The sequence below is a fragment of the uncultured Eudoraea sp. genome, from assembly GCF_947490415.1.
Lineage (GTDB): Bacteria > Bacteroidota > Bacteroidia > Flavobacteriales > Flavobacteriaceae > Eudoraea.
Genome location: NZ_CANLGX010000002.1, coordinates 519,045 through 634,387 on the forward strand (window position 1 = coordinate 519,045; position 115,343 = coordinate 634,387).

The 115,343-nt window shown below is 38.3% G+C and carries 108 protein-coding genes, 1 tRNA gene and 2 pseudogenes (2 of these 111 cut by a window edge); 49 read left to right on the forward strand and 62 right to left on the reverse strand.

Annotated elements, in window-relative coordinates:
- Positions 1-1,503, forward strand: partial view of a T9SS type B sorting domain-containing protein gene (locus tag Q0874_RS07220; protein ID WP_299161220.1) — the end only. The gene continues 6,828 nt to the left of window position 1, outside the view; the window shows 1,503 of its 8,331 coding nt (coding positions 6,829-8,331); its start codon lies off the left edge, out of view; it ends in the stop codon at positions 1,501-1,503.
- A gap of 64 nt (positions 1,504-1,567) precedes the next feature.
- Here Q0874_RS07220 and Q0874_RS07225 read toward each other — a convergent pair whose 3' ends face one another.
- From Q0874_RS07225 to Q0874_RS07290, 14 genes are all read right to left on the reverse strand, one after another.
- Positions 1,568-2,326, reverse strand: a complete 759-nt coding sequence (locus tag Q0874_RS07225; protein ID WP_299161222.1) for a hypothetical protein — start codon at positions 2,324-2,326, stop codon at positions 1,568-1,570.
- Positions 2,327-2,374: 48 nt separating this feature from the next.
- Positions 2,375-3,592, reverse strand: a complete 1,218-nt coding sequence (locus tag Q0874_RS07230; protein WP_299161224.1) for a hypothetical protein — start codon at positions 3,590-3,592, stop codon at positions 2,375-2,377.
- Between the two features lie 48 nt (positions 3,593-3,640).
- Positions 3,641-4,048, reverse strand: coding sequence for a c-type cytochrome (locus Q0874_RS07235; RefSeq protein ID WP_299161226.1), 408 nt, complete (start codon positions 4,046-4,048; stop codon positions 3,641-3,643).
- A 27-nt stretch (positions 4,049-4,075) separates the two neighbouring features.
- Positions 4,076-4,705, reverse strand: coding sequence for an Ig-like domain-containing protein (locus Q0874_RS07240; protein ID WP_299161227.1), 630 nt, complete (start codon positions 4,703-4,705; stop codon positions 4,076-4,078).
- A gap of 1 nt (position 4,706) precedes the next feature.
- Positions 4,707-6,047, reverse strand: coding sequence for an NrfD/PsrC family molybdoenzyme membrane anchor subunit (nrfD, locus tag Q0874_RS07245; RefSeq protein ID WP_299161228.1), 1,341 nt, complete (start codon positions 6,045-6,047; stop codon positions 4,707-4,709).
- Positions 6,044-6,958 (reverse strand): 4Fe-4S dicluster domain-containing protein, encoded by a 915-nt coding sequence (locus Q0874_RS07250; protein ID WP_299161230.1) that lies wholly within the window; start codon positions 6,956-6,958, stop codon positions 6,044-6,046. The genes nrfD (Q0874_RS07245) and Q0874_RS07250 overlap by 4 nt, the downstream gene beginning before the upstream one ends.
- A gap of 259 nt (positions 6,959-7,217) precedes the next feature.
- The gene (locus Q0874_RS07255) at positions 7,218-7,616 is read right to left on the reverse strand and encodes a cytochrome c (RefSeq protein ID WP_299161232.1); all 399 of its coding nucleotides are present in this window, start codon (positions 7,614-7,616) and stop codon (positions 7,218-7,220) included.
- A 12-nt stretch (positions 7,617-7,628) separates the two neighbouring features.
- Positions 7,629-8,498: a hypothetical protein gene (locus Q0874_RS07260; protein WP_299161235.1), complete on the reverse strand. Its 870-nt coding sequence runs from the start codon at positions 8,496-8,498 to the stop codon at positions 7,629-7,631.
- Positions 8,495-9,811, reverse strand: coding sequence for an NrfD/PsrC family molybdoenzyme membrane anchor subunit (gene nrfD / locus Q0874_RS07265; protein ID WP_299161238.1), 1,317 nt, complete (start codon positions 9,809-9,811; stop codon positions 8,495-8,497). Before nrfD (Q0874_RS07265) ends, Q0874_RS07260 begins: the two co-directional genes overlap by 4 nt.
- Before the next feature lie 2 nt (positions 9,812-9,813).
- The gene (locus Q0874_RS07270; protein ID WP_299161241.1) at positions 9,814-10,788 is read right to left on the reverse strand and encodes a 4Fe-4S dicluster domain-containing protein; all 975 of its coding nucleotides are present in this window, start codon (positions 10,786-10,788) and stop codon (positions 9,814-9,816) included.
- Between the two features lie 22 nt (positions 10,789-10,810).
- A complete protein-coding gene (locus Q0874_RS07275; RefSeq protein WP_299161244.1) occupies positions 10,811-11,074 on the reverse strand; it encodes a hypothetical protein in 264 nt (87 codons plus the stop codon).
- A 43-nt stretch (positions 11,075-11,117) separates the two neighbouring features.
- Entirely contained in the window at positions 11,118-11,987 is an 870-nt protein-coding gene (locus tag Q0874_RS07280) for a DUF5777 family beta-barrel protein (RefSeq protein WP_299161247.1), read from the reverse strand.
- 15 nt (positions 11,988-12,002) lie between these two features.
- A complete protein-coding gene (locus Q0874_RS07285; RefSeq protein ID WP_299161250.1) occupies positions 12,003-12,416 on the reverse strand; it encodes a hypothetical protein in 414 nt (137 codons plus the stop codon).
- 200 nt (positions 12,417-12,616) lie between these two features.
- The gene (locus Q0874_RS07290; RefSeq protein ID WP_299161252.1) at positions 12,617-13,759 is read right to left on the reverse strand and encodes a hypothetical protein; all 1,143 of its coding nucleotides are present in this window, start codon (positions 13,757-13,759) and stop codon (positions 12,617-12,619) included.
- Between the two features lie 385 nt (positions 13,760-14,144).
- Here Q0874_RS07290 and Q0874_RS07295 point away from each other — a divergent pair.
- From Q0874_RS07295 to Q0874_RS07320, 6 genes are all read left to right on the forward strand, one after another.
- Positions 14,145-14,221, forward strand: a tRNA-Pro gene (locus Q0874_RS07295).
- A gap of 1,150 nt (positions 14,222-15,371) precedes the next feature.
- Positions 15,372-16,121, forward strand: a complete 750-nt coding sequence (locus Q0874_RS07300; protein WP_299161254.1) for a DUF1538 domain-containing protein — start codon at positions 15,372-15,374, stop codon at positions 16,119-16,121.
- A gap of 3 nt (positions 16,122-16,124) precedes the next feature.
- Positions 16,125-16,913 carry a DUF1538 domain-containing protein gene (locus Q0874_RS07305; protein ID WP_299161257.1) on the forward strand — a complete coding sequence of 263 codons (789 nt, stop codon included), beginning with the start codon at positions 16,125-16,127 and terminating at the stop codon, positions 16,911-16,913.
- The gene (locus Q0874_RS07310; RefSeq protein ID WP_299161259.1) at positions 16,910-17,257 is read left to right on the forward strand and encodes a P-II family nitrogen regulator; all 348 of its coding nucleotides are present in this window, start codon (positions 16,910-16,912) and stop codon (positions 17,255-17,257) included. Before Q0874_RS07305 ends, Q0874_RS07310 begins: the two co-directional genes overlap by 4 nt.
- 26 nt (positions 17,258-17,283) lie before the next feature.
- On the forward strand, positions 17,284-17,685 hold the full coding sequence (locus tag Q0874_RS07315; RefSeq protein WP_299161262.1) for a CBS domain-containing protein: 402 nt from the start codon (positions 17,284-17,286) through the stop codon (positions 17,683-17,685).
- Between the two features lie 148 nt (positions 17,686-17,833).
- Entirely contained in the window at positions 17,834-18,370 is a 537-nt protein-coding gene (locus tag Q0874_RS07320; protein ID WP_299161264.1) for a DUF3124 domain-containing protein, read from the forward strand.
- A gap of 326 nt (positions 18,371-18,696) precedes the next feature.
- Here Q0874_RS07320 and Q0874_RS07325 read toward each other — a convergent pair whose 3' ends face one another.
- The 14 genes and pseudogenes from Q0874_RS07325 to Q0874_RS07390 form a co-directional block, all read right to left on the reverse strand.
- The gene (locus tag Q0874_RS07325) at positions 18,697-19,548 is read right to left on the reverse strand and encodes a mechanosensitive ion channel domain-containing protein (RefSeq protein ID WP_299161266.1); all 852 of its coding nucleotides are present in this window, start codon (positions 19,546-19,548) and stop codon (positions 18,697-18,699) included.
- A gap of 32 nt (positions 19,549-19,580) precedes the next feature.
- Positions 19,581-20,939, reverse strand: a complete 1,359-nt coding sequence (locus Q0874_RS07330; RefSeq protein WP_299161269.1) for an NAD-dependent succinate-semialdehyde dehydrogenase — start codon at positions 20,937-20,939, stop codon at positions 19,581-19,583.
- A gap of 1 nt (position 20,940) precedes the next feature.
- Entirely contained in the window at positions 20,941-21,642 is a 702-nt protein-coding gene (locus tag Q0874_RS07335; protein WP_299161271.1) for a hypothetical protein, read from the reverse strand.
- Between the two features lie 8 nt (positions 21,643-21,650).
- Entirely contained in the window at positions 21,651-23,147 is a 1,497-nt protein-coding gene (locus Q0874_RS07340; RefSeq protein WP_299161273.1) for a biotin carboxylase, read from the reverse strand.
- Positions 23,148-23,165: 18 nt separating this feature from the next.
- Positions 23,166-25,913, reverse strand: a complete 2,748-nt coding sequence (locus tag Q0874_RS07345; RefSeq protein WP_299161275.1) for an aminotransferase class I/II-fold pyridoxal phosphate-dependent enzyme — start codon at positions 25,911-25,913, stop codon at positions 23,166-23,168.
- 3 nt (positions 25,914-25,916) lie between these two features.
- Positions 25,917-26,324 carry a VOC family protein gene (locus Q0874_RS07350; protein WP_299161278.1) on the reverse strand — a complete coding sequence of 136 codons (408 nt, stop codon included), beginning with the start codon at positions 26,322-26,324 and terminating at the stop codon, positions 25,917-25,919.
- A 12-nt stretch (positions 26,325-26,336) separates the two neighbouring features.
- The gene (locus Q0874_RS07355; RefSeq protein ID WP_299161280.1) at positions 26,337-27,272 is read right to left on the reverse strand and encodes a carbon-nitrogen hydrolase family protein; all 936 of its coding nucleotides are present in this window, start codon (positions 27,270-27,272) and stop codon (positions 26,337-26,339) included.
- A gap of 2 nt (positions 27,273-27,274) precedes the next feature.
- Positions 27,275-28,588, reverse strand: a complete 1,314-nt coding sequence (locus Q0874_RS07360; RefSeq protein WP_299161282.1) for an aspartate aminotransferase family protein — start codon at positions 28,586-28,588, stop codon at positions 27,275-27,277.
- 101 nt (positions 28,589-28,689) lie between these two features.
- On the reverse strand, positions 28,690-29,082 hold the full coding sequence (locus tag Q0874_RS07365) for a PepSY-like domain-containing protein (protein WP_299161284.1): 393 nt from the start codon (positions 29,080-29,082) through the stop codon (positions 28,690-28,692).
- A gap of 341 nt (positions 29,083-29,423) precedes the next feature.
- On the reverse strand, positions 29,424-30,131 hold the full coding sequence (locus Q0874_RS07370; RefSeq protein ID WP_299161287.1) for a Crp/Fnr family transcriptional regulator: 708 nt from the start codon (positions 30,129-30,131) through the stop codon (positions 29,424-29,426).
- A gap of 199 nt (positions 30,132-30,330) precedes the next feature.
- Positions 30,331-30,606 (reverse strand): annotated as a pseudogene (locus Q0874_RS07375) (C-GCAxxG-C-C family (seleno)protein); the annotation flags it as partial.
- Between the two features lie 150 nt (positions 30,607-30,756).
- Positions 30,757-33,231 (reverse strand): carboxypeptidase-like regulatory domain-containing protein, encoded by a 2,475-nt coding sequence (locus Q0874_RS07380; RefSeq protein WP_299161289.1) that lies wholly within the window; start codon positions 33,229-33,231, stop codon positions 30,757-30,759.
- A 28-nt stretch (positions 33,232-33,259) separates the two neighbouring features.
- On the reverse strand, positions 33,260-34,171 hold the full coding sequence (locus tag Q0874_RS07385; RefSeq protein ID WP_299161292.1) for a FecR family protein: 912 nt from the start codon (positions 34,169-34,171) through the stop codon (positions 33,260-33,262).
- 48 nt (positions 34,172-34,219) lie between these two features.
- The gene (locus Q0874_RS07390; protein WP_299161295.1) at positions 34,220-34,744 is read right to left on the reverse strand and encodes an RNA polymerase sigma factor; all 525 of its coding nucleotides are present in this window, start codon (positions 34,742-34,744) and stop codon (positions 34,220-34,222) included.
- Positions 34,745-34,854: 110 nt separating this feature from the next.
- On the opposite strand from Q0874_RS07390, the gene Q0874_RS07395 reads away from it, so the two are divergent.
- From Q0874_RS07395 to Q0874_RS07415, 5 genes are all read left to right on the forward strand, one after another.
- Positions 34,855-36,651 carry a hypothetical protein gene (locus Q0874_RS07395; RefSeq protein ID WP_299161298.1) on the forward strand — a complete coding sequence of 599 codons (1,797 nt, stop codon included), beginning with the start codon at positions 34,855-34,857 and terminating at the stop codon, positions 36,649-36,651.
- Positions 36,652-36,667: 16 nt separating this feature from the next.
- Positions 36,668-37,558, forward strand: coding sequence for a hypothetical protein (locus Q0874_RS07400; RefSeq protein ID WP_299161301.1), 891 nt, complete (start codon positions 36,668-36,670; stop codon positions 37,556-37,558).
- 138 nt (positions 37,559-37,696) lie between these two features.
- Positions 37,697-38,317, forward strand: coding sequence for a Crp/Fnr family transcriptional regulator (locus Q0874_RS07405; protein ID WP_299161304.1), 621 nt, complete (start codon positions 37,697-37,699; stop codon positions 38,315-38,317).
- 146 nt (positions 38,318-38,463) lie between these two features.
- Positions 38,464-38,682: a DUF2892 domain-containing protein gene (locus Q0874_RS07410; protein ID WP_299161306.1), complete on the forward strand. Its 219-nt coding sequence runs from the start codon at positions 38,464-38,466 to the stop codon at positions 38,680-38,682.
- 190 nt (positions 38,683-38,872) lie between these two features.
- Entirely contained in the window at positions 38,873-39,586 is a 714-nt protein-coding gene (locus tag Q0874_RS07415; RefSeq protein WP_299161308.1) for a DUF4382 domain-containing protein, read from the forward strand.
- A gap of 188 nt (positions 39,587-39,774) precedes the next feature.
- Here Q0874_RS07415 and Q0874_RS07420 read toward each other — a convergent pair whose 3' ends face one another.
- The 4 genes from Q0874_RS07420 to Q0874_RS07435 all read right to left on the reverse strand — a co-directional run bounded on the left by Q0874_RS07420 (position 39,775) and on the right by Q0874_RS07435 (position 44,543).
- Entirely contained in the window at positions 39,775-41,187 is a 1,413-nt protein-coding gene (locus tag Q0874_RS07420; protein ID WP_299161311.1) for an ADP-ribosylglycohydrolase family protein, read from the reverse strand.
- A 44-nt stretch (positions 41,188-41,231) separates the two neighbouring features.
- Positions 41,232-42,344 (reverse strand): ThuA domain-containing protein, encoded by a 1,113-nt coding sequence (locus Q0874_RS07425; RefSeq protein WP_299161313.1) that lies wholly within the window; start codon positions 42,342-42,344, stop codon positions 41,232-41,234.
- Positions 42,345-42,371: 27 nt separating this feature from the next.
- Positions 42,372-43,211: a sugar phosphate isomerase/epimerase gene (locus Q0874_RS07430; protein ID WP_299161315.1), complete on the reverse strand. Its 840-nt coding sequence runs from the start codon at positions 43,209-43,211 to the stop codon at positions 42,372-42,374.
- 93 nt (positions 43,212-43,304) lie between these two features.
- Positions 43,305-44,543 (reverse strand): sugar MFS transporter, encoded by a 1,239-nt coding sequence (locus Q0874_RS07435; protein WP_299161317.1) that lies wholly within the window; start codon positions 44,541-44,543, stop codon positions 43,305-43,307.
- 251 nt (positions 44,544-44,794) lie between these two features.
- Between Q0874_RS07435 and Q0874_RS07440 the strand changes: the two genes are divergently transcribed.
- From Q0874_RS07440 to Q0874_RS07465, 6 genes are read left to right on the forward strand one after another with little or no spacing between them, the layout of a single operon-like run.
- A complete protein-coding gene (locus Q0874_RS07440; RefSeq protein ID WP_299161320.1) occupies positions 44,795-45,844 on the forward strand; it encodes a TIM barrel protein in 1,050 nt (349 codons plus the stop codon).
- Between the two features lie 28 nt (positions 45,845-45,872).
- The gene (locus Q0874_RS07445) at positions 45,873-47,027 is read left to right on the forward strand and encodes a Gfo/Idh/MocA family oxidoreductase (RefSeq protein ID WP_299161322.1); all 1,155 of its coding nucleotides are present in this window, start codon (positions 45,873-45,875) and stop codon (positions 47,025-47,027) included.
- 31 nt (positions 47,028-47,058) lie between these two features.
- On the forward strand, positions 47,059-48,171 hold the full coding sequence (locus Q0874_RS07450; protein ID WP_299161324.1) for an alcohol dehydrogenase catalytic domain-containing protein: 1,113 nt from the start codon (positions 47,059-47,061) through the stop codon (positions 48,169-48,171).
- 46 nt (positions 48,172-48,217) lie between these two features.
- Positions 48,218-49,237 (forward strand): NAD(P)-dependent oxidoreductase, encoded by a 1,020-nt coding sequence (locus Q0874_RS07455; RefSeq protein WP_299161326.1) that lies wholly within the window; start codon positions 48,218-48,220, stop codon positions 49,235-49,237.
- Positions 49,234-50,202: a Gfo/Idh/MocA family oxidoreductase gene (locus Q0874_RS07460; RefSeq protein WP_299161329.1), complete on the forward strand. Its 969-nt coding sequence runs from the start codon at positions 49,234-49,236 to the stop codon at positions 50,200-50,202. Before Q0874_RS07455 ends, Q0874_RS07460 begins: the two co-directional genes overlap by 4 nt.
- 35 nt (positions 50,203-50,237) lie before the next feature.
- Positions 50,238-53,408: a PVC-type heme-binding CxxCH protein gene (locus tag Q0874_RS07465; protein WP_299161332.1), complete on the forward strand. Its 3,171-nt coding sequence runs from the start codon at positions 50,238-50,240 to the stop codon at positions 53,406-53,408.
- Here Q0874_RS07465 and Q0874_RS07470 read toward each other — a convergent pair.
- The 4 genes from Q0874_RS07470 to Q0874_RS07485 form a co-directional block, all read right to left on the reverse strand.
- Positions 53,405-53,746, reverse strand: a complete 342-nt coding sequence (locus Q0874_RS07470; protein ID WP_299161335.1) for an L-rhamnose mutarotase — start codon at positions 53,744-53,746, stop codon at positions 53,405-53,407. The genes Q0874_RS07465 and Q0874_RS07470 overlap by 4 nt on opposite strands.
- Positions 53,747-53,775: 29 nt before the next feature.
- Entirely contained in the window at positions 53,776-56,319 is a 2,544-nt protein-coding gene (locus Q0874_RS07475; protein ID WP_299161337.1) for a c-type cytochrome, read from the reverse strand.
- Positions 56,320-56,383: 64 nt separating this feature from the next.
- Positions 56,384-57,721, reverse strand: a complete 1,338-nt coding sequence (locus tag Q0874_RS07480; protein ID WP_299161339.1) for a GntP family permease — start codon at positions 57,719-57,721, stop codon at positions 56,384-56,386.
- Positions 57,722-57,733: 12 nt separating this feature from the next.
- The gene (locus Q0874_RS07485) at positions 57,734-59,464 is read right to left on the reverse strand and encodes an IlvD/Edd family dehydratase (RefSeq protein ID WP_299161341.1); all 1,731 of its coding nucleotides are present in this window, start codon (positions 59,462-59,464) and stop codon (positions 57,734-57,736) included.
- Between the two features lie 327 nt (positions 59,465-59,791).
- On the opposite strand from Q0874_RS07485, the gene Q0874_RS07490 reads away from it, so the two are divergent.
- The 5 genes from Q0874_RS07490 to Q0874_RS07510 all read left to right on the forward strand — a co-directional run bounded on the left by Q0874_RS07490 (position 59,792) and on the right by Q0874_RS07510 (position 64,016).
- Positions 59,792-60,862, forward strand: coding sequence for a TIM barrel protein (locus tag Q0874_RS07490; RefSeq protein WP_299161344.1), 1,071 nt, complete (start codon positions 59,792-59,794; stop codon positions 60,860-60,862).
- A gap of 18 nt (positions 60,863-60,880) precedes the next feature.
- Entirely contained in the window at positions 60,881-61,666 is a 786-nt protein-coding gene (locus Q0874_RS07495; RefSeq protein WP_299161346.1) for an SDR family oxidoreductase, read from the forward strand.
- A gap of 197 nt (positions 61,667-61,863) precedes the next feature.
- Positions 61,864-63,111, forward strand: coding sequence for an FAD/NAD(P)-binding oxidoreductase (locus tag Q0874_RS07500; protein WP_299161348.1), 1,248 nt, complete (start codon positions 61,864-61,866; stop codon positions 63,109-63,111).
- 21 nt (positions 63,112-63,132) lie between these two features.
- Entirely contained in the window at positions 63,133-63,441 is a 309-nt protein-coding gene (locus tag Q0874_RS07505; RefSeq protein WP_299161350.1) for a TusE/DsrC/DsvC family sulfur relay protein, read from the forward strand.
- Between the two features lie 50 nt (positions 63,442-63,491).
- Positions 63,492-64,016 carry a DsrE/DsrF/DrsH-like family protein gene (locus Q0874_RS07510; protein ID WP_299161353.1) on the forward strand — a complete coding sequence of 175 codons (525 nt, stop codon included), beginning with the start codon at positions 63,492-63,494 and terminating at the stop codon, positions 64,014-64,016.
- A gap of 206 nt (positions 64,017-64,222) precedes the next feature.
- Here Q0874_RS07510 and Q0874_RS07515 read toward each other — a convergent pair whose 3' ends face one another.
- The gene (locus Q0874_RS07515; protein ID WP_299161356.1) at positions 64,223-66,229 is read right to left on the reverse strand and encodes a DUF3604 domain-containing protein; all 2,007 of its coding nucleotides are present in this window, start codon (positions 66,227-66,229) and stop codon (positions 64,223-64,225) included.
- Between the two features lie 366 nt (positions 66,230-66,595).
- On the opposite strand from Q0874_RS07515, the gene Q0874_RS07520 reads away from it, so the two are divergent.
- Positions 66,596-67,507: a peptidylprolyl isomerase gene (locus tag Q0874_RS07520; RefSeq protein WP_299161359.1), complete on the forward strand. Its 912-nt coding sequence runs from the start codon at positions 66,596-66,598 to the stop codon at positions 67,505-67,507.
- A gap of 49 nt (positions 67,508-67,556) precedes the next feature.
- Positions 67,557-68,579 carry a HupE/UreJ family protein gene (locus Q0874_RS07525; RefSeq protein WP_299161362.1) on the forward strand — a complete coding sequence of 341 codons (1,023 nt, stop codon included), beginning with the start codon at positions 67,557-67,559 and terminating at the stop codon, positions 68,577-68,579.
- 167 nt (positions 68,580-68,746) lie between these two features.
- On the opposite strand, the gene Q0874_RS07530 is transcribed toward Q0874_RS07525, so the two are convergent.
- Positions 68,747-70,060: an OmpP1/FadL family transporter gene (locus tag Q0874_RS07530; RefSeq protein ID WP_299161365.1), complete on the reverse strand. Its 1,314-nt coding sequence runs from the start codon at positions 70,058-70,060 to the stop codon at positions 68,747-68,749.
- Positions 70,061-70,552: 492 nt separating this feature from the next.
- Here Q0874_RS07530 and Q0874_RS07535 point away from each other — a divergent pair, with 492 nt between their 5' ends.
- The 4 genes from Q0874_RS07535 to Q0874_RS07550 all read left to right on the forward strand — a co-directional run bounded on the left by Q0874_RS07535 (position 70,553) and on the right by Q0874_RS07550 (position 73,773).
- On the forward strand, positions 70,553-71,968 hold the full coding sequence (locus Q0874_RS07535; RefSeq protein WP_299161368.1) for a rhodanese-like domain-containing protein: 1,416 nt from the start codon (positions 70,553-70,555) through the stop codon (positions 71,966-71,968).
- Between the two features lie 98 nt (positions 71,969-72,066).
- A complete protein-coding gene (locus Q0874_RS07540) occupies positions 72,067-72,411 on the forward strand; it encodes a rhodanese-like domain-containing protein (protein WP_299161371.1) in 345 nt (114 codons plus the stop codon).
- Between the two features lie 37 nt (positions 72,412-72,448).
- The gene (locus Q0874_RS07545) at positions 72,449-72,718 is read left to right on the forward strand and encodes a heavy-metal-associated domain-containing protein (RefSeq protein WP_299161374.1); all 270 of its coding nucleotides are present in this window, start codon (positions 72,449-72,451) and stop codon (positions 72,716-72,718) included.
- Positions 72,718-73,773, forward strand: coding sequence for a DUF3365 domain-containing protein (locus Q0874_RS07550; RefSeq protein WP_299161377.1), 1,056 nt, complete (start codon positions 72,718-72,720; stop codon positions 73,771-73,773). The genes Q0874_RS07545 and Q0874_RS07550 overlap by 1 nt, the downstream gene beginning before the upstream one ends.
- A gap of 12 nt (positions 73,774-73,785) precedes the next feature.
- Here the strand turns inward: Q0874_RS07550 and Q0874_RS07555 are convergent, their stop codons facing one another.
- From Q0874_RS07555 to Q0874_RS07570, 4 genes are read right to left on the reverse strand one after another with little or no spacing between them, the layout of a single operon-like run.
- A complete protein-coding gene (locus Q0874_RS07555) occupies positions 73,786-74,667 on the reverse strand; it encodes a sterol desaturase family protein (protein ID WP_299161380.1) in 882 nt (293 codons plus the stop codon).
- A gap of 12 nt (positions 74,668-74,679) precedes the next feature.
- A complete protein-coding gene (locus Q0874_RS07560; protein WP_299161383.1) occupies positions 74,680-75,621 on the reverse strand; it encodes a sulfurtransferase in 942 nt (313 codons plus the stop codon).
- Entirely contained in the window at positions 75,605-76,084 is a 480-nt protein-coding gene (locus Q0874_RS07565) for a monoheme cytochrome C (protein WP_299161386.1), read from the reverse strand. Before Q0874_RS07565 ends, Q0874_RS07560 begins: the two co-directional genes overlap by 17 nt.
- Positions 76,085-77,305, reverse strand: a complete 1,221-nt coding sequence (locus tag Q0874_RS07570) for a sulfite oxidase (protein ID WP_299161389.1) — start codon at positions 77,303-77,305, stop codon at positions 76,085-76,087.
- Positions 77,306-77,664: 359 nt separating this feature from the next.
- Between Q0874_RS07570 and Q0874_RS07575 the strand changes: the two genes are divergently transcribed.
- The 9 genes from Q0874_RS07575 to trxB all read left to right on the forward strand — a co-directional run bounded on the left by Q0874_RS07575 (position 77,665) and on the right by trxB (position 87,382).
- Positions 77,665-78,342, forward strand: coding sequence for a DUF6799 domain-containing protein (locus Q0874_RS07575; RefSeq protein WP_299161392.1), 678 nt, complete (start codon positions 77,665-77,667; stop codon positions 78,340-78,342).
- Positions 78,343-78,397: 55 nt separating this feature from the next.
- The gene (locus Q0874_RS07580; protein ID WP_299161395.1) at positions 78,398-79,288 is read left to right on the forward strand and encodes a hypothetical protein; all 891 of its coding nucleotides are present in this window, start codon (positions 78,398-78,400) and stop codon (positions 79,286-79,288) included.
- 32 nt (positions 79,289-79,320) lie between these two features.
- Positions 79,321-79,974, forward strand: a complete 654-nt coding sequence (gene upp / locus Q0874_RS07585) for a uracil phosphoribosyltransferase (RefSeq protein WP_299161398.1) — start codon at positions 79,321-79,323, stop codon at positions 79,972-79,974.
- Positions 79,975-80,100: 126 nt separating this feature from the next.
- A complete protein-coding gene (locus Q0874_RS07590; RefSeq protein ID WP_299161401.1) occupies positions 80,101-81,402 on the forward strand; it encodes a TolC family protein in 1,302 nt (433 codons plus the stop codon).
- 28 nt (positions 81,403-81,430) lie between these two features.
- On the forward strand, positions 81,431-82,498 hold the full coding sequence (locus Q0874_RS07595; protein WP_299161403.1) for an efflux RND transporter periplasmic adaptor subunit: 1,068 nt from the start codon (positions 81,431-81,433) through the stop codon (positions 82,496-82,498).
- A 62-nt stretch (positions 82,499-82,560) separates the two neighbouring features.
- On the forward strand, positions 82,561-85,755 hold the full coding sequence (locus Q0874_RS07600) for an efflux RND transporter permease subunit (RefSeq protein WP_299161405.1): 3,195 nt from the start codon (positions 82,561-82,563) through the stop codon (positions 85,753-85,755).
- Entirely contained in the window at positions 85,752-86,057 is a 306-nt protein-coding gene (locus tag Q0874_RS07605; protein WP_299161408.1) for a hypothetical protein, read from the forward strand. Before Q0874_RS07600 ends, Q0874_RS07605 begins: the two co-directional genes overlap by 4 nt.
- A 12-nt stretch (positions 86,058-86,069) precedes the next feature.
- Positions 86,070-86,255, forward strand: coding sequence for a DUF2892 domain-containing protein (locus tag Q0874_RS07610; RefSeq protein ID WP_299161410.1), 186 nt, complete (start codon positions 86,070-86,072; stop codon positions 86,253-86,255).
- Between the two features lie 161 nt (positions 86,256-86,416).
- A complete protein-coding gene (gene trxB, locus Q0874_RS07615; protein WP_299161412.1) occupies positions 86,417-87,382 on the forward strand; it encodes a thioredoxin-disulfide reductase in 966 nt (321 codons plus the stop codon).
- 82 nt (positions 87,383-87,464) lie between these two features.
- On the opposite strand, the gene Q0874_RS07620 is transcribed toward trxB, so the two are convergent.
- The 7 genes from Q0874_RS07620 to Q0874_RS07650 form a co-directional block, all read right to left on the reverse strand.
- The gene (locus Q0874_RS07620) at positions 87,465-87,911 is read right to left on the reverse strand and encodes a hypothetical protein (RefSeq protein WP_299161414.1); all 447 of its coding nucleotides are present in this window, start codon (positions 87,909-87,911) and stop codon (positions 87,465-87,467) included.
- 122 nt (positions 87,912-88,033) lie between these two features.
- A complete protein-coding gene (locus Q0874_RS07625; RefSeq protein ID WP_299161417.1) occupies positions 88,034-89,083 on the reverse strand; it encodes a pyridoxal phosphate-dependent aminotransferase family protein in 1,050 nt (349 codons plus the stop codon).
- Positions 89,080-90,093, reverse strand: a complete 1,014-nt coding sequence (locus Q0874_RS07630; RefSeq protein WP_299161420.1) for a dipeptide epimerase — start codon at positions 90,091-90,093, stop codon at positions 89,080-89,082. The genes Q0874_RS07625 and Q0874_RS07630 overlap by 4 nt, the downstream gene beginning before the upstream one ends.
- Positions 90,094-90,220: 127 nt before the next feature.
- On the reverse strand, positions 90,221-90,943 hold the full coding sequence (locus Q0874_RS07635) for a head GIN domain-containing protein (protein WP_299161423.1): 723 nt from the start codon (positions 90,941-90,943) through the stop codon (positions 90,221-90,223).
- Positions 90,944-91,088: 145 nt separating this feature from the next.
- Entirely contained in the window at positions 91,089-92,813 is a 1,725-nt protein-coding gene (locus Q0874_RS07640) for a PspC domain-containing protein (protein WP_299161426.1), read from the reverse strand.
- A 2-nt stretch (positions 92,814-92,815) separates the two neighbouring features.
- Entirely contained in the window at positions 92,816-93,151 is a 336-nt protein-coding gene (locus Q0874_RS07645) for a PadR family transcriptional regulator (protein ID WP_299161429.1), read from the reverse strand.
- Positions 93,152-93,311: 160 nt separating this feature from the next.
- Complete coding sequence (locus tag Q0874_RS07650) at positions 93,312-93,794, reverse strand: DUF4870 domain-containing protein (RefSeq protein ID WP_299161432.1); 483 nt, start codon at positions 93,792-93,794, stop codon at positions 93,312-93,314.
- A gap of 133 nt (positions 93,795-93,927) precedes the next feature.
- Between Q0874_RS07650 and Q0874_RS07655 the strand changes: the two genes are divergently transcribed.
- The 4 genes and pseudogenes from Q0874_RS07655 (at position 93,928) to nudK (ending at position 96,579) form a co-directional block, all read left to right on the forward strand.
- Positions 93,928-94,383 carry a DUF4442 domain-containing protein gene (locus Q0874_RS07655; protein ID WP_299161435.1) on the forward strand — a complete coding sequence of 152 codons (456 nt, stop codon included), beginning with the start codon at positions 93,928-93,930 and terminating at the stop codon, positions 94,381-94,383.
- Positions 94,384-94,459: 76 nt separating this feature from the next.
- Positions 94,460-95,260, forward strand: a complete 801-nt coding sequence (locus Q0874_RS07660; protein ID WP_299161438.1) for a TIGR00266 family protein — start codon at positions 94,460-94,462, stop codon at positions 95,258-95,260.
- 39 nt (positions 95,261-95,299) lie between these two features.
- Positions 95,300-95,953: pseudogene (locus tag Q0874_RS07665) on the forward strand (DUF2461 domain-containing protein).
- Positions 95,954-95,991: 38 nt separating this feature from the next.
- Complete coding sequence (gene nudK, locus Q0874_RS07670) at positions 95,992-96,579, forward strand: GDP-mannose pyrophosphatase NudK (protein ID WP_299161441.1); 588 nt, start codon at positions 95,992-95,994, stop codon at positions 96,577-96,579.
- Here the strand turns inward: nudK and Q0874_RS07675 are convergent.
- Complete coding sequence (locus tag Q0874_RS07675; protein ID WP_299161443.1) at positions 96,576-97,751, reverse strand: D-alanyl-D-alanine carboxypeptidase; 1,176 nt, start codon at positions 97,749-97,751, stop codon at positions 96,576-96,578. The genes nudK and Q0874_RS07675 overlap by 4 nt on opposite strands.
- Before the next feature lie 235 nt (positions 97,752-97,986).
- Between Q0874_RS07675 and Q0874_RS07680 the strand changes: the two genes are divergently transcribed.
- Positions 97,987-98,184, forward strand: a complete 198-nt coding sequence (locus Q0874_RS07680; protein WP_299161446.1) for a hypothetical protein — start codon at positions 97,987-97,989, stop codon at positions 98,182-98,184.
- 27 nt (positions 98,185-98,211) lie between these two features.
- Here the strand turns inward: Q0874_RS07680 and Q0874_RS07685 are convergent, their stop codons facing one another.
- Positions 98,212-99,153, reverse strand: coding sequence for a LysR substrate-binding domain-containing protein (locus Q0874_RS07685; RefSeq protein ID WP_299161449.1), 942 nt, complete (start codon positions 99,151-99,153; stop codon positions 98,212-98,214).
- A gap of 99 nt (positions 99,154-99,252) precedes the next feature.
- Here Q0874_RS07685 and Q0874_RS07690 point away from each other — a divergent pair, with 99 nt between their 5' ends.
- A complete protein-coding gene (locus Q0874_RS07690; RefSeq protein ID WP_299161716.1) occupies positions 99,253-99,732 on the forward strand; it encodes a Dps family protein in 480 nt (159 codons plus the stop codon).
- Positions 99,733-99,850: 118 nt separating this feature from the next.
- Here the strand turns inward: Q0874_RS07690 and Q0874_RS07695 are convergent, their stop codons facing one another.
- From Q0874_RS07695 to Q0874_RS07740, 10 genes are all read right to left on the reverse strand, one after another.
- On the reverse strand, positions 99,851-100,270 hold the full coding sequence (locus Q0874_RS07695; protein ID WP_299161452.1) for a DUF2141 domain-containing protein: 420 nt from the start codon (positions 100,268-100,270) through the stop codon (positions 99,851-99,853).
- Between the two features lie 185 nt (positions 100,271-100,455).
- Positions 100,456-101,748 carry an MFS transporter gene (locus Q0874_RS07700; RefSeq protein ID WP_299161455.1) on the reverse strand — a complete coding sequence of 431 codons (1,293 nt, stop codon included), beginning with the start codon at positions 101,746-101,748 and terminating at the stop codon, positions 100,456-100,458.
- Between the two features lie 227 nt (positions 101,749-101,975).
- Positions 101,976-102,920 carry a TIM barrel protein gene (locus Q0874_RS07705; RefSeq protein ID WP_299161458.1) on the reverse strand — a complete coding sequence of 315 codons (945 nt, stop codon included), beginning with the start codon at positions 102,918-102,920 and terminating at the stop codon, positions 101,976-101,978.
- A gap of 8 nt (positions 102,921-102,928) precedes the next feature.
- Entirely contained in the window at positions 102,929-103,309 is a 381-nt protein-coding gene (locus Q0874_RS07710; RefSeq protein WP_299161461.1) for a hypothetical protein, read from the reverse strand.
- A 77-nt stretch (positions 103,310-103,386) separates the two neighbouring features.
- A complete protein-coding gene (locus Q0874_RS07715; protein ID WP_299161464.1) occupies positions 103,387-105,414 on the reverse strand; it encodes a S9 family peptidase in 2,028 nt (675 codons plus the stop codon).
- Positions 105,415-105,649: 235 nt separating this feature from the next.
- Complete coding sequence (locus tag Q0874_RS07720) at positions 105,650-106,417, reverse strand: hypothetical protein (protein WP_299161466.1); 768 nt, start codon at positions 106,415-106,417, stop codon at positions 105,650-105,652.
- Positions 106,418-106,462: 45 nt separating this feature from the next.
- The gene (locus Q0874_RS07725; protein WP_299161469.1) at positions 106,463-107,389 is read right to left on the reverse strand and encodes an ester cyclase; all 927 of its coding nucleotides are present in this window, start codon (positions 107,387-107,389) and stop codon (positions 106,463-106,465) included.
- 26 nt (positions 107,390-107,415) lie between these two features.
- Positions 107,416-107,928 carry a nuclear transport factor 2 family protein gene (locus Q0874_RS07730; RefSeq protein ID WP_299161471.1) on the reverse strand — a complete coding sequence of 171 codons (513 nt, stop codon included), beginning with the start codon at positions 107,926-107,928 and terminating at the stop codon, positions 107,416-107,418.
- A gap of 67 nt (positions 107,929-107,995) precedes the next feature.
- Positions 107,996-108,766 carry a hypothetical protein gene (locus Q0874_RS07735; RefSeq protein WP_299161473.1) on the reverse strand — a complete coding sequence of 257 codons (771 nt, stop codon included), beginning with the start codon at positions 108,764-108,766 and terminating at the stop codon, positions 107,996-107,998.
- Positions 108,767-108,811: 45 nt separating this feature from the next.
- Complete coding sequence (locus tag Q0874_RS07740) at positions 108,812-109,327, reverse strand: ester cyclase (RefSeq protein WP_299161476.1); 516 nt, start codon at positions 109,325-109,327, stop codon at positions 108,812-108,814.
- A gap of 254 nt (positions 109,328-109,581) precedes the next feature.
- On the opposite strand from Q0874_RS07740, the gene Q0874_RS07745 reads away from it, so the two are divergent.
- Together Q0874_RS07745 and Q0874_RS07750 are read left to right on the forward strand one after the other, a co-directional pair.
- Positions 109,582-111,495, forward strand: coding sequence for a histidine kinase dimerization/phosphoacceptor domain -containing protein (locus Q0874_RS07745; protein ID WP_299161478.1), 1,914 nt, complete (start codon positions 109,582-109,584; stop codon positions 111,493-111,495).
- A 2-nt stretch (positions 111,496-111,497) separates the two neighbouring features.
- Positions 111,498-112,235 carry a response regulator gene (locus Q0874_RS07750; RefSeq protein WP_299161480.1) on the forward strand — a complete coding sequence of 246 codons (738 nt, stop codon included), beginning with the start codon at positions 111,498-111,500 and terminating at the stop codon, positions 112,233-112,235.
- Positions 112,236-112,276: 41 nt separating this feature from the next.
- Here Q0874_RS07750 and Q0874_RS07755 read toward each other — a convergent pair whose 3' ends face one another.
- Positions 112,277-112,897, reverse strand: a complete 621-nt coding sequence (locus Q0874_RS07755) for an FMN-binding negative transcriptional regulator (protein WP_299161482.1) — start codon at positions 112,895-112,897, stop codon at positions 112,277-112,279.
- A 344-nt stretch (positions 112,898-113,241) separates the two neighbouring features.
- Between Q0874_RS07755 and Q0874_RS07760 the strand changes: the two genes are divergently transcribed.
- From Q0874_RS07760 to Q0874_RS07770, 3 genes are all read left to right on the forward strand, one after another.
- A complete protein-coding gene (locus tag Q0874_RS07760; protein ID WP_299161485.1) occupies positions 113,242-114,573 on the forward strand; it encodes a 2TM domain-containing protein in 1,332 nt (443 codons plus the stop codon).
- 137 nt (positions 114,574-114,710) lie between these two features.
- Entirely contained in the window at positions 114,711-114,992 is a 282-nt protein-coding gene (locus tag Q0874_RS07765) for a 2TM domain-containing protein (protein WP_299161488.1), read from the forward strand.
- A gap of 81 nt (positions 114,993-115,073) precedes the next feature.
- Positions 115,074-115,343, forward strand: the 5' portion of a protein-coding gene (locus Q0874_RS07770; RefSeq protein ID WP_299161490.1) for a 2TM domain-containing protein. 33 nt of this gene lie beyond the right edge of the window; 270 of the gene's 303 nt are visible here — the first part of the coding sequence; its start codon is at positions 115,074-115,076; the stop codon falls past the right edge of the window.

The window sequence follows — 115,343 nt, forward strand, 5'->3', positions numbered from 1 at the left end:
GCCAACGCTACCATTAATTGTGCCGGTGAGGCAACAGGTATTATCCGTTCTGAAGCTTTCGGTGGTATTGGTAATTACATTTATTCCTTACTTAATTCAGATGTTCCTCCTTTCCCATCAGGTGGTAATGTAGAAAGAAGTGCCCAGGCATCAGGAATATTCAGAGACCTTGGACCAGGAACCTATTGGGTCTATGCAGAGAGTGGTGGATGTACTGCTATCTCTACCCCAATTACTATTGTAGATCCACCACCATTGGTACTGGATTACATAGAAGCAGTACCTGTTAGTTGTAATGGAGACATGGATGGTCAGCTGATAATTGAAGCGAGCGGTGGTACCGGTATTATCCGTTATTCTATTGCCGACCAGTTAAGTGAATTCTTTGAGGCCGATGATCCTTTATTCCCCAATAGAAAGACATTTACCGATTTAGGTCCCAGAAGTTATGAAGTTATTATTCAGGATGATTTGGGTTGTACCATAACGCAGACTATAACGATAACCGAGCCAATGGAATTAGTGGCAGGGATCGTAGATTCTACCCCTGAAACTTGTCTGGGTGATCAGGACGGTACGGTAAGTTTAGAAGTATTGGGAGGAACCGCCCCTTATGAATTTGCTTTAAATTCATCTGCTGATGTAGACTTTGCACCTAACCCATCTATGATCTGGGATAATCTTGTTGGCGGGGATACTTATGTGATTTTCGTGCGTGATTCAAGAGGTTGTGAAACAAATGTTATTGTACCTATAGGAATAGGAGTGGAACTAATTGCGACACCAATTATTCAATATGGTTGTGATGGCATATTCCCAAACAGCACTGTTACAGTGGAAATGCAGGATCCCAACCAGTATTCAGATTTGCTTTTTGCACTGAATCCTGCAGATCCGACAGATGCAATTACCGCTCAGGCAACAACCGATAGGATCTGGGGTGATTTACCCGCGGGCGACCATACTGTATATATTTATCATTCCAATGGATGTACAACCTTCGTGGACTTTACGACGGATGCTTACGAGCCGCTAACTTTATCTGCCGTAAAAAGCGGGCCCAATGAAATTACAGCTACTGCTATGGGCGGATATGGAGGTTATGAGTATTTCTTCCAGGGTGAATCTTATGCTGATGTAAATGTTTATGAGACTAATGAGGACGCCATTGTTAATATTATGGTGAGGGATCAGGGTGGATGTGAAGCCGTAATTGCGATACCTTTTGATTTTACAGGTATGCTGGAAATACCAAATTTCTTTACCCCTGACGGAGATAACAATAATGAATTATGGTTTCCGAGAAACAGGGACTACTTCCCAAATATTGAAGTCAAAATTTATGACCGTTACGGTAGAGTAGTGGCAGTATTGGATCAGGTTTCCGGATGGGACGGTAAATACGACGGAAATGAACTTCCTTCCGGGGATTACTGGTATGTTGTAAATGCTAATGATAAAGAAAGACAGCAGTATGTAGGTCATTTCACGCTTTATCGCTAAGGAATTGACCACCAGGAAAACAACAATACCCCATTTTATTTATTGAATATAAATTTAAAAAGTGTTAATTAATAAGTATACCATTTTCCAATATCAAATCAAAGGAATATCCACTTCCAAAATCCTTGTTTAAAATAACTTCACCCCTGAGGGTTATTCTAGAATCTTTTTGGACAATTTCTTCGGAAGTAATTACGAGGTCAAAATTATCTTGACTCCCATCTTTGAGATGTATCCAGTTCTTTCCCATAATATTAGGGTTAATTTTAACGCATTTCCCGGTGAGTTCAACTATTTTGCCTCCAAACTTTTCAGGATTATTTATGAGTTCGGCAATTTTTACGGAACCTACAAATTGACCCTTTGATTCCTGAGAAGAAGCTATTGATTTTTTAACTGTATTAGCCTTTTTTGAATTTGCTTTAGGTTTATTAATAAAAGTTGTTTTTACTCCATGATCCTTGGGTATCAAAGCAGTCACTAAATAAACCGTATCAAATACACGTTGGTACTCTTTGCTTTCAAATTGTGTCTTTAAAAGAGCCTCATTATATAAATAGACATTTCCTTCTTTTACTTCCTGTTTTGGGGCAGCTATCCAAAATTCTTTATCTCCTTCCTTGACGTTGAGGTATACATATTTTGATGTAGGTAGTATTTCACCTACGGTTACTTCATGTATATCGCTATTTACTTCATTTGTGGTATGCTCCTTATTCATTTTTGCTAATGAAAAGGGCTCGATGGTTTTCGGACCGTTGTTACAGCCAGCAATTAGAAATAAAAAAAATATTGGAAGTAGTTTATTTTTGTTTTTGATCATCGTGGTAAATAATTTTAATTTATGAAGCTATCCTACTTTTTATATTCACTATAAATTGGCATATGCTGCGATGATTTCATTCATCTCCTCGGCAGGAATAGACAAGTTTGATTCTTTTAATAGATTCCTCATAACGCGGTCTGTTATTACTTTAATTTGTTTCTCGCTCATGGGATCTAAATTTTCTTCAACGTAAACGGCAACTTTTTGATTTAGTTCTATTTTATAATTAGCAAGCGTTGCTCTTAAAGGCGCTTCCTGATACCATTTGTTATATTCATTGAGTTCCTCTTGCTTAATCATGGCAACCTTTTGAATAGCTGCTAACCTTGTTGCTTTGGTATCTTCTAATTCCAAAGAAATAGTATCTAAATCGTAGAATAGTATTTCAGGCATTTCAGCCAGCATTGGATTAATATTTCCGGGTAATGCCAGATCTATCAATACCCTTTTCTTTGAGCTTTTATTAAGGTTAGTAATGAGGTGGTGGCGATTACTAACACCGCTAATGATCACATCAAAATCCCCAAAATCATTTGCTAAGACCTTTTCCCACTCGTATAATTTACATTCGTACATTTTAGCAATTGAAATAGCTTTGCTATTTGTTCTATTACTAATGTAGAGCTGCTTAAAATTAAATTTGGAGTTGTACTTAAAAAGTTGTCTTACGATTTCACCAGCACCCACAAATAAAATTTTCTTTTCTTTGGAATCTGCGCTCTCATAGGTGCTTCTAATCATTTTTAGGGCTTTGTATGCTACTGAAGTAGTTCCATCCCTGAAATGGGTTTCATTTGAGATTCTTTTATGACATTTAAAGACGCTTTGCATAGCGCGTTCCAAAAGTGAACCCTGGAGCTTGTGGGTTATTGATAACTGGTACGCTTTTTTAATCTGGCAAATTATCTCAGCATCCCCTAAAACCTTTGAATCCAATCCGGAAGATACTTTTAAAAGATGCATTACAGAGGATTCTGTAGTGTCATTTTGCGAGAACCAAGCCTTAATTTCTGGGATTCTTTTCCTAAGTATCAGAGATATAAATTCATCCCGAAGCATATTGGTTGTTGTTATTTCGGATTCAAAATACACCTCAGTCCTGTTGCAGGTAACGAGTAAAAGTAATCCTGTAACATCCGGAAATACTGTACAAAGATGTTTTACTACAGTATGCTTCTCCGGATCAGCAATATAAAATTGCTCCCTTTGTGTAACAGTAGCCGTATTGTGGGAGATACTTATATATCGTAATGTGCTCTTCATAATCTAATGGTAAATGAATTTTATTTTTTATTTAATTACTTCTAATAACTATAAATTTTTGATATAGTTAATAACCAACCATTTATCTTCCTCAGCAGTAATTTTTTTATCAAAACTTGGCATATCATCTCTTCCAAAATATGTTTTGTAGTAAAGAGCGCCATCTGTTTGATTTTTGAAAGAATCATCCGTAAAATCCCCCATGGGCGTATCAATCGATTTTGCCTTCGTCCCATCTCCCTTACCTTTAGAGCCATGACATGATTTACAATGTTTCGCGTATACGATGCGTCCGATATTTTCATCATCTGCAGCATCGGCATAAGGATTTACCATTTTCTGGTATTTAGCTGGAACATCCCATTTTTCCTGATCGTTCGATGTAAAGGTAGTCATGGATAACAGTATAAAACCACCAAAAAATGCGCCAGCAATCCATATAGCTTGTTTTTTCATAATAATGGAATTTAAGTTATTCTCTGCTCAAAAATTTTCTAATATATCTTTAAAATATTTTTCTTCATTAAAATGTGAATGTTTATCGACTTTGATTTTACCGATTTTATACAAGATAAAAATAATGTAACCAATTATAAACCAAATTACAAGAATCATACTACTTACGCCTAAGACTAAAGTTATTGGCGCATTTGCTGCTGCGGCCCACAGAGATCTTTTTTCTTCAAATTGATCTACTCGAGTAGGTATGCCCCAATTTTTGATTACTTCAAGGGTAAGATCGTTATACATATCCGATTCCAATATTTTCACGACGATTTTAACATGCCCTTCCGAATTGCCAGGTAAATCTTCCGGAAATGGAATTTCTACTATACCGTTCTCATCAGTGGTATTAAAGAAATCGCCTATGGGTAATAGACTAAAGGTTCTTTGAACATAAAAATATAATTCGAGGTCTTCAATAGGGCTTCCATCTTGGTCGGTCGCTTTTGCCTGGATTATTTTAGCTTCACCATCAGCTATGAAGGAAAGCGTTACAATGGCATCTTGTAATTCATCTTGTCCGTAACTAGTTATATTAGCCACGAAAATAAAGGTCACGGCCATTATGACTTCCAAAAAATAACGAAAAAGTTTCTTTTCAGATTTCATTTTAGAAAATATTTTGTTTAAAGATAATTTCAGAATCTTGTCTATATTTTTTGATAGGGATTACCGGAAACAATTTAATAAGCACTGTAATAATCAGTAATAACCAAGCAAAAGATGAAATGGTAATTGTCCATTCTTCCCATGTTGGATTATAGTGTAAATAGGAGTCATCAACTCCCTGAATGGGTAAATATGGATGTTGCAGTGAAGGGATTACAATTAAAAAGCGTTTAAACCAGGCTCCTAGAACCACAAATATTGATATAATTAACAATGGCAGTGGTTTACGAAACCTGTTGAACATCAAAAAGACAATAGGTAAAACAAGTCCGCCTAATTGAACAAACCAATACATGGGGGCGTATTTTCCTACGAATAATTCTATTATATGCTCCCCTTCTACCCCAACCATTTTAAAAGCGGGGCCCAGATACTCATTAATATTAAAATATAGGTAAACGAGCGATAAAAGAACCAAAAGTTTACCCATCTTATCGAAATGAAGATTCGTTATGTACTTACTCAGTTTTAAATGTTTCCTAACAAAATATATGGCAATAATAATGACCGCAGCACCCGCCATAAAAGCTCCGGAAACAAAATAAGGTCCTAAGTTGGTACTGTCCCATCCAGGACGCCAGGTCGTGGCAAATAACCAAGAGGTTACCGTATGGATGGCAAAGGCAACAGGAAGTACAGAAATTGCCAATATTTTGTTTACTTTTTGTAGCAGTGCTATTTGCTTGGGATGATTATGCCAATTGATGGCCATAATTCTATACAACGTTTTTTTCCATTTAGGAATCTCCTTTAAACGGTCACGACAAAGAGCGATGTCTGGAAGTAAAGAAATATATAATAATAGGATGCTGATAACTAAATAAGTAGAAATTATAATAACGTCCCAAATAATGGGGGATTGGATTCTTAAATGCGTAATTACATAAAAAATTCGATCCGGGCGACCCATGTCAACAATAATGATTACCGCGGCACAAATAATGGCAGCGACCGCAATGATTTCGGAAATTCTGGTAAGCGGTCTGGCCCACAAATTTTTATTGAGTTTTAAAATGGAACTAAACAATGATCCTACCAGGCTAATGGCAACAAAAAAAACAAAATTAGAGATGTAAATTCCCCAGGAAGTATAATCTCTCATAGCAGTGACTACAAGTCCGTATCTTAATTGGCGATAATAACCAATGAATCCTAACACAATAAGTAGGAGCAAGAATGCAATCCACAATTTATATTGTAAGGATGTTGAAATCAGATGACTTAAAAGGCGTTTTCCCCTTTTGGTTCTAAACTTTTGAAGTTCAATATTCGGTTTACTCATGATTCGCTATTTTCTTGAGTGGTCTCTTCAAAAGGGAACAACCTGTCAACCGGTGGTAGATAATAAACACGTGGTTTGGTTCCTAATTCTTCCATGTACCGATACCCCGCTTTTTCCTTTAGTAAAGTGGACAATCGAACGGTTTCTTCCCCATTGGTAACCGTATCATCAATCTCATCCCCAAAATATATTACGCCATTAGGACATGATGTAACGCAGTGTGGAAGTTTATTTTGCCGAAGCATTTCAGGACAAAAATCACATTTTGCCACAGTACCAATTTTACTGGGAAGACTTGTTTCAGGGGAATAAGGTAAATCCAATTGTCCTTCTGGAGGAGCTCCCCAGTTAAAAACCCTTGCAGAATATGGACAGGCGGCCATACAGAATCTACATCCAATACAGCGTTCATTATCAACAAGAACTATACCGTCTGTACGCTTATATGTGGCTCCAACCGGGCAAACTTTTACACATGGTGGATTATCGCATTGAAAACATTTTTTAGGCATCCAGTAGGGAGCAGATTTTTCATTGTCCTGCATTTCTAAAACCTTTATGTAAGGTCTGTCAGGAGTTAAATTATGATGTTTGTCACAAGCTTCAATACATTTCTTTGCATTTTTGCATTTAGCCAGGTCCACTACCATCACAAATTTTTTACCGGGAATACCTTTACGTGCCTCTTCGGGAGACGCACCTTGATGAAGATGTTCCATTTCTTCGATTTCGGAATTTGCAACCTTCACCAGTTTACCATCTGTGGTTAACAAAGTAGTTTTTTCCTCAGAAGGTTGTTTGCAGGAAGAAAGGGAATAATATGCAAGACCAGATACAGCCAACACACTTCCGTTTGAAATGTTTCTTAAGAATTCTCTTCGAGAAGCGGCCTGCGTTTTTTTATTTCCCATGATTTGTTATTTAGCACAAAATCAGATTATTAACAAAAATTCGAAAAGAAAATTTCCAATAATTGAAAATCACTTTTAAGGGTTCCAATAAATACTTTAATATGTTTAAAAGTAAGATTCAATCAGCAGATATTTAATGACATATATCATATTTTATAACCTTTATTATAAAATAAAAATGGCCAAAAATCCTTAAGATTTCCGGCCACAATTAAACCTGATAAATTTTTACCAGGTTTAATTTATTATGTCTTAACTGTTATTCAGCCAAGGTTCTCATAAAATTTACAATTAGCCATCTGTCTTCATCATCAGGCATCTTTTTTGTGTATTCGGGCATATCGTCCCGACCAAAACTTGTTTTGTAAAATAATTCCCCATCTGTTTGTGCCTGGAAATCGGAAGACGAAAAGTCTCCTAAATCACCTTTCTGATCTTTTGCTTTAGGCCCGTCGCCATAACCCTCTTTGCCATGACAGGATTTACAATGCTGACTGTATAGCGATTTTCCTATTGCCGTATCCGTAGAAGGGTCTATCGGATTTTTCATGTTTACATATTCTGCCGGTACCACCCATTTGTCCTGCACTATGGTAGTGAAGGAATAGAACGCAAAGGAAACAATCCCCACTATTAATAGCATTTTAAGTGTTTTCATTTTTAATTAAGTTTAATTTTTAGAAATTCTGAATAAATTGGAAATGAGCAATATAAATAATCCATATATTACTGCAATAGTTAAATTTATAAATATTAATAGAAATATAGGTGTTTTATTTCTTGCAGACCACATTTTTCTTTGGTCAAAAGTTGATTCGTCAACAATAGGGGTACCTACCGGTGCATTAACTATAGCTTTTACGGTACCGTAGGAATCACTATCGTTCAGCACGACTTCAATAATTAAATTTCCATCAATACCGGGAATTCCTTTATCAATTGTTACAAGAATTGTGCCGTTTTCGTCTGTAAAATTAAATTCTTCACCAATTTTTAGAGGTCTAAATAATCGCTGTACCTGTACATCCAGTGCTTCACCAACAAGCAGGCTGTCCGTAACAGTTTCCTTAAGTGTGGCCGTTAAATAATTTATGCTGTCTTTTGAAATAAGATTTGCTTCAATATGGGCATCTTTAAAACTGGTACTTTTTGAAGCTTTCTTGAACGAATCGTTTCCATTAAATGAGATTCCCAGATTAAAAGTATTTGTTGAGTCGGCTTTTAAATCAGATTTATTCAATACAAATCTACTTTCACCTTTCATATTGGTTTTGGTATTCCCCAATATAATTTCTTCACCTTCCACCTCATTATAAACTGCGATTTCAAGATTGGGAACCGGTAGAGTTTCGTCTTCTATCTTGGCAGTTGCTTTGATATTTAAGTACGCATCGCCCTCCATTATCTTTACATAATCGGCTCTTAATCTTACCCTGTATTTTTCATCATTTTGCGCATATATATTTGATAAACCCAGGCAAAATAAGAACCCAGTAGTCCAGACTAAAAAAGCACTCCTAGATGTTGATCTATTTTTCATGTTTCTGCTTTTTTATCTGTATTCAACAATCCTTTTTCTTCAGCTGTGCGTTGAATAGGAATCACGGGTAGAAACCTTACAAATAAAGTAATTATCAATAAAGCCATTGCCAGAGTTGCTCCCGTAATTAACCATTCATGCATACTCGGAAAATAATGATGCCATGACTCTGGAACTCCTTCTATTGGCAAAAATGGATGCAATAAGGTAGGTGTCACAATAATATATCGTTTCCACCAGGAACCTAAAACCACCATAATACCTACTATAAACATGGGCAGCGGTTTTCTGCCCTTTTTGAATAATAAAATGAGGATTGGTAAAATCAATCCTACTATCTGAGAGAACCAAAATATTCCCGCATAATCTCCGTAGACTAATGCATTCAAATGAATCTCTTCTTCTGCAGGAGCATTAAATATGGGAATCAAATATTCGTTTATATTAAAGTAAACGTAAGCCAGGCAGGTCACAAGTAAATATTGGGCTAGTTTATCAAAGTGATAATCCGTAATATAATGTTCAAGTCCTCTTACTTTTCTTATAATATAAACAACGGTAATAAGTGCACCAAGACCTGCTACAAAGGCTCCAGAAGTAAAATATGCACCCATGTTGGTGCTATCCCACCCAATTCTGTAGGTTGTGGAAAATAGCCAGGCATCTATGGTTTGCAATAATATCCCCACAGGTATGACCATTATGGCAATGATTTTGATGGATTTTGACTGAATGGCTTTTTGGGCTTTACTCCCTGTCCAATTCAAAGATAATTTACCGTACCATTTACTAAAGGTCGGTTTTGTTTTTAAGTGGTGTTTCTTAAGGATTGCTAAATCAGGCAACAAAGGAAAATACAGTAATAAAAAACTTAAGATAATTGAAGTTGGAATAATGATCACATCCCAGGTAATAGGTGACTGCAATCTGGCATAAATAAACAAATTTAACAGCCTGTCTGGTCTTCCCATATCAATCATAATGGTAAAACCTGCCATAACAATGGAAGCCAATGAAATTATTTCCGCAATTCTAACAACCGGCGTTCTCCATGAATTATTGGTCAATCTTAAAACTGCAACAGTAGCAGACCCCACAAAGCTGGTAGCTACAAAAAACACAAAATTGGAGATATAAATTCCCCAAAGCGCATAATCCCGCATATTGGTAACCACCTGTCCTTGTCTAATCTGGTCTATGTATGCGATAAGACCAATAATAATAATTACTACTAAAATGAAGGTCCAAATGGTACCGCGTTTGCCGAACTTTCTCGGTGCTAAATCGTTGATTAGAGACTCATATTTTGTCATCGCTATTCAGGTTTTTCAACAGATTGGAACTCATTGTAATCTTCCAGACCTTTTTCGAAATCCACAAGCCTGTCAACCGGAGGCAAATAATATACACTTGGCGCGGTCCCTAATTCTTCTAACAATCGATACCCTGCCTTATCTGTTAATAATTTACTTAAACGTAAAGTTTCCTCTCCATTGGTAACGGTATCTTCATATTTGTCTCCGAAATAGAAAACACCATTAGGACAAGCCGTAACGCAATGAGGGAGTTCATTGTTTTTTATAGTATGAGGACAAAAATCACATTTGTCAACTGTACCTATTCTACTAGGCATCCCTGCATAGTCAGGAGAAGGGGTTTCACCTCCCAGATGCATAGTAATTTCACTCATTTCGCCTTGCTTAGGTTCTTCCCAGTTAAAAACCCGTATAGAATAAGGGCAGGCAGCCATACAAAAACGGCAGCCTATGCATCGTTCATTATCAATTAATACCAGGCCATCCCTTCTTTTAAAAGTGGCATCTACCGGGCAAACAGTAACGCAGGCCGGTTGATCACAATGCATACACGTTCTTGGCATCCAGTAGGGTGCAGTATCTTTGGATTCCTGCATCCTGTGAACTTTTATCCACGCATTCTCACCGGTAATATAATGGTGTTTATTACAGGCACTAACACATTTTAAAGCATTTTTACATTTGGCCAGGTCTATGACCATCACAAACTTTCGGTTGGGAATGCCCTCCCTGACATTGTATTTTTCATCATCGTGTTCAGCGTGTTGTACCTCTAAAACCTCTGATGAATCTACCTCTATAAGCGTGCCATCTACGGTCATTAATTCCATTTTATCCGTGGAATTATGATTGGTTTTTGCATTTAACTTAGAAGTGATTTTTGAAATTCCCAAACCACCAATGGCCGCGGCAATGCCAAGTTTTAATCCCTTATCAAGAAATTTCCGTCGTTCTTTTTTAGTATTATCGCTCATTATCAGAATTACTTAAATGACATTACATTTTTTTGCCCAACCAACTGAGTAGGGATGTATTTGAAATATTCTTCTTTACAACCTTTGATTTTTTAAGTGCACTAACTTTAACCTTAACGGTAGTTCCATCCGGTTTTAAGAGAGTTTCATATTCTTCTTTAGAAATATCCACTTCTTCAGAGGATGCTTGGGTAAACCCAAAAAGCGGTAATAATAAAGTACCTCCCAATATGGGCAGGATTCGTCTTCTTGATATTTGATTCCGGTTTTTGGATTTATCTTTCATATTTCTTAGGTCTAAATAATACTGTCTTTACGATTTATTCTTGTTAGAAATTATAGAGTCTGGTAATATTAAACCCTATTAAGAAATCTCCATAAAAAAAATCATATGTATTATACATATAATTTGTTTGTGGTACAATGCCTTGATAGTTGCTGAATGTTAACTGGAAAGCATGGCTTGAGGTTCTGAATTCCAACCCTAAACCATATCCGGGTTCGGGATCAAAACCACTAATTGGACGATCTGCATCATCCGGAAATAAATGATGGGTAAATGGTAGACTAATATCTACCAGTATGGCAGTTTGAGGGCTTACCTTGTAACGTCCGCTTAGGGCAAGGCCAAACATGTCGTTCCTGACTCTGGGTTCCACTGCATTGTAATGTGAAATACTGGGCGCAATCTGCATAGAAAAATTAGGCGAAAATCGCTTGGCAATAATCAGCTGATGAAAATAGGAATAGCGATCCTGCTTTCTGGCAAATCTCTTATTGCTGGCATCAATTGCAAAATTACCATAGTAAGAGACACTTACAGGCATTTCATTACCTCGAGTTTGTCTTAAGAGTGCTACTTTCCAGTTAAAATCCTGTAATACGTTAAATTTAGAAGTACCAAATCCCAGAGTTAATCTGTCATGAATGGCATAGGAAACTCCGATTCTAATATTTGAACGTGCCCAAATCCCGGCCAAATCAGCGGTTCCTCCATTGATTAATCCAAACCTGTGAGCCATTTGTATTTCCATGGTATTTTTGCTGTAGAGTACATTGGTTGGGTTATCAATGATCCATGCACTTTCAAATGCTGCTCTTTCCAGTTTTACCGCCGTAGTATCTTGTGCTTTTTCCTGTGAGAAGATTAAGAAGGGCCCAAATAAAAATATACAAAGAATTTTTTTAAAGTTTTTCATTTTTAATGTCTTTTATTAATTGTTCTGGGCTCCCTGGCTTATCCAGCCTTTTATTTGGGAAAGTTGCTCAACATCCAATTCAAAATTTGTATCAATTGGATGACCGATACCTGGCAGATTTTGATAGAATTTGCTGTTTTCGGCATCTTCAATATCATTGTCGTTAACATAGTCAGGAACAATGGCATTATAAGCGCTACCCGTTCTTAAATCAGGGTTTAAACCAGTACCATTATGGCATTGTGTACAGTCGTTACTATCTTCAGAAAATATGGGCTCTACGTCAGTCCTGAATGAAATTTCTACGCCCTCAGGTGGATCCGGAACCTCTACTATAATCTCTTGTAATTCATCATAATAACAGCTAGATAAAGAAAGCATTAGAGTTATTACGGCTGCTTTGCTTATTAATTTTAATATTTTTTTCATAATTGGAAATTTAGGATGAAAAAAAAGGCAATAACCAAAATTAAATTTTGAAATAAATGTTCGTCATTGCCCATTTGATCTATATCTTATTAAGGTGTTTTATGCTTACTCATCGCTTTCAGAAACTTGGTGTATAATTACAGGCATGTTTTCTTAAAGCTCAGAAATAGCCATATATACCTCATAAAATATCCCAACAACTATTCTTGCATTGCTGCCAAGGAGTTCTTGATTATAGATTTTGCATATTTAGGGTTATGAACACCATCACTTTTATCTTCATAAAAATATAGGAAATTCCATGCAGCTTCAGCATCTTTTAAGTCAAAAAGACCCACTTGAGGCTCCCATTCGTCCCCTTCTTTAATTACTATTCCTACAACGGGAACAGGAGTAATTCCATCAGCTTCGAAAAGTGGTATATACCCACCAACGGCAGTGGAATCTTCAATCACTGCTTGTCCGACAACAGTTTCCAAAATACCTCCTAAAGTTTCCCAATCAGCGATTAAGTCATCCATTACTTTAAGTTCTTCAAAAGGAACCCCGGGATGGCATGTTGCACAATTATTTCCTGCAGGTGTCCAGGTATGCCCTGATGAACCATCAGTTGTTTCACGCATATGGCAGTCAATGCAAGAAGCTCCTTGTCTGTGTGGGTGTTCTTGTGTCGCTGGTATGTCTTCAACCAAAGTAAAAGTGCTATAAGCACCCAATAGACCTTCTAATAATGCAGTTTGCGGGCCATGATGCGGTCCCCAATGCGTACTTGTCTGTAAAAACTTGCCTTCTAAATTTGCAAGCGGCGCATCTCTCCTGGGTTGATGGCAGTTTGCACAGGTATTACTGGCATTCCCGTAATCTATGGTGTAATCTATATTATCTAAAAATCTTAACGGAACTGCCTCAAGAGTTCTTACTGCGTAATCGTTTCCGTCCGTTTCAAAGTCGAAAGATCTGTGCGAGTCATGACAACCATTACAGTTTAATGGATTAGAAACAGTATATCCGTTCTCGTTGACTGCTCCGGTTTCTATAAAATCTATAAAACCTTCATTGTTGTGGCATTCTGCACAACGTGAGCTAGTACCTCTTGCCCATGATCCACCAATAGCGTGTTTGGCACCGGACCAGGCCTCAATAATTGGATCTCTTTTTTCATTTGCGTGACAAGCAATACATGAAGCCGCAGAGCCGTCAACCCCGTCAACCCCATCAATTCCGTTTATTCCATCTATTCCATCTGCTCCGGCAGGTCCGGGAACAGGGTCACTGGTACATTGAACACACAGTAAAGCTGATGCAATAACCATCAGATAACCAAATAATTTTAAATTTTTCATAAGACTGTCTATTTTACCGGTTTATTAATCTTCTGTTAAAATTATGACAGGAACTAAACTTAATATATGACATATGTCATATTTTTTTTTATCTATATATTTGTAAATCAATGAATTAATAAAAACACCTAAATTTTCTCACATACATAAGTGTCATATATGTTACTAACTAAGAGTATTTCTAAATTGAAATTAGGGTTAGAAAGCAGAAGGCATTTAAAATAAACTTTGCTATTTTTGCGATCTTAAATTCGGGATGTGGCGCAGTCCACGCCTATGGCGTGGCAGGCCGGTTAGCGTATCCCGCTTGCAGCGGGATGGTCGCAACGGTTCGAGAATATAAAAATAGAATAAAGGCAGAGTAAAAGTAGAAGAAAAATAAATTCGGGATGTGGCGCAGTCTGGTAGCGTACACGGCTGGGGGCCGTGTGGTCGCAGGTTCAAATCCTGTCATCCCGACCAAGCAGAAAAGTGATTTGCAATTCCAAATCACTTTTTTTATTCCCCAAAGCAATTCAAACCCAGTTTGAAAAAGCGGTGGGTAATAAAAAATATAATGGCGTAAGCCATTACTTTTCTATTTTCAGTGAGGGTTCATTAGGATTATCCAAATCCTGATTTTGTTCTTACACCTAATTCCTTGAAAAGAATAATACAAAAGGCCACAGCCTTCACTTTTCAATTTGCACTGAGGGTTCATTAGGATTATTTAAATCCTGATTTTGTTCTTACACCTAATTCCTTGAAAAGAATAATACAGAAGGCCAAAGCCTTCACTTTTTCATTTACGAGGAGGGTTGTATTAGGATTCTGTAAATCCTGCTTTATGGTTTTACTAAGTTTGGGGCTTGCAGCACGAAACTTCTTTTCGCTCGCTTTCTTAAATAGTATAATTTAATATCAGAAGTTCAATATTATTTTCTTCGGAGATTACGGGTTTTACTTTAAGGAAACCTGTTCCATTAAAGGTGAATTAACGAAACTATTAAAAGAGACTACATATGGCACATTCTCAATAAAAGTTTTGTGCTTCAGGAAAAGAGTCCGATAAAACGGCGTTTTAATATGTATTTTTAATCTTGTACAGGAATCGAACCTAGGTTTTAAGTGGGGGTAAATATCTATAAATAAGTATTTGAAACTGACTTTTTTTCTCCAGAACCTATCATACTATGTCTATGAAAATTTGAAAATAATTGGTTTTGAATTGTAAACTGATGCTTACTCCTGGCTAGATTTTACGCTTAAATAAATATAGTAATCTTTCTTTTTAATTTTCCCGAAACCAGATAAATTGGAATTAAAGAGAGTTGAGGAATTAATGATTTTTAGGGCTTTAAAAAATATTTTCATTAACCATTTAAATAATAGAGAGATTTAAAAGGGAAACCTTATTTTTATATTGCCTTATCGGTAATTAAACTAAAAAATACAGGAAATGAATCAAGAAGATAGTGTCAGATTATTTTAACACACTATTTGGTTTTTACTTGTAATTTGTTCAATTTTTTGGGTTAGCGCAAATGTTTCAATAAAAGAAGCACAAAACTAGGTGGAGCAATAAAAGATAAGGTGAAGTCATAACTCAAATTCAATAATCTGAAACGAGGTATTGGCTAAATTAAAAGCAGGTAGTTTAATGGTTGTTCTAAAAAAGCTTGGTTCTGCAATTACTGATTTGATTCCCATAATTTTGGTGGTTGTTTTTTTTCAACTAGTGGTTATCCAACAACCATTTCCGAATATTGGTGAGGTAGTTTTCGGTAGTTTTTTTGTGATAATCGGGTTAATGTTGTTCATTGAAGGTCTGGAAATAGGGTTATTTCCCATAGGAGAAGCCATGGCATACGCCTTGGCCAAAAAGGGAAGCCTTTTTTGGTTAATGGTGTTTTCATTTGCGCTTGGTTTTTCCACTACGATTGCTGAGCCGGCATTGATAGCAGTGTCGAAGGAGGCTGGGAGAATAGCTGCACAGGCCGAATTAATAGACAAGGCACAGGGTACGATTGATACTTATGCAATGGGATTGCGATTATCGGTCGCTTTTTCAGTAGGCTTGGCTATTGTAATCGGTGTATTGCGAATACTAAAAGGTTGGCCTTTATATTATTTGATCATTGGCGGTTACGTTGTTGTAATGCTAATGACGGTAGTAGCGCCCAAGGAAATTATAGGTTTGGCCTATGATGCAGGGGGAGTTACTACTTCAACCATTACGGTTCCGCTTGTAACGGCTTTGGGGGTTGGACTTTCAAATACAATCAAGGGGAGGAGCCCCTTGGTAGATGGATTTGGGCTTATTGCTTTCGCATCCCTTTTACCCATGATATTTGTCATGGGCTATGGTTTATTTTGGTTTTAAAGCATGATGTACGTGATTTCTTTTTTAAAGGATTTTTTTCAAATACTGTTATACACAGTACGTGATGTGACGCCGATTCTTATATTGATTCTTTTTTTTCAACTGGTAATCTTAAAACAACCCATACCACATCTGAAACGTGTAGTTCTGGGCGGGGTTTATGTGGTATTGGGCCTTGCATTTTTTCTTTTGGGATTGGAGAAAGCTTTGTTCCCTATAGGTGAGATTATGGCCACCCAGTTATCCGACCCCTTCTTTTTAGGAGCCGCTGCTGGTGAAGAACTGGATTGGAAATCCTATTATTGGATTTATATTTTTGCGGCCCTGATCGGTTTTTCCACTACCATTGCCGAACCTTCCCTTATTGCCGTTGCAATGAAAGCGACCGAGGTATCGACAGGCACGATCAGCCAATGGGGGCTAAGGATTACGGTGGCATTGGGGGTTGCCTTTGCGCTCGCTCTGGGTACCTTTCGGATCGTCACGGGAACACCATTGCATTTATACATTATGGGAGGATACATTGTGGTGGTCATACAGTCAATTTTTGCACCAAAACAACTTATTGCCCTGGCCTATGATTCGGGAGGAGTTACCACCTCTACGGTCACCGTACCCTTGGTAGCTGCGCTCGGATTAGGCCTATCCACGGCAGTGCCCGGCAGAAACGCAGCAATTGATGGCTTCGGATTGATTGCATTTGCAAGCCTGTTCCCGATTATTTCAGTATTGGGGTACGCCCAATTCATGCATTTAAAAGTAAAATTGTCTAACAAAATAAAGAAACCATGAAATTCAAATTGATTATGGCCTTTGTAAAACCGAACATTACTGACAAGGTAGTGGACGCAATGAAAAGGAAAGGCGCAACAGGTGCCACTATTATACCGGCCAGAGGAACTGGAGTACATGAGGCCAAGTCCTTTTTTGGACTAAGCATTGAGGACCAGACAGATATTCTCGTATTTTTGGTCGAGGAACATGTAGTGGAAAAACTGCTGGGAGTTATCGAAACTGCCGGTGATTTTGACAAGCCCAGTACCGGTATCGCTTTTGTCCTGCCCTTAGAACATGCCGTGGGATTGGGCAGCCAAATGAAGATTTTCAAAGATCAAGCCCGAGATGATTATTTTTGAAATAAAAACAATACTATAATTATATCATGAGAGATAAAAGAGAATATCAAAGTGCCAAGGATGCCATGGTAAAAAACATTATTTTTATAGATGGTATGGCAACCGCCAAGGAAGCGGTAGACCTTATGCGCGAAAAAAATATAGAGGCCCTTATTGTTGAAAAGCGCAACGAACATGATGCCTATGGAATCGTTGTAGTACAGGATTTTATCAAGGGAGTAATCATTCAGGAAAGGACCTCGGAAGAGGTGAATGTTTTTGAGATCATGACCAAGCCCGTTGTTAGTGTACCCGGCAAAATGGATGTTCGGTATGTTGCCAGATTGCTTGTTCGGACAGGGTTGCGCATGGCTCCGGTAGAGGAGGATGGAAAATATATTGGTATGATTTCTCTTTCTTCTATCATATTGGACAATTTATCATTCTGATTCTAATTATACTTCTATCCGTGGAAAGAATCGAAGTTCAAGCCTAAGGCATTCATCATAATGAATAGCATAACAGATACCAAAGGCGGAATGATAAAAAAAAGACCATTGAAATGAAAATCCAAGGATGAACTATAAATTACAAAGGATGAAAAAAATAACAACATATTTTGCGCTCGTAGTATTTTTATACTCATGCACTAGTACAGATCCTAACTTAAAAAAGGAAAGTGAAAATATTCTTGATGTCAACCAATTAAGGAAAGGGAGTGTTGAGCTGCCCTATAGAGATACAATCTACATTCCGACGTACACGGAGATTTATATGAAACATGACACTTGGAAACTCCAGTTGACCCCCACTATAAGTGTCCGTAACACAAGTTTAAAAGACACTGTCTATATTGAAGAAATAGACCACTACAATTCTCAAGGAGAACTTGTTCATCAATATCACGATAATATTTTGTTTTTAGGTCCTTTGCAATCTATGGAATATGTAGTAGCAGAGAGAGAGAGCGAATCCGAAGCGATGATCGGTGGCAGTTTCATTATCATATGGGGTGCGAACAGTTCAAAATTAAAGCCAATTTTCCAAGGTATCATGATTTCATCTCATGGACCACAAGGGATTTCGTTTTTAACTGAAGGGGTTTCAATCAGTGGCGAGACGTTAAGGAAATAAAAGATGGTAATACAATAATGTAGTGCCCAATCATCTAATAAAGAGATGAACAAGATTAAAGAAAGAGTCAATAGGAATATAAAAGGGTAAAGCCGAAAAAATCATAATTTTTGCCTTAAGCGAAAAACGGTGGTAGTAATATAAAACGAACGATTATAAGAATGGAATGTATAAAAAGCCCAACGTCCATAAAAACGTTCGTTTTTTGGAACTAATCGAGTTCAGTGATAGCTATTTGCACAGAGGGTTTTATAGGATAATCTAAATCCTGCTTAGTTAATCATGTAAATGACTACTAGGATAAAAAAACAAGAACGCCATGGCGTTCACTTTCCCATTTTTCCAGCGGTATTGGATCTAAGGTGTAAATCCATTTGAGGGAAGGGTATGGTAATTTTATTTTCGGCAAATTTTTTATTAATTATTCTTCTGATATCACTTTTTGCTTTTCCTATTCTAAATATATTTTTACTAAAAAACAAAAGTTGAAAATCTAAGGATGAATTTCCAAAATTCATCAATCGGGCCTCAACCAATTCCCTGTTTGAGACTTCGGGATGCTCAAAGGCGCTTTCTTCCAAAATTTTTATAACCTTGTCAACATCACTTCCATAAGCTACCCCAACATCTATCTTAAAACGTGTTTTTTTAGATTGATGACTCCAATTGATTACTTTACTGGTAGTAATTAATGAATTTGGAATGATAATGGAAATATCATCCCTGTTTAAGGCTTTAGAAGTTCGCAAGCCAATACCTTCAATTTTTACCACATCGCCATCTATTTCCAAAACATCATTTATTTTAATGGATCTCTCTGAAAGCAGAATGATACCTGATATCACATCATTAAATGTTTGCTGTAATCCTAAGCCAATACCAACTAATAAGGCCGCTGAACCGGCTAATAACAAAGTAACTTTGACTCCGATAGTCTCCAGTAACAATCCAATGGCCATAACCCAAATTACATATTTTATGATCTGGTATAAAGCATAGGTAGTGCCCGGATCGGTTTTGCGGAATTTATACTTGCGAAACAAGGCTTTCTTTATGAGCCATAGTGATAGTCTGGTAATCACAATGATGATCAGGATAGTCACCAGGTCAGAAACCCTTATGGTATAATTACTTAAACTAAAGATTTCAAATTCCAGAATTGTTTTTAAAGTTTCCATATACTTATTTATTACTATATATCGAATTTTATTTATTTTTTCACATAAACCGTCTTGCGATTTACAAACTCCATCATCCCATCTTTTGCCAGTTCACGTCCATAGCCGGAATTTTTGGTGCCGCCAAATGGCAGCCTTGGGTCTGATTTTACCAGTTCATTGATAAAATAGGCCCCATCGCTAACTCTATCTGCAAATTTTACCGCCTTATCTATATTTGTACTACAAACAGTTACCCCAAGCCCATACTTCGATTGTTCCGAGAGGGCAAAGGCCTGATCTATATCTTTTGCTTTTATCATAGCCGCCAGAGGGCCAAATGTTTCTTCTTCGAAAGCGGCCAGTCCGGGCGTTACATCACCCAAAATGGTAGGTTCATGATAACAACCGATCTGTTTGCCTCCAAGCAATAGCTTTGCACCTTGTTTCACCGACTCTGTGACTTGTCGATTAAGCTCGTCTGCCAGATCTTTACGAGCCATCGGCCCAACTTGGGTAGCATCTTCCAATGGATCCCCCGATTTCAAATCCTTTACGGCTTTTGTAAATTTTGAAACAAACTCATCATAAATTCCTTCCAATAAAATAAAGCGCTTGGCAGCAATACAACTTTGTCCGCAATTAAGCATTCGGGCAGTAAGGGCCGTTTTTACGGCCATATCAATATCCGCATCTTCCCAAACAATAAAGGCATTGTTCCCGCCAAGTTCCAAAACTGTTTTTTTAATATGCCTGCCGGCTATTTCTGCCACGGCCGAACCCGCTCTTTCGCTTCCTGTGAGTGTTACTGCTTTTACAGCCACATGTTCAATGATCTGTTCTGTATGGTCGTGGTGTACAATCAGGTTTTGAAAGACAGCCCTTGGAAAACCGGCTCTAATAAACACTTCTTCTATTTGTTTGGCACATCCAAATACATTAGGAGCGTGTTTCAACAATCCGGTGTTGCCTGCTGTTAAAGTTGGCGCAGCAAACCTAAAAACCTGCCAAAATGGAAAGTTCCACGGCATAATTGCCAGGACACTTCCAATAGGGTCATGTCTTACAAAACTTTGTGATGCATCGGTAGCTATTGTTTCATCTGTCAGGAATTCTGCTGCATTCTCCGCATAGTAATCGCAGACCCATGCACATTTATTCACTTCGGATCTGGATTCCATGATGGGTTTTCCCATTTCCAAGGTAATCATTTGGGCGTACTCTTCGACATTCTCCCTCAATACCTGGCCGGCTTTTTTTATAAGTGCACTGCGTTCGGAAAGGGGAACTTTTCGCCAGGACTCAAAGGCATCCTGGCTTTTATTAAGCTTTACTACCAGTTCTTTTTCCGTAAGGGATGTATAAAGACCCACCTGTTGGTCATTGTACGGATTTATACTTTTAAATTCCATTTTATTTTAGTTGTCCGTCTGAAAATGCTGTTGATTGAAAACCCTGTACTCCCTTAAGTTCATCTACCCAATTCCAGGAAGTATATATGGTAAAAGTGTTGGAATTATCTTCAGGGTCAAAGCCAGATTCCTCAAATTTCCAGATGATATGTTCTGATTCCGGAAACTTGTCCGACTTTATATTCTCGTCAAATAGCCTATAGATAATGTTGTGTTCATCCATTCCGTCATTTAGCAAACGGGTCAGAAAAGAGGAAACGGGCTTTACTAAATTTAAAACTGATTCCTTGTTCAAGGCAATCACCTTCAAAGTAATCCGCACAATATCCGGTGTTGGAAACTGCTTTGCAAATGTCCAGTATAGCATGCATCCAACATTGAATAATGCTTCGTGTAATTTGATGTCGGAGTATTCCTCCCAAAGACGATCGTCCTGTAATTCTAATGCAAGATTTTGTCGCTGACCTTTATTGAGTTGTTCTTTAAGCCGTAACTCTAAAATATGGACCGCCGCATCTTCGACCGTTAGGTCGGATAATGCTAAAGTTGCCATTTCCTTAAGTTCTTCGAACGGAACAGTATCGGCATCATCATACTCCAGATGATGCAATACCTCCAAAAAATCTTCATTTGTCCATGCTCCGGGTATTTCATGGATTTCTTTCAATTCCAGTACCCGGACATCGTATTTAAAGTTGGGCATGCCAAATTTTACTTTGTTAAACTGCCACTTAGCGCAATCTTTGGACGCTTATCCTCAACTACTTGAGAAATGTATTTTTCGCGGATGGCTTTTATCCAATCTTTTGCTCTTTTATTCAGCTTAAAATCATCGGTCATCATGCGTCCTCTTGAAACCAAAATTCCCATATCAGCCCCTTCGTACAAATAATCTCCTTGTTTGGATATGTTTAAGAAAAATGCTTCTGCTTCAGATTCTACTGCCCTCCTGTGTGTATCCATCCTGTCGAACAGAATATGGCCATTGTCGAACATTTTATAAATCCCGGATTTGGGTGCTTCAGATACATACTCAATCGTGTCTTCAGTATGTTTGATGATAAGTTGACTCCATCCATCAATATTTTCCTGTCTGGCCCATCGGTCATTGATCGCCTTGACACTCAACTTGTATTCCACGTCCATCCATTCTAAAATATGGAAAACAAAAAGAGGCGCATCTGCCAATGCAAAAACAGCATGGTTAGTAATAGAACTTGCTCCGGTCACTCTGGGGTTTAATTCCCCCAAATAAATTTCTCCATTATCCTGATCAATGAGAAAATCTAATTCAAAATATCCTTTATATCCTTCTTTGCGCAACTGATCGCCAAAAAGTTGTGTATATTTTGTGGCCTTTTTTCGCAATTCCGGAGTAAAGGCATTTGGATAAATTTCGTTGCCACACCAGCCACCTTTGTAAGGGGTCAATTCTTTAAAGCCAACCAGTTCGGTCATCAGAGGTGCAACGATGGTGCCGTGCCTTGTAACGCATGCCTCGATAGCCGAGCCTTTACAGTTGATGCGCTTCATTATTTTGACTTCCTTCTCTTTTACAATCTCTTCCTCGTATTTTTTGAACTCCGCTTCATTGGATATAAAAAAAGTAGTATGCCCGGAATCACCAAATGGTGTTTGTATTACAAGATCGTTTCCAAGTGCCTTTGACACTTTGTTTAGTTGCGCATAATCCGTAACAGGAGATAGGACATAGGGTACACAGGGCACTCCGGCCTTTTCTGCAATACGGTTGGTATTCACTTTATTGTCCATGAATGTCCGCATTTTAGCCGTAGGGAACATAATTTGCAATCCTAATTTCTTTGCAAGTTTCTCCGTCTTCTCATCAAACATGAGAAACATAGCCTTACCCGTGGTTTTTCCTTTCTTTCTTGTCTTCAAATAGTCCTGTACTTCAGGATGTTGTAACAAATAATTGTTGATGTCTTCAATACCTGTGAAATCGTCATGGGGAATTTCTTCCTTAGGTGAAAAAACATTGGGATGCTGGCCATCAAAGCATTCGATGTGACAGATAAATTTAAAGCCCTTTATCCATTCATCGGCGCCAAGCATATTGAAATTTGTGGCGCTGATAAAATACAGCGGAATCTCGTTTTTATAAAAAAACCGTCTTATATCCGGCACTCCATTTAGTTGCGGTGTTGTTGTTACTTTCTTTACAGGGATTGTTTTTTTAGCACTCATATTTTTTATTTACAAATTTTAAATTGATTGTTTTTTCTTCATTCCTCTTGCCATAGCACCCATCGAGGTGGTAATTTTCTGCCTGTTCAATACATTTTCTTTAAATACCCTAAGGCCAAGATCGGATCGATACCCGTGTATTTCGCTCACATCGAGCACGGTAAGAAAATTAATTATTTCCTTACTGACCACCTGACCCGGGACCAGCACAGGAAAACCAGGAGGATAAGGAATTACAAAGGTAGAAGCAACCAGCTTTCTTCCTTTACCCATGATTGATAAACATTCGCTCAAGGGAACATATTCATAATTTTCTTCATCGTACGCTAAGAAATAGGCTTCTCGCAAATTACCTCCGGGGACACCGGGAACGGCCTGAAATGAATGATGGAAATAACTGAAATCAGGTAATGGGGGTACTTCTTTGGTCAAGGAATGAATCCTGTTTTGAAGAATTTCCTTTTCTTTATTGTTTAACGCTTTGAACTCTTCATCCAATTCATCGGCAATTTTTAATAGTGCATTGGTGAGGTATGTAATGCTACCTCTGGTCGTCCCGATATTCGTCATGAACAAGACGGTATTCCGGGAAGTCTTATTAATCTGGATGTTAAATTTATCCATTAAGTATTTATTTTTGAAGGTGTCACCGTCAACACCGGTTTTACCTATGTATAAGGTTATTTTGGTAGGATCAAGTACAAATTCGTCTTTCTCCCACGCCTCATCCATTCGGTTCCAGCCTTCGTTCCTTGTATAATACTCTTTAAGGCCGGTTTGACGATATTTATTTGGTATAAAATCATGAACCGTCAGGACATCAAAATACTTGCTTAATTGAGGATTGTCATTCACCTTAGCCCGAAGTACCATAGCCATCTCAATACTTTTTTCAACCAATTCAAAACCTTCAAGCTGAACTTGTCGCCTGCCTACGTCTAAAGAGGCCAGCATCTGGTAATTGGGTGACGTGGAAGTATGCGTCATATAAGCTTCTAAAAAAGTATTCTCGCTTTTTCGACGAAAGTCTTCATCCCAGATATGGATCATTGAGCCTTGTCTAAAACTACTCAGGGTCTTATGTGTGCTCTGAGTGGCATATACCCGTATCCTTACCTTATCCGGATCCGGCATTGTGGAAAGATCACCGTTATTCAATCCTTTTATATGCGCATTATACCGCTTCCTGTAGGTACTGCTTCTATATTTTTCATACAGCTTTTTTGCTGTAAGCATACCTGTTCGTTGCTTGTAGCTATTAGCAAATCCAGCAAAGGCAAACCAGGCTTCGTCCCATAAAAATATCATATCCGGCTTTATGGCCAGGACCTCTTCCATGACGCGCTCCACGTTATAAACGAGGCCATCAAAGGTACAATTCGTAAGCAGCAACATTTTCACCCTATCCAGTCTGCCAGCATCTTTCAATTGTAGCAATTTATTTTTGATCTGTTCGAGGGGTACCGCGCCATACATGGAGTATTCTTCGATGGGATAGGAATCCAGATAAACGGGATATGCTCCCGCCAGAACCAATCCATAATGGTGTGATTTATGGCAATCCCTATCAATTAGAACTACATCTTTCGGTTTAACCAGGGCCTGCATCACAATTTTATTGGCTGTGGATGTTCCGTTGGTCACAAAATAGGTGTATTGGGAGCCATATGCATCCCGTGCCATTTGCTGAGCTTTTTTTAAGGGCCCTGTGGGCTGCAGTAAGGAATCGAGGCCACCAGTTGTGGCAGATGTTTCGGCCAAAAACATATTTCGCCCGTAAAACTCGCCAAAATCATTGATCCATCTTGATTTAAAAACCGAATTACCACGGGATATGGGCATGGCATGAAAGACCCCGGTGGGTTTTTGGCTGTATTCTACCAGGGCAGAGAAGAAAGGCGTAGTATACCGTTCTGCAATACCGCGCATAATTGTAAGGTGAAGCTCCTGAATATCCTCTGTTTGATAAAAGATACGTCTGAAACCCTTTATGGTACTGTCCTTTAGGTGACCCAAGGAGGTGTCTGTAACATAATAGGTATCCAATTCGGGCCTGAATTGTTTTATTAACTCCCCGATTATTGGCCCGAGATCGGTCTCGGATTTCGATGAAAAGTCGAGCTTTGTCACCTGTTGGATATATGGTTTTATAAGCGATGTAATCCCCTTGGAGTGGTAAGGTGGTGCATAGCGGACTACCACTGCCTGAATATTGTGATTAAATAGCAAGGCAATCATGGCATCCTGAAAAGATCGTTGTACAACAACACCATAGGTAAATTTGTCATGAGGTGTTCTTAAGGCCCTTATGCTGTGCTGCAGATTGATCTCTTCCTGTTCGGAAATATCGTCAACGAACATTACCTCGAAATAGTTCTTACTAACGCCGTTATATTGTTCATGTTCCTCAACTGATACTATGCTATGTTCATCATGATCCAGAAAGTCCGGATTACTTCTGTAACTATCACCAACCAATTGTTTTGTAGTTTCTGCCGCCATATGTGATAAGGAGGCATGTTCATGAACGGAAAAGGCCTTTTCTAGCCTCTGTATGCGCGCTATACCTGGAGAAGCAAAAAAACACTCAACACCTTTCAGGTCTTTTATTAACTCTTTAGTAGCCTGTTTATGTCTTTTTTCATTGGCAGACCCTTTGTGGCATCGGGCTAATTCGGCAGTTTCAATTTTTAGTTTGTTCCAGTAGTCGACCCTTAGTTGTCCGATGTTATAATAAGGTGCACTTTTAGTTTTATTTTTAATCACGAATCAATTTTTTGAATGTAAAGCGAGTTTGTTTCCCTGAGAATCAATAAAAATGGCAAAGTAACCCGCTTCTTCGCTGATCAGGGTTTTGGGCATTACAATTCGCCCACCAGCATCTTCTATTTTATCGAGGACATTACTCAAGTCTTTTCCCCCATTTAAATAAATTAGTGGTCCAATATCACTGGGAACAGATCCCGGCCCCGAAATAACCGCTCCCCCAATGCCTTTTGTCACAGGAAAAAAGGCCATGGCATTTTCCTCTGTGACGTTTTGAATCATTTCAATGCCGAATATGTGGTTGTAAAAATTAACTGCTTGCTGAAAGTCGATAGCCGGTATTTCAAACCAACTCACATAATCTTTAAACTCTGTATTATTTTTCTTTTTGTTTGAGGATACGCCGCCCATTATCTTTACTATTTATAGTGATCCATCTCCTTTATAATGTGTTGGAGCTATCGGATGTTCAAGAGAATTTCCCTTTATAATTAATTTGGTTAATTTGTCCAGTCGATTAGGTTTTATGAGGGGTCCAAGAGAATCGAGATAGGGGTGTGGGGTATCAGGTTGATATATGCTGAATTGACCTAAATGATCTCTAAAACTTTTCAAAGGTTGACCCAGACGCAATATACCCAATTCACGGCTTCTTTTCACTCTTGCGATGTTTAATTCAAGTGGAATAATTTCTTCCGTGCCTTCAGACTGGTGAATAACAAGACCGTCCGGCCCACATACAATAGAGCGTCCTGTGCCCCCGGTATCTAATCCGTTGACATCAAAGAAGTAACATTGATTCACGGAAGCCATCGCTCTTACTATAGATAATTCAATATCGCGATCTATGGTACCAGACATCGTAGGATGAAGTATCACTTCAGCGCCCATTGATACCAAAGTCCTAATGGTTTCCGGGAACCACATGTCATAACAAATCGACACCCCAAATCTTCCGACATCGGGCACATCGAACACACAAAATTCTGTTCCCGGTGTTACGCCCACTTCATAAGGATAGAACGGAAACATTTTGCGATAGCGCGTCACTATTTCCCCTTCGGGATTGATAACGGTCGCCGTATTGTATATTTTACCATTACTCTTTTCGAAAATAGATCCCGGAAGTAGCCAGATTCCATATTTTTTCGCCATGGCCTGCATTTCGGCTTCAAACGAACAAGGAATTTCCTGGGCAGTATGTATCAGTGGGCCGTACGCACATAATTCACTAAATAATACCATTTCTATCCACGGATAGAGGGTCATTGTAATATCGAGTTTCAGCTTCATCATTTCCACATTGGAAGCGACCGCTGAAACCTTCATCTGTATTCCTGCAATTGCAAATGGTCTCATAGTTAGTTGTCTATAGCTTTTTTAATTTCATTTTCCAAAATGGACAAACCTTTTTCTAATTCTTCCTGGGTAATTATTAATGGTGAGAGGATGCGAATAATATTTTTATGGGTGCCGGCACTAAGTATAATCAACCCGTTTTCCGAACAACCTTTTACAATTTTGCCACAAACTTCAGAATTAGGCTGCCTCGGATCACTATTTTTAACAAACTCGATCCCAATCATTGCACCAATGCCTCTCACATCGCCTATTTCAGAATATTCCTTCATCAATTTTTTCAAACGGCCCATGATGGTCGCACCGACCTCTTTGGCCCTTTCGTTAAGATCAATGTCTTTCATATATTGAATGGTAGCTGAAGCTGCAACACAACAAACCGGACTTCCTATATAGGTGCCACCTATAGAGCCTGAGGCCGCTGCGTCCATTATTTCTCCCCGCCCGACAACTGCTGCAATGGGAAGTCCCGATCCCATCGATTTTGCGTAGGTACTTATATCTGGCTGTACCCCGTAGTGCTGCCAACTTGCCCAATGTCCGGTACGGCAGAATCCGCTCTGCACTTCATCCATAATTAGTAAGATGCCATGCTCATCGCAAAATTCTCTTAACCCCTCTAAATATGCCTGCGGTATGGGATTAAAACCGCCTTCACCCTGGATAGGCTCTAAAATAATTGCCGCAACACTTTCTATATCAACCAAATTGAGGGCACTTTCGTGAAGTCGTTTGAGTTCATCCTTGACAAAAGTGGCTTCATCCCTGTTACCCCTGTAGCGATAAAAGTTAGGAAATGGCAGCCTGTATACTTCAGGGGCAAAAGGGCCGCAATCATACTTATAACTTACTTTACTTGTTAGCGTCATGGCCATCATAGTTCGGCCGTGATAGGCTCCGGTATAGCATAGAATTGCAGGTCTTTTGGTGGCCTGTCTTGCAATTTTAATGGCATTCTCCACAGCTTCTGCTCCCGTACTGACGAGCATTGCCTTGGTATTTTTACCATGGGGCAATATCTCTGCCAATTCCTCACATAATGCTATATAAGGCTCATAGGTCACAACATTAAAACTGGTATGTAAATATTTGCCTGCTTGTTCGCGTATGGCCTGCACAACAGGTTCCGGACAGTGGCCAGCATTCACAACACCAATGCCTCCAGCAAAATCTATAAGTTCCCGCCCATCAACATCAATAATAATTGCACCTTTGGCTTCTTTGACAGTGGCGGTATTGAACACCCCCACGCCATTGGCTACTGCATTTTTCCTTCTTTCGAAAAGTTCCTGTGATTTTGTTAATTCTTTGATCATACTAAGTATTTTCTTTTTTATAAGATAAGCTTAAATAAAATAATTTTTATATTAATTTCTATATTTTTCTTGGACAATTTTTTTGAGCTACGGGAGTAGATTTATGAAATCATTTTACTCATTATTTTTCCTGATGAGTTGTATAAGAGTTTCAGAACATAAATACCACTATTCCAGCTTATTTCGTAAAGATTTTGCTTAGGGGTTTCTACATGGTAAATTTGCTGAAGTCCATCATTGTTATAGTTTCCTGTAAAATTTTGTTGCACTTGTTTTGGAGTAATGTCTAATGATACCGGAGTAATTGTTTCAAGCCATTTGCCCTCACTACTGAATAATGCGAAGTGTTCTTCTTTTTTGAAGTGAAAGGTTACTTGCCATCTAAAAACATCAATCTGTTTCCATTGTATAAATGAAGCTTTGGGATATTTGGATTTGAATGCAAGGCATACGGTTTTACCGGGTATTACATGATTGCTTTTGAAAACGTTCAATAATGCTAAGTTTAACAGGTAATTAAATTTTTTATAAAAAGTCATAGCGCAGGTTGTATATTATCCAACCATGTTTTTTTTCTAAGAAAGAGAGCAAATATTGGAAATAGTTTAAATAGATTTTTTTGAAACCATTTTTATTCAGTAAAAGTTTTATCTAGTTACAAATGAAGAATTACTTATACTTTGCTCACAATAATCTTACCCCATAATTAAAAGTATAAAGTTATTTGATTTCATAAGCCAATACAGCTACCTAAGTAGCACTTGGGTGAAATTTGTGATACCTGGTAATTAATAACTTTAGAATGACAGATGACGTGGTTCTCCAAAAAAGTTAATTAAGGAATATATTTTTCTTCAGCAATTGATAATAGCAGTTCCAGATTCTTAACATTAATTTGTTTGCGACTTACCGAAATTGCTCCACAACGTTTTAATTCCTGGATATGCCTGCTCACAACTGCCCGAGTTGTGCCAATGAGTCCGGCAATCTCATCATTTGGTAAATTATTGATTAATTCTAATTTTCGGGTTTCTCCATTTATATTTTTAAGGAGCAATGCAGAAAGGCGTACCAAAGTGCTGTGAAGGGTAACATCAGTGGCAACATCCATGAGTTGTCGCATACGGTCCCCCAGATAATATAAAATGGCTTTGTGCATTACCGGATATTTATTAATCCAATGACGCATTTGTTCCATAGGGATTTTTAAGACCACTAATGAATCCAAAGCTTCCCAATAAACATCATGAGGCTTAGTGTCCAACAAAGATAAAACATCAAAAACATCACCCTTAGACAGCACAAAAACCGTATGTTCCCTGCCTGTATCCGGATTAGACTTATAGACTTTTAACCTGCCGGATACGATGAAGTGGAAGGTGGATACTACATCTGTACTGCTTTTAAAACTTTTCGCCCTCCAATGTTCCTCCGACATTGAATGTAATAGTTCTTTAATAGAGTCAGTACTGGAATCCTTAAAAAAAGGCGATGAGGTAAGTGTCTGTAAATATTTAAGAAAATGATTATTCTCTGATTTCATGAATTGAATAAAATTAAAGTTACTAAAATTTTATAATACTTGAGATCAACCTATAAATCTGCGACATTTAAGCAATTAAATACATGGGAAATTCAGAATTCGTTTAACCATTCATTAGAAGAGTTATAAACAACTAACAATTAATGTATTAAGACAATATCATTTGGACTGAGGACATTATAGATTTTTGATTATCCTACTAAGACTTAGCGAGTACCTTCAAAAGCGAGTCACAACCACCATTTCTAATAAAATTGGTGTGATCATCGAGCGTATTGAAATTCATTCCTGTAATATCATCACATCGTATTTTAGATCCGGTAGTCTCATAAAATGTTACTAATGTTTTTTTTATACTTGGATTTTTCAACGACGATTTTTTGGATTCTTCCCGGTGCCAGGCGAGCGATTTCATCCATATGGCGGCACTCAACGCACCACAAGCAGCTCCGCTTAATCCCGTAACACCTGCAAAAACTGATTTAGTACTTACAAAAGTTCCTTAAAAAATAATACCGATAGGGGCTAAGACCTTCGCAGTTCTAATTACTAAACCCCTTTTAATAAAATCTTTTTACTGGATTTTAGAGACTTGGTCATAAACTTTGTATTCAATCTAAAAGCATCAATTGAAAAGAAACTTTATGGTAGCATTGGGTGTAATGCCCAGTGAGGTTTGAATTACTTGTTGTGCGTTACCTAAATTGTCCAATCTGAAAAAAGTATTGATAATATTTTCCCTGTTTAACAGGTTCCATATGGATATCCCGGCCTGCAAATCAGTTTTGTTGCTTAGCCGGGTTGTATAAATTGTTGAGACATCCAATCGCAAATAATCGTTCAATTGATCGGAATTTACTGCAGCATAATTAATATTTCCATCAACAATTTCATCGCCCGTTGTGAGTGGAGTAAAGGGTCTTCCGGTACGCCAATTGACCCCTGCAGCTACTTGTAATTTATTGGTAGAAAAAGTAACGCCTGATGAAATAGCATGCGTAATGTCAAAATTACTACGAAATTCAGGTTCAGGTAATTCTTCAAAACGGTATTTGCTATTCAAATAGCCGTAACTCAACCAAATGTTCCAGTCCCGGATTTGTTTTCTGAGCAAGAAGTCCACCCCGTAAGCATCGTATTGTCCTGAAGTTCTTACAAACTCATATTGATCCAGGAAACCCTGACTTTGGGTAGTAATACCATTAACCTCTTTAACAAAACCAACGGCATGGACCAGCCAGTTTAATCTTTCATAACTCAAACCCAATGAACCTTGTTTACTTTGGATTATAGGAACGTCAGCATCATTTGAAAGCTGCCAACGCCGTTTTTCCAGCCCTAAAAAGTCACTTTGAAAGTTAATGACCTGTGATGTATTTTGATGCTTGAACTCGCCTAGCACCTCAAGATTGAACCATTGGAGAAACTTTTGGTTAAGACTCAGTCGTGGCTCCCATAGCTGTTTTTGGAATTTATCCAGATAATTGAAACGTAAGCCAGCGTTAACAGATGTACTACTATTGGGTGTTGACCAATCAATTTCTGTAAATATTCCGTGTGTCCTCAATACCTCACTTTCCAATCTACGAAAGATTGGATCGTCTACATCATCCAAATTCGTGATTTTAGTCTCCACAAAATGATATCCGTTGCGCCATTCGAAATTTTGATATATTTTATTCTTTACCAGAGCACGCACTCCGGTTTCGGAAACTACATTTTCCTGCAAAAAACGCTGCTCTTGTAAGACATTAGAATTAATAGCCCTTAGTTTATAATCTGTTTCATAAATGGAGAACTCGGTGGTCATATTTGGGTTCCATTTCCTGAGATAATAAAAGCTTCCGGCAATACTGTTTTGGTCAAGACTACTTTCGCGAATCTCCTCATTAGCATTGACCAGGGCACTTTCATTAAAAACAACCTCGTTGGCCGTATATATAAAGTTGAATCGCAAAAAATCTTTGTCCGTAGGTCTAAACAGTAATCTAAGCGAGGTATCATAGAAATCGAATTTAATATCCGAATTGGTAATGGTATCCACATTCGCAGAAATCTCAGTGTCCTGGGTTATACGATCAAAATATTCAGAGTAGGTGGGAGTCTCAAAGAAATCGCTTATGGACTTTCTTGCTGCCACTTGAACCGAAGCATTTTCACCCAATGGCAAGTCAATATAACCGTTGGCATCTATAAGATTGATGCTGATACTTCCGTTCGTATCCGGATTGATATTCTTGTCCGTACTCATGGCTATAGTACCTGAAACCCCATCGGTATAGGCGGCAGAACTACCATTTTTTTGTAAAGTAACCTTCTGGGTGATATTAGGGTTATACATGGAAATGAGACCGAAAAAATGTCCGGACTGATACATTTTAATATCATCCCATAAAATCAGGTTCTGGTCATTACTTCCGCCACGAATATTGATGTTCGATACGGTTTCATCAACACTTTGAATGCCTGGAAGTGCTTGTATAGACCTTAGTACATCGTCTTCAACAAGCCCCGGTAATATTGTAAACTGGTCAAAATTCAATCGAAAGGAACCATTATCCAACTTGTCTATTCCCCTTATAAGATAATCGGTCAACACAATTTCAGGTAATTGTTCCTGCTCAGACACCAGGTGTATATTAACGCATTCCTGTGTATTGAAAAAACGTAACTCCCGCCGAATGGTCTTGTGCCCAATATGTCTGATGAGGACAACATCTGAAATCTTTGTTAAGGGCAGTTCAAAATAACCCAGATCATTGGTAACCGTACCCCGACCATTACTTTGCACCGTGGTGTATGGCAAGGGCTCTTGTGTATCCTTATCACGTATGTACCCGCAAAGTTTGATGGGTCTGGACTTTATAGAAATTACGGATTCTGAAACAAAAACAAAATCCAACATTGTCTGTGCATTTAAATAATCGACGACTTCTTTCAATTCCAGATTCGTTTTGGGCTGTCTGAGCTGTATATCTTCAATTAGTTCTGAAGCATAGTTGAACTGCACCTTATGTCGTTCCTGCAGCTCTGTCAATATGGAAATGAGTGGCTTGTACACATCCGTTTGTTGCCCAAAAATAGATGCGTTGTAAAGCAAAGTAATTAGGTAAAAAAATAAAATGAGCTTATTTCTCACGTGGTTTCACCCTGACTTTGTTGGTTGCTAAAATTGTATACTCCAAATCCAGAGGTTCGGTAATGGATCTCAGGGCATTGTCCAAACTATCATGCACAAAACCTCCGGTGAAAAGCTGCTCAATATTTACATTTTCATATATAATGCTTACGCCATATTGTCGTTCGAGTTCGGCAAAGACCTCTGATACCGCAACTCTTTGAAAATCGCTGATATTCTTGGTCCACTGGGGAACATTATACATATTTTTTCCAATAGTCACAATTCCTTCTAGAATTCGAAAACTACCTCCTTGCTCCAATATCTCCTCATGGCCTTCTGCGTTTACTTTTACCCTACCTTCAAAACATCTCACCTCAAAAAAACTTCCTCTTTGCAGGACATTGAATTCGGTACCAAGAACGCTGACGGTGCCCTTAGGGGTAACAACATCAAACTTCGCTCCTTTAGCCACATCAAAAAAGGCTTCCCCTTTTAGTTTAATCTCCCTTTTTTGGTTCCATTTTTTTGCATTATATGCAATTTCAGATAAGGCGTTTACTTTAACCGAAGAATTATCAGGTAGAATAACAGACACTTTTTCACCTACCTGTGTATGTATTTTGGTTAAGTTTTCATTGAAAAAGAAATAATATAGTGCAAATCCTAAGACAAAAACACTTGCTATACGCATCAATGGTCTTATCCAGATTATTTTTTTGACTTCTGAATCAGAACCTTTAAGCCGTACATTTAGTTTTTTGTAATCTGTGACTGCAGAGAATTGGGAAGCCTTAAAGGAAGAAGCGCTATCGATCACATCTTTATAAAAAGGGGCATCTTCCAGGGCTTCAAAAGCCTTAGCTTCCTCAGGACTTAACTCATCAGCCAGCCATTTTCTTATCAAGTAATCCTTGTCCATAAGCACACCTGTTTAATTATATAACAACTTAGTTTGGATTTTTCCTGATTATTTTAGTTTAAATCCATCCAATTCATTTTTTAGTACATTAAATGCGGTGTAAATTCTATATTCCACCACCTTTCTTGTAACCCCTAACATTTTAGCTATTTCATCGTGCTTTTTGCCCTCTGCTTTGTTTAACAAAAAGGCTGTTCTCTGTTCATCTGTCAAGTTTGAAAGTACCTTTTGATATTTTTTAAAGTATTCTTCTTTCTCCATAAGAAATTCAGGAGATTCGTTGGTATGGTCCTTTGGGCTCACAGCCTGGTATTTTAAGACTACCTTTTGGTGTTTGATTTCATTCAGCATTAAATTATTGGCCACGGTATATAAAAAGGATTTGGCCTTATTAACCGTTACTTTTTTGCAGTTTTCCCATAGTTTAATGAATGCCTCCTGCACCTTATCGTTAGGATTAAGCTTTTCACCATACTTATAATAAAGGTAATTATGGAGGTCGCTGGCCAATTTGCTGTACAGTAGTTCAAAAACAGAATCTTCGCAAATATCCTTATGTAGATCTTTCTTCAAGTTGCAATGGTTAATCAGCCTCAAATCTATGAAAATAATTTTCTTTAAAATTTTTCAGGAATTTTATAGTTAGAGTTGTTCTATATATAAACACCGGAAAATATTTTGATATGAAATCCCCTTTTATTAATCTAAGCCTGCTTATTTTAGGATTATCCTTGTTGCTTACCTCGTGCCGGGAAGAAGAATCTGTTTTAATTGAAGGACCGCAGGAAGAAACCCTTAAAGCCAACTCCAACGTTGCAAACCTGTTGCAGAATACTACTTCAAATGATGGATCTGATGACAATATCATTGACAACGCAAGTTGTATCAGCATTGAACTACCTGTGACGGTACAAATTGACGGGTTGGAAATCGTGGTGGATGACCCCAATGATTTTCAGACCATTGAGGACATTTTTGACGAATTTGATGATGACGATGATGTTCTTGATATAATCTTCCCAATAACCATTGTCTTGAACGACTTTACCGAAGTAGTAATAACAGGTATGGATAGTCTTGAAGTTTTTACTGATGATTGTAATGGTGAAAATGAGTATGATGATGACATTGAATGTGCCGATATAAAGTACCCGGTTACAGCATCTTTATTCAATTCTAATAATGAGGTTATTGACACCATTACATTTTCCAATGACCAGGAACTTTATGAGTTTATTGATGATTTGGATGAAAATGATATTGTTAATATAAACTTTCCAATAGCCATAATTCTATTTGATGGCACAGAGGCGCAGGCTTCCAACCTTCAAATGCTTGAAACTATTTTAGAGGATGCCAGAGATGATTGTGATGAGGATGATGATAATGATTATAATGATGATGATTGCGACAATTGTACCACAGACCAGCTATCTGATGTACTGGTAGCTTGTTCGGACTGGGGCGTTGATAAATTGGAGCGTAATGATCAGGACCTTGAAGATTTATACTTGGCCTATCAATTTAATTTTGCGAATGATGGTACATTAACCGCCGAATCTGATACCGATATGTTTTCAGGGACCTGGGAAACGGATGGTTCAGGTAACAATATTTCCGTTATAATCAACATACCGAATCTATCCGACTTCAATGCCACATGGAACCTTCATGAAATTGATCAGAATGCCAGTGAAAGTGATGTGGACCTTAGAATGGGTGATGACCGTTTACGCTTTAGAACTACTTGTAATAACAATGGCGGCAATGATAATACCGGCATTGATGATAGTGCCCTTGTCCAAGAGTTGACCACAGGAGACTGGTACATAACCAATTATTTTGACGATGTTGATGAAACAGCATCTTTTAGCTCTCTGGTTTTCAATTTTGCCACAGATGGTACGGCGACGGCTAACGGGGTAGGAATGACCACGAACGGTACATGGTCTACTTCTGCAGGTGATGAAACCCTTTTGGAATTGAACTTGAATTTTGGACTTACCCCGCCTTTTGACGTGTTGGAGGAAGACTGGGATGTACTGGAAGTAACAAATGAAATCATTCGGCTAAAAGATATTAGTGGGGGAGATGGTACCACAGACTTCCTGACCTTTGAGAGAAATCCGGCGAGCAATGGCAACGGTGGATCAGATTTAAGCTCCGTGCTGGTTGACGGAAGCTGGACGGTCTCATCCTACCTGGAGGACGGCAACGATCAAACCAATGATTATGAAGGTTTTACAATTGTTTTTGATGCCGATGGCAGTGTTACTGCAACCAACGGAAGTATAACAAATGGTACTTGGTCTGCACAAAACGGAGACAATAAATTGGTGTTGGATTTCGGCGTTACCATCCCACTTGATGAGTTCAATGATGACTGGGATGTCATAGCAGTGTCTGACACGCAGATAGAACTACGTGATGTTAGTGGTGGTAATGGCACTACAGATACATTAATCTTTACAAAACAATAATCCAAATACAAATACTATGAAAAAGAATATTTTAAATTCCGGAATTTTTATTGCCTTATTACTCATAGTGGCCTGTTCCAGCGACAATGATAATGATGAAATTGCCAATCTGGCCCAATTACAGGCAGACGTTGAAGAAATTACAAATACCGCAATGACCGGTCCATGGGTAATTACCAACTTTGTGGATTCCGATAAGAATGAAACAACAAACTTTAATGGGTATGGCTTTAATTTTAACAGCGATGGAAGCCTCGTGGCCGATAATGGCAACACTACCATAACGGGTACCTGGTCTGTTACTATAGATGATGATTCTAATGACGATATGGATGACGATTCCGGCGAAAGTAGCTCGGATGATGATTGCAATAGTTGTACAGTAGATCAACTTACAGATGTGCTGACGGCCTGTGATGATTGGTTTGTAGACAAATTGGAAAGAAACGACAATTCACTAGAAGATAACTTCACAAGTTACAAGTTTAACTTCTCGGCAGACGGGATGGTAACCGTAGCCACTGGTTCAGAAGATTATACCGGTAACTGGGAGGCTTCGGGTAGTGGCAACAGTATTGAGGTTATAATTACGATAACGGATTTACCTGATCTTGAAGATACATGGACCTTACATGAAATTGAGCTCTACAACGGAGAAACTGATGTAGATTTGAGAATTAATGGAGAAGACAGGCTTCGTTTCAGAAATCAGTGTACCCTGGGCAATTTTAATGGTGGTACATCTACAGGTGAGATTGATTTTAACATATTCTTCGCCTCCCCGGCAGACTTCAATGAACTTTCAGAAGATTGGAACATTGTCTCCTATTCAGGAAATAAAATTGAGTTAATCCATGAGAGTGGAGGTAATGGCGGAACAGACTTATTGACCTTTGAAAAGCAGTAGACCCCGAACTTAGATACCTACCATACCTTCTATTGCCCCGCTATGATAAAGAAGGTTTTCTTAACCGTCCCTGACTTCTGTTCAGGGGCGGTTTTAGTATATTTATCCTAAATAATCTTTATTTATCAAGATTTCCCTATGGATACTGACAACTTAAATTCGTCGTCATACAACTCGGTTTTGAAAAAAATAGCTGAAGCTGGAGAGTTGATAAGCATTGAAAAGGATACTGAGATACTGCGGGTGGGACAATTTGTAAAGGTCATACCACTTGTTCAAAAAGGGCTGATCAAAGTCTACACCAGATATGAAGACCGGGAGCTTTTGCTGTACTATATACAGCCCAGCCAAAGTTGCATCATGTCTTTTTCTGCCAGTATCAATAACGAACCTAGTCAGGTATTTGCTGTTACCGAGGAAGATACAGAAGCAATACTTATTCCAGTATCTAAATTGGATACCCTAACCAGGGAGAACCCCCGCTTAAATGACTTCTTTTTTCAACAGTACAAAGGCAGATACGCAGAACTTTTGGATACCATACACTATGTATTGTTCGACAAAATAGATAAACGTTTGCATCGTCATCTTAAGGATAAAATTGCTCTTAAAGGAGAAAATCCGGTTCAAATATCCCATCAGCAGTTGGCAAATGAGCTAGGAACTGTTCGGGAGGTGGTTAGTAGGGTTTTGAAAAAATTGGAGGGCGAAGGTATGGTCAGACAACAGGGCAATACCATTCAGGTATTCAACCTGTGACTAAAGTCACTGCATACCATGATTCTCTTACTTAATTTTGTGTATAAGAATTACGTGCAAGAAAATTATAAAGCTGTTCTTGGTTTGTATTATATACAAGCGATAGTCTGGCTCGTATAAAATTTGTCTAACTAACATATATTATCATGAAAAAAAATATGGGCTCTGCGGATAGAATCATTCGTTTTATTGTAGCTGCAATTATTGCAGTGCTTTATTTTACAGAAATAATAGGGGGTACATTAGGAATTGTTCTACTGGTATTGGCAGGTGTTTTTGTGCTGACCAGTTTTGTGAGCTTCTGTCCGCTGTACGCACCTTTTGGAATAAGTACTTGTGCCGTAAAAGAGGCAGAGCAAAAGTAGCTGTATACCTCTTATTTTGTTTAAAGAGAGCGATTTATCGCTCTTTTTTTTAGTCGGACCCTATCTAACTCAATAACCGATCGGACGATTTTTAATTTTTTTTCAGGAATTTTTTGGATTCGGTTGTTATATATATGAATCCCAAAAGAAAAGCGTTTTAAATCTTACTTATTAACCAAATTTTATTGTAATGAAAAATTCATTAATTATTTTAATTGCTTCGGCCTTGTTTAGTACAGGTTGTTCTAAGGATGACAATGACGATAGCAGAATTCGTCTTAGCCTAAATGCCTTGAATGCCAGTGTTACTAATGCGAAGTCTAACTTTTTTACAGGTAAAAACAACGAAAATGTAGTTTTTACCGATTTCCGCATTTCAATCCGTGATGTAGTTTTCAAGAACGATGACGACCCTAATAGTAATCTAGATACTGACGAAATTCAATTTAGGGGCCCTTACCAAATAGATTTGTTGAGTGATGGTAATGCATTGTCGCAAACTATTGGTGATGTAGTGGTCCCGGATGGCATGTATAAAGAACTTCGTTTCAAATTTCACAAGGATGAAGATTTGCCAGCAACTGATAAATTATTCGACAAATCAATTTATATAGAAGGAACAATAGACGGTCAGCCATTTGTCTTCTGGCATGATACCAGTGAAAACCTGGATGTAGGCAGAAGCACTGGTGTTAAAGTTGCAGGAACGGTGATAAACTTCGCTGTAGAGTTTGATATGTCACAATTCTTAAGTTCGTTAAAACAAATAGATTTAAACCAGGCCTTAGACGGTAATAAAAATGGTATTATTGAAATTTTTCCAAATGATGAAGATGGCAATCGGGATATTGCCGATGACCTAAAGGACAATATCAAAGAAACTGCTGATTTAATCAATGAGTAACGGCAAATTTTTGCATTCAAAAAACATCCTTGAGAATTATCTCAAGGATGTTTTTATTTTATAAACCATATTATTTTCTGATAATCGAAAAAGAAGTCTTTTTGCATTAGCAAATATCAATTTGAATAAAGTCCATTATTATTCAAATTATGATGGCAAATTTGGAAACCTAAGAGTTGATTATTGGTTTATTCTCCGTTGTGAGGTATGTACCATACATCCTTTTCCAGATCCACGCCTCCACCCATTTCTTCCTGAACTACCCTATCAATGATATAAATGCCTTTTTTAGCCATTTCATCAAAAGTATCTAAACCATCATTTGGAAAGTTAACCCGGGTTCTATGGATATTGAATTTATCAGAAAATTTACGTCCGAAAGCCTCCTCTACACCTTCTTTCCCAAGCATAAAGCCCAAAAGCCCACCCCAGGTGGCGGTGGGGTTATCAGAATCCCATCCGGCCAGTGCTCCAATCTTAATTGTCTCTTTAATGTCCCCTTCTCCGTAAAAAAGACTCACTATGCTTGCCCCAAAATTAATGCCTGCAGCGAAACAACCATTACAGAAAATATTTTTTGAGGTTATGGTATACCCATCTTCCTGGTTTACCTGATAGCGCTCATATAAATCATCACGGGCTTTCTCCCATGGGATGTTTGCATCGTATTTGCCTTTTACAAAGTCGTACATTTTCGCGGCATATGAATCATTGGGAAGGTGCTCTCTGGCTTGCACGGCCATCCACGCTATTTGTTCTTTTTGGCTCAGGCTTTTATCAACCTCTGAGGCCAATGAATACATGATGACATAGAATTCAGAAATCCATTGAGCGTTTTCACGAGCAGTTGTTTGTATGGGTAAATTTGCCATTTTTAGAGCAATATCGGGCCGGGCAGGCGCAAAAAGGCCAAATATCTCAGTAGTCAGCTGGGCATCAATCATCTCATGGTAATTGTCATAGATACTGTCTTTAGTAATTTGTGGGTCACTTGTTTCAGGGGGTACCGCACCATTGAGCATCATATCAAGTGCTTTTTGATTCGAGACCCATAAGAAGTTTTCCTCTTCATGTTTTATATGCTTCAGCCATCCTTCCTTAATTTGCTTTCCGCTTAACATGCTGGTCTTATTCGTATACAACAAATGCTGATACATATATTCAATATCTGTATCATCATCTGCACCCCAAATCTCATCTTCATCTCTAAAGACAAAGTCTATGTTATCTGATAATTCACTTGGCAGACCCTCACCCCAAATACTTGGCTGGTCTGGCTTTCCCCAATCTTCCCTGGTGTAGAAGGGTCCTGTTTTTATTTCACCAATATTTCCAATTTTATCCATTTCGGTTACCAAACCGGTCCAATTGGCAATGCACTGACCCAACCAAAAGCCATATAGTTTGTTTGAATAGTCTGCACGAGAAATAACCATGTCCGTTACTTCTGGAGCATAGGCACTATATTCAAGTCCAGGATCGGTCAAGGCATTTTTAACCTGTTTTACCTCTTCCTTATGGGCATCCTTACAGGACAAAACCATTAAAACAAATACAAGGGTAGTTCCCGTTAAACATAGAGTTTTAAGTGCGTTCTTCATTTTAAACTGTTTTTCATCTGTTAACAAATCTAAGTAGATAAATTTTAATCAAAATCTTCAACTTTTAACTGTTTTTCAAGCCAGTATCTATCATCTCTGAATTCATAGGCTGTGGGGTTAAAATCCCCAACAAGTTCTACATCTGCCTTTTCAGGAACAGGCATATTCAAACTCCAGAATACGCTATTAACTAATAACCTTCGTGTGCCTTCGTTCAACATATCACTTGCTGAACCTATAGTCGATGTAAATACTTTCCCTTTTTTTCCATCTGGAATTTGATAGCTTTTGGTCCACGCTATGGGCATCAGAATATCATTAACCTTAACCCCTTTGTCATTCTCTGTAGCGGCTTTACTATCCGTGGGCCTCATTCCATAAAAAAGATCTTCTTCATTAAAGGCTCCTTCACGTTCTATGACTTCTCCGAGAATAATGGGTTGTGAATCGCCCGGAAGCGGCAACCTAACTCCATAAACATCTGTGGGCCCCCAGATATCACCATCTTTAATCCCGTGAGTGATAGGGTGGTTTTTGCCAGTTTCAGCTACAATTCCCCTGGTACTTTGATGCTTGTGGTGTCCGTGATGAGAAATCCATTTCTCACCTAAAACCAGGCGCCCAAAACCGTCTGCCCATTCTTTTTTATCACCGGCATACCCGTTGCTGTAATGTTTGAAATTAGACTTGGATTCCGAATCAAAATTAAAGGCGTGGGTAGCTGTTCGGATACCAATGACCGGCCTGCCACTTTTCAAATAATTATCTATGAGTTGCATTTGTTCGTCCGGTAGTGCCCTAAATCTGGTGAAGATCACCATCAAATCTGCTGTATTCAAGGCATCCAGCCCGGGAATGTTTTTGACATAATTTGAATTTATAATTCCTGGTTTGGAAGGATCCTGCGCAAATAACACTGTGCACTTAAAACCGTGTTTGGCCGATAAAATTTTGGCCAGCTGTGGTAAAGCCTCCTCAGATCGGTATTCCTCATCTCCCGAAATTAAAACGACATGCTTTGCCTTGTTGGCTTCGGCGTTAAATGTGAGCCATTCTTTAGGACCTGGTTCTGACTCTTCTGAAGTTTTTTTATCTGTTTTTTGCCCGCAAGCCGTTATCAAGAGACAACCAATAAATAGGACTAATGCTTTTTTCATGAGTAAGGTTTAATTGCGGGCTAATTATCAGATTTCCATGCCTTTTTTTATAAAAGCATATCCCCGGGTGTACACTTCCTCCATTGGTGAATAATCGCGCCAGACATTAATTGCATTGGCAAATTCAGGAATAATTGTACTAAAAGCCTCAATAGTAAGCCAGCCCTTATAATCGATTTCCTTTAAGGTACTGAACACTTCATCCCAGTTCACTTGTCCGCTTCCGGGGGTGCCCCGGTCATTCTCACTAATATGTACATGCTTTAAATAGGGAGCTATGGTCTTAATTGCTTCGGCCTGACTTTTCTCTTCAATGTTTCCGTGGTGTGTATCGTACATGGCACCAAGACTCGGATGATTTACTTGCTCGGCTAAAGTCTTTAAATCGGTCATCGTGTTGTAGAGGTAACATTCAAACCTGTTTAATGCCTCAGGTGCAAGAATAATATTGGCCTCACTGGCAAGTTCAGCCGCTTTTTGCAGCATCTCAATACTCCATTGCCTTTCTTCCTCCTTAGGGGGCTGACGTGTGAAATACGCAAAGCTGGAATGGAATGGGCCACAAATTACCTCTGCATTTAGAGCTGCTCCCATATCAATAGACCATTTTAGCTTCTCTAAGCCAGCCAGGCGGGTATTTTTATCAGGACTGGCAATATTTTCTTCCGGTGCCAGAGAGGCAACGCAAGTAATTCCCATTGCTATATCGGAGAAATACCTGCCAAGCCTGGAATAGTGTTGTTCATTACCTTCACCCAAAAATAATTCAATCCCGTCGTATCCGGTTTGTTTTAAGGTATCTACAATGCCATAGTGTTGCTCCGTAACATGATTGGTCCAGAGCAACATATTCATTCCAATTTTCATTTCAAAATTTTATAAGTGTGAAATAGAAAGAAAACCGCTGTCAAGCTATATGACAGCAGTTCTATTTATATTGTATCAACAAATTATTAAAGACTAGGCTGCCACAGGTTCCGCCTTACGATTTTTAATCCAGAACCAGAGAATAATAAACAGTACAATTAAGATGCCGGGGAATAAGACCATAGTTCCAAGGGTTTCCTGTCCGGCCACCAATTCCAGTTCATCTCCTGTAAGCCCCATGGCAGCTGCTTCGGCTTTATCAGAATCAATCCATTTACCTATAATAGGTTGAAATATGGAAGTTGAAAACATGCCAACAGCGCCAATAACAGACATTCCCAGTGCTCCACTTTTCGGAATTTTATCCGCAGTAAAACCTATCATATTCGGCCAGAAATAAGCGATTCCCAGGGCAAATATTACGGCTGCTACATAAGCCATTCCACCGGTTTGTGTGCTAAAAAGATAGATGCCGATAGTTGCCAAAATTGATGACCCCAGCAATACACCGGTCTGGTCAAATTTTTTCACCACAACGCCTCCAAAATATCTTGCTACGGCCATTAAACCTGTTACCAGTGCTAAAATTAGCATAGGCTGTGCACCACTTTTGGACAAGATAAGCCCAACCCATTGTTGCGGACCAAATTCAGTTATTGCCGTTAAAGCCATACAAACCATCATAAATATAAATAATGGAGAGAACATCGATTTAAAGTTGCTTCCAATTGAAGCCGCCTCCTCAATTTTTGCTTTGGGCCAGGGTTGTCCAAAAAACATATAAGCATATATCAAAGTGGGCACCAAAATAACCCAAATTTGAGATTCCCATCCAAACCCGGCATCTGTCATAAATTTAGAAACCAGACTTCCAATAACTATTCCTCCTGGAAACCACATATGGAATCTGTTCAACATTTTGCTCATCCTGTTGCCCTGATAGGCATCGGCAATCATCGGGTTACATGCGGCCTCTGTACAGCCGTTGCCCAGGCCTATGAGCAAAGTTGAAATCAGTAACCCTACATAACTGCCCGAATAAATGGTCATTATAATACCAACGGCATGAGCGAAAAAAGCGAATTGCATAATTCTTTTACCACCAACTGTGTGATATATCAATCCACCTATGACCATAGATATAGGAAATCCTAAGAACCACATCGAATTAATAAAACCTAATTGTTCTGCAGATAGACTTAGTTCTTCTCCCAGCTGAGGAAGAATACCGGCCCGTATACTAAAAGATAAAGCGGTAGTGATTAAGGCAAAACAACTACCGTAAAAAAGTCGTTGAGAATTAATTTTGGGGGCGTTTGTTGTGTTTTCCATTTGTTTAGTTTTGGTTGATTTACAAACTCATATCAGTGAAAAAGAGTTATTTTGAAAATATAAGTTTAATGTCTTTTTTGCTAAAATCATAATTAATTTTCAATTGTCTTATCTCATATTTGAAAAATACCTTAAATTTTTGTCTAACTGATAAATTTTATTGATAATTGATTTTTAGCTAATTTAGAACAAAATACGGTCGACCGCAGTTAAGAATGCGGAAATTACACACAGCACAAATAAGCAGAAGTATGCAACAAAACAACTATCCAAAATTACATAACGCATCCTGGCCAGGAGTAGTAGGCAAAGGCCCGGATTCTGAACCCCCTATCTCTATCGATACAATGATAGACCTTACTGCGAATGCAGAGGTAGATGGAATTAAATTTGACGGATTTGACCTTTTTCTCTTTGATCCTCATATGAATATTGACGCATCTGATGATGAAATTAAAGTAATGGCCGATAAAGCCAGGGCCAAAAATCTGCAAATAGGGAGTTTGGTTGCGCCCGTCTGGACTCCCACAGGTGGAGGTTCAGCAATGGGCACTAAAGACGAAAGGGCTCAATTCGTGACTCAAGTGCGAAAGTCATGTGTCATTGGCCAAAAACTAAGAGAGATTGGAGTTAGACCTAATGGTATTATTAGAATAGATTCATCTGTTGATCCCGAGACCTGGGCTACAGATCCTGTGGGCAATACCAAGCTAATTGCAGAGACATTTCGTGAGGCCTGTGATGTGGCAGCAGACTATGGGGAATCTCTTGCCGCAGAAGGTGAGATTTGCTGGGGTGGAATGCATGGCTGGAAATCTATGTTAAATACGCTGGAGGCCGTTAACAGGCCTAATATTGGATTTCAGGCAGATATGGCGCATACCCTATTGTATCTTTTAGGGTATAATAAGCCCGACGAAAGAATATTGCCCAAGGACTTTAAATGGGAAGACAGAGATACTTTAACTCAAGGGCTTAAAACACTTACGGCTGCCCTCAGACCCTGGACCATAGATTTTCATGTTGCCCAAAATGATGGTACTGTTTTTGGTGCAGGCTCTCATGATAAAACCGGAAGGCACTGTCAGGCTTCTGATCCAAATGGGAAATTAAATATTCCTGTTGATGCAGGACACTGGCTTAGAAATGAAGATGGAAGTCTAACTAAAAAAATTAGACATATATGTTGGGATGGTTGCATGTTTCCTAATGATGTGATGATACAGCCTAAAACATGGAATGATGTTTTGGGTGCTATGATTAAGGTTCGCGAACAGCATGGCTGGTATGAATCAGTTTAATTGCTAATCTAATACTACATTACTACAAATGGGAACTAAGAAACAAATAAGAATTGGATTAATCGGTTACGGATTTATGGGAAGAACCCATTCCAATGCCTATAAAAGAATGGGGGATTTCTTTCCTGAATTAGAATATCGTCCTGTTCTCAAAGCGGTCTGTGCCCGCAACAAGGAGCGCGTAAAAGCATTTGCTGAACAATGGGGTTACGAATCTTTCGAAACAGATTGGAAAACTTTAATTGCAAGGGATGATATTGATGCTGTGGATATCTGCACGCCAAACAATATGCATGCCCAAATAGCTATAGCCGCTGCAGAGGCAGGAAAGATGGTGCTATGTGAAAAGCCGCTGGCGAGAACAGTAGCAGAGGCACAACCCATGGTGGACGCAGTTGAAAAAGCAGGGGTCAACAGTACAGTTTGGTATAATTACCGTCGGATTCCGGCTGTAACCCTGGCCAAGCAACTTATTGATGCAGGTAAGCTGGGCAAAATATTTCATTATCGGGCTAATTTCTTGCAGGATTGGACCATCAGTCCGGAACTACCCCAAGGAGGAGAAGGCTTATGGCGATTAGACAATGATGCTGCGGGCTCCGGAGTAACTGGTGACCTTTTGGCTCATTGTATAGATACGGCTATGTGGCTTAATGGGGGAATAAAAGATGTATCCGCGGTAACTGAAACTTTTATAAAGGAAAGGGTACATACCGCTTCAGGAGAGGTTCAAAAAGTGGATATTGACGATGCATGTATTTTTCATTGTCATTTTGATAATGGTTCCCTCGGCCTTTTTGAATCTACCCGTTACGCCAGGGGCCATAAAGCGCTTTACACCTTCGAGATTAATGGGGAACATGCTTCTATAAAATGGAATCTTCATGATCTGAACCGTCTGGAGTACTTTGATCACCGGGATGAATCAATAGAACGTGGTTGGCGTTCTATCCATGTTACGGATGGAGATCAGCCTTATATGGATAAATGGTGGGTACCCGGTTTGTCTATAGGCTATGAACATAGCTTTGTACACCAGGTAGCTGACTTCTTTAAAAGTATTGAAACGGGGACGCCCTGTTCGCCAACTTTCAGGGAAGCGCAGGAAACACAAAAGGTATGTGAAGCCGTCCTTGAATCCGCCAAATCCAGAAGCTGGAAAGATACGGGTGTCTCCTGGTAATCAATCAGTAAAACTCAAATAAGCTAAAATAATGAGTGAATCAATTAAAGGTTTTTGCCTTCATGGAAGAGAAAAAATTTTACCTGACTCAGGGGTTAAGGTAACAAGTAATACCTCTGTTGTAGCCATGGAAATGCCAGAATTGAAAGAAGGGGAAATCCGTGCCAGGACATTATATACCGGTATTTGTGGTTCTGATAATAGTGCCAGTCTGGGTAAACCAAACTTTGATTGGGTGGAACGCCCCAGGATTATTGGACATGAATTTAGTGCGGAGGTATTAGAGTTGGGCCCGGGGGATCATGGCGATCTCATGGTAGGAGATGTATTTACACCATTGGCAATGTTGGGTTGCCAGGATGAGGATTGTCCGGCGTGCAGTGTGGCTAAATGGAATTTATGTCCGTCAAAACAAATCATCGGATTTCATAGAAATGGAGGCTTTGGACAACAGGTGGTTTTGGAATCAGATCGGGTGGTACCCTTAATGAAAGGTTTGACGCCGGAACAAGGTGCCTTGGTTGAACCATTATCTGTTATAGTCAATGCGTTGCACAATAAGTGTAATATCAAACCCGGACAGGATGTAGTGGTTACCGGCTGCGGAATAATAGGATTAATGTCTGCCGAGTTGGCCAGGGCCGCAGGTGCCAGGGTTGCAGTTACGGGGATAGAACATGATGTGAATATGCGTTTAAAGAAGGCCGCTGAAAGGGGATTTATTACTATAGTTGTTTCTCCGGAGAATTCATTAAATGCTCAATTAACCAAGGGACTAACAGATAATAATGGTATTCCTTTTGGAGCTAATGGGAAAGTAGATTTACTCATTGAGTGCTCAGGGGTACCACAAGTACTTACAGAAGCGATTTCTGTGGTCAGGCCGGAAGGTGATATCTGTGTAATTGCGACATACCCCAGAGATGTGGAAATAAATGCTACACATCTCACTCGTACCTCATTGAATATGCGCGGCTCCATGGGGTCATGCCGCGACGATTATATGGTGGCACAAAAGCTGATGGTAACGGGGATATTTCCTTCAGAACATTATATTAACCGCTATGAGTTTAATGATATCAGTCAAGCTTTTGAAGATTCCATCCTGGCGAATAATGTGAAAGCGGTAATAAAAATGAATTGATTTAAACAGTAATAAAGTATTAGTTCAACAAATTGGAAAATAATATATGCATACAATTTTCATAACCGGGGGTACAGGTTGCATTGGTTCCGTAACTATTTATAAACTGTTACAATCGGAGGAAGTTGGGAAAATTGTGGTTGCAGCCCGAACTGGCAATCTGGAGACTTTGAAATTATGGCTGGGTGATGAACTCGATGCCCGTTTGGAGTTTGTTACCCTGGATGTAGCCGATTACAAAGCAATATCTGAAATACTAACTAAGGTTAACCCAACACATATTATACATTTGGGTGCTTATCAGAGCCCGGACTGTTCCAAAGCTCATATTCGTGGAATGGAAATAAATACAGGAGGCACCATGGCCCTTTTTGACGCCGCAGAAAAGTTGCCTAACCTCAAAAAATTTGTATTTGCAAGTTCCGCTGCCGTTTACGGGATGAGAGCCAAGTATCCGGAAGCCACTATTAATGAAGAAGCACCATTGGCACCGCCAAATCATTACGGGATCTGGAAACTGGCCGGGGAACATCTGGCTCGTTTGTTTTATGACAATACACAGGTGCCCACCGTATGCCTGAGAATTAATACAACCTATGGTAAAGGACGGGATAAAGGAAAAACTTCGGCACCTACAAATGCATTAAAGGCTATTGCCATGGGATCAGTTACGGGGGAATTAGTGCCTTTTAAAATGCCTTATGACGGAAGGGAAAATTACCATTTTGTAGAAGATGTTGGAGCCCATTTTTCAGAAAGTACCTTACAGGATTTTGACGGTTTCGGGGCATTCAATATAAAAGGAAAAACTATTGAGGTTGAAGAGTTTTTAGACATTGTTACGGAACAGGCAAATAATATGGGAATAGGGCAGTATGCCGAACTTTCCGTGGCTGATGGAGCAACGCCTAATTTGTTTGTTTCCGATTTGAGTCATGAGAAAATTGAAAAGACATTTAATAATTTGCCTTTGACCTCAATTGCCAAAGGGGTTCGGATTTCTCTTGAGGAATTCCAGAAGATGGCGCGTAAAGGAGTTTTGAAATATTCAGTAGAAAGCACATGAACACAATAAGAATTGGATTAATTGGAGCAGGAGATATTGCCGATCTGCATGCTGAGGCCATAAACGGCCTTCAGGGGGCGGAGTTAGCCGGACTATGGAACAGAACTTCGAAAAAAGGCAAAATGAAGGCTGCACAATACGGATGCATGGCCTATGAAAGTGTTGATGAATTGCTCAATGACCCTAAAATAGATGCGGTTTTTATCCTTACCAACATGGAAACGCATTGTGAATATACCGTAAAGGCAGCCATGGCAGGGAAACATGTATTGGTTGAAAAACCGGCCGCATCAAGTATAGCGGAGTTGGAAAAAATGCAAAAAGCTGTACTGGAGGCTGGGGTAAAATGTATGCCGGTACATAATTACATATATGAATCGGGGATCTTAAGAACCAAATCCATGATTGAGAATGGCAGCCTTGGAGATATCACCCAATTTTATATGATGTATAATATTCACCATTCAGATGATATCAGGGCACGTTATCCGGGGGTAATCAGGCAGATATTAACACATCATTGTTATACCATGTTATATCTGGCAGGAAAACCCAAAACCATATCTTGTATGAAGCATACCGTAGACAGCACAATTGCCCCGCAGGAAAATGTGGCCATGGCGAATATTCAAATGGAGAATGGCACACTAAGCCATTTATCGGCAAGTTTTGCAAATGACGACCATGCCGGGGATCCTTGGACATGCATAATCAAGGTAATTGGAACAAAAGGAAGCACCAGATACAGCTATCGCGATTGGGTTATTAATGAACGAAAAGGGGCGCATTCTCAGACGTATTACAGCTATCCTGAATCCATTAAAAATACAGCTACACATTTTATAAATAAGGTATTGCGATTCGGAGAGGAACCTCTTTCAACATTGGAAGATGCCATTAGTTGTCAGCGAATTATAGAAGCTTGTGAGCGCTCTGAAAAAGAAGGGATTCATGTAAAGTATTAATAAAAGAACATTTGAATTTTTGATATGAAGTTATTATGAGTACTAAGAAATTAATTGATATAAGAAGAATATACTTAATGCTCATCATAGCACTTATTATCACATCCTGTAGTGAAAAAGGCAATTTCCTGGCACTGAATAAGGGGAATCATATTGTCCTTATCGGTAATAATCTGGGTTCCCGGATGTTGAATTTTGGTCACTTTGAAACAGAGATGCAGTTGCGCTACCCGGATAGTTTACTATTCATTCGCAATATGTGTGATGGAGGTAACACTCCCGGATTCAGGCCCCACTCGGCACGAAATTCACCCTGGGCATTTCCTGGAGCTGAAAAATTTCAGACAGAATATGCCCAGAAATCAGGAAGTATCGGGCATTATGAAACACCCGATGAATGGTTAAGCAGGCTTAATGCAGATATTATCATAGCATTTTTTGGATATAACGAATCCTTTCAGGGTAAGGAAGGTTTGGAGAATTACAAAGCCGAGTTACATGCTTTTATTCAGCATACCAAGGCACAAAAATACAATGGTACGAAACCGCCTCAGCTGGCACTGGTTTCCCCCATCGCATTTGCAAACTTATCTACCAAAAAAGACTTGCCGGACGGTGTTAACGAGAATCAAAATTTGTCGCTATATACCGAAGCTATGAGGGAAATAGCCAAAGCAGATAGTATTCTATTTGTAGATGCATTTAACCCAAGTTCGGAATGGTTCAGCAAGGAGGCTGAGAAACTTACTTCAGACGGATTTCAATTAAATGATTTGGGCTATCAAAAGTTTGGAAAGTTACTGGCTGACCAAATATTTGGGAAAAACAAAAGCAAGGCTGAGGAGAATCGGAATTTGGTACATGAAGCTGTAATGGATAAAAACTGGTACTGGCACAACGATTATAAAATGCCCAATGGTGTGCATGCCTTTGGCAGGCGTTATGATCCTTTTGGACCCGCTAACTACCCCTTTGAAATAGAAAAAATACGTGAAATGACAGCCATTCGCGATTCCGCAATTTGGGCTGCAGCAAAGGGTAAAAAGACAGATGTAGCAGCGGCCGACGCCAAAACTAAAAAACTTCCGCCTGTAGAAACTAATTATGACCCAGGTCAGGGAGATGTTGAGGCAGGTTATTTGTATGGAAAAGATGCGTTAGACAAGATCAAAGTAGCTAAGGGTTATAAATTGGAATTATTTGCTTCTGAAAAAGAATTTGGCGACCTCGCTAACCCTGTACAGCTATCCTTTGATAACCGGGGAAGACTTTGGGTGGGAGTAATGCCCAGCTATCCGCATTACAGACCTGGTGACAGTAAACCTAATGATAAGCTATTAATTTTAGAAGATACAGATAATGATGGCAAAGCCGATAAGCAAACTACCTTTGCGGATGGACTGCACCTGACAATTGGTTTTGAATTTGCCCCCGAAGGAGTTTACATATCCCAGGGCACCAACCTGGTGTTGTTAAAAGATACGGATGGCGACGACAAGGCAGATGTGAAAGAAATTATTTTAAGCGGATTTGATGACCATGATACGCACCATACAACCAGTGCGTTCACAGCAGATCCATCAGGAGCTATCTATATGGGAGAAGGTGTATTCTTGCATACTAATGTAGAAACCGCGTATGGTCCGGTTCGGGCTACCAATGGTGGGTTTTATCGCTACAGTCCACAAAGGCACCACCTGGAACGGACTGCACAATTGCCAATTCCTAACCCCTGGGGTATTGCTTTTGATGAATGGGGACAAAATTTCTTTGCGCATACTTCCGGCCCGGATGTTACCTGGATGATGCCCGGAACTATTAGACCAAGATATGGTCAGGCTTCCCCATTACCTGCAAACCTGATTCAGGAGGAACACCGGGTTCGGCCTACTTCGGGATTGGAATTTATTTCGAGCAGGCATTTTCCTGATGAGGTTCAGGGTGATTTGATTATCAATAACACTATCGGATTCCTGGGTACCAAACAGCACACCATGAAAGACGATCCTGAATCAGCCGGATATATCAGCAAACATAGGCTGGATTTGGTAACATCGGACGATACTAATTTCCGGCCGGTGGATATGGAGTTTGCCCCTGATGGGTCATTGTATTTAATAGATTGGCACAACGTATTGGTTGGGCATATGCAGCACAATGCCCGTGATCCATTACGTGATCATGTTCATGGCAGAATATATAGGATAACTTATCCATCCAGGCCCCTGGTAGCGCCGGCAAAGGTTTTTGATGCAAGAATTGATGAACTGCTGGATAATTTGAAACTTCCCGAATACCGTTCAAGATATCGCACAAAAAGAGAGTTACGTTCAAGGGATAAATCTGAGGTGATAAATAAGTTGCGGGAATGGGTCAATAAATTGGATAGGAATGATGAAAGATATGAACACCATGTATTGGAAGCCTTATGGGTAAGTTGGGGGTTAAACCAAATTGATGATGCTCTTTTAAGGCAACTTTTAAACGCAGAGGATTACAGAGCGAGGGCTGCTGCAGTGAGGGTTTTGAGGTATTCCGGCCATCAAATACCTGACCAGGCGGAACTTTTAATGACTGCGGCTGTTGATGATAATCCACGTGTACGACTGGAGGCCTTTGTGGCGGCTTCATGGTTAGAAAAGGAATCCGGACTGGCTGTACTTGAAGCTGCGGGCCAAAAACCTCTGGATGATTGGATGAAGCTTCCCCATGAGGCCGCGATGGCACATTTAAATGGCCATAATATGGGACAGGACCCGGAAACAAAAGGTATAAAAACAGATCTTGAAGGAAAAGAGCGCGAACTGTTTGTTAAAGGGGAAGAGATCTACAAAAGGGAAGGATTTTGCATTACCTGCCATCAACCGGATGGAAGAGGTTTAAGTGCGTCTCAATTTCCACCATTGGCCGGGGTTGAATGGGTTACCGGAAGTGAGGAGCGTCTTATTAAATTAACACTCAAAGGAATTATGGGCCCGATTGATGTAAAAGGGAAAACATATCCCGGGCAGGTTCCTATGACTCCATTTGGTGGTATGCTAAACGATGAAGAGATAGCCTCGGTACTTACATTTGTTAGAAATGCTTTCGGTAATAAGGCACCTGCCATTTCAGCTGAAAAAGTGAAGGCAGTAAGAGATGATATTAAAGATAAAGAAGGCTTTTACTCTGCGGAAGAGCTTTTAAAGGAACATCCAATGAATTAAATAGGGGGTCCAAATTCAAAGATTTTATTCATTGGCAACCACTTTTCACCAGGTTTAGCGAAGGGTAGAGCCTGTTGATAATTCCACATTAAAACCTCCCAATCCTGTACTCTGTCGTTATCGGCATCCATCTTGGCCTTTTTGTCGAATGAAAAATGATCCTCTACTTCAATAATCATAAATAAACGGTTTCCAACACGATAGATTTCCATGTGGTTAATGCCGGAATTTGAAAGACTTTCCAAAACCTCGGGCCATACATTATTATGATACTCCTCATACTTGGCAATCAGTGCATCGTCATCTTTAAGATCCAATGCCAGACAATGTTTTTTCATATCTTAATTTTGATTAATTCCTTTCAAATTCAGAGCTCTGAATCAAATACCAGTGTATCTAATTCAGTTGCCTGCCAAGGCGTAATTTTCCCTTGTGTACGAAATCTTATTCTGCCAACAGTACCATTGGAGATAGCCTCCGAAGAATTCCCCCAGCTATTTCTTATATAGGTAGAAATGGCTGCAATGTCTTCATTCTGCAGTGTTGAAAATGAAGGCATATTAGGTAATATATCCGGAATCCCATATTCCTTGCCATTAACTACAACGGGCCCTTCCATACCATGCAATAAAATCATAGCAAGTTTTTCTTTATCACCGGTAACCCATTCAGAACTTTTTAATGGTGGCGCAAATCTGGCCATACCCTCTCCCTGAGTACCATGGCAATTGGCGCAAAGGTTTAAAAATTTTTGTCTTCCGGTAGCCATAACCAACGGATCAACTTCAATCGAATTCTGTTTGCTATCAGGTACTTCAATTGGTTTACCTGGCCAGACGAATAATTTTTCTAAGTTGGCCAACATATTTTCATCTGTCTTTTCAAAGGATTTTAGGTTTTGGAAAACAGGAGGTGCATGTGTAAGTTCAATTTTGGCATTGTCTTGCGAGGCTGAACTGTTGAGGATTCCATTTATAATTGCATTGGTCACCCATTGTGTTTTTTGGGTTTGAGGGGAATTCAATTTATTCAAAATAGGTAGAATTTCTTCTTCCGCTCCCTTTGTTGCAACTGCTGCAACCAGCATTTCAATAAATATTTCGCGATTCTGATCATAGGTATACCATTCCTCGTCCGACATCAGGTTGTTGAAAAATGCAGCTTCCCTATTTTCCATACTACTCATAACAACATCACGCGCTACAGGATTCTGATTGTATTCATTAAGGAATTTCTTTGCAATACTAAAGGCATATTCCGGTTCCAATAAATCAGTTGTCAATACCATTTGCATCTGAAAAATGGGGTCTGCATGATCATAAGCATCTGAAATAAATTGTTGTATTTCTTCAAGAACCTGTGGTTGTTTATCTAATATCCCAACAGAAAGGCGCAAGGCGGCCTGGGCTACTTTTGGATCTGCAGCATGCAGGGCAGAGAGATAAGGCTTGGAATCTGTATTTCCTAATCCCTCAAGGGTCCATAAGGCATGAAGTTGTCCTAAGGGGTTTTCTGAAGCAAGCATGTTTTCTAATTCAGGAACAATTGTCAGGTCACTACTTTCCACCAGTAGGCGTTGGGCCATATCCCTGGTCCAACCATTCGGATGCTTTAATAATTTAACTAATTCTACTGGTTCTAATTTGGAAAGATCCTCTGCTTTTTCTGTTGTATTTTTCTTTGAAGTAATGCGCCATATGCGACCCATATTAATAGGTTTGTCGAGTTTCCGATTTAAGGTCACTTCCCGCAGATAGTCTGTCATATAAGGTCCATGCTGAATTATACCTTTGTACATATCTACCACATAGAGTGCTCCATCTGGTCCTGAAGCCAGAGAAATGGGTCGAAATCGCTCATCTGTTGAAGCAAGAAATTCACGATTCTCATAAACCCCTGAAGCGCTTAACATAAATCCATCTTCAAGTACTGAATTTCTTTTGATCAGGTTACCGGTAGGTTCACAAACAAAGGCATTTCCCATATATGAATCAGGAAGGACATCCCCACGGTAGATTAAAGGGCCACAAGCTGATGCGAATTCCAGTAATTTTCCCTCTTCATCCAGGGTTCCAGGAACATAACCGCGGTTAACAGCCGTATTACTTCTTATAGGATAAATTTTGCGATCGAGTGTCAATCCATGATCTATACCACTGCTGCTTTTATGATGTTTATTTCTTTGGAGCGCATTTGGCGGGACAAGATCTGCATGTAATTGTGACCAGTTATAGTTGTAAAACAATCGGCCCGCATTATCATGACAAATGCCCCATTGCCCCCTGAATTCGGTTTCTTCTTTAATCCATTTAGAATTTATTTTCCGGTAACGGCTTTTAGATTTGGCATTGTAATACCAATTGTCCATTCCTCTCCAAAGCGCATTGGCAGAATGTTCCGGCATTCCTTGGCCGCCGTAGGTAGGATCAATCAATGTTTTTGTATCTGCTTTAAAATCCCCATCCGTGTCTTCTGCAAACCAAAGAGGAATATTTTCGGCAACGAGGACTCCGCCATTGACCACCGCAATGGCTCGTGGAAGTACAAGGCTATCCAAAAATATGATGCTCTTGTCCATTTGCCCGTCCCCATCATTATCAAATAATACGCTAACTCTTCCTACAGGATCTTTTTCCCCGGTTCCATCAATATCGCGCATAAAACCGATCATTTCTACAACCCACAACCTGCCAGCCTCGTCAAAAGAAATTGCCACAGGGTCTTGCACAAGAGGCTCAGCAGCTACCAGTTGAATTTCAAGATCCGGGTCTGCCAGTTCAAAAGACTCAAGGGCCTGTGAAGGTGATAAAGGAGGGGAAGGCTCTTTTTTACAAGCCTGAAGAAATATCAGTACCGCAAGGAAGATAAATAGCGGGCGTATACGAAAGATTAATTCATTTTCTCTAGACATAGCCCTCTAAAATACGAATTTTATACTTTTATAAGTACTGACAAACATTTGAGAAGCTCTTGAATTATACAATAAATGTGGCTACATATACCAGTAAAGCTGCAAATGATCCAACGATCAATGTACCCAGAGTATATACTCTATAACCGGTTTTCACATCTATCCCTGAAAATTGTGTAAGAATCCAAAATCCGCTGTCGTTTGCATGTGAAACTACCATAGCACCTGCGCCTATAGCCGAAACAACCAAAGCCTTGTCTATCTCAGTTTCAAATCCCATAGAAAGCAATAATGGAGCAATGATTGACGCTGTGGTAATTAACGCAACTGTAGAGGATCCTTGAGCGGTTTTAATCGCCGCACATAACATAAATGGTAACCAAATTCCGAGATTGGCTGTGGCGAGGGTATCTGCCAAAGTAGTGGCAATGCCGCTATTCTGCAAGATCGTACCAAAAATTCCACCGGCACCAGTAATAAGAATTATGTTTGAGGCATCGGTAAGGGCATTCCCAACCCAACCTGTAGTAGATAAAATAGTCTTATCCCACTTTCTGGGAAGCAGAAAAGCGAATAACATACCAATTATCAATGCAATAACGGGAGAACCAATAAAGGAAATTAATTTCATCCACGCGGTCTCTGCCTGGCCTTCAACTAAATTAAATTCGACAAGAGATTTCCCTACAATAAGTAAAATGGGAATTAATATGGGTAAGAACGACTTAAAAGCACTAGGGGCTTGTTTTATTTTTTCCTGAATTTCTTCTTCAGTAATATCCGGATTAGGATCTATATAGTTCCTGGCTCCCATTTTTTTGCAATAAATAACTGCGACCACCAGCGAAAGAAGGCCAATAACTAAACCTACCAACATTACCAGACCCACATCTGCGCCAATTATTCCCGCAGCCGCAATAGGCCCCGGGGTAGGAGGTACCAATACATGCGTGATCATAAGCCCCAGAATTAAAGCCGTGGCGGTTCCAACAATCGATAAACCGGCCCTTTTTGAAAGACTTTTATTTAATGGGTTGAGAATAATGAATCCGCTATCCGCAAATACCGGGATAGAGACCACAAAACCAACTAATCCCATAGCCTCATGAACGCGGTTTTTACCAATAATTTTAAGGATTATTTCAGCGAGTTTATAGGCACCTCCTGAATGCTCAAGAAAGGCGCCAATTATTACACCCAGAACAATGACCACGCCTATTTTACCCAGAGTAATCCCGAATCCGTCGTTGATAGATTGTACAATCATATTCAGATCCATACCTGAAAGCAGTCCAAAGAAAAGAGCGGCACCCAGTAGTGCTAAAAATGGATGGACATTTAATTTTGCCGTGAGTAATACAATAATTACCACGCTTAAAAGGAGTAATAAAATAGTTGTCATAAAGTGATTGGTTTAGTGTGCATCCCGTTTTACTACAGAACTCGATTTTCCTACTAAAAAATCAAAATCTGCCCCCAGATGGGCCTGTTGCACGGTTCTAGTATATAGGTTGGTATATCCTCTGTCTGCAGCTGGTTCAGGGGGCGTCCAGGCAGCTTTTCGCTTTTCAAGTTCAGACTGTTCCACCTCCAAATGCAACTTCCTGTTAGGAACGTCCAGGACAATATAGTCTCCTGTTTGCACCAATCCCAAAACCCCACCAATAGATGATTCAGGTGAAACATGTAACACCACCGTGCCAAAGGCAGTACCACTCATTCTTCCGTCTGAGATGCGCACCATATCTTTTATCCCTTTTTTTAATAGCTTTTCAGGCAAATCCACATTACCTACCTCAGGCATACCGGGATAACCAACAGGTCCGGCCCCCTTAAGGACAATTACACTATTTTCATCAATATCCAAATCCGGCCTGTCTATATTGGCATGGCAATCCTCAATATTCTCAAATACCACGGCCTTGCCTCTATGTGACATAAGTTCCGGGGTGGCAGCAGAAGGTTTAATGACAGCCCCATCTTCGCATAAATTACCATATAATACGGCAATCCCTGCTTCTTCAATAAAAGGCTGATCAATTGCTGCAATTACTTCAGAATTATAACATTCCGCTTTTTTATTATTCTCTCCTATTGGCTTTCCATTAACTGTTAAGGCATCGTTGTGGAGGTGATCTTTCATTTGATTGATAACTACGGGTAAACCACCGGCATCAAAAAAGTCCTCCATCAGGAATTTACCTGAAGGCATTAGATTTACCAGCAATGGTATTTTACTACCAAGGGTGTCAAATTCCTTTAAGTGAAGAGGAACCCCAATTCTTCCCGCAATAGCTTGCAGGTGAATTATAAAATTAGTGGAACCTCCTACGGCAGCATTTAATTTTATGGCATTTTCAAAGGCCTCACGAGTGAGGATTTTAGACAACTTCAGGTCTTCTTTTACCATTTCAACTATCCGCCTTCCAGATAGTTGTGCCATCACCTTTTTACGGGAGTCTACAGCAGGTATAGCAGCAGCACCCGGTAAGGTAAGTCCAAGAGATTCAACCATGCAAGCCATGGTGGAGGCTGTTCCCATAGTCATACAATGCCCAGCGCTTCGTGCAGAGCATATCTCTGCTTCAATCTGATCTTCCGCTGTAAACCCCTCATTTTTGATCTTGTCTTTTAAAGTCCATACAAATGTGCCGGATCCTATGCGTTCTCCTTTGTACTTTCCATTTAGCATGGGCCCTCCGGGGACAACTATTGTTGGAAGGTCAACACTGCAGGCTCCCATTACGGTAGATGGTGTGGTCTTGTCGCACCCTGTTAGAAGAACAACTCCATCAAGAGGGTTTGCGCGTATACATTCCTCAGTATCCATACTTGCCAGGTTTCTGAAAAGCATTGCTGTGGGTCGCATTAAAATCTCCCCCATACTGGTGACCGGGAATTCAAAAGGGACACCACCGGCTTCAAGAACCCCCTTTTTTACAAATTCCGCAAAGTCTCTTAAATGGCCATTGCATGGGGTTAATTCGGACCAGGTATTACAAATACCAATTACAGGTCTTTTATTAAAGTAGTCATTTGGATAACCCTGATTTCGGAGCCATGACCTGTGAATAAATGCGGATTTTGGATCTCCGGGATTAAACCAATCCTCACTTCTCAATCTATCTTGCTTATCTTTTTCCATTAACTGATACTTCTTATGTGGAAACAACTAATATTTTAGATGAACCTTAATCATCCATACGGAAATCAAGGTATCATCTTTAACGCAGTTAACAAAATGGATTGCGCATTTATTTCTGTTCTAAGGTCTTTTTTAGTAAATATTTGCAGGGACTGAAAATCTTTTGTTACTTTTAATTAAATGGTTTTATGTTGTCATTGGAGACCGTTCGAGTATGCCTGACGAATTAGTTTTTGTAATGGTATCAGTTATTTTTTAGCAAATAGTGGGGTTTCTTTCTGAAGGGATTTTAGATTCTATTGCCAGGACACGAGATAATTTAAACTTATGAAACGAAGGAATTTTATTAAAAAAAGTGGTTCTGCGGGATTATTGGCTATGGCCATGCCGGTAATTCCTGCCTTTTCGCCATTAGTTGCCGAAATGCGTTTTGGGATTGCGGAAGCTTCCTATGTTCAGCGCAGGTATGCGAAGCTAGAGAGCAAAATCTATCCTCCTTTCACAGACTCCCTACAAATGATCGAACACTGCAGTTCTGCTGGATTTGGAGGGGTTCAGTTCAGCGTAAGTGGCTGGGATACGGCCTATGCCAAAAAGGTAAAAACAAGAGTTGAAGAATTGGAGCTCTTTCTGGAAGGTCAGATTAGGCTACCAAAAGACGATTCGGATCTTCAAAGGTTCACTGCTGAGGTATCAGCTGCAAAAGAAGCAGGGGTAGATATTCTTCGGACAGCTTGCTTATCCGGTCGCAGATACGAGACATTTGATACCATGAGTGCTTTTAAGGATTTCAGGGCAAAATCAATTGATTCCTTAAAACTGGCAGAACCCGTAGTTCGTAAATTGGGCGTTAAGCTTGCAGTTGAGAATCATAAGGATTGGCGGATTTCGGAAATGATAGAGATACTAAATATGATTGAAAGTGAGTGGGTAGGGGTCACCCTGGATACCGGCAATAACATCTCTTTGCTGGAGGATCCTATGGAAGTTGTTGAAGCTCTCGCTCCTTATGCATTTACTGTACATTTAAAGGATATGGCTGTTGAGGAATATGAAGATGGATTTTTATTAGCTGAAATTAATTTAGGGGAAGGGTTTTTGGATGTGGAAAGAATGATCACGGTAATTAAAAGCCATAATCCGGATATCCGGTTTAACCTGGAAATGATCACCAGAGATCCCTTGAAAATCCCATGTTTAACTGAGGGTTATTGGGCAACGTTTGATGAGGTTTCTGCCAGTGAATTGGCCGGGTTTCTCCATAAGATTAAAAAGGGAAAAAGTGCATCCCCCTTAACCGTGATATCCAAAAACTCAGCCGATGACAGACTGGCTCTGGAAATAGAGAACAATAAAGCCTCACTTAAATACGCCAGGCAACGTTTGGGCTTTATTTAAAAATAAAAATATAAGTATATGAAAGATAATCGCTTACCTGGAATAAAACAATTTGATATGAAAGGGCGAACAGCCATGATTACAGGAGGTTCCAAAGGTCTTGGGCTGGCAATGGCCGCCGGTCTTGCATCCGCAGGTTGTTCAACAGCATTAGTGAATAGAAATTTTGAAGAAGGAATAAGTGCAGCGGAAGAACTACATAAGGATTTTGGGGTAATGGCTAAGGCTTACTCTGCTGATGTTACGAATTTAAAACAGGTAGAGTCTGTTGTAAAGGAGATTGAAAATGATTTTGGTAAAATAGATATATTAATTAACAGTGCGGGGATTAATATCAGAGGGGCTATAGATGAATTAAGTCCCGAAGATTTTAACCAGGTGATGAAGGTTAATGTAGAAGGTACCTGGAACACCTCCCGTGCCGTTACGCCTCAGATGAAAAAAAACAACTACGGAAGAATTATAAATATGGCAAGTACTCTGGGACTGGTAGGGTTGGCTAATCGTACCCCCTATGCCACAAGTAAAGGGGCTGTTGTGCAAATGACCAGGGCACTGGGGTTAGAGCTGGCACCTTTTAACATTACTGTAAATGCTATTTGTCCCGGTCCTTTTTTAACGGAAATGAATATCCCGATTGCCAATACAGAAGAGGCAAAGAATTTCATAGTTGGAGCTACAGCGGTCGCTCGCTGGGGGGAATTAAGAGAAATACAGGGCGCTGCGATTTTTTTAGCCAGTGATGCAGGCAGCTACATGGTAGGTTCTATGCTTACCGTAGATGGTGGCTGGACAGCAAAATAAACAAATCTAAATATTCAGCACGCTAATACAGAGGTAAGTGGAGTTAAAACTTGCTTTCTTTCACAGTTAAGTAACTGTTGTTACACAAGGCGTATTTATGACTTATGTCATATTTTACAGTACATCCTATAATTAATTTTACATCATTAAAATACAGGTCAAAAAATCCCTGTAATTCATACTAAATAAGGTAAATAATGATGAAAAATTTAGTGATATTAGGTGCAGGAACTTCCGGAACTATGATGGCCAATCATCTGGTATCCAGTCTGCCTAAAAAAGAGTGGAAGATTTCCATAGTAGATCAATACAAAACCCATTATTACCAGCCCGGGTTCTTATTTCTTCCTTTTGATATTTATACTACAAAACAGGTTAAGAAAAAAGGATCCAAGTTTTTACCTAAAGATGTTAACTATATCCAGGAAAAAATAGATCTTATTGAACCTGAAAATAATAAGGTATGCCTTGCAAATGGCAAGGAGCTATCTTATGATGTTTTAATTGTAGCCACGGGGACAAAAACCGTACCGGAAGAAATTGAAGGTATGAAAGGACCAAAATGGTATAAAAACATCTTTGATTTCTATACCTATGAAGGTGCCAAAGCATTAAGAGATAAATTTAGAACCTGGGAAGGCGGAAAACTGGTAGTTCATATAACGGAAATGCCTATAAAATGTCCGGTAGCCCCTTTGGAATTTGCATTTTTGGCAGATTCCTATTTCAAAAACAAGGGGATGAGGGATAAAGTAGATATTACCTTTGTAACACCGCTGGACGGCGCTTTTACTAAGCCAAGAGCTACGGAAGCCCTTCATTATTTGTTAGAAGAAAAAAATATTAAAGAAGTTACAAGTTTTAATATAGAGCGGGTTGATTACGAGAATAATAAAATTATAGATTACGGGGATACTGAGGTGGAATACGACCTTTTGGTCACCGTTCCAACGAATATGGGCGATCCATTGCTAGAACGCTCCGGCCTTGGAGATGATCTTAATTACATTCCAACAAATAAAGCAACGTTGCAATCCATAGACCATGAGAATATATTTGCTATTGGTGATGCTACTAATATACCCGCTTCAAAAGCAGGTTCTGTGGCTCATTTTGAAGCTGAAATTCTGACGGAAAATATATTGCGATATATCAATAATGAAGAATTAAAAGAGGACTTTGATGGTCATGCCAATTGTTTTATAGAAACCGGAGGCGGCAAGGCATTGTTGATTGATTTTAACTACACCACAGAACCGGTTGAAGGAACATTTCCCTTTCCTGGTGTAGGTCCATTAAGGCTTTTAAAAGAGAGCAGGATGAATCATATGGGCAAACTAGCTTTTCGCTGGATATATTGGAATATGCTATTAAAGGGTGTTCCTATTCCATTTGTTGATGCTAAAATGTCTGAAAAGGGAAAACAATTAGAAAAAACTCAATAATATAACTTTAAATTAAATAACATGAAAAAAATTATAGCAGATCGGGAAATTGATGTAAACGAAGAAGGGTATCTAGTCGATTTTAATCAGTGGGATAAGGACGTTTGCGCTTATTTGGCAGAGGAACAGGGTATTTCCATGACAGAAAAGCATTGGGAAGTTGTAGAATACTTACAGGATAAGTTTCAAAAAGAAGAACCTTTATCAATCCGTGGTATTAAGAAGAGCGGTGTCATAAACATTAAAGAGTTCTACAGTTTATTTCCCGGAGGACCTCTTAAAAAGTCTACTTTGATAGCAGGGATTCCTAAACCAAAGAGTTGTATCTAACGAATTAAAAGGTAATCTAAGATTTTAATAAAATCATAAAAAAGATAGAGATGAGCGAAACTAGCGTAAAAGAGAAGAGCGAAACTAAAGTAAAAGAAATGAGCAAAACCAAAGTAAAAAAGATGCTTTTTATTCTTTCCAAAGGCACCATTGAAAATGCATATGCAGCTTTTGTTATGGCGAACGGGGCACGGATGGAAGGTATTGAATCGGAAATATTTTTTACATTTTTTGGACTGGAAGCAATTCAAAAGAAAAAATTGGAACACTTACGTGTTGCAACCGTAGGTAATCCGGCTTTACATATGCCAACAATGCTTGGTGGACTGCCAGGTGTTGAAGCACTGGCCACGAAGATGATGAAGAAGGAAATGGAAAAATTAGATATGCCTCCCATTGGAGAGTTCCTTGAAATTTTGTCAGACTCTGGTTGTAAACTATGGGGTTGTAAACTGGCCATAGACATGTTCCACCTGGAAAGAGAAGATTTAATTGATGAATTGGATGGGATATTAACTATTGGTGATTTTTACGGCAGAGCTAATGAAGAAGGCACCCATTTATTATTTATATAAATAAGCTGAGCTAGTCAAATAATATAAGTTCCATTGATAGATTGTTTTAAACCCTGCTGAACTTATTTGGCAGGGTTTTCTTTTGTGAAATACTTAATTTAGTGTTTGATATTAAATTCAGACATGATTAACTTCATGTAATAGCCCGGGTAAAGTGATACAAAAAAAGGCACCAATTATGGTGCCTTTTATAAATTCAATTCCTTCTAATTTGGTGTATACCAAATCGGACTGGTATAAGCACGCTCCTGCTGGCTTGTTGGAGCACCTTCAGGTATTTCTAACCCAAAACGGAAGGCATCATATAAATACCATGGTGGTGTTGGTATTTCCATTACTCTTACATAATAGAAGGCCCTCTCAGAGGGGTCAAAATCCGGGTCTGTCCAAACTGTAGCCAGTTCAGATGCCCCTATGGTATTGGTCCAGCTCGCCGTGGCAATGTCTACAGTATTACCCACTGCCGGCACCTTACCATCACGGCCTGGTTTTCGATCTCCGGACCAGACCACGTCATAGACTTTTTCATGGGTTTCACCATCAGCGTCAAGCCATCCTTTAATGATTTGTATACGATCCAGATTGGCCCCAATGGCATCTCGTATAGCATAGACCATAAAATTCGGCGATTTGCCAGAAGGAGCATTTACCAGATCACCTCCCATAGGTACACCTTTGGCATAACCCGCGAAGGCTGGTTCCCGACTTTGTATGTCTTCTTCTGTATATTCCCATCCACCAAAGAAACGCACCATCATGCGTGGCCCGGTAGTGGCATAAACTTCTTTACGATGCATGGCATCCCAGATAGACTCCCTCGTATTTTCTTTTGCCCAAACTCCTGTAATCCCTGCCGCAAGTTGTGACCAGCCCAATATTTCCCCATTTTCATTTTTCATAAAGGGGTGTGTCATTCTTTCCGGTGAAGGTTCGTAACCGGTGTGTTTTCCAAAAAAATTATTTTCCTCGGATGTTGTCAATGAGGTATGGCTATCTGTAGCACCCTGCAATCCAAATTTATAAGGGTTTGTGCCAAATTTTTCCTCCAGGACCAGTCCATTTTTAAGAGCTTCACGGGTATACTCATACTGGAGCATATCATCTGTTTTTGCCTCGGAGAGATCCAAATTACCTATATCCCATTTATAGTAGTCCGCAAATTCATCATTTACCGAAAGGAAAGGATGCGTTTCGCCATCTCCTTTTATCTGGGTTACTTCATAAGTACGTTCCCATTTGGCACGCTGCTCTACATAAAATTTGTCGAGTTTTTTACCCGTATACTGTGCATCAATAGGAAACATAATACCATTGGAGAGGTTTCCATTATGAGCTAATGTCTGCACCTGTCCCCCGGTTTTTGCCACATAGTCTTCCAGATACTTATATAGATCAAGAGGATCAGTACTTCCAATTGGGGCCTGAGTAGTAAAAGGCACTACTTGGCCTGCCTTTTCCGCCCCATCACGAAAAATCACGTTTCGATGCATGTTTCCACCTCTTACCAAAGAAGTCCATTCAAAACCAATAAATGCTGTAAAATGCCCTGGATCATTAAATTCCTCTGCCGCGGCAATTACATCTTCCCATATAGTTTCGTACCTTTTTGCACCGGGTGAATAATTCCCTAGAAGTTCAGGATCTACTTCTCCCTGTGAAAAGGTAGTTATCAGGTTCAAAGTTGCCTCAACAGCCTCCTGACCTCCTGCATTAAAACCTTTAGACCAGCGTTCGCCCTGTTCATATTTCATCACAAATGGCTCTGCCGCTAAAAGATCTGTAATGAATCCCAAACCATCTGAATGATCTGCTATAACCAGCCAATCTAATGGCCTGGCCAATCTGGCCTGCTGGCCAGAAGAAGCAGTTACTTCTTCACCTCTGGCAAATCGATAGGCATCACGTACACCCAACCGGTTTCCAAATCCACCGGCATCCATGGATAGTCCTGTATGCAAATGGGTTTCTCCAAATAAGGGTAAGGTTGCAAATTCGCGTTTAGCATATGGTGAGTATGTTTCACCGGTATATTTGGTAGAAAGTATTCGGCGCAAATCTTCATCAGAATTGGTAGTTTCACCCACCTTTAAAGGTTCCTGTGAGCCAATCACGGTCTGAGATTCTGTCTTGGATTCATCTGTTTTATTTTCGGTACAGGAAAAAGTAAGTGCAAACGAAAGTATCAGGATCAATAATACGGATAGAGATTTCATAAATTATATTTTAGTTAAAGATAATCAATTTACAAAATTTTTAAGTCTCAGTAATCTGATCTTTTTGTTAAGTCAAGATACCTATAGATCTACCATGGAAATCGCCCTTTAATTCTTCACCTAAAAACCTCTTTTTTATGGGTATTCATATCAAGAAATTAAAAGTTGTTCCTGATTGATAATCTATGTGTCAATTAAATGAAATACCTATATTTAAATATTATTTAAAATATGTTTGGCCTTAAGGTTTATCTAAAACATATGACTTAAGCAGGTATTGACTTAACTGCGCTGAGTTTTATAAAGAGTGATTTGTATTGTGCATTTTATCATTAATCTTATAGGAAGAAAATAAACTAAAGTATTATGAAATCGTTTATTAAGCAGCCCTTGGTTCATTTCCTTTTAATCGGACTTGGATTTTTTATAATCTTTAATTTTTTTGGCTCTGGAGATGAATTGGATTCCAAAACCATTGTTGTTGATAAGGAATCTTTGATGACTTATTTTCAATACCGTTCCAAAGCATTTAACACCCAGGTCTTTGAGGATAAACTGGCTTCAATGACAAAAGAAGAACAAAAAAATCTTATTAAAGAATACGTAAGGGAGGAAGTCCTATATCGGGAAGCCATGGCTATGGGACTCGACAGGGAAGATTATATTATTAAAAGGAGAATGATCCAAAAAGTAGAATTTATTTCACAGGGAATAGCAGAGGCAGTTACCGATATGACTGATGAGCATATTAAAACATATTATGAAGAAAACAAGGAAGACTATTATATTGAGCCTATAGTTACTTTCACCCATGTTTTCTTTGATTCTCAGAAATGGTCACCAATGGAAGCCAAGAAAAAGGCCGAGGCCGAGGTACAGTATTTAAACAGTCATAATATTACATTCAGCGAGGCACCCGGCAGAGGAGACCGGTTTTTTTATCATACCAACTATGTAGAACGAAACCTGGAATATGTGGAAAACCATTTTGGGTCAACAATGGCTAAGAGCATTTTCGAATCTACTTCTTCCGATAAAAAATGGCTCGGCCCATTTCAATCTCAATACGGCTTTCATATAGTGATGCTTACAAAAAATGAACCGGGCAGATACCCTGACCTGGATGATGTAACAGACAGGGTAATAGATGATGCCAGAAGGGAATATACGCGTAAGAGAAGCGATGAAAACATTCAAGGAATTATTGATGAATATGAAGTAAAACTTGCATATGATCTCCATTCAAAGGCTGAAACAAAGCTTAATGATAAAGATTAATTCTAATCTGGTGAACTAAATTTAAGACCTAAAATTCTTTAGATTGAAGATGGCTCCATTAATAAAAAAAATCATTACCGTTAGCATTTTTCTTATCCTTACCACGGTTAGTTGGGCTCACGAATCACGTCCTTTATTCGTAGAAGTTTACGAAAAGGAGCCAGGTGTTTATGAACTGCAATATAAAATTCCCCCTACCATACCTGAGTTTAATCTACCTGAGATATCCCTTTCCGATTCTTACAAAGCATTAGATCGATTAGCTGTGTATCAAACAGAAGGCGGATTCATTAAAAAGCAGACTTTTAAATCAACTATAGCACTCAACGGTGCTCTGATAAGTATTAAGTACCCGGTAATGAATCCTTCGGTGGCTTCTATTATTAAAGTCAGCTTGTTGAATGGACAGAAATTCACTAAACTTTTGGGACCTGACGAATTGATATGGCGAGTACCTCAAGAGGAAAGCTTTGCCGCTGTGGCCCGGCAATACAGCATTCTAGGCATCAAACACATACTTGAAGGCTGGGATCATCTGTTATTTTTAATTTGCCTTATGCTGGTGGCAGGAATAGGTAAAAAACTGTGGATCACCATTACCGGATTTACCATTGCACATTCCATAACCCTTGCCTTGTCTGCATTAGATGTAGTGCGTTTACCTATCCCTCCTGTAGAGGCTGTAATTGCGCTTAGTGTAGTTTATCTTGCAGTGGAGATTGCACTACAGAAAAAGGATTCCCTTACTTATAGATATCCTATAGCGGTATCTTCATCTTTTGGGCTCCTGCATGGTTTTGGTTTTGCCGCTGTTCTGTCTGATATAGGGCTTCCTCAAATAGAGGTAGTTACCAGTCTGTTGTTCTTTAATGTGGGGGTAGAATTGGGACAGATCATTTTTGTTCTTGGTATTTTGTTATTATGGCTGTTCATCCGTAAAATATCTTTTGATAAAAATTTGAATTCCAAATTTAAATTCAAAAGGGTTACTTTGGAAAAGTCAGTAGCGTATTTCTGCGGTTGCCTCGCTAGTTTCTGGATGATTGAACGATTGTATGGTTTTTTGCTTTGATGTATAATTTCATAAATTCCATCCCAAAATAGTTCTCTGACATTGCAGAATAAAGGTAATCATGATAATATTTTAATAAATCATTTCTCTAAAAGCCAAATCATATTCATAAAAAACGGCGCCAAATATGGCGCCGTTTTCATTTAAGACTATTCTTCGTTATTGAACTAGTTTTTAAGGAATTTATAACTCGCTCCAACCATTATCATGGAAGTTGTCATATCATAAGAAACTTCACTGCCAGGAATTGCTCCATAAGGAGGGAAGCTAGATATAAACTGAGGGTTTAACAATGGCCCAGAAGTGGCTTTTCCACTAAAGCCCATATGGTAAACACCGTCGATAGCCCAACGGTCGCTTATTTCATAACTCAAACCTAATTGGAATGCGTTTTTGATGATGGCTGTTGCGGGTACGTTAAAGAACGCTACATCACTGCCAATTGGATTGGAACTATAGGTATACCCAAGTCTTAAGGGTAATCTGTCAACACCTTTGTATTGAATACCAGCTGAAACAATACTAATGTTATCCCAGCCAAAACCTGCAACAGAGGCGGTTGGTGTCCAGCCTACAGATGAAAAACCTGCTGTCTTATCATATTGAACATACCTGTAATCTAAAGCCAGATCAAATTGGCCAGGAGAAAAACCGAGGCCTAAGGACCAGATAGCCGGGTAATCCATTTTGAATTCATTTTCACCGGTACTTGAATCCAGATAGGTGTTATCAAATTTAAAATCTCCAAATGATTGCTTGGTTTTATAAGAAGCTCCTGCAGAGAATCCTGCCCCGGAATCATAATATACTCCCAATTGTCCTCCGAAACCTAGTGCTGTTGCCTTGTCGGCTGAAGGATAACCAGCTAGTGTAGGATTTGCGGTAGGGTTGGGCATTAATTCAAGAGTTGCATAATTAAAAGTGGGTTGAAGTCCTATTGAGAATTTATCTGATAATTGATAGGCATAAGTAAAACCTAATTGCAGTAAACTATAATCAGATTCTATTCGGCCAAATCCTCCCATGCTTTGAGGCATATTAATAGGGTTGGTAGTACTTTCAGGAAATGTAACCCCAAATCCGCTGATACCAAAAGCGGAAGCACCAAAAGTGTGCTTGCTACCTTCTTTTCCCCAAACCATTGCTAAAGCTGGTAAAGGTGAAACCCCCCTGTCGTCTTCAGTTGTGCCGCTAAAAAAGTTCCCCGTTGGATTACCACCGCTGTCAAATTCTGGGACAGTAGAACTCAGTTCAGGTGAGGAGAAGAATAGACCAAGGTCAAACTTTATGATCTTCTCATCAAATGTGGAAATAGAAGCAGGGTTCCATTGTATTGCACCTGAAATATCCAAAGGCTGACCAGTTGAGGCACCACCCATTGACATATTTACAGCGCCCACACCCTGCATGATATGGCCTGCTTGTGAATATGCAGCAGTTGCAAATAATAGAAAACAAAGTTTTAAAAAATATGCTTTCATGTTTAAGTAATTTGTGCAACTAAAAACAAATCCTAACCGCTTCAATTCAGGGTTAATTATTATTGATAATTGCTGGTTAATAACTGAATTATAGTGCGAAGTTAAATTCAAGATATTCAATTAATTATGACAATTATCATAGTTTGAATTCATGCATAAAACGGCCATTTTAAGCATAAAGTAAGTGACGGTTTTGCAAGGATAAAAACCGGGAAAAGGCCCGTATTAGCCTTGGTTTAGGACTTTAAACTCTTTGGTTTATTCTAAGAAGATAGTTGTGTAACTCATGTTACATTCACCCAAAATTTACAGAGACAATGTTAATTCATCTAAAATAGCATTGTTGGACAAATGGAGCTTTTTTGGCTATTACAGTGCACAATGATAAAAGTCATTCTTTTTTAGTTCGTAAAAAGTGAGCTTTGTAACCTAAGTTACTGTAAAAGTGCCGATTGCTTAATACTTTTATTACATAAAATCTAAAATTAAAAAATGAATATAGAACAGATTTATACGGGATGTTTAGCCCATGCAGCTTATTATTTGGAGAGTAAAGGTGAAGCCGCAATATTTGATCCATTAAGGGAAGTTGAGCCCTATATTGCAAGGGCCAAGAAAGATAATGCAACAATAAAGTATGTTTTTGAAACACATTTTCATGCAGATTTTGTTAGTGGTCATTTAGATCTAAAGAAAAAAACCGGTGCGGAAATTGTATTTGGTCCAACCGCTAAACCTGGATACGAAGCTACTGTTGCAAAGGATAATCAGATTTTTAAAGTTGGGGATTATCAGGTTAAAGTAATTCACACTCCAGGTCATACAATGGAGAGTACTACTTATTTGTTACTAGACGAGAATGGAAAGGAACATGGTCTAATAACCGGTGATACATTATTTATTGGAGATGTGGGCAGACCAGATCTTGCCCAACATGTAATTTCTGAACTTACTGAGGAAAAATTGGCCGGATATTTATTTGATTCACTTCGTAATAAAATCATGCCGTTAGATGATAATTTGATTGTTTACCCCAATCATGGTGCAGGTTCCGCTTGCGGAAAAATGATGAGTAAGGAAACGACAGACACTCTGGGGCATCAGAAAAAAGTAAATTATGCGCTAAGGCCGAATATGACCAAAGACGAATTTATAAAAGAACTGCTTACTGGTTTAACAGCACCTCCGGGATATTTCCCGCAGAATGTCTTGATGAATATTAAGGGGTATGAGAGTCTGGACACCATCAAAGAAAGGGGGGAAAGGCCTTTATCACCGGCTGCTTTTGAAGTAGCTGCGAATGAAACGAATGCGCTAATGTTGGACACGCGCAAGCCTGAAGATTTTGCAAAAGGGCATATTCCCAATAGTATAAATATTGGTCTTGATGGCAATTTCGCCCAATGGGTTGGAGAAATGATACCAGACGTAAAACAGGATATTTTGCTAATAACCTATCCGAATAAAGAAGAAGAAGCTATTACCAGACTTTCAAGAGTAGGTTATGACCATGCAATTGGTTTCTTAGATGGTGGATTTGATGCCTGGCAAAAGGAGAAGAGGCAAGTTGAAAGAATTAATAGAATTACGGCAAGTCAGTTTGAAAAGGCATATTTTGGGGAAGGACCACTTGTTTTTGATATAAGGAAAAAAAGTGAATTTGATTCTGAACATGTTATTGGAGCGATTAATATTCCTTTAAATGAATTAAATCAGCATCTTTCACAATTTCCAAAAGATAAACCCTTTGTGCTGTACTGTGAAGGAGGTTACAGAAGTATGATCGCTGCATCTATCTTAATGCAGAGAGGTTGGGAAGATTTCGTTGATGTCTCGGATGGTTTTGATGAAATCAAAAAAACAAAGGTTGAAAAATCGGATTATATATGTCCGACTACCATGTTGTAGAAATTTGTTTTGGTTGATTGTTACGGGAATGGCCAGATTAATTTTTGGTTGTTCCCTTTCCTGCCGAAATTTTATTAATTATTTATAGAGAAATAGCAATGTCATTATTTAAAACATTATTCGGGTTAAATACCTTACAATCAGATAAATTTGAGATTTTAGAAGTTTCAAAATATAAAGAGGCTATTAAAGACCCGAAAGTTCAGTTGGTCGATGTTAGGACAGCCAAAGAATATAAACGGGGGCACATTGGGAAAGCCATTAATATTGATTTATTTAATTCAGTTGACTTTCAAAAATCATTTGAAAAATTGCAAAAGGACAAGCCTGTTTATCTCTATTGCCAGTCCGGAAACAGAAGTCAAAAGGCAGCAAGAAGACTTATCCAGATGGGATTTGAAAAGATTTATGATCTAAAAGGAGGAATAATAAGATGGGAATAGTGATCTAGATATTCATACAAACAAAATAATATAAATTATGAAGGCCTCAGTAATAGTTCAAAACCTCAAATGTGGTGGTTGTGCAAAAACCATCACTAGTAAATTATCAGAAATGGACCGTCTTTCAGACATTGATGTGGATACAGAAACGGCCACAGTTCATTTTACCTATGAAAATATTGATGATGCCATTTTAGTCAAGGATAAACTAAAAGAACTTGGATATCCTTCCATTGAGTATAGAAATAGTACATCCGCTAAAGCACGCTCATTTTTGAGTTGTGCAAGTGGGAAAATGTCGAAATAATGAAGTTCCAATTATTCTTTTTGGCACTGATATTCTTGGTGTCTTGTAGGGAATCACCCAAAACCAGCCTTCAGGTCATTAATGAGAATTCTCCAAGTATCCCGTCGGCTGATAACACTCATCCGGGAAAAATTTTATTGGAAAAACAATGCTACACCTGTCATAATCCTGAGACTGCGCAGAACGAAATGATAGCACCCCCAATGATCGCAGTTAAGAAACACTATCTCAAAGCAACAACTTCAAGAGACCAATTTGTTAAGGACATCATGTCCTGGGTGAAAGATCCCAGTGAGAAAAATTCGAGAATGCCAGGGGCCTTAAGAAAATTTGGAATAATGCCATATCAATCCTTTCCGGAAGAGACAATTACACAAATTGCGGAATATCTATATGATAATGAGATAGATACACCGGATTGGTTCCAATCCCATACAGGTAAAGGTCAGGGTAAAGGAAAGGGAATGGGGAAAAGAAAGGTAATGGGTGAATGCTCCGGAAATTGTATGGGCAAAGATCAGGGGCAGTGTAAACATATGGGAAAAGCATCCATAGACACCCTTAATAAATATAAGAAGTTAGGTCAGAAGTACGCGGCTGAAGCAAAGGGTGCATTAGGTAAGAAATTAGTGCAGGCTATTACTGAAAAAGGTCCGGATGGCGCAGTTGAATTTTGTAATATAAATGCACTTCCACTAACAGACAGTATATCTTTAGCGAAAGGGGCTACAATAAGGCGTGTTACTGATAAGCCCAGAAACCCTTTAAACAGAGCCAATGAAAAGGAGTTAACTTTTATAGCGGACTTTAAAGAAAAGCTGGTGTCAGGTAAGGCTGTAGATCCAATTTTGGACATAAGGGATGGTCAGATAGACTTTTATTATCCAATTACAACAAACGCCATGTGCCTTCAGTGCCATGGAGTGTCAGAAGAGCAGATCGCAACATCTACTTTAGCCATCCTGGATAAACTCTATCCAAAAGATATGGCCCGGGATTATCATGACAACGAGGTCAGAGGAATCTGGGCCATAAGTTTTAAAGAAAATAATTAAATGAAATTTTCCTTATTGGTCATCCTTAGGTTTCCCAAAGCCATATAATTCCTGATGCACAAAATCATGTGGAAATTTTTCATCTCCGGGGAAACCAAGTTCTATCGTTCCGCTGTCTTCTGGAACATAATTGGTTTTAAAAATATAATCCCAGAGACTTAAACTGATTCCAAAATTAATACCATATCTCCCTTCAGGTAAAGCCTTTACATGATGGTAAAGATGCATAACCGGATTATTTAAAATATACTTCAATGGGCCATAGGTAATTTTAATATTGGAGTGATTTAAATGACCAATGGCAATAGCAAGAAAATGAACCACATATGCCTGCTCTGGTTCAAATCCGCCCAGAATCATTACCCCGAAAACTTTTAGGGGCTTGTATAAGATATTCTCCATCCAATGATAGCGCAGATGGGCGGCAAAGCCCATTTCCTTCACAGAATGATGCACTTTATGAAAATTCCATAAGAAATGATACTTGTGAAGCAGGATATGAGTAAACCATTGAACAAAATCTAAAACAATAAAAAACAAAAGTAATTGTAGCCACATGGGATATAGGGAAATATCTACTATAGCAAGACTTTTAGATGTAATTCCAAGATCGCTGAATAATGCTTCTAATAAATTATAGAATCCGCTAATCGCAATAGCGAACATGAAAAAATTAAAGAACATATAAAAAGCATCCAACCAAAAGTCTTTTCTAAAAATAGATTGGTCCTTCCGCCATGGAAAAAGAATTTCCAGAATCCAAACTGCTAATGAAATTACCACCAGTCCCCAAAAATAGTTCGTATACCAGGGAACATCAAAAATAATAGACTTCCAGGTCCAATTTACACTCCCCGAAAAAGCCGAAACAAATGCATCAATATATTTTTCCATAATTATTTAGTTTTATAATATTATACTATCTTTTTCATAAGGTAATTCGTCAAAATAACTCCATTCCACCCAGGATCCATCATAGTTCCAGACATTTTCAAATCCCATCAATTCTCTTAATACAAAGGTAGTCAAAGATGATCTGTAACCAGTATGACAATAAACAATAATCGTATCTTTTAAACCCATTTCCAAACCCTTGTAAATCTTTTGCAATTCCTCAATGGACCTGAACTTTTTACTGCCCTCGAGATCAACCGAATCTGCCCAATCTATGTGGATACTTTTTGGAATTCTTCCTCCTTTTGAGGCTCCTTTTTTTATATGGATTCCTTTGTATTCTTCAGAACTACGGGTATCAATAAGAATAACATTTTTACTATCATCGCTTATTAAATCCATTAGTTCGTCTTTATCAATCCACAAATTTTTACTACTTTTTTCAGGAAGATAAAATTGGGTAGGGTTATATGAGAAGGGATCTGTTGTAAGTTTTCCACCCACACTTTCCCAGCTCTTTAATCCACCATTTAATATCTTCACCGAATCAAAATCATAGTTTTTTAATAAACACCATAAACGCATAGCATCAGGTGAGCCCTTATCATCATAGACCACAATAAGATCATTATTATCAATTCCTAATTCGCCGAAAAGAAGTTCAATATTTTTCTTACCGGCTCGCATTCCTATATATGGAAATGAACTATCAGAAACATCTGTTCGCCATATATTTAAAGAACCATAAATATGTCCTGTCTTATAATCCTCAGGATTTCTGAAATCAACTATTTTTATATTTTCGTCGTTCAAAATTTTTATTAATTCTTTTGCTTCAATAAGATGTTCCGTGGAAGCATAATTTGTAATGACAAGGTTTTGTTTTTCATTGATTCCCTTGCAGGATAGTAGCAAAATAAACAAAACCGCATATATACTAATCTTTGAGCTCATACCATTCAATATCTGACAATACTTCACGTCTTCCTTTTTTCTGAGGCGGGTAATTAGTCACCAGATAGTTTACAATTATTGCTTCATTATTTCCCAAATCCCATAAATTTTGTGTTTCCTGCATCCACCTGATGGTCGCAATCCAGCGTTCCTCATTCATTCTATTTTGGGTGACTAGTTTTGCAGAATGGCAATTTGTACAATTATTCACCACTGTCATTAAGCCATCAGCTTCTATAAGACCGGTTCTGACATGTATGCCATTTTCAATCTTGTCAAAATCATCTGATTCCTGGATAGAAACATATTCCGGCTCAACTTCTGTTGCCTTTTTCCTGGTCCAATCAGGGTTAGATAACAAAAACAGGATTCCGATTGCAGCTACAATGAATAAGCCGAATAAGCCCGCCATAAGTCTATAGATGGCTTTTACTTGTTGTTTGAACTTAGAGTGCTCCTGCATTTATGTAACCTTTACTGCAATTCTATGGCATGCGTTATTAAGGTAACCCTTTGGATTCCAGCCTGGTAATAGCATGGGTTGACTTATACCGTTGGAATCCGTGGCCCGAGCCCAAACTTCATAATAACCTTCTTTTGGAAAGTCTATTGAAGCATTAAAATGTTGCCACGCCAATCTGTTTGCCGGTTTTTCTATTGGACAGGGCTGCCAGGTGGAACCAAAATCTATGGAATATTCCATTTTTACTACTTCAAGCTCTCCGGCCCAGGCATGTCCCCGGATGTCCAGTTTTTTACCTTTATTAATCATAGCCCCCGATTTCGGATAGGTTATTAATGATTTTACAGGCATAGATTCAATAATGCACATATCCTCTTCTTTAACCTTTTCGCCCGGAGCTACAGGATTACAAGGCACCCTATACGCATCGCCGGTCATTTTGGTGCCATCATGTACCTTATTTCGAATACTTATTCTATTTACCCATTTCCCGGAAACTGAAGCCGGCCAGCCCCCGGCAATCAGCCTTAAAGGGTAACCATGGGCTAAAGGAATGTCCTCGTTGTTCATTTTAAAAGCCAGTAAGGTTTCCTCCTGCAGAGCCTTTATCATCGGGGCGCCACGGGAAATTGGCTCTTTCCCCGGATCCCTGCTTAAATGTAAATCCGCAGCGTGATATCCAATGTAAACTGCGTCATCTTTTATTCCAACATCTTCCAAAACATCTTTTAGCCTTATTCCGGTCCAGGTAGCACAGGAAACCGCCCCAATTGTCCATTGATTTCCTTTTGCGGGCGGGTCAAATTCACTTCGGCCATTACCGCCACATTCCAGGGTTAATTGGTAGGTATACTGCGGAAATTTTGATTTTAACTCTGCCAGGGTATAGGTTTTCTCTTGCCTTACGGACTCTCCATCGAATGTTAAGGTCCAACTGTTAGCATCTATGTTTTCCGGGATTAATCCATTGTTTCGAATAAACATAAACTTGTTAGGCGTTATTTTATCATCCAAAAGGTGAGCCTTTGCTTCAATATTCCAGGGTTTGTCGTTTAGCACGACCATCCCTTTATCCTTGTCAAACATTTTGAAGGGGTCGGGGTCCTGGAAGGCTAGTGGTTTGTAGCCTTCGGGCATAACCGAACCAAATACAATATCCGCTCCTATTACAGAGGCCATGGTGCCTATAGTCGCCTTTTTAACAAAGTTTCGTCTTTTCATTATTCAGTTTATTTCTAAAGATTCTAAATTAAGAATTTATTTAATAACGTAAGTGTAACAAATGTTACTATACTTCAAATATTAGTAAAATATATTTAAGGAATCATGTAATTTTTGAGGAAAATAGGAGCATGGTTAATGCACATAAAGAACTCGAATCTTTTTAAAATAAGATATATGGAATCCGTAAATATCCGAAATTTGATACTTCCTAAATTTTATAGAAAAATTTTTCTGAATGTAACATATGTTGCACAAAACCCCTGTATTTATTAAGGTTGCATGACTATGGTCATTGCCCTGGTTGTTTTAGTCTTATAAGTTTGTAACATTATTTATTAATATTAAATCTCAATACCATGAAAAGAAATTTAGTTTTATTGGCGCTTATAGTTTTAGGATCTATGGCGCTCACGGCCCAGGAAAGAGATCAGGATAGAATTCAGGATCAAGACCGTACCAAATTGGTTATGGTTAATGGCGAAATGTTAGAATTAAGAGATAGGGCAGAAATGCGCCTTAAAGATAGACAGACCTTAGCAGACGGATCTGTGGTGTCTCCAGACGGCACCTATGAAACCGCGGATGGTGACCGCCTGAAACTGAAAAATGGGGAATGTTTAGATGGTGATGGTATCAAATATCGGAATGAATATCAATACCGCTATAAAGTAGGTCAGGAGAATAAAGGTTTAACCCAGGATCAAATTCGGGAACGAAATCAAAATAGAGTCCAATATACTTTGGTTGACGGAGATATGTATGTGGTAAGAAATCAGACGCAGCAACGTTTACAAGAAAGTCTGGACCTTGGAAATGGAGTTGTAGTGAACCCTGATGGAAGTTTTCAAACAAGAGATCAAAAAAGATTACAACTGAAGGATGGAGAATGCCTGAATGCTGATGGTCAAATGTTTAGTAATATGTATCAGTATCGAAAAATGATCATCCAAAAAAATATGGCCCCTCAAAAAAAGATGATAAAAAAAGGTGTAAATAAGCCTACTGCGAAAAAGAAAAAAATAAGCAAAAAATAAACATTATAGAGGGCTCCTGTTCAATTCGGGGGCCCTTTATTTAAAGTAATCCAAAATGAAGATTCGACTTATTTTGAATTTTTTTTTATTTTCAATTATCCCTATAGTTCTTATAGGGCAAGACCCTGTTAAAACCACTAATGATATTGTTAATGAGGATTTTTCCTATTTTTTGGCAGATGTTAGTTATGTTAATGATTATGTTTTTATGGGCAGGCGCGATTCTATTGCCGCCCCTTATCTGTTCCCTTCTCTGGGGTATTATAATAAATCAGGCTTTTTCGCTGATGCGTCCTTATCCTTCCTTACAGGATCTCAAGCCAGTGGGGTTGACCTTATTTTATTCAGTGCGGGTTACATCTTCAATTCAAACAACTTTAGCGGCGGTATTTCAGGGACGGCTTACTTTTTCAATGCGGAAAGTAACAATGTGATGTCATCAGTAACCGGCAGTCTGACAGGTATTGTAGGCTATGATTTCGGGATGCTGGAAACCACACTCTCTTTAAGTAGTTATTTCAATGATGGCAGTTCCACAGATTTTATTACCGGGTTGATGATCAACCGTATTTTTTACACTAAGAATAAAAATCTAATGATTAACCCCAGTATTTCTTTGTATGCCGGAACACAATATTTTTATCAGCAGTACTATAATAGCAGTCGCCTGGGAAACAGAAAAGGCAAAGGCATGGCTAATACAGGTTCCGGAACGGTAGATTCCAATATGATTAATATTGAACAAGTTCAAAAATTTAATGTTCTGAATATGGAGATAGAGATTCCATTACATTACAATTTCAAACATTTTATCTTTTCATTCTACCCCATGATGGCATTCCCTCAAAGCAGCGCTACTATAATCAATGAAGATACTATAGTGACAGAAGATCTTAAGCCGGTTTTCTATTGGTCAGCCGGGATAAGTTACTGGTTTAAATCCTAAAAAATGTATCTTTAAGGTAAATCATAAAATGAATGATCATTCATAATTTTGGAGCTGAAAACTCCTTGCTAAATCAATTCGTCGCAGAACTTAGGGATATAAAAATTCAAAAGGATTCCATGCGTTTTCGAAGGAATATTGAACGGATTGGTGAAATCCTTTGTTATGAATTAAGCAAAACTCTAAATTATAAGGTAAGTACAGTTCAAACACCCTTTGGCCATAAAGCCATGGCATTGCCATTAGACAACCTGGTTTTGTGTTCTGTTTTAAGGGCGGGTTTGCCCTTACATCGTGGACTTTTGAATTATTTTGACAAAGCTGAGAACGCTTTTATTTCTGCCTACAGGCATCATCCGGCAGGAGGCAACGAATTTGATGTAATCGTTAAATATTTTGCTGCTCCGGCTTTGGGGGGTAAAACACTCATATTAACAGACCCTATGCTGGCAACCGGTAAGACTCTAGAGAATGTATTAAATGCCTTAAAAAACCATGGTCAACCTAAACAGATACATATTATTTCTGTTATTGGTTCTAAAGTAGGGATAGAATATGTGAAAAGTGTTTTCCCGGATAATACGCACTTGTGGATTGCTACTATTGATGATGAATTGACCGCCAAAGGATATATCATTCCCGGATTGGGCGATGCCGGGGATCTTGCTTACGGAACCAAACTTTAATTTCTTTTTAATCATCTCAGGATAATCTGCTTGCATACTCTGTAACATAAGTTACCATATTTCAGTAACATAGGTTACCGTTTGCACTTTCTTCTAAGCTTAATTTTGCTTCAAAATAATTAGTTGATGAAGAATACACTACAAATACTGATCATGTTGAGCGTTTTTTTTATAAATGCTCAAAAAGACGTACTTATTACCAAGGGGGAGGTAATGAACAGGGTGATGGAGTACAATTCAACCTTAAAAATCACAGAAAAAGATATTATGGCTGCTGAGGGTGATTTTAGGCAAACCAATGCCGTACTATTGCCCAATATTAGTCTTTCACATACAGGCATAGCCACTAACAATCCGTTGATGGCTTTTGGTGTTAAATTAAATCAGCAAATTGTAACACAAGCCGATTTTAATCCGGACCGCCTGAATAACCCAAGTCAAATTGAAGATTATGCAACCCGGTTTGAGATTCAACAACCCCTGTTGAATTTTGATGGTTTCTACCAGCGCAAAGCAGCAAAAGCCAAATTGACAGCCTCGGAATACCAATCGGGGCGCACGCGGGATTACATGATGCTAGAGGTTGAAAAAGCATACATGCAGTTACAGCTGGCATACAAAACAGTAGAAGTTTTGGAACAAACAAAAGTGGCTGCTATGGAAAACAAAAGGCTTGCAGACAACAGTTTCAAACAGGGATACCTTCAACGATCTGATGTACTGGCGGTGGAAGTGCGAGTTACAGAAATTGATAATCAACTGCAATATGCAAAGAGTAATATTCAAAATGCCTCCAATTACTTGTCGGTTATGATGAATGACTCCACCTACCAGATAATGGTCCCAGCCGATTCACTCAAGGTTTTTGCAAACCAATTTTCTTTGGAAAATGTATCGGAGAATAGAAAGGATATTTTGGCAATGGAATCAGCTAAAGAGGCCTATTACCAAACATATAGGTCGGATAAAATGAGTTTTTTACCAAAATTGAATGCCTTTGGGACCTACGAATTACATGATGAACAGGTGTTTCGCGGAAGTGCCAGCGGCTATCTTTTTGGGGCGGAATTGAGATGGGACATCCTGAACGGGACTAAACGGTTTGGTAAAGCCCATAAAAGTAAAGCAGAGTTTGAAAAAGCCACATTGGAATTAGAGCAATACAAATCAGAAAGTCAGCTAGAACTCAACAAAGCGAGACGGATGCTTCAGGATACCAAAAATAATCTGGAGCTTACCACCCTGGCTTTAAATCAATCCAAAGAAGCACTCAGAATTCGCAGCAATCGTTTTGCACAAGGTTTGGAAAAAACGACGGATCTGCTCTTAGCTGAAACGCAATATGCTCAGAAACAACTGGAATATTATTTTACCATTTTTCAGCATAATTCTGCTGTGGCCTACATGGAATTTTTAACAAAGGAATAATTAAATAATGAAGAATAAAAACCGAAATATGCAAAAATTATACGTGATACTTCTGATACTTCTTGTCTGGAGTTGCAGTACTAAAGAGAAGAAAGAGCAACAGGCAAATGAGCTTGTTATTCCTGTAACCGTAAGAATGGTTGGTGAGATTGATGGCCCGAATATGATTTCCACCAGTGGAACGATAGAAGCCGTCAAAAGTGCCAACTTAAGCACCCGTATCATGGGCCATGTAGACAAGATTCATGTCAGGATAGGGGATAAGGTTACTAAAGGACAACTTTTGTTGAGCATCAACAACACGGAACTGTCTGCGAAGCTTGCCCAGGTAAATGCCGGAATTGCTGAAGCTACAGCAGCCTATAACAATTCAGAAAAAGACCTGAAAAGGTTTACCGCTTTGTTTAACGAAAATAGCGCTTCACAAAAGGAGCTGGATGATATAACTGCTAATTTCAATATGGCCAAAGCGAGACTGGAGGGCGCAAGGCAAATGAAAAATGAAGTAAATGCACAATTTTCTTATGCAGATATTCGCGCTCCTTTTAACGGAGTAGTAACCAATAAGTTCATAAACCCCGGTGATATGGCAAATCCTGGAAAGCCTCTTCTTGAAGTAGAAGCTCCCGGGAAATATCAGGTACTCACTTTAGTTCCCGAATCTGAAATAACAAAAATCAAACAGGGCATGGAAGTGCAGGTAAGTTTAAATACTTTGAATGAGAATGTCCCGGGTGAAGTTATTGAGGTAAGTAGCTCATCTAAAAACACAGGTGGTCAGTATCATGTTAAAGTGTCCTTATCGGAAACAAGCGCGCCTATCCTATCCGGGATGTATGCCACAGTCAAATTTCCTATAGCAGGCGAAAATCAATCAGGAGCAACTTTAATACCACTTGAGGCAGTTGTTCAAAAAGGTCAATTATCCGGAGTATATACCGTAAGCGAGAGTAACACCGCCCTTCTCAGATGGCTTCGTTTAGGACGGACCTATGGTGATAAGGTTGAGGTTTTATCCGGCTTAACAGCAGATGAAAGTTTTATTGTTTCAGCAAATGGAAAATTATATAACGGGGCTAAAATATCTATACAATAGATCCGGGTTAGGTTTATTTACCACCCACCAAGAAAAGAAGTTCATAAAGCAATAATAAAAATATGAAAGAAGGATTAGCAGGGAAAATTGCAAAGTCATTTATAGGATCAAAGTTAACAGTGCTCCTAATGATAGTTTTTATGATCATTGGAGTATACAGCTCCTTTTTAATTCCAAGGGAGGAAGAACCTCAGATTGATGTTCCCATTGCTGATATTTTTGTGGGATACCCGGGAGCCAGCCCTACCGAAGTTGAGTCAAGGGTGGTAAAGCCTCTGGAAAAACTTATCTCCAATATCAAAGGGGTTGAATATGTTTATTCTACTTCCATGAATGAACAGGCCATGGTTATTGTGCAGTTTTATGTGGGGGAGGATATTGAGCGGTCTTTTGTTAAACTCTATAATGAGATTAATAAGCATATGGATATCATGCCACAGGGCGTGACTTTTCCTTTGGTGAAAACCAGGGCCATTGATGACGTGCCAATGCTGGGGTTAACCTTGTGGAGTGAGAGTTACGATGATTACCAATTGAAGCAGATTGCACAGGAGGTTACTGACGAAATTGAAAAGATAAATGATGTTTCAGCTATCCAAAAAATTGGTGGCAGGAACAGGCAATTAAGGGTAGTACTCGACAAAAACAAGATGGCAGAAAGCGGCCTTGATTTTCTTTCTGTTGCCCAGATGATAAAGGCCAACAATAGCCAGCTAAACAGTGGTAGTTTTGATAAATATGATACAGAGTTCACCGTAACCACCGGAAGATTTTTGGAGACTACAGAGGATGTTGAAAATTTGGTAGTAGGCGTTCAACAAAATAAACCAATATACCTTAAACAAATTGCGGCAATACATGATGGAGCTGAATTGCCCAAAAATTATGTCTCTCTTGGTTTTGGCCAGGCAAGCGAAAATGCCCGACTGTATAATTCTGAATATCCGGCTGTTACCATTTCCATAGCCAAACGAAAGGGAGCAGATGCAATGAAGATTTCGGATGTTATCCTGAAAAAAGTAGATCATCTGAAACAAAATCTGATTCCGTCAGATGTACATGTGGAAGTTACCCGAAATTATGGAGAAACTGCTTCTCAAAAAGTATCAGAATTACTTATGCACCTTATAGGCGCAATCATTGCGGTCACATTTGTGGTTATGTTAGCCATGGGTTGGCGAGGTGGTTTGGTGGTGTTTTTATCAGTCCCAATTACATTTGCCCTTACATTACTCAGCTATTATATGCTGGACTATACGCTTAATAGAATAACTCTTTTCGCTCTGGTGTTTGTAACAGGAATAGTGGTTGATGATTCCATAATTATTGCAGAGAACATGCACCGGCATTTTAAAATGAAGCGTTTGCCGTTCAAACAAGCTGCACTTTACGCCATAAATGAAGTTGGAAACCCAACAATTCTGGCAACTTTTACGGTAATTGCATCGGTTTTACCAATGGCTTTTGTTTCAGGATTAATGGGCCCATATATGTCCCCAATGCCAATTGGAGCATCGATAGCAATGATATTGTCCTTGTTTGTGGCACTTACAATTACTCCTTACCTCGGTTTTATTTTTCTGCGTGAAAAGGAAAAAAAGGGAAAGAAAAAAGAAGAGAAACAACTAGAGGAAACTTTTATATATAGGATCTACGAGAGATTTGAAAAACCTTTGTTGGAAAATAAAAAAATACGCTGGATATTTCTGGGAATAACTTTCATTTTGTTATTGGCTTCGGTAGCCATGTTCTTTACCAAAACGGTTGCTGTAAAAATGCTGCCTTTCGATAATAAAAACGAATTTCAGGTGGTCATAGACATGCCTGAAGGTACAACACTTGAAAGGACTGCTGTTGTTGCAAAAGAAATTTCCCAGTATTTATCTACCCGTCCTGAGGTTATTAATTATCAAAGTTATGTAGGAACTTCAGCCCCTATCACCTTTAATGGACTGGTAAGACACTATGATCTCAGGAGCGGTAGCAATGTTGCTGATATCCAGGTAAACTTAGTAGATAAACACGAAAGAAGTGCTCAAAGTCATCAGATTGCAAGCCTTCTGCGCCCTGAAATTAGAAAAATCGGACTAAAATATAATGCGAACGTAAAAGTGGTGGAAGTACCACCGGGACCACCTGTTTTATCAACCATCGTAGGAGAAATTTATGGACCGGATTATGAAGAGCAGATTGCTGTCGCCAATCAGGTACGGAGCCTGTTAAACAATACCAAAGATGTGGTGGATGTGGATTGGATGGTAGAAGCAGACCAAACCGAGTATGAATTCATCATAGATAAGCAAAAGGCTATGCTTTATGGTGTGACACCACAGCAAATTACGCAAACATTAAATTTGGCCCTTTCTGAAAGAGCCATAACCAACTTGTATGATGAAGATGCATCCAACCAGGTAGACCTGATACTTGCCCTGGACGAAAAAGAGAAATCCACCATCAATGATATTTCTCAACTCAAGGTTAAATCAAAAATGGCAACTATGAATACCATAGGGGATTTAACGGATATTAATAAAACCTTTACTGCCAAAAGCATTTATAGAAAAAATCAAAAACGGGTGGTTTATGTGGTTGCTGATATGGCTGGGGAATTGGAGAGCCCGGTTTATGCTATCCTGGGAATGAGTGATAAATTAAAGGAAATAGATATTCCGGAAGGATATAAGCTTGAAGAACTATACATTAAACAACCAGATTTTGAAGATGATTACACTATAAAATGGGATGGAGAGTGGCAAGTTACATTGGAGGTATTCAGGGATTTGGGAATTGCATTTCTTGGGGTTATTGTCATTATCTATATTTTAATAGTAGGGTGGTTTCAAAATTTTAAGGCACCCATAGTGATGATGGTGGCAATTCCACTTTCTTTGGTGGGAATTGTTCTGGGCCATTGGTTGTTAGATGCATTTTTTACAGCTACTTCTTTTATTGGAATGATAGCATTGGCGGGAATAATGGTAAGAAATTCCGTACTGCTTATAGACTTTATAAACCTTCGTGTGGCAGAAGGTATTCCTTTAAAACAAGCGGTTATTGACGCAGGCGCAGTTCGTACAACTCCCATACTCTTAACCGCCGGTACTGTCGTAATTGGTGCCTTTGTCATTCTTTTTGACCCTATTTTTCAGGGCTTGGCAATTTCATTAATGGGAGGAACTATTGCTTCAACAGTACTTACGCTGCTGGTTGTACCACTCGTATATTATTTGATAGAACGTAAAAATCACAAAATATGAAATTACTAATCGTTACCGTTGTAGATCAGTTTGATGAAGACATTCTGCGGCTTTTTAAAAAAGCCAAAATAGAGAGTTTTAGCGGTTCGGAAATAGATGGATATAAACAACAGGCATCCCTGTTAATGAGCTCAAAATGGTTTCCGACAGTTAAGGGGGGGGTAGAGTCCAGTCTTTTTTTCTCTTTTACAGAAGATGATAAAATAGATGTTATCTTTAGTTTGATTGAAGAGTTTAATAAAAATCTGGTAACCAACAATCCCATAAAAGCGATTGTAGTTCCCATAGAAAGATCAATATAAAATATAATAAGTATGAAAAACAGAATTGTTAGGGCTGTAGCCGGAACCTTTGTTCTAATTAGCTTAATGCTGGCCATTTACGTAAACATTAATTGGTTATGGTTTACTGCCTTCGTTGGTGTAAACCTCTTACAGTCATCATTCACAAAATGGTGTTTAATGGAAGATATTTTATCCAAATTTGGTATAAAGGATTAGGTAAATACTTTGATTATTATTCAAAAGTTGATTTGAATTATATGAGAAAGACAGCAATGATAAACTTTAATAATTATAATAACTTTTTATAACTTTTAAAGTAAGGTTTATCTTGAAAATCCTACTTTTATGGCATAATAATTATAGTTTAATATTTAATCATGTCAGAAAAAATTGAACGTGTAAAAACACTTATACTTGGTTCAGGTCCTGCAGGTTATACGGCTGCTATTTATGCAGCCAGAGCAGATCTGAAACCAATTATGTATACCGGGATGGAGCCCGGAGGGCAATTAACAACCACCACGGAAGTGGATAATTTCCCCGGTTACCCTGAAGGGATAGACGGACCTACAATGATGGTGCAGTTGCAGCAACAGGCAGAACGCTTTGGAACAGAAGTCCGAATAGGAATGGCTACTGCGGTTGATTTCAGTAATGAAGTTGGCGGGATTCACAAAGTAACCATAGATGATTCTAAAGTAATTGAGGCAGAAACCGTTATTATTTCTACAGGTGCAACTGCAAAATATTTAAATATTCCCAGTGAGCAGCGTTTGCGCGGAGGCGGTGTATCGGCCTGTGCGGTTTGCGATGGATTTTTTTACAAAGGACAAGATGTAGCAATAGTAGGAGGTGGTGATACAGCCGCTGAGGAGGCTTCATATCTTGCAAACATTTGTAATAAAGTTACCATGTTGGTTCGAAAGGATTTTATGAGAGCCTCTAAGGCTATGCAACATAGAGTAAACAGTTTGCCAAACATTGATCTGCGATATAATTCGGAAGTGGATGAAGTATTGGGCGAGCAGGTTGTTGAAGGTTTACGTATCGTGAATAATAAAACAGGTGAAAAAGAAGAAATTCCTATTACAGGATTCTTTGTTGCCATAGGTCATAAACCCAATACAGAAATTTTCAAGGGTCAGTTAGAGATGGATGAAACAGGCTATCTAATAACACATGGTAAATCTACTAAAACCAGCAGGCCAGGAGTCTTTGCCAGTGGTGATGTTCAGGATAAGGAATACAGACAAGCGGTGACAGCAGCAGGAACGGGTTGTATGGCAGCATTGGATGCGGAACGTTATTTGGCAACCATTGAAACTCCTCAGGAAGTATCCTGATTTAACAGGCAATCCATTTGCTTTTAAAATAAAAAGACCGCTAAAACATAGCGGTCTTTTTATTTTCCGGAGAAACCAGATCCTAATTTATTCTTTTGTAATTTTCGGAGAAAGTCCTGTTGCCATCGGCATCAATTGATATCTGACTATAGGTGTTATCCTTCAAAACTAATTCAAATGTGAATTCGCGTAAAGTATCTAAGGCCTTCATCATGTGATAATCCCCGTATTCAATCGTTTCTATTAAATCGGTGTCAGTTATCCTATAGGAACCGTAACCAAACCTGCCAATGGTATCGTTCGGATCTGTGCGTGACCACATTACTTTCCCATCATAATACATTTTTACCTGTCTGTAACCTTCTTGTATTTTGGCAGTATCTGTTACTTCCTGTCCATCATAGTTATAAAAGCTTTGCAGTTCCCAGGTTCCTTCCATGGTATGCATAGTGTTAGGTTTTAAAGATGTGGTTGAAGTAGCCGTGACCAAAATCATCATCAATAAAACTAATCCAAGAAATTTTTTCATGGTTTTGTGTTTTAAATAGTTATTCTTAAAGATATCTTAAAAGTTACAAATTTTTTTGTAAAACCAACAGAATATCAGGGATTAAATTATGAATTGTAAATGGCCGGCCTTTAGTCTAAATATTAATCGTAAAAAGAATTAATAAGTGAGGTAATTTTTATTATGTCTTTCTCAGTATGTAAGGCAGTTAATACTATCCTGCTTTTTAAGCTGGCTTCTTCTGAGGGATAATTGAAATCGGTCACAATAATTCCGTTATTGTACAGAAATTTGGTTAATTCAGGATCGGAATAACCAAATACCGGGAATCCTTGTATAAAGGTAAATTTCTTTCGATCATTTATAAGATTTAAGAAAAAAACCGTAGTACCATCCAATGTCCTTTTTTTAGATTTATATATCTCTTCAGCCTGTATTAGAGTGGCCATACTTGCAGGTGATGGGGGTGAAGCTCCGGCGTAAAAATCCGTTTTAATTACTTCTTTTAATCTGTGCCTGCAGCCAAAGATTGCGCCTGCATCTATACCTAAGGCTTTACCCAAAGAACAACAAATTAATAGCTCTTTGGGTTTGAAATTCGAGAGAATTTGGAAAACACCACTATTGCCGGGGCCTATTTGTCCAATGCCGTGTGAATCATCTGCCACTAGTATACATTTATTTAGCGGCAACGATGTTAACCCTTGAAATTGCGGATAGTTGTAGCCTGAGAAATCTATGGTATCTAATAGAATAACTGGTGTTGCCTCTTTGTTTGATGACAGATGGTCCTTTAAAGCAATATTCAAAGCCGAATAAGTGATATAGGGTTTAATTTTGGATTGGTAAAGGGCAGAATGACTGTTTGGTGTATAAAACAACTGATATTGCTTTCCACTGAATAAGCTGCAAATTAATTGCCCCGCAAGATATCCTGATGATAGGACTGCACAGTCTTCACTGCCCACCCATTTAGAAAGATGAGTTTCCGCTTCTCTATAAATCGATAGCTGAACATTGGACTTTCTGGAAGCACCGTAGCTGATACCATATTTTTTGATGTTTGCGATAAAAATACTCTGGAATTCCCTATCAGTTTGCAACCCAAAATAGCTGGTTCCACCGAAGTAAAGAAATTTCTTCTGCTCAATTACAATTTCGCGGCCCGGAAAAGAATGTATATAAGAGGTCATTTGAATAATTCTATTCCGCTGCCATTTATTTCAGGAAAAATAACACGGCCTTTTTCTTTAATTTGAACCCCCGCTGCAATATCCTCGGCTAATAGCATTGCCCCATCCATATCTACATAATCTAATTTCGGCAATAGCTGGGCAATGGCAGAAATCCCAACGGTAGATTCCGTCATGCACCCTACCATGACTTTCAAACCTAGTTCCCTGGCTTTATCTATCATTCGCAAAGCCGGCGTCAGTCCCCCGCATTTAGTCAATTTAATATTTATACCATTAAAATGGAGCCAGCATTTCCCTACGTCGCCCTCTTCTATGCAACTTTCGTCAGCAATTACCGGAAGAACACTTTGGTGAATTACTTTTTCCATCCCTTCCCAATCATCGGCCTTTAGAGGCTGTTCTAAAAACTCTACACCCAGGTCTTTTAACAAGGGCGCATTGTGAATAGTCTCGTTCGCGGTCCAGGCACAATTGGCATCAATCCTGAAAATAGCATTTGTATGTTTGCGTAACTCTTTAATAATGGCCACATCATTATCCGTTCCTAACTTAATTTTGTAAATGGGCCAGGGCTTTTCTTTTATTTTTGCGACCATTTTATCTACAGTATCCAGACCAATCGTATAATTGGTAACAGGATAATTTTCAATAGAAGTACCCCAAATCTCATACAGTGGTTTTCCAATGATTTTACCATAGAGGTCATGCGCCGCGAGATCTAAAGCACATAAGGCAAAATTGCTCAATCCCCTAGAAGCAATAAATGAATAAAAATCTTCAGCATCATGAAAATTGTAGGACTCTATTTCCCGGCGAATTCCCTCTATTTCAGAGATCATACTTTCACAGCTAATACCGTAATACGGATTAGAAGTTGCTTCACCGTAGCCGGTACAATTTTCAGACGAGAGAGAAACTATTAAAGTATCTTGTGAATCATGAGATTCCCTTGAAATACTAAAGGTATGTTTTAAGGTTAAAGTGTACTTTTTTAGATTGAGATTCATTAATCAATTGTTTAATACGAATATAAATAAATCCCATATATGACGAAATAAAACCCCGGTAAGAATACCGGGGTTAAAATAATAATGCTTAAGAAAATGTATGGTGTTTAATACTGACTAACTCGTCCTAGTTTTTATGAACGTTTCCGGAAACAGATTTCTTCATTTGAACTTTTGCTTCTCCGGTATAGGAAATATCAGCACCGCTGCTGGCGTCAGCAGTTAGAGATTCAGATACATTAACAGAAATATCTGCTCCGCTGCTTGCATCGGCACGGCAGGTTTGTACATTAAAATCTCTGGCTTTAATATCTGAACCACTGCTGGCATTGGCATATAACATATTGGCTTCACCGGATAATCTAATATCCGCCCCACTACTTGTATTGGCATCAACTTCATCGGCACTTAATTCTACGCGCAGATCCGAGCCACTACTGGCATTCAATGATATTTTATCAGATTTAATAACACTCTTCCCAACTAAATCAGCACCGCTTGAAGATTCCAGTCCGGTAATGTCGGGCAAAGAGACATATATTTTTTTTGTTGCTCTGCCAATATTTTCAATGGCATGGATTTTTAATTTACCATCCCGGATATCTGTTCCAATAAGGTCAATAATATTTTCGTCGGCTTCTACTGAAATTTCAAATTCCTTAGCCTGAGTAACATATACGTCCAGGCCTTCTGAGGCAGATACAACGGTAAATTCTTCAGTAACCTCTCTTCGGTCTTTGGCTATAACTCCATTTCCTTTTTTACCGTCTCCAAAATTTATGTCAAAGGCACAAGAGGAAAGAAATAGCGCCAGGATAAATGCGATTGTAATTCTTGCTAATGTTGTCATGATTGTCGTTTTTAAGAACCCAAATTTTACGGGTTTTGATTAATTGTTTACTGATTTAATTTGATTGATAAAATTCTATGTTTCTATTAGAAATAACGAAAATGAATTACTCAATTGTTGAATTCAAATGATGAATTGTAAGCTTCTAGTTATTCTCATTCGTTTTGATCTTTACTCCGTCCTCATCAATTTTCATTTTAAAGGAATCCCCATCGTCTTTAATGTCAATATCTACTCCATTCCCATTGATAATTATGCGGCCATTTTCATCATCGTCTTCGTTATCTATATCTTCAGGACAATCCAGGCATTTTAATACACCGTTCTCCTGCATAAGCCACTGATAATCTATGATATCACTTCTATAAATATCTTTGTCGTAGCGGGTTATTCTTCCAATATGGCGTTTAGCGGATTCATCCAATTGGATTACACTATTTGCGGGAACAAAAACAGTTAACCTGACTTCCTGGTCCCTAACTTTATTTTTAACATCTGTTGTAAGAAAATTATCGAGTAACAGGGTATTAGCCTCAACAGAATAATTGTAATCAATCTTGCTTGCCCGATCTTTCGCGCTTGTAAAAGAACTTCCGTCTGCGTCCTTCCTAATACGGATGTGTGCAAGTGAATCTTCAGATTTTTTGATATCAAATCTTACATCGTCAGAAAATAAAATTTTATCTCCGTTTTCGTTATAGGTAACCGTCATTCCATTTATTCCTACGTTTTCCTGATTTTCGTATAGGTCACTGGATTGTAGACTAATACGCAAAGTATCAATGGCTTGAGGAAAATACAAATCCTCTGTAACTGTGCTTGTTCCATTAAAAGCATGAGCCGATACCTGTTGAATTCCAAGGACACTCAATCCAATAATAGAGAGCAGCCATAATCCCAATAAAGAGAACTTAGCAATGTTTCCGATAGATTTAAGGTTGTTCACAAGAATTTTTAACCCCAGGTACAGCAGAAAGAAAAATGGTATTCCTATTGCGAAAAAGGAGAGTAGTGAAACCAACCAAACCGGTGCAACTGTGGAATTCACCATATCGTAAAAATCAACACCTGGGATATGTACGATGTCCAGAATTCCTACCGTGAATAATCCGATAAAGAGACCAATTAAAGTTGCGGCACCTATTATGATTAATAATATCCCTATAAATTTTCCGAAAACTTTGAAAAAGAACATGATAATGTCTCCAAGAGCATCAAAAAAAGTCCTGCCACTACTTTTTACTCTATTTCCTACTTTTTCATAATCTACACTCTTTACCCTATCTGCGACCTCGTCAAAACCTTCTTTTACTTTTTTTTCAATATTACTTATGTTAACCGGTTCACCTCTCATATCCAATTTCTGAGAAGTGGTTGCAGCTTCCGGCACTAAGATCCAGAGTAAGATATAGGCAATAAAACCAAAACCTGTGAAAATACCAAGTACGATGAAAATTAGACGTATCCATAAGACATCGAACCCTAGATAATGTTCAAGCCCGGCACACACACCACCAATATATTTGTTGTCAACATCTCTATAGAGTTTTTTAACTCTTGGCCGTGATTCACTACTTTTTCTTGGTTCATCTTCAAAAATGTCTTCATCTACCATATAGTCTTCAGGCTGTCCCATGATGTTGATGACTTCATCTACTTCTTTGAGGGTAATAACCTGCCTGTCGTTTTCCATTTTTTCCTGGAAAAGTTCAGCTACCCTGGCTTCAATATCAGCAATGATTTCATCACTTCCTGCCGTACCGGAAAATGAACGCTTAATTGATTCCAGGTACCGCTGTAATTTGTTGAATGCTTTTTCATCTATGTGAAAAAGTATATTTGCGAGATTTATATTTACTGTTTTATTCATTGTTAGTTGTTTTTAGTATTGGTAACCAAATTAACTGCTCCTCTGAGTTCATCCCAGGTAATGTTCAATTCCTTCAGGAACACTTTACCTGTTTCCGTAAGTGCATAATATTTTCTGGGTGGGCCAGAGGTTGATTCCTCCCAGCGATAATTGAGCAACCCGGCATTCTTTAACCTGGTTAGCAAGGGATAAATTGTACCTTCAACTACCAGCATTTTTGCATCCTTGAGGGTTCCAAGAATTTCGGAAGCATACTTATCTTCTCCTCGAAGAATGGAGAGTATGCAATATTCCAAAACTCCTTTTCGCATCTGTGCTTTTGTGTTTTCTATGTTCATAATTTCATAATTCTGTTTTGTGCTGTTCCTCTTGTCGCGGATTAATTCAGCATCTGGTTAACTGTTCGTTTTTTTGTTTTTCATTTGATGATGATTGATAAATAAACTCTTTTTTTATTGATGAATAACTCCTGTTATACAGCTTGATTACTGCTGTTTATTATTTTATGAAATTGATCGTTATTGGATATTTAAAATACTGTCCTTCATTTGTTCTTAGGGTTGCCAGAATTGTGTAAACTATATTGACAATAAAGAGTGCAACTTGTAACAGACCTGTAATTCCAATAGGCCAAAGCCACCATCCTAAATGCAAGTTTTCTCCTATAAAATGAAAATTGATATTATTGAACTCATTGTAATCTCGAATATCCAATAGCCCTCCTTCAAAAATGCTGGGTAAAAATCCCAGTACGAAAGGAACCGATATAATTCCCAGAATAATGGAATACAATAAAAGGCTAATTTGGAAATTTAAAGCCTGCTTTCCATTGTAGTCCACGAAGTTGTGTTCCTTCTTATTTCCAATCCATAAAACCAATGGCAAAAGAAAGTTACCAAAGGGAATAAAGTACTTGCTAAGCGTGGATGCATGAATAACTGCGGATAAATTTCTTTCGTGTTTTGTCAATGTCTCTGTCATGGCCTATTAGTTTCTTATGCAAATATATGGCTAAAAGAAGGTATTATGCAAAACATAGTACTAATATTTAACAAATAATTAACATTTATAAGTTAAAATAGAATACTTACTTTTACCATATATTTCTATTTTTATGAGCCTGAGTCCCAGTAAATTCAATGTCTTTGCTTTTTTTAAATTACCATCGGCCTGGTGGTCCGGTGTTCGGCTTAGATCTTTCGATGAAGAGAAAGCCGTGGTTACCGTAAGACATAAATGGTTTAATCAGAACCCATTTAAATCTATGTTCTGGGCTGTTCAGGGGATGGCAGCCGAACTTAGTACCGGGATTATGGTTAGTTCACAGATTAGAGAACGCAGTGAAAGCATTTCCATGCTTGTTGCCGGTAATAATGCTAATTTCTCTAAAAAAGCGACCGGTAAAATTACATTCACCTGCGAGGACGGGCATAAGATAAAAGAAGCATTAGACCAAACGATTGCTACCGGAGAGGGGCAAACCTTTTGGATGAAATCTGTTGGGATAAATAAAGACGGAATAGTAGTTTCTACCTTTAATTTTGAATGGACCGTAAAATTGAGAAACTGATATTGTTTTTTTATTATGTTGCTGTAACATTTTGTATTCTGATCCAACTAACTAGTGATAACCTAAAATAATAAAAATGAACGCACACGAAATAGACTACAAGATTTACGGCGAAGAAATGCAATACGTTGAAATAGAGCTGGATCCACAGGAGGCTGTGGTGGCTGAAGCCGGCAGTTTCATGATGATGGACACCGACATAAAGATGGATACCATATTTGGCGATGGCTCCAACCAGGATAACAGTGTACTTGGCAAATTATTTTCGGCAGGAAAACGAATTCTAACCGGTGAGAGCTTGTTTATGACCGCTTTTTTAAATATGGGTCAGGGCAAAAAGGAAGTTAGTTTTGCTTCTCCTTATCCCGGCAAGATTTTGCCCATTGATTTATCTGAAAAACATGGAAAATTTATTTGTCAGAAAGATGCCTTTCTCTGCGCGGCTAAAGGAGTTTCTATAGGGATAGAATTCTCTAAACGACTTGGCAGAGGCCTGTTTGGGGGTGAAGGTTTTATCATGCAGAAACTTGAAGGTGACGGCATGGCCTTTGTTCACGCCGGCGGTACCCTGGCCAAGAAAGAGCTGGGGCCTGGTGAAATTTTAAAAGTTGATACAGGTTGTATTGTGGGGTTTACAAAGGATATAGACTACGATATTGAGTTTGTTGGAGGAATCAGAAATACTGTATTTGGTGGTGAAGGTTTGTTCTTTGCGTCTTTGAGAGGACCTGGAACCGTCTATGTACAATCCCTTCCTTTTAGCAGGCTCGCAGGCAGAGTTTGGGCTGCAGCGCCAAAAGGGGGAGGAAAGGACAAAGGAGAGGGAAGTATTTTAGGAGGAATAGGAGATCTTCTGGATGGTGATAACCGTTTCTAAATTATTCCCTACAAACTTTGAAACCAGATTAATTTCTTTATGAATTTTAATAAACTATTTGACTTTTTAAGTGAATTGGAGAAGAACAATTCCAAGGTCTGGATGGATAGTAACCGAAAACGGTACAAGGAAATTCGCACAGAATTTATTAACTGGTTAGATGATCTGGATAATACCCTGGCAGATATTGATCAGGATTATTACCCCACTCCGGGAAAAAAGGGCATAAACAGGATTAACAATAATCTTATGTTTCACCCGCATAAACCTATTTATAAAGATCACTTTGGCGCAGGTTTGGATAAGGCACCAGGGGCAGGAGATTTTTATATTCAGATTGGAATAAATGAATCTTTACTTGCCGGTGGAGTTTGGCGACCGGACCCAAAATCACTGCGAAGTATAAGAGATGCTATAGATTATAACGGGTAAGAACTAATAAAAATAATCAATAAAGATTCATTTAAAAAAACTTTTGGCTCGCTATATATAGACGAAAAGTTGAAAAGCGCCCCCAAAGGTTTTACAAAGGAGCATCCTCATATTGATTTGTTGAGAAATAAATCCTTTGCGGTAGTCCACCAGCTTTCAAAAGATCAGGTAATAAGTGATGATTTTAAAGAAATTGTTATCAAAGTATACCGAGAAATGCTTCCTTTTAGGAGGTATTTAAATAATGCACTTACCGTGTAAACCAATTATATTTAATACTTCAAATAACATAAGCCGCGATGAACGTGACAGAAAGCAGGATTAAAAATATTAGAAAAGAAGTTTTATCAGATAATTGGTACACCTTATGCAAGTACACTTATGAATATCAAAAAGAGGATGGAAAGTGGGAAACTCAGATTCGCGAGTCGTATGACCGTGGAAATGGAGCTGCAATCTTGTTGTATAACAAACAGAAAGGAACAGTTATTCTTACCAAACAATTCAGGATGCCTACCTACGTAAACGGAAACTCCACCGGGATGATGATAGAGGTATGCGCAGGCTTGTTGGATGGGGCTCATCCGGAAGAATGTATCAAAAAAGAAGTGGAGGAAGAAACCGGGTATCAAATACATCATGTAAAAAAGGTATTTGAATCTTATATGTCACCAGGCGCTGTTACTGAAATACTTCACTTTTTTATTGGCGAATACGAAGAGCAAATGAAAGTTGGAGATGGTGGGGGTGCCGAGGATGAGAGTGAAAATATTGAAGTACTGGAAGTTTTATTTGATACGGCTTTAGACATGATTTCAAACGGGGAAATAAAAGATGCAAAAACTATTATGCTCGTACAATACGCAAGCATAAATAACATAATTTAATAATTGTCCCGTATCCATTCGAACACATACTGCATCTGTTTTTTTATCTCCGAAGCAGGATTCGTAAAATGATTATTCATAAAACTGAATATTAGCGTTTTCCCGGATTTAGTTATTAAATACCCACTAATATTATGATTGTTACCCAGTGTGCCAGTTTTAGCATAGATATATGGTTGTGGATTTCCCGGATACCAATCAGATATTGTCCCTGATTCGCCTCCCTCCGCAAAAAGATGGAATAGTCGTTCTTTTGGAACCTCCCTATGAATTGCACTTAAAACATATACTATAGCTTCAGGGCTAAAAAGATTATATCTGGAAAGTCCGGAGCCATCTACCCACCTTGGCAATTGTTTTAAATCTTTCAGGTGATTTTTAAGCATGTACTCTATAGCCGTTCCTGTGTTTAATGTGTCTGATAGGGTAGAGGAGGCCAGTAAGAGTAATTGCTCAGCCAAAAAATTATCACTTTCCTGCATCATTCTTTTATTTATACTATCGGTAAGAATTCCAGAGAGTATTATTTTTTCTTCACAGGGCATTTTTTGAACCACTGATATTTCTCTACCGAGGGCTTTTTCCAAAAGTGTCTTAATTACAGTGCTATCTGTTTTAAATGGAATTTCAAGGGTGTCTTTTCTTGTCGGATCGAAATAAAAAGTATTCGTTTCGTTCTCACGATTAATTGTATTTTTTACCAGTGCTACATTCGGCATAAAATAGTTTGGAATCACGTGTAAGCTATCCGAATTAAAGATAGTTACTACATTGCCATATATTGGCAAGGCACTGCGTTCGGCAGAATAATACCCGTCATAGTCTTCCCATGCCCAGCCAGGTCCGAATTTGCTATCAGTAAAGTTGTTCTGATGGAGAGAGATATTTTTAAAGCCCTTTAAAAACCGGGCAACGGAACTATCCTTTAAATATGGATGCAAGAGCGAGGGATTACCAGTACCTTCTATAAACAGGGTGTCGTTTACATTGCAATATTTCAATGCAGGAATCTGTTTGGGCAGTAGTAATAATGATGTATAAAGGGTGAAAATTTTTGTATTACTTGCCGGTGTAAAATACTTATCACTGTTGAGGCGGTACAATGTATCACCAGACATTGGATCGTAAATCATAATTCCTGTAAAATGATTTCTGAAAGTTTTAAGTTTCAATGCCGTGGTGACAGTTTTGTCTAACTTTTTACCGGACGCGCAGGCCCCAATAATAACTGAGAATAGGATTATACCGCAACTATTTAGGATTTTTTTCAATTTAATATCATGTACTTGGTTAGGGAAAAATAGATTTTAACATGAAATTATCCAATTTTTAACGGAATGGATACAATAATCTAAAGCTTTTTTTGGTTATTTTTGAATAACAATCTAATTAAAACAAACTCTCAATATGGCAAAAGCTATGCTGGAGTATTATAAAACCGTACTCCAAAAAGTAAGTTTTGATGTAAAACTCTTTAGTAAAGAACTCAAAAAAGCAATAACTAAACTATTGCCTGAAGAAATTGAAGAATTGAAAGCCTGGTTACAAGTTTTTATAACCGATAAACCAGAGTTACAACCTACATTGATTTATCTAAAAGTATAACCCATAAGCCACCCAACAAGGTGGCTTTTATTTTTTATGGATTGGACTAATTATTTTTACATCCTGAAAAGCGATTGCTCCGCGTACAATCCCTGAAATAACTTCTTTCAATGCCTGTGTAATCTGAATTTTAAGTTCGCTTTTGTGATAAATTAGACTTACTTCCCTGGCTGGTGAGGGATTATTGAAATATTTTAAATTTTTCTGTTTTTCCTCATCCAATTCCAGGGTGTTTAGGTAGGGTAATAAGGTCATTCCCATATCCTGATCAGCCAGATTTACCAAAGTCTCAAAACTGCCGCTTTGCAACTGAAAATGCTCGTTTTCAAATTTTTTTGGTGTTTTACAAAGATTTATTACTCCATCCCTGAAACAATGCCCGTCCTTTAACAGCAATATATCACTAATATCCAGATCACTGGGATTTAGTTTATCTGCTGCTCTAAGTCTATGATTTTTTGGCACATACCCAACAAAGGGCTCATAGTATAATGGCCTTTCTATGATATACTCAATTTCCAGTGGAGTGGCGGCAATAGCCCCATCTATATGACCTTCTTGTATATTTTTGATGAGGGTTTCTGTGCTTTGTTCTTTTATAATAAGATGTACTTTGGGGTATTTGTTAATAAAGGTTTTAAGAAACATAGGCAGGAGAGTGGGCATAATTGTTGGGATAATACCCAATGTATATTCACCACCAATAAACCCTTTTTCCTGATCAACAATGTCCTTAATTCGTTCCGCTTCGTTTACAATATTTTTGGCCTGTGCAACTATTTTTTGACCCGCTTCTGTAATACGGATGGGTTTCTTGCTTCTGTCAAAAATAAGTACGTCCAGTTCGTCCTCAAGTTTTTGCACCTGCATGCTTAATGTAGGTTGCGTAACAAAACTTTTTTCTGCGGCCAGAGTGAAATTCTGGTATTCTGCAACCGCCAAGACATATTGCAATTGGGTAATGGTCATCTATCATAATTTTGAGTAATACAAATATAAAAACTATCAATAAAACTTATACTATAAGAGATAGATATTTAATAACTTTATGCTAAATCAAAAAATATGATGAAATTAAATAGTATTGGCCTGAATACGGAGAAATCCAAGGCACTAAGTAAGGATTTGAATAAATTATTAGCAAATTTTCAAACGTACTATCAAAACCTTAGAGGCATTCACTGGAATATTAAAGGAAAAAGTTTTTTTGATCTACATGTCAAATTTGAAGAATTATACAACGATGCAAACTTAAAAGTAGATGAAATAGCCGAACGAATACTAACCTTAGGGGAAGTTCCACTTCATACTTTTGAGGATTATTTGAAAAATTCAAATGTTCCGATCGGTAAAAATGTAACTAAGGATGAGGAAGCAATTAAATTGATCGTTGATTCTTTAAAAGAGCTTCTGCTCATTGAACGCAAAATTCTGGCTGATTCGGATGCGGCTAATGATGAGGGTACCAATTCTATGATGAGTGGTTTTATTACGGAACAGGAAAAAACGGTTTGGATGATGAAAGCCTGGCTGGCAGAGGAAATATAATACTTTATGCTACAGAATGATAGCTTTGTCATTCAGGATATAGTTTTTATTTCTTTTAAAAAATACCTATAAATAAAAATGCCCGCTTTTTACGGGCATTTTTATGTTTTATACTGATTTAAAAGCGAAGCTTCAATTCAAAATCTTCGTCGTTTACTTCAAACTTTACATCCTTAAAGTTAGGGGGTCCCATGGCCATTTCATTACCGCTCATAGCATATTTTTCTTTTGGCATACCGCTATCGTGAAAGTCCATTCTTTGATTTTCATTTTCATCGTGTAAGGATGAAATTGCATAGGTGCCCGGCTTTACATTTAGAAAAACAAAGGAAATACTCCCGGTCTTTGCTTCAAGCTTAAAATTTTGGATTCCCTGACCTCGCATAAATGTGTCCTGTGTATGTAGTGCTGCCAGGATTTGACCTTCATCACTTAGAACATTTTCAATAGTGACCTTAAGGGTGATGCCTTTTGTATCCTGCGCATTGGCAATAATCCCCGAAATAAATAAACTTAAAATAAGTGCTAACGTTTTCATTTTATTGTTTTTTTAGTTGTTTATGATGGTCCAAAACTCCGAAAACATAAAAACAATAAAAATCATTGTTTACTCAACTGTAGGAAATAAGGAATGAATTGTAAACTACATTAAGCTACAATCAAATTTTTGAAAAAGCAGTAAAATAATATACTGATAAGAAACCTAAAACCTGAGATTAACTCCTATGTGATTTGTTTGTTTTCTAAATCAACGGTAACTTCATTGTCCTGGACAAAAACACATAATAAACCAGCTATGATCATTGAAATACCACCAATTATCAAAGCATAAATAGAAATATTTCCAAAAAAAGATTTTAATAGAAAGCCCAGGATACCTGCCGCTACAATTTGCGGGATAACTATAAAGAAGTTAAAAACTCCCATATAATAGCCCATTTTATTAGCCGGTAAAATACTGGATAGCATGGCATAGGGCATTGACAAAATGCTTGCCCAGGCAATACCAACTCCTATCATGGATACCAGCAATAAATTTGGATCGGAAATAAAGTAGATAGAAATTAATCCTATTCCTCCTATAACGAGGGCAATTAAATGCGTCATTTTTCTACTTATATGTTTAGCTATTACAGGCAATAAAAAGGCCACCAGGGCGGCAATACCGTTATATACAGCAAAACAAATTCCAACCCAATCTGCTCCCTCATTGTATAGCACTGATGTAGTATCTGAAGTGTCATAAATATGGCTGGTCACGGCTGAAGTAGTATAGATCCACATAGCAAATAATGCAAACCAGGAAAAAAATTGAACAAATGCCAGCTGAACCATGGTTTTGGGCATTTTAAAAATTCCCATAAAGGATTCTTTGAGTCCGGTGAATACTCCTTTTTCTGCATTTTCACTTTTAAGCTTTTCAATATCATCGGGTGGATATTCTTCGGTGTTAAAAACAGTCCACATTACAGCGGCGAAATAGGCTATTCCCCCCAGGTAAAAAGACCATTTTACCGAATCGGGGATCCCGCCACCGGCCGCTATATTCTCTACGCCAAACCAGTTAGTCATAATATAGGGCAGGGCAGAGGCAATAATAGCTCCTAAACCAATAAAAAAACTCTGCATTGCAAATCCGCTCGTCCGCTGTTCATTAGGCAACATGTCACCCACAAACGCCCTGAACGGTTCCATACTTATGTTAATTGATGCGTCCATCAGCCACAGCATAATTACTGCCATCCAAAGTGCTGTTGAGTTTGGCATTGCAAATAAGGCGATAGTGGCAAGAATTGCTCCAATCGCGAAAAAAGGCCTGCGCCTTCCCCATTTACGGTGCCAGGTTCTATCGCTGTAGTAACCAATAATGGGCTGTACCAAAAGGCCTGTCACCGGTGCTGCCAGCCATAGAATTGGTAATTCATCCTTAGACGCCCCCAGGGTTTCAAAAATCCTGCTTACGTTGGCATTTTGCAGCGCGAACCCAAATTGAATTCCCAGGAAACCGAAACTCATATTCCAGATTTGCCAGAAAGTTAATCTTGGTTTGACTGAGCTTATAGAAATTTGAGACATATTAATTGGTTTGGTTTGGATCTGTTTAGTTAGGTATTAAAAATAGAATATTTTTGTGAACCTACCGGATTTCAATCTTTATTGATAAATATGTCTTCGATGAACGATAAAAGGGTGAAATAAACAGCACTACTGTTTTTTGGACTAATGGAGGGCCATGGCATGATTTAATCCAAATTTTTGAATACTTTTTCAATCAGGGCTTTGGTGGCTTTTATACCTTCTGGTTCACTTAGTTTTTCACCCTCGTATTCTATGCCTATATAACCGACAAATCCAGAATCTTTTACCGTTTTAAGCAATCTTCCGTAATCCAGAAAAGTTTCATTGCCATTCGCGTCAAAATTGTAAGATTTTGCACTTACGCCTTTTGCATATGGTAAAAAATCGGCTAGACCCTGATAGGGATCATACATATCTGTGCATTTGTCATTTTGCGTGCTTCCCCATTTGACATTTAGGCACCAGTTACCAAAGTCTGGTAAAGTTCCCAAATGCTTATTGTTAACTTCTTTTATTATTGAAGTCATAAACTTACCATCTGAAGTATGCAAGCCATGATTTTCAATCAATACATTAATATTTTCTTTAGCACCGTAATCACTTAGCCTTCCCAAACCATCCACTAAGGAATTCTTTAATTCAATCCTATTTCCCTGTCCGAAAGCATTAACCCGGATGGAGTGACACCCTAATAGTTTTGCCGCGTTGATCCATTTGTAATGATTTTCAATAGCCTGGCTGCGTTCTTTATTATTGGGGTTTCCCAGTTCTCCTTCATCATCTACCATAATCAGTAGATTTTTAACCCCTGCCGCATTCGCTTTACCTTTGAGTTGATTCCAATACTTTTCACTTTTTACGTATTCCTTATAAAATGCATTTACATATTCAACTGCATTAAGGCCAAATGAGTTTTTTGCAATATCCGGAAAGTCAATTGCGTTTAATTCACCTTTGAAAAAAGCCCTGTTTAATGACCACTGTGCAAGTGATAGTTTTGGTGCTGTAGAGTTCAGTGCTAATTTTGAAGCAAATACATCAATATAAGGTGCCGAAAGCGCTACACCACCGAGGACGGTTTTTTTAATAAAGGATCTTCTGGGTTCCATTGGATAGACTATTCTAATTGATCGTTTTCGCTTCTCTTCGATACAATTTCAACCAGCCAATAAATCAATTCTCCCAATCCGCCCACAAAAATGAACAATAAGATCCATAATAGCAGCATATTCCCCTGCTTGAGGTTTGGATTCTGAACGGCATGTACGATAAAGAATACCAAACTTGCAACAGAAAGCAAAATCACTAAAAAAATCACAATAAAGAAAGAGCCTATCCATTGCACAAAAAGCTCCGGGGGTTCATTACGGGCTTGCTCCAATTCGGGGATGTTGCTAAGAACAGAAAAAAGAAAAACAAAATACCCAAGCATCATAATAAATAAAATAATTATGGGCGATAGGGCGAAAAAGGCCTGCCAATATTTATTGTGTATCATGAGTATGTCTTTTAGTTCTATAAGTTAGTTATAATTTCATACAATTTGGTGAAATGAAGAACAGAATATCTGTGACATTAGTCTTTTTTATATTTTTCAAACCAGGCCAGTACACTAGCTATCTTTGCAATCAGGTTACTGGGTTTGTTGGCAATACCATGTGATGCTCCCGGAATTCGAACCATTGCGGTTTCTACTTTTTCCAGTTTAAGCGCGGCGTAAAACTGCTCAGATTCAGCTATCGGAGTTCGGTAATCTTCTTCTCCGGTTAACAGCATTGTAGGTGTTGAAATATTCCCTACATATGAAAGTGGTGATCTCTTTAGATAGCTGCTTGGATCTTCCCAGGGCTTATTGGGAAACCAGTATTTATAGAAAAATCCGACCCCATCTGCATAAAGCACAAAACTATACCAGTTAATGACGGGTTTGGCGACAACAGCCGCGGCAAATCTATCGGTTTTACCGACAATCCAAGCCGAGAGTACTCCTCCGCCACTACCCCCTGTAACAAACATGTTTTCTTCATCAACGTTACCTTTTTTTATTACTTCATCAACACCGGACATTAGGTCATCATAGTCATGGTTCGGGTAGTCATGATGAATTAGATTCCCAAACTCTTCACCATAACTGGTACTTCCTCTGGGATTTGTATATAATACCATATAGCCTTGAGCTGCGTATAACTGGATTTCGGCAGAAAATACTGAGCCATAACTGGTAAAAGGTCCGCCATGAATTTCCAGTATTAGCGGGTATTTTTTGGAAGGATCAAAATTAGGGGGTTTTACCAGCCAACCTTGTATCTTTCTTTGATCAAAAGAAGATTCCCACCAAAGTTCTTCAACCCCGGCAATATTTCTAAAGGAGAACAGGTCGTCATTAAGTTTCGTAACTCTTTGATTATTACCTTTATAATACGCGCCTAGATCGGCAGGATGATCTGTGCCTCCCAAAGTATATGCGAATTTGTTGTTTTTTGAGACGGTGAAAGAAGCAGCATTATAGGGTCTTCCTAAGGAGAGACCTCCCAGATTTTCTAAGATTGGAGTTACTTTACCCGCGTTAGAAATAAAACCAACTTTCGTATCTCCTTTGTCATCATATTGAAAGTACAATCCCTTACCATCTCCGGCCCAACTTATATTTTGAATATCTCTGTCAAAGTTCGCAGATAGTAGTCTGGAATTTGTTCCGTCTGCATTCATAAGGTACAATTGAGTGATCTGATATCCCTGATATTTGTCATCAAATCCGGTATAGGCAAGATACTTCCCATCTGGTGATAATGCAGGCCCATTATCTGGTCCAAGACGATCTGTAAGGGCTTTTATAGAATAATCGGCTAAATTAAGTTCCTGAATTTCACTATTTCGGGGTTCAAATTCATGATTTTCATGAAGGTTTGCCGTGAAATACAGCCTCCGGTTGTCCTTTGACCAGATTGGAGCACCATGATCATATTCTGAAAAAGTGAGTTGCCGAGGTGTACCTCCATCAGCAGATAATACAAAAAGTTGTTCATTACCACTTTTATAATATCCTTTACCATCACCACGGTAGTTTAGTTCATCTATATATACAGGAGGTTTATTCCATTTGGCACCCTCTGGTTTAGTTGGTAATTTAATGATAGACTCAGATTTTTTTGGTACAAACATCGTAAATGCCACATGTGAATCATCATGAGACCAGCTGACACCTCCCGGGGCTGAGATTGTGTTTGTAAGGGCAACATATTCTTTTGTGTCCATCCACATCATAAAAAGTTTCATTTTATCATCCTGCATGTTTGATTTAAACACAATTTTATTACTATCATGCGACCAGCGTGGAGCAAGATCATTTTGGTTTCCATTCGTTAGGGGTCGGTTTTGGGAGCCGTCAAAATTTACTATCCACAAATTTGACAGATTCTTGTCGGTCATGATATCCTTAAAATTCCTTACATAAATTATTTTGGTTCCATCCGGCGATATTTGCGGATCGGAAACAAATTCCATGTTAAAAATATCTGCGAGTTCAAGATTGGTTTTTTGCTGTCCGAAAGCAGTGGCGCCTATAAGGAATACAATGAATAGAAATGAATTAATTTTTTGCATGATTTGTATTTTGGATTTGAGGGTAAATTAATAAAGATTGTTGTAATGCACTAATTATGGTTTTAAACAATTTTTTTCTTACCCGGAAAGGCAAATATTAATGATAAAAAAATGCTATTTCATTACAGATTAAGGGCAAAAACAAAACCCGGTATTTACCGGGTTTTGAATGGTTGGTACGTTTAAAATCTATATCATTTTAAACTACAGTATTGGTTTTTATTTAGACTAACGGTTATTCCTGTCTGTTTTGAGCATTGACAGTACCGCTCAGTCCGCTTAGGTCTTCTCTAAATGTCCATAATTCTGAACGCTCTCCATTCGTAGCTGCTTCTACGTCTTTAAGAAATTTCATAAAACTTCCTTCTCCATGTACTTCGTCAAACTTTTTTGGAAAAGTATCTTCACGACCCATCCATCCTGAATTACTAAAGAAATTTACAAAAGCCATATCTCGCCCATCCTGGCTATCGGGCATTTCATTGGTATAAACACCATAGGCCTCATCAGGATTTTTTTCCGCATTTACTTTTTTTACTCTTTCCAGAATACTTATCATTTCAGGGTATTTAAACCGTTTAAAATCTACCATAAACACTGACAAATACTTCAAGTTAAAATCGGCAGAAAAATTGGAGAATTGTGGATGAAACCTCCAGTAAGTGACGTCGCTCTCGGCTGTTGTATAAGGAACTACATTTTTGCTCCAATCTTCATCATGACCTTCAGCTGCGGGCCTGCTATCCATTGCACTCCAGGGCAAAGGTCCCATTGCCCATATATATTTCCCGGCATTTTTCCCATTCGAAATCCAATAAACACGAGCACCATGTGTGCCTTCTGCATGGTATTTTTTATTGTGTGCCGCTAAACCTGCTTCTAATTCCATGGTTTTTGCAGGAATAGCGGTAAGCATGACATTTTCCATGACCATGTATTCTTGTTCGCCTTGAGATATTACTAAAAAGGGTAAAAGTAACATCAGATAAAGAAATTTTCTCATTTTGATTATAATTAAAGGTTAGAAATTTATTTTACATTTTCACTATTAGTTAGCCTTCGGTGGTGTAACTGTGTATCCTAATTGACTCAACATGTCCATATTGTCAAAAAAGGCATCCTCCTGGACTGCTAGTCCGTTACTATCAAATGCCCAAACACTGTATCCATGGATCTCCATTTTTTTACCGGTTGGAGGATTGTCCATAAATGGCCCCGTATTAGTTCCAGTACAGGTCCAGTTTATATAGGACTTTCCGTCTTTTAGAAAATAACTATCCAGGCTTACTTTGAAATCGGGGAATCCGGTATGGAATTGATTCATCATTTCTGTATATTCAGACTGATTGTTGGTTTGTCGTGTACCATTCGAATTTCTAATAATGCTAACCGAAGAAAGCGCTTTAAAGGCTTCAGCATCATTATTGTTCCAGGCTTCAATCATTTTATCATGATTGGCCATAATGGTTTTTTCGATTTCAGGTGCATTTTTCATCTCTTCAATTTCTTCAAGAGCGTTTTGCATAATGGAGTTATCCCAAAAACCATTCTCTTGTACTATTTTCCCATTTAAAACATGGACGGAAAGATGCACAGGTAATACAACTACTTTATTATTTTCTTTAAGTGTGCCTTCCCATCTTCCCCATAAATTAACCCATGTATTCCCTTTATCGCTTAATATTTTTTCATAAATCACATTGTCACCAAATCCGTATGAACTTAATAGCGCAATAGTACTTTTATGCCCTTCCATAGATTGGGCTACTGTTATACTGTCATCCCATTGGTTGTAGTAGACTTTTGCGGTATCTGCATATTTTTCCTTCCAGCTGTCCCAATCCCCATTTTGGTAATCGGCCAGCAAGCCTTTTACTAAATCCACTTCAGGTCCGGAGGTGCTATACCTTTCCGCTTTTTGTTCACAAGCCATAAAAAAGATAACGGCAAGTCCTATCAAAAGTATTTTTTTCATTTATTTTAAATTTTAGTTTATGATTATTATTCCATCACATCTTCTTCCTCTGCCATTTCTGATTCAATTTTTTGCATTACTGCCATGTATTCCGATAAATCATAGTAGCCATGTTCTTCCACTATTTTACCATTGACAAACTGTAAGGTAAGATGAACCGGTATTATGAGTTTTTGATTATTGGCTGCGATAGTTCCTTCCCAGGTTCCCCAAAAATTTACCCACTTCTCTCCTTTATCATCAATCACCATTTCATAGAATATATCCTTGTCTGTAAATCCATAACTAGATGCACCTGCGAGTAATCCTTTGAGACCTTCTAATAATTCAGCAGGTGTAGAATCTTCGAGCGTGTTATGATGAACTTTGGCGGTATCTGCGTAATGAGTCATCCAGGCGTTCCAGTCTCCTGCGTTATAATCCTTTACCAGAGCCTTAACTTCATCTATTTCCGGAGATGAGGAGAAATATTTTTGTTCCGCATTTTTACAGCTTATAAAAAAGACTGTTGCAACACATAATAAGAGAATTTTTTTCATATTTTAATTTTTGTGGTTAGTGAAGAGTAAACCCCCAATAATCAAAAATTATTGGGGGTTATAGTTTTTATTTTGACGGACTGTAGGCCATGTCCGGTCTCATTCTTCCTGAAAATACTTCATATTTTAACAAATTACTTCTTAGTTCGTTGTATAATTTAGGCCACTCATCACCCAAGAGTTCATTGTTTGAATCTACTTTTGCACTATAGTCTGCTGCGTTTTTTGCAGCTACCGCTACCATATAAAATTCACCTCTGTTACCGAAACCACTTTTGTAAACCCTGTAATATAATTTTGAGCCTTTACTCGCAAATAAATTTGTTATCGCTTCCATATTCTTTTTTACCATAACCCGATTTCCAGGAGTAATATGAAAATAGAAGAATTTACGATAATCTTCGCCTTCAGGTGTTTGAGTTATACCCTCTGGCATATAAGACAATGCCTTGTCTAAATGTATTATGTAATCCTGTTCAATATCATAACATTCATCCATTCTGTTAAACAAATTGGAAAAGGCCTCTGAACCCATTTTTTCCATCAGGGTTTTGAATATCGGCTTATCAATATCTGCCATATTTGCAATAGGGGATATCCATAGATACCGGTCATCTTCTGTATTGGTTACAATGGCATTAAGTTCCTGAATGTTGTGTTTTTTTAGGTTATCCGTTAATTCTTTGCAAATAGACTCGTAATCGGCCACCTTAGAAGGTTTTACTACATCCTCATGTATCCAATATGACTGGGAATTACTATCTTCCTGGGCCAGACCTATCGCTCCGGTAAGTAATAGTAAAAATAAACTTGTTAATCCTGTCTTTAATGTTCTCATTGTTAATTCAATTTTAGTTAAACTTATTAAAATATAGTGTTCAAATTATTCAAGTACCGGCGATGTAAGGGTATAGCCCAGTTGTTGCAGCAGATCCAGTTCGTTATAATAGACGTCTTCCTTATATAATTTTCCTTCTTCATTGAAATAAAGGTGCGAAAGTCCCTGAATCTTAATTTTTTTACCCGTGGCCCGCATCTCGCCAAACTCTCCGGTATTACTTCCGGTACATTCCCAATTCATAAATATGTTGTTACCTTCAATATACGCATCACTATATTGAATTTTTAGATCGGGAAAACCTGTAAAATAAACATTCATGTGAGCCGCCATTTCATTTTCATTCCCTGCGACATAAATGCCATTAAGAATTCTGGTAAAATTCTTATCTACCAATTCATTTAATTTAGAGACATTTTGATCATTCCAGCAAGAATCAATAAACACATTTAAATTATTGGCAAGTTGATCGTTTATAGACAATTCCGAATTTTTGTTCACTGGTTTACATGCTGCAATTACAACAAATAAAATTAAAATTTGAATGATAGATTTGGACATGGTTTTCCACACAAATTAACCGATAAGCGTTCATTATACCTATGCGGTATGCTAAAGAAGCAAAATATTGGTAAAAATAAAAGTATGTATGGACGAATAGCCCTATTTACTGTCCGAATGTCTATTTTCACTTAACAAAGCAATTATTATGTTAAAATTTGTATATTTAAAGAATTACATGCCCCCTCGATTATTTCTAAATTAATATGGTGAACCGATTTTTAACGGTTTTGGTTTTCTTCATATGTTCATTTTTGAGCCCTAAAATTCTGCAGTCCCAGATTGTAGACTTTCAAAGTGAAAATTCCTACAAAAGAGTATTTGTTGATACGGACAATTTTGGCAGCTCCTATCTCGACATCCTGGAAAAAAGCTACCCATTAATTAAAATTGATACTATCCAATTCAGTATTCTCAATGACCTTGCTTATTACTGGCATACAAGGAATTTAACAAAAGCCTTAAGTTTTGCAAAGGAAGGCTTACAAATAACCCGCGAAAAGAATGATAGCCTATGGGAAGGCAGGTTTCAAATTACGGAGGGTGCTATTCTTTTAAGGATGGAAAAACTAGATAGCGCAAGATTTACCTTAGAATCTGCAATGAAAAAAGTTTTGAAGAAAGACCTGCCACTGATCTATACTCAGTTGGGATATGTATATGAAAGACAGGGAAAACTGGATAAGGCCGCCGATATTGCTATGGAAACCCTGCTTTTAGGGGATGAATTAAAGGATAAAAGAGCAATGGCCGTTGCTTTTAGTGATTTGAGTAATTTATTTTGGAAACAAGCACGCTATGAAAAGGCTTTGGAATATGGATTAAAGTCCTTAGTTCTTTTTGAAGAAAGAGGAATTAACGACCTGGATTATGATTTTACCCTATATGTGGTTGGGAATTGCTATCTGGCACTGGATAAACATGAAGAAGCTCTTAATTATTACGAACATTCTACAGCCATTGGTGAGCGATATGGATTTTTTAATAATCTATGCGACGTATATATTTCTATGGTATATCTAAAGGCTTACCTGAACGATTTTGATGCAGCAGATCTGGCAGGTGAAAATGCCGTAAAATATGGACAATTATTGGATAATAACTTTATGTTAATGCGCTCATGGTTGTCCATAGGTAAGCTACAAAACCTACAGGGAAAATACATTTCCGCAATTGAGAGTCTTGAGAGAAGTATTGACATAGCCACAGATAATTTTGGAGATGATTTTTATCTTAGCCAGGCTTATGAGGCATTGGGTAAAGCCTATGCAGGCAATCACAATTACCGGGAAGCATATCAGGCGTATGCAGAGTACGATAAACTAAAAAAGGAGATATTTACTGCCGAGGCAGATAAGCATATTTCATTATTACTTACAGAGTTTGATGTAGCTCAAAAAGAGAGTACCATAATGGTCCAGGAAAATCAAATTAAAAAGCAAAGATCAAGACAGACGCTAATGATTCTTATTGGAGCGCTATTGCTAATGATTTTATTACTCCTGTACAATACCGTACAAACCAATAAGAAGAAAAACAGATTGCTTAAAAAGCAAAATGACGAAAAAGAATTTTTGCTAAAAGAAATACACCATCGTGTAAAAAATAATTTGGAAATTGTATCAAGTTTATTATCCCTGCAATCCGAACAGATAGGGGATTCAAAGGTTGCCGACGCTATGCAGAAAAGTCAATATCGAGTTCATAGCATGAGCATGATTCACCAAAAACTATATCAGGGTAAAAGTTTTTCATCTATTGAAATGAAAGAATATTTCATGAACCTGGGGAATTATATCATAGATATTTTTGGGGCTTCAGACAGAGTGCGTATTGTATGTGAGATGGCGGAATTGGAATTGGATGTGGATACTGCTATTCCAATAGGGCTAATAGTAAATGAGTTGCTTACGAATTCTTTAAAATATGCTTTTCCAGAAAATCGTAATGGGCTCATAAAAATTAGTCTAATAGAATTAGGGAATCATTTGCAGCTTGAGGTGTCAGATGACGGCATAGGAAAAAACTATCACGAAAAAATTGAAGGTACGGGCTTTGGTACACAATTAATAGAATTACTAACCAGACAATTAGAAGGTAAAATGTCTTTAAGTATTAAAAAAGGCACAGCAGTTTCTTTTGAATTTCAAAACCATAAAGCAGCTTAAATATGGATAAGTTAATTAGAATATTAATAGTCGAAGATGATATGATTATTGCGGCTAATCTTTCATTACAATTAACAAAGTTAGGTTATGAAGTTATTGGTATAGTGTCCAGGGGTGAAGACGCAATTAGTAATGCAAACCAAAATAAACCTGATATTATTTTGATGGATATAAACCTTAAGGGTCCTATAGATGGAATAGATGCAGCTATTGCTATTCATTTGCAAAATGAAATACCCATAATTTATTTAACTGCTAACAATGATGATGGTACTTTTTCCAGGGCAAAGGAAACCCAACCTTATGCTTTTATTTCCAAACCGTTTAACAAATTAAATCTTCAGCGAACTATAGCATTAGTTGTTGAGCAATTAAAGGATAACGGAAGTTTAAAACAAAATCAGGTCCAAAGTAATTTACAGGTTTTACCAGATCGAATTTTTGTTAGACATAATGGGAGAATGGTTAAAATATTATTAGATCATATTCTTTATATTGAGGCAGAACGTAACTATTGCAATATCACAACAGCATTAGGTAAGTATTTGGTTGTAAGCACTTTAAAAACAATTGAAAATGAATTAAAAGATAGTTGTTTTATACGCGTACACAGGTCATTTATAGTTAACATATGTAAGTTGGATGTTGTAGCCGATAGTCATCTCGAGATAGACAGAAAGGTTATTCCTATAAGCAAGTCCTATAAGGAATTTTTACTGGGAAGACTGCACACTATTTAGCGTTTAATAGAAGGACTTTCCTTAACCATAAATTTACTTATTTAATTTTTTTTGCTTTTGCTTTTTTTCATGGCTTCTGCAATGCCGTGCCCACCGCCGGTATTTCGTTTTTCTAGCTCCTTGATTATTTTGGGATGATCGTGTTCCCGTCCTTGCGACAGCTTATAAGCCGCCTGTATTTCCTTGATATGAATCTCAAAACCTATTACACCTTTCACTTGCCTGAGTGTGTTTTTTGATAAATTGTTTAGGGAGATTGGTTTTTCGGATTGACGCTCGTATTTGTCAACCAGTTTATGAAGAGAAGCCATCAGCGCCTGCTCGTCCTGTATTTTTAATTTTCCGTAAATATGCACTGCAATATAATTCCAGGTAGGAACTTCTTCTTCTGCGTACCATGATGAAGAAACATAAGTGTGTGGCCCGTTAAATATACAAAGTACTTCGGTGTCTTCAACAAAATATTTCCATTGCGGATTTGCTTTTGCGATATGACCTACCAGGATATCATTGCCATTACGATCCTTATCTAATTCCAATGGGATATGAGTGGCCCAAGGTTTACCACCTACATAATTAATTAAAATACCAAAGGAATTATTAATAATGAACTCCTTAACTTCTTTAAGGTTTTCATTTATATAGTGCTGCGGGATATACATACGTTTACCATTACTTATTCTCCGCCAAAGGAGGGTCTAAATTACAACTAGTCATGGAAAAACAACAATTGGGAAGATCTTTTTTATATGCGAAGATATTTATAGACATATTTGAACATATTCAATCGTATAAAGCCGGAAAGATGAAAAACATATTCTTAATTATACCCTTTCTTAGTGTCGTTTCAGTAATGACCTATAATTTTCCAAGGAACTTTTTGCTAACTTTAATCCAAGAGGAGTAATTTATCTTAAGAATAGAATAGAAGGCATTCCAGAGATTTTAAATACCGGCGATACAATTGAATTTAAATGAATAGAAATTTCATTATTACTTTTTAAATATGAGATATTTGGTTAAGGTTTTTAGAATAGGCCTTTTGGTGGGTTTTGTTTTGTCCGTCATTTTTATCAGCATTGAATTCTTTGCAAACGGGACCGTTGAATTTGATAAGAATTTATGGGTAGGAGTTGGTTACAATTTTCTCTATTCAATAGTTCTAACGCTAATCAATACTTCTTTTTTTGAGTATTTAAATAAGCGGGTTATTTGGAAAAAATACGGCAAATATAGATTGGCAATAGGAGCTGCAGGCAGTGTTGTTTTAACTATGATCGGAATTCTGTGGATACGCATAGTAATTCGAATGGGTTTTGAGGGAGCGGATTGGGAGGGGTTTCTCTCGGGTGAAAGGGCCATCAATTACTTTATTGCCCTAATAATCACCCTGGTTATAACCATTCTTTTCCACGCCATTTATTTTTACAGGTCTTTACAAGACAGGAAAGTAAAGGAACAAAAGATTATTGCAGGAACCGCCTCGGCAAAATTCGATGCTTTAAAGAATCAATTGGATCCTCATTTTTTGTTTAATAGCCTTAATGTACTTACAAGTTTAATTGAAGAAGATCCTGATCAGGCTCAAAAATTTACAACATCACTATCCAAAGTTTACAGGTATGTTCTGGAGCAAAAAAATAAGGACCTGGTGACTGTAGACGAGGAACTTCAGTTTGCAAGAACATATATACGGTTACTCAAAATGCGTTTTGAAGACAGTATTCTGTTTGATATCCCGGACAAATGCAGTAATCCTGAAGCTAAAATAGTCCCCCTTTCTTTGCAATTATTGCTTGAGAATGCAGTAAAACACAATGTAGTTAGCAGTTCAAGGCCTTTAAACATTAAAGTCTATGAAGAAAATGACGTTTTGGTTATTCAGAATAATTTTCAGGAAAAACAGGTGGTTAAGAAAAGCAGTGGCGTGGGATTGAGAAATATTCAGCAACGATATTCTATTTTGTCAAATAGGGAAGTCCATATAGATAAAACTGCTGCTTATTTTAAGGTCTCTTTACCTATGCTTTCCAAAAAGGTGAGCCTAACCGCCTCACAAGAAACTTATATAAGCGATAAAAGATATCAGAAGGCCAAAGAACGCGTAGAAGCTATTAAGGGCTTCTATGGGAATTTAACAGCTTACTGTATTGTAATTCCTTTATTGATATGGTTGAATTTAAGGTCGAGCAGTTTTCCATGGGCCATCTTTCCTGCACTGGGATGGGGTTTTGGTCTCACGATACACGGGATGGAGGCTTTTGGCTATAATCCTTTATGGGGAAAAAGTTGGGAAGAAAAAAAGATAAAGGAGCTCATGGATGATGATAAATTTTAATCAATGATGCCTCCAAGATTTTAAACAACAATTCGTCATCAAAATATTACAGTTGAGACTAATAATTTTAGAATTTTTGCCAACATTTCGGAATTTTAAACTGTATTTAATATAACGACATGTATAAAATTGAAATCATGAATAATAGTAGTAAAGAAGCAAGTTTTTTAAGAGCAAAACAACAGGTAACGGCAATAAAACATTTCTATTTAAGCCTGGTTTTATACTGTATTGTAATCCCAATACTAATTTGGATAAATTATCAGACGACCAGTTTTCCCTGGGCCGTATTTCCTGCCCTAGGTTGGGGTTTTGGACTGGTGGCAAAAGGTTTAGCTGTCCATGGAATTAATCCTTTGTGGGGTAAGGTGTGGGAACAGAGGAAAATACAGGAATTAATGAGGAAAGAGGATTTTTAGCCTTTTTCCATTGATAAGTTTATGATTTATATAAATTAAATAATATGGAAAGGATAATTACTAACCAAAAATATAAGTGTCATGGAAAATTTTAATAAAGAAACAAAATATCTGAGAGCCAAAGAACGCGTGGAAAAACTTAAAAAATTCTACGGAAATCTCTTATCATATGTACTCGTAATAGCTCTTTTGGCTGGGATTAATTATTGGACTAATGAATGGCGGTATATGTGGTTTTTATGGGCTGCCTTTGGATGGGGAATCGGAATTGTTTTTCAGGCCATTCAGATTTTTAATATAAATCCTTTTTTTGGGAGGGATTGGGAAGAGCGCAAGATAAAGGAGATAATG

What these genes read in the sequence shown, in the direction of transcription:
- Q0874_RS07755 (WP_299161482.1), bottom strand. Translation starts at nt 112,897, where the DNA reads ATGTATATCCCGCAGCACTATATAAATGAAAACCTTAAAGAAGTTAAG.
- Q0874_RS07480 (WP_299161339.1), bottom strand. Translation starts at nt 57,721, where the DNA reads ATGACAACTATTTTATTACTCCTTTTAAGCGTGGTAATTATTGTATTA.
- Q0874_RS07240 (WP_299161227.1), bottom strand. Translation starts at nt 4,705, where the DNA reads ATGAAATCTGAAAAGAAACTTTTTCGTTATTTTTTGGAAGTCATAATG.
- Q0874_RS07320 (WP_299161264.1), top strand. Translation starts at nt 17,834, where the DNA reads ATGAAAAAAATAACAACATATTTTGCGCTCGTAGTATTTTTATACTCA.
- Q0874_RS07515 (WP_299161356.1), bottom strand. Translation starts at nt 66,229, where the DNA reads ATGAAATCTCTATCCGTATTATTGATCCTGATACTTTCGTTTGCACTT.
- Q0874_RS07360 (WP_299161282.1), bottom strand. Translation starts at nt 28,588, where the DNA reads ATGATCAAAGAATTAACAAAATCACAGGAACTTTTCGAAAGAAGGAAA.
- Q0874_RS07455 (WP_299161326.1), top strand. Translation starts at nt 48,218, where the DNA reads ATGCATACAATTTTCATAACCGGGGGTACAGGTTGCATTGGTTCCGTA.
- Q0874_RS07630 (WP_299161420.1), bottom strand. Translation starts at nt 90,093, where the DNA reads ATGAATCTCAATCTAAAAAAGTACACTTTAACCTTAAAACATACCTTT.
- Q0874_RS07600 (WP_299161405.1), top strand. Translation starts at nt 82,561, where the DNA reads ATGAAAGAAGGATTAGCAGGGAAAATTGCAAAGTCATTTATAGGATCA.
- Q0874_RS07535 (WP_299161368.1), top strand. Translation starts at nt 70,553, where the DNA reads ATGAATATAGAACAGATTTATACGGGATGTTTAGCCCATGCAGCTTAT.
- Q0874_RS07250 (WP_299161230.1), bottom strand. Translation starts at nt 6,958, where the DNA reads ATGGGAAATAAAAAAACGCAGGCCGCTTCTCGAAGAGAATTCTTAAGA.
- nrfD (WP_299161228.1), bottom strand. Translation starts at nt 6,047, where the DNA reads ATGAGTAAACCGAATATTGAACTTCAAAAGTTTAGAACCAAAAGGGGA.
- Q0874_RS07690 (WP_299161716.1), top strand. Translation starts at nt 99,253, where the DNA reads ATGAAATTAAATAGTATTGGCCTGAATACGGAGAAATCCAAGGCACTA.
- Q0874_RS07550 (WP_299161377.1), top strand. Translation starts at nt 72,718, where the DNA reads ATGAAGTTCCAATTATTCTTTTTGGCACTGATATTCTTGGTGTCTTGT.
- Q0874_RS07420 (WP_299161311.1), bottom strand. Translation starts at nt 41,187, where the DNA reads ATGAAGAACGCACTTAAAACTCTATGTTTAACGGGAACTACCCTTGTA.
- Q0874_RS07705 (WP_299161458.1), bottom strand. Translation starts at nt 102,920, where the DNA reads ATGGAACCCAGAAGATCCTTTATTAAAAAAACCGTCCTCGGTGGTGTA.
- Q0874_RS07465 (WP_299161332.1), top strand. Translation starts at nt 50,238, where the DNA reads ATGAGTACTAAGAAATTAATTGATATAAGAAGAATATACTTAATGCTC.
- Q0874_RS07710 (WP_299161461.1), bottom strand. Translation starts at nt 103,309, where the DNA reads ATGATACACAATAAATATTGGCAGGCCTTTTTCGCCCTATCGCCCATA.
- Q0874_RS07325 (WP_299161266.1), bottom strand. Translation starts at nt 19,548, where the DNA reads ATGGAAACTTTAAAAACAATTCTGGAATTTGAAATCTTTAGTTTAAGT.
- Q0874_RS07335 (WP_299161271.1), bottom strand. Translation starts at nt 21,642, where the DNA reads ATGCCCAACTTTAAATACGATGTCCGGGTACTGGAATTGAAAGAAATC.
- Q0874_RS07695 (WP_299161452.1), bottom strand. Translation starts at nt 100,270, where the DNA reads ATGAAAACGTTAGCACTTATTTTAAGTTTATTTATTTCGGGGATTATT.
- Q0874_RS07760 (WP_299161485.1), top strand. Translation starts at nt 113,242, where the DNA reads ATGAGATATTTGGTTAAGGTTTTTAGAATAGGCCTTTTGGTGGGTTTT.
- Q0874_RS07330 (WP_299161269.1), bottom strand. Translation starts at nt 20,939, where the DNA reads ATGGAATTTAAAAGTATAAATCCGTACAATGACCAACAGGTGGGTCTT.
- Q0874_RS07620 (WP_299161414.1), bottom strand. Translation starts at nt 87,911, where the DNA reads ATGAAAAAATTTCTTGGATTAGTTTTATTGATGATGATTTTGGTCACG.
- Q0874_RS07415 (WP_299161308.1), top strand. Translation starts at nt 38,873, where the DNA reads ATGAAAAATTCATTAATTATTTTAATTGCTTCGGCCTTGTTTAGTACA.
- Q0874_RS07405 (WP_299161304.1), top strand. Translation starts at nt 37,697, where the DNA reads ATGGATACTGACAACTTAAATTCGTCGTCATACAACTCGGTTTTGAAA.
- Q0874_RS07650 (WP_299161432.1), bottom strand. Translation starts at nt 93,794, where the DNA reads ATGACAGAGACATTGACAAAACACGAAAGAAATTTATCCGCAGTTATT.
- Q0874_RS07350 (WP_299161278.1), bottom strand. Translation starts at nt 26,324, where the DNA reads ATGGGCGGCGTATCCTCAAACAAAAAGAAAAATAATACAGAGTTTAAA.
- Q0874_RS07290 (WP_299161252.1), bottom strand. Translation starts at nt 13,759, where the DNA reads ATGAAAAATTTAAAATTATTTGGTTATCTGATGGTTATTGCATCAGCT.
- Q0874_RS07270 (WP_299161241.1), bottom strand. Translation starts at nt 10,788, where the DNA reads ATGAGCGATAATACTAAAAAAGAACGACGGAAATTTCTTGATAAGGGA.
- Q0874_RS07575 (WP_299161392.1), top strand. Translation starts at nt 77,665, where the DNA reads ATGAAAAGAAATTTAGTTTTATTGGCGCTTATAGTTTTAGGATCTATG.
- Q0874_RS07310 (WP_299161259.1), top strand. Translation starts at nt 16,910, where the DNA reads ATGAAATTCAAATTGATTATGGCCTTTGTAAAACCGAACATTACTGAC.
- Q0874_RS07280 (WP_299161247.1), bottom strand. Translation starts at nt 11,987, where the DNA reads ATGAAAAACTTTAAAAAAATTCTTTGTATATTTTTATTTGGGCCCTTC.
- Q0874_RS07315 (WP_299161262.1), top strand. Translation starts at nt 17,284, where the DNA reads ATGAGAGATAAAAGAGAATATCAAAGTGCCAAGGATGCCATGGTAAAA.
- Q0874_RS07525 (WP_299161362.1), top strand. Translation starts at nt 67,557, where the DNA reads ATGGCTCCATTAATAAAAAAAATCATTACCGTTAGCATTTTTCTTATC.
- Q0874_RS07635 (WP_299161423.1), bottom strand. Translation starts at nt 90,943, where the DNA reads ATGACAACATTAGCAAGAATTACAATCGCATTTATCCTGGCGCTATTT.
- Q0874_RS07410 (WP_299161306.1), top strand. Translation starts at nt 38,464, where the DNA reads ATGAAAAAAAATATGGGCTCTGCGGATAGAATCATTCGTTTTATTGTA.
- Q0874_RS07235 (WP_299161226.1), bottom strand. Translation starts at nt 4,048, where the DNA reads ATGAAAAAACAAGCTATATGGATTGCTGGCGCATTTTTTGGTGGTTTT.
- Q0874_RS07490 (WP_299161344.1), top strand. Translation starts at nt 59,792, where the DNA reads ATGAAACGAAGGAATTTTATTAAAAAAAGTGGTTCTGCGGGATTATTG.
- Q0874_RS07540 (WP_299161371.1), top strand. Translation starts at nt 72,067, where the DNA reads ATGTCATTATTTAAAACATTATTCGGGTTAAATACCTTACAATCAGAT.
- Q0874_RS07510 (WP_299161353.1), top strand. Translation starts at nt 63,492, where the DNA reads ATGAGCGAAACTAGCGTAAAAGAGAAGAGCGAAACTAAAGTAAAAGAA.
- Q0874_RS07640 (WP_299161426.1), bottom strand. Translation starts at nt 92,813, where the DNA reads ATGAATAAAACAGTAAATATAAATCTCGCAAATATACTTTTTCACATA.
- Q0874_RS07715 (WP_299161464.1), bottom strand. Translation starts at nt 105,414, where the DNA reads ATGCAAAAAATTAATTCATTTCTATTCATTGTATTCCTTATAGGCGCC.
- Q0874_RS07530 (WP_299161365.1), bottom strand. Translation starts at nt 70,060, where the DNA reads ATGAAAGCATATTTTTTAAAACTTTGTTTTCTATTATTTGCAACTGCT.
- Q0874_RS07545 (WP_299161374.1), top strand. Translation starts at nt 72,449, where the DNA reads ATGAAGGCCTCAGTAATAGTTCAAAACCTCAAATGTGGTGGTTGTGCA.
- upp (WP_299161398.1), top strand. Translation starts at nt 79,321, where the DNA reads ATGATCATTCATAATTTTGGAGCTGAAAACTCCTTGCTAAATCAATTC.
- Q0874_RS07370 (WP_299161287.1), bottom strand. Translation starts at nt 30,131, where the DNA reads ATGAAATCAGAGAATAATCATTTTCTTAAATATTTACAGACACTTACC.
- trxB (WP_299161412.1), top strand. Translation starts at nt 86,417, where the DNA reads ATGTCAGAAAAAATTGAACGTGTAAAAACACTTATACTTGGTTCAGGT.
- Q0874_RS07730 (WP_299161471.1), bottom strand. Translation starts at nt 107,928, where the DNA reads ATGAAAAAAATTCTCTTATTATGTGTTGCAACAGTCTTTTTTATAAGC.
- Q0874_RS07260 (WP_299161235.1), bottom strand. Translation starts at nt 8,498, where the DNA reads ATGAAAAATAGATCAACATCTAGGAGTGCTTTTTTAGTCTGGACTACT.
- nudK (WP_299161441.1), top strand. Translation starts at nt 95,992, where the DNA reads ATGAACGTGACAGAAAGCAGGATTAAAAATATTAGAAAAGAAGTTTTA.
- Q0874_RS07610 (WP_299161410.1), top strand. Translation starts at nt 86,070, where the DNA reads ATGAAAAACAGAATTGTTAGGGCTGTAGCCGGAACCTTTGTTCTAATT.
- Q0874_RS07645 (WP_299161429.1), bottom strand. Translation starts at nt 93,151, where the DNA reads ATGAACATAGAAAACACAAAAGCACAGATGCGAAAAGGAGTTTTGGAA.
- Q0874_RS07560 (WP_299161383.1), bottom strand. Translation starts at nt 75,621, where the DNA reads ATGAGCTCAAAGATTAGTATATATGCGGTTTTGTTTATTTTGCTACTA.
- Q0874_RS07700 (WP_299161455.1), bottom strand. Translation starts at nt 101,748, where the DNA reads ATGAGTTTCGGTTTCCTGGGAATTCAATTTGGGTTCGCGCTGCAAAAT.
- Q0874_RS07605 (WP_299161408.1), top strand. Translation starts at nt 85,752, where the DNA reads ATGAAATTACTAATCGTTACCGTTGTAGATCAGTTTGATGAAGACATT.
- Q0874_RS07595 (WP_299161403.1), top strand. Translation starts at nt 81,431, where the DNA reads ATGCAAAAATTATACGTGATACTTCTGATACTTCTTGTCTGGAGTTGC.
- Q0874_RS07495 (WP_299161346.1), top strand. Translation starts at nt 60,881, where the DNA reads ATGAAAGATAATCGCTTACCTGGAATAAAACAATTTGATATGAAAGGG.
- Q0874_RS07275 (WP_299161244.1), bottom strand. Translation starts at nt 11,074, where the DNA reads ATGAAAGATAAATCCAAAAACCGGAATCAAATATCAAGAAGACGAATC.
- Q0874_RS07385 (WP_299161292.1), bottom strand. Translation starts at nt 34,171, where the DNA reads ATGGACAAGGATTACTTGATAAGAAAATGGCTGGCTGATGAGTTAAGT.
- Q0874_RS07505 (WP_299161350.1), top strand. Translation starts at nt 63,133, where the DNA reads ATGAAAAAAATTATAGCAGATCGGGAAATTGATGTAAACGAAGAAGGG.
- Q0874_RS07460 (WP_299161329.1), top strand. Translation starts at nt 49,234, where the DNA reads ATGAACACAATAAGAATTGGATTAATTGGAGCAGGAGATATTGCCGAT.
- Q0874_RS07555 (WP_299161380.1), bottom strand. Translation starts at nt 74,667, where the DNA reads ATGGAAAAATATATTGATGCATTTGTTTCGGCTTTTTCGGGGAGTGTA.
- Q0874_RS07395 (WP_299161298.1), top strand. Translation starts at nt 34,855, where the DNA reads ATGAAATCCCCTTTTATTAATCTAAGCCTGCTTATTTTAGGATTATCC.
- Q0874_RS07425 (WP_299161313.1), bottom strand. Translation starts at nt 42,344, where the DNA reads ATGAAAAAAGCATTAGTCCTATTTATTGGTTGTCTCTTGATAACGGCT.
- Q0874_RS07305 (WP_299161257.1), top strand. Translation starts at nt 16,125, where the DNA reads ATGATGTACGTGATTTCTTTTTTAAAGGATTTTTTTCAAATACTGTTA.
- Q0874_RS07285 (WP_299161250.1), bottom strand. Translation starts at nt 12,416, where the DNA reads ATGAAAAAAATATTAAAATTAATAAGCAAAGCAGCCGTAATAACTCTA.
- Q0874_RS07565 (WP_299161386.1), bottom strand. Translation starts at nt 76,084, where the DNA reads ATGCAGGAGCACTCTAAGTTCAAACAACAAGTAAAAGCCATCTATAGA.
- Q0874_RS07735 (WP_299161473.1), bottom strand. Translation starts at nt 108,766, where the DNA reads ATGAGAACATTAAAGACAGGATTAACAAGTTTATTTTTACTATTACTT.
- Q0874_RS07445 (WP_299161322.1), top strand. Translation starts at nt 45,873, where the DNA reads ATGGGAACTAAGAAACAAATAAGAATTGGATTAATCGGTTACGGATTT.
- Q0874_RS07625 (WP_299161417.1), bottom strand. Translation starts at nt 89,083, where the DNA reads ATGACCTCTTATATACATTCTTTTCCGGGCCGCGAAATTGTAATTGAG.
- Q0874_RS07725 (WP_299161469.1), bottom strand. Translation starts at nt 107,389, where the DNA reads ATGAAAAAAATACTTTTGATAGGACTTGCCGTTATCTTTTTTATGGCT.
- Q0874_RS07590 (WP_299161401.1), top strand. Translation starts at nt 80,101, where the DNA reads ATGAAGAATACACTACAAATACTGATCATGTTGAGCGTTTTTTTTATA.
- Q0874_RS07660 (WP_299161438.1), top strand. Translation starts at nt 94,460, where the DNA reads ATGAACGCACACGAAATAGACTACAAGATTTACGGCGAAGAAATGCAA.
- Q0874_RS07340 (WP_299161273.1), bottom strand. Translation starts at nt 23,147, where the DNA reads ATGAGTGCTAAAAAAACAATCCCTGTAAAGAAAGTAACAACAACACCG.
- Q0874_RS07500 (WP_299161348.1), top strand. Translation starts at nt 61,864, where the DNA reads ATGATGAAAAATTTAGTGATATTAGGTGCAGGAACTTCCGGAACTATG.
- Q0874_RS07655 (WP_299161435.1), top strand. Translation starts at nt 93,928, where the DNA reads ATGAGCCTGAGTCCCAGTAAATTCAATGTCTTTGCTTTTTTTAAATTA.
- Q0874_RS07230 (WP_299161224.1), bottom strand. Translation starts at nt 3,592, where the DNA reads ATGAAGAGCACATTACGATATATAAGTATCTCCCACAATACGGCTACT.
- Q0874_RS07720 (WP_299161466.1), bottom strand. Translation starts at nt 106,417, where the DNA reads ATGAGAAAATTTCTTTATCTGATGTTACTTTTACCCTTTTTAGTAATA.
- Q0874_RS07450 (WP_299161324.1), top strand. Translation starts at nt 47,059, where the DNA reads ATGAGTGAATCAATTAAAGGTTTTTGCCTTCATGGAAGAGAAAAAATT.
- Q0874_RS07680 (WP_299161446.1), top strand. Translation starts at nt 97,987, where the DNA reads ATGGCAAAAGCTATGCTGGAGTATTATAAAACCGTACTCCAAAAAGTA.
- Q0874_RS07225 (WP_299161222.1), bottom strand. Translation starts at nt 2,326, where the DNA reads ATGATCAAAAACAAAAATAAACTACTTCCAATATTTTTTTTATTTCTA.
- Q0874_RS07470 (WP_299161335.1), bottom strand. Translation starts at nt 53,746, where the DNA reads ATGAAAAAACATTGTCTGGCATTGGATCTTAAAGATGACGATGCACTG.
- Q0874_RS07430 (WP_299161315.1), bottom strand. Translation starts at nt 43,211, where the DNA reads ATGAAAATTGGAATGAATATGTTGCTCTGGACCAATCATGTTACGGAG.
- Q0874_RS07475 (WP_299161337.1), bottom strand. Translation starts at nt 56,319, where the DNA reads ATGTCTAGAGAAAATGAATTAATCTTTCGTATACGCCCGCTATTTATC.
- Q0874_RS07255 (WP_299161232.1), bottom strand. Translation starts at nt 7,616, where the DNA reads ATGAAAACACTTAAAATGCTATTAATAGTGGGGATTGTTTCCTTTGCG.
- Q0874_RS07580 (WP_299161395.1), top strand. Translation starts at nt 78,398, where the DNA reads ATGAAGATTCGACTTATTTTGAATTTTTTTTTATTTTCAATTATCCCT.
- Q0874_RS07750 (WP_299161480.1), top strand. Translation starts at nt 111,498, where the DNA reads ATGGATAAGTTAATTAGAATATTAATAGTCGAAGATGATATGATTATT.
- Q0874_RS07485 (WP_299161341.1), bottom strand. Translation starts at nt 59,464, where the DNA reads ATGGAAAAAGATAAGCAAGATAGATTGAGAAGTGAGGATTGGTTTAAT.
- Q0874_RS07435 (WP_299161317.1), bottom strand. Translation starts at nt 44,543, where the DNA reads ATGGAAAACACAACAAACGCCCCCAAAATTAATTCTCAACGACTTTTT.
- Q0874_RS07765 (WP_299161488.1), top strand. Translation starts at nt 114,711, where the DNA reads ATGAATAATAGTAGTAAAGAAGCAAGTTTTTTAAGAGCAAAACAACAG.
- nrfD (WP_299161238.1), bottom strand. Translation starts at nt 9,811, where the DNA reads ATGACAAAATATGAGTCTCTAATCAACGATTTAGCACCGAGAAAGTTC.
- Q0874_RS07520 (WP_299161359.1), top strand. Translation starts at nt 66,596, where the DNA reads ATGAAATCGTTTATTAAGCAGCCCTTGGTTCATTTCCTTTTAATCGGA.
- Q0874_RS07400 (WP_299161301.1), top strand. Translation starts at nt 36,668, where the DNA reads ATGAAAAAGAATATTTTAAATTCCGGAATTTTTATTGCCTTATTACTC.
- Q0874_RS07355 (WP_299161280.1), bottom strand. Translation starts at nt 27,272, where the DNA reads ATGAGACCATTTGCAATTGCAGGAATACAGATGAAGGTTTCAGCGGTC.
- Q0874_RS07685 (WP_299161449.1), bottom strand. Translation starts at nt 99,153, where the DNA reads ATGACCATTACCCAATTGCAATATGTCTTGGCGGTTGCAGAATACCAG.
- Q0874_RS07740 (WP_299161476.1), bottom strand. Translation starts at nt 109,327, where the DNA reads ATGTCCAAATCTATCATTCAAATTTTAATTTTATTTGTTGTAATTGCA.
- Q0874_RS07570 (WP_299161389.1), bottom strand. Translation starts at nt 77,305, where the DNA reads ATGAAAAGACGAAACTTTGTTAAAAAGGCGACTATAGGCACCATGGCC.
- Q0874_RS07440 (WP_299161320.1), top strand. Translation starts at nt 44,795, where the DNA reads ATGCAACAAAACAACTATCCAAAATTACATAACGCATCCTGGCCAGGA.